General features: G+C 61.6%; 79 protein-coding genes and 2 pseudogenes (2 of these 81 only partly in view). 46 read left to right on the forward strand and 35 right to left on the reverse strand.

The features are described from left to right. Both BXU06_RS13705 and BXU06_RS13710 read left to right on the forward strand, forming a co-directional pair. Window positions 1–987, forward strand: the 3' portion of a protein-coding gene (locus tag BXU06_RS13705; protein WP_253189469.1) for a prolyl oligopeptidase family protein. It extends 1,059 nt beyond the left edge of the window; only the last 987 of its 2,046 coding nucleotides appear in the window; its start codon lies beyond the left edge, outside the window; the stop codon is at window positions 985–987. Beyond that, window positions 987–2,141, forward strand: a complete 1,155-nt coding sequence (locus tag BXU06_RS13710; protein WP_077300771.1) for a glycerate kinase — start codon at window positions 987–989, stop codon at window positions 2,139–2,141. The genes BXU06_RS13705 and BXU06_RS13710 overlap by 1 nt, the downstream gene beginning before the upstream one ends. 547 nt (window positions 2,142–2,688) lie before the next feature. Here BXU06_RS13710 and BXU06_RS13715 read toward each other — a convergent pair. The 6 genes from BXU06_RS13715 to BXU06_RS13740 form a co-directional block, all read right to left on the reverse strand. After that, window positions 2,689–4,026, reverse strand: a complete 1,338-nt coding sequence (locus BXU06_RS13715) for a sigma-54 dependent transcriptional regulator (RefSeq protein WP_077300774.1) — start codon at window positions 4,024–4,026, stop codon at window positions 2,689–2,691. Then, entirely contained in the window at window positions 4,019–6,004 is a 1,986-nt protein-coding gene (locus BXU06_RS13720) for an ATP-binding protein (protein WP_253189470.1), read from the reverse strand. Before BXU06_RS13720 ends, BXU06_RS13715 begins: the two co-directional genes overlap by 8 nt. Window positions 6,005–6,058: 54 nt before the next feature. Continuing rightward, complete coding sequence (locus tag BXU06_RS13725; RefSeq protein WP_077300777.1) at window positions 6,059–6,793, reverse strand: amino acid ABC transporter ATP-binding protein; 735 nt, start codon at window positions 6,791–6,793, stop codon at window positions 6,059–6,061. Window positions 6,794–6,813: 20 nt separating this feature from the next. Beyond that, window positions 6,814–7,473, reverse strand: coding sequence for an amino acid ABC transporter permease (locus BXU06_RS13730; RefSeq protein ID WP_171982223.1), 660 nt, complete (start codon window positions 7,471–7,473; stop codon window positions 6,814–6,816). Then, window positions 7,473–8,219 (reverse strand): amino acid ABC transporter permease, encoded by a 747-nt coding sequence (locus BXU06_RS13735; protein WP_077300783.1) that lies wholly within the window; start codon window positions 8,217–8,219, stop codon window positions 7,473–7,475. Before BXU06_RS13735 ends, BXU06_RS13730 begins: the two co-directional genes overlap by 1 nt. A 133-nt stretch (window positions 8,220–8,352) precedes the next feature. Beyond that, on the reverse strand, window positions 8,353–9,237 hold the full coding sequence (locus BXU06_RS13740) for a transporter substrate-binding domain-containing protein (protein ID WP_077300786.1): 885 nt from the start codon (window positions 9,235–9,237) through the stop codon (window positions 8,353–8,355). A 525-nt stretch (window positions 9,238–9,762) separates the two neighbouring features. Here BXU06_RS13740 and BXU06_RS13745 point away from each other — a divergent pair. The 3 genes from BXU06_RS13745 (at window position 9,763) to BXU06_RS13755 (ending at window position 24,492) form a co-directional block, all read left to right on the forward strand. Further along, window positions 9,763–10,689: a LysR substrate-binding domain-containing protein gene (locus BXU06_RS13745; RefSeq protein WP_077300789.1), complete on the forward strand. Its 927-nt coding sequence runs from the start codon at window positions 9,763–9,765 to the stop codon at window positions 10,687–10,689. Between the two features lie 679 nt (window positions 10,690–11,368). Continuing rightward, entirely contained in the window at window positions 11,369–20,347 is an 8,979-nt protein-coding gene (locus tag BXU06_RS13750) for an SdrD B-like domain-containing protein (RefSeq protein ID WP_077300792.1), read from the forward strand. Then, a complete protein-coding gene (locus tag BXU06_RS13755; RefSeq protein WP_150125214.1) occupies window positions 20,347–24,492 on the forward strand; it encodes an OmpA family protein in 4,146 nt (1,381 codons plus the stop codon). Before BXU06_RS13750 ends, BXU06_RS13755 begins: the two co-directional genes overlap by 1 nt. A 66-nt stretch (window positions 24,493–24,558) precedes the next feature. Here the strand turns inward: BXU06_RS13755 and BXU06_RS13760 are convergent, their stop codons facing one another. The 3 genes from BXU06_RS13760 to pyrE all read right to left on the reverse strand — a co-directional run bounded on the left by BXU06_RS13760 (window position 24,559) and on the right by pyrE (window position 27,033). Then, the gene (locus BXU06_RS13760; RefSeq protein WP_077300795.1) at window positions 24,559–25,377 is read right to left on the reverse strand and encodes a response regulator; all 819 of its coding nucleotides are present in this window, start codon (window positions 25,375–25,377) and stop codon (window positions 24,559–24,561) included. Window positions 25,378–25,606: 229 nt separating this feature from the next. Continuing rightward, window positions 25,607–26,395 (reverse strand): tRNA cyclic N6-threonylcarbamoyladenosine(37) synthase TcdA, encoded by a 789-nt coding sequence (gene tcdA, locus BXU06_RS13765; protein WP_077300798.1) that lies wholly within the window; start codon window positions 26,393–26,395, stop codon window positions 25,607–25,609. Further along, window positions 26,395–27,033 (reverse strand): orotate phosphoribosyltransferase, encoded by a 639-nt coding sequence (gene pyrE, locus BXU06_RS13770; protein WP_077300801.1) that lies wholly within the window; start codon window positions 27,031–27,033, stop codon window positions 26,395–26,397. The genes tcdA and pyrE overlap by 1 nt, the downstream gene beginning before the upstream one ends. A gap of 76 nt (window positions 27,034–27,109) precedes the next feature. Here pyrE and BXU06_RS13775 point away from each other — a divergent pair, with 76 nt between their 5' ends. After that, on the forward strand, window positions 27,110–27,880 hold the full coding sequence (locus BXU06_RS13775) for an exodeoxyribonuclease III (protein WP_077300804.1): 771 nt from the start codon (window positions 27,110–27,112) through the stop codon (window positions 27,878–27,880). A gap of 41 nt (window positions 27,881–27,921) precedes the next feature. Here BXU06_RS13775 and BXU06_RS13780 read toward each other — a convergent pair whose 3' ends face one another. Next, on the reverse strand, window positions 27,922–29,562 hold the full coding sequence (locus BXU06_RS13780; RefSeq protein ID WP_077300806.1) for a methyl-accepting chemotaxis protein: 1,641 nt from the start codon (window positions 29,560–29,562) through the stop codon (window positions 27,922–27,924). Window positions 29,563–29,784: 222 nt separating this feature from the next. Between BXU06_RS13780 and BXU06_RS13785 the strand changes: the two genes are divergently transcribed. The 6 genes from BXU06_RS13785 (at window position 29,785) to BXU06_RS13810 (ending at window position 35,652) form a co-directional block, all read left to right on the forward strand. Next, a complete protein-coding gene (locus BXU06_RS13785; RefSeq protein WP_077300809.1) occupies window positions 29,785–30,429 on the forward strand; it encodes a nucleoside triphosphate pyrophosphatase in 645 nt (214 codons plus the stop codon). Then, entirely contained in the window at window positions 30,419–31,924 is a 1,506-nt protein-coding gene (rng, locus tag BXU06_RS13790; RefSeq protein WP_077300812.1) for a ribonuclease G, read from the forward strand. The genes BXU06_RS13785 and rng overlap by 11 nt, the downstream gene beginning before the upstream one ends. 79 nt (window positions 31,925–32,003) lie before the next feature. Next, entirely contained in the window at window positions 32,004–32,834 is an 831-nt protein-coding gene (gene cysE, locus BXU06_RS13795) for a serine O-acetyltransferase (protein ID WP_077300815.1), read from the forward strand. After that, window positions 32,827–33,321, forward strand: coding sequence for a YgjP-like metallopeptidase domain-containing protein (locus BXU06_RS13800; protein ID WP_077300818.1), 495 nt, complete (start codon window positions 32,827–32,829; stop codon window positions 33,319–33,321). Before cysE ends, BXU06_RS13800 begins: the two co-directional genes overlap by 8 nt. A gap of 29 nt (window positions 33,322–33,350) precedes the next feature. Next, window positions 33,351–34,760, forward strand: coding sequence for an AAA family ATPase (locus BXU06_RS13805; protein ID WP_077300821.1), 1,410 nt, complete (start codon window positions 33,351–33,353; stop codon window positions 34,758–34,760). Then, the gene (locus tag BXU06_RS13810; protein WP_077300824.1) at window positions 34,738–35,652 is read left to right on the forward strand and encodes a hypothetical protein; all 915 of its coding nucleotides are present in this window, start codon (window positions 34,738–34,740) and stop codon (window positions 35,650–35,652) included. The genes BXU06_RS13805 and BXU06_RS13810 overlap by 23 nt, the downstream gene beginning before the upstream one ends. Window position 35,653: 1 nt before the next feature. On the opposite strand, the gene BXU06_RS13815 is transcribed toward BXU06_RS13810, so the two are convergent. The 3 genes from BXU06_RS13815 to BXU06_RS17745 form a co-directional block, all read right to left on the reverse strand. Further along, window positions 35,654–36,106: a Fur family transcriptional regulator gene (locus BXU06_RS13815; protein ID WP_216352485.1), complete on the reverse strand. Its 453-nt coding sequence runs from the start codon at window positions 36,104–36,106 to the stop codon at window positions 35,654–35,656. Window positions 36,107–36,237: 131 nt separating this feature from the next. After that, window positions 36,238–37,230 (reverse strand): cytochrome-c peroxidase, encoded by a 993-nt coding sequence (locus BXU06_RS13820; protein WP_077300827.1) that lies wholly within the window; start codon window positions 37,228–37,230, stop codon window positions 36,238–36,240. Window positions 37,231–37,468: 238 nt separating this feature from the next. After that, window positions 37,469–39,349, reverse strand: a complete 1,881-nt coding sequence (locus tag BXU06_RS17745; RefSeq protein WP_171982224.1) for a methyl-accepting chemotaxis protein — start codon at window positions 39,347–39,349, stop codon at window positions 37,469–37,471. Window positions 39,350–40,004: 655 nt separating this feature from the next. Between BXU06_RS17745 and BXU06_RS18240 the strand changes: the two genes are divergently transcribed. Beyond that, a complete protein-coding gene (locus BXU06_RS18240; protein WP_253189471.1) occupies window positions 40,005–40,553 on the forward strand; it encodes a transposase in 549 nt (182 codons plus the stop codon). A 124-nt stretch (window positions 40,554–40,677) separates the two neighbouring features. Here the strand turns inward: BXU06_RS18240 and BXU06_RS13835 are convergent, their stop codons facing one another. The 6 genes from BXU06_RS13835 to BXU06_RS13860 form a co-directional block, all read right to left on the reverse strand. Beyond that, window positions 40,678–42,852 (reverse strand): bifunctional diguanylate cyclase/phosphodiesterase, encoded by a 2,175-nt coding sequence (locus BXU06_RS13835; RefSeq protein ID WP_077300830.1) that lies wholly within the window; start codon window positions 42,850–42,852, stop codon window positions 40,678–40,680. Window positions 42,853–43,073: 221 nt separating this feature from the next. Beyond that, a complete protein-coding gene (gene rodA / locus BXU06_RS13840; protein WP_077300833.1) occupies window positions 43,074–44,183 on the reverse strand; it encodes a rod shape-determining protein RodA in 1,110 nt (369 codons plus the stop codon). Then, the gene (gene mrdA / locus BXU06_RS13845; RefSeq protein WP_077300836.1) at window positions 44,180–46,159 is read right to left on the reverse strand and encodes a penicillin-binding protein 2; all 1,980 of its coding nucleotides are present in this window, start codon (window positions 46,157–46,159) and stop codon (window positions 44,180–44,182) included. The genes rodA and mrdA overlap by 4 nt, the downstream gene beginning before the upstream one ends. A 7-nt stretch (window positions 46,160–46,166) precedes the next feature. After that, window positions 46,167–46,673 (reverse strand): rod shape-determining protein MreD, encoded by a 507-nt coding sequence (gene mreD, locus BXU06_RS13850; protein ID WP_077300840.1) that lies wholly within the window; start codon window positions 46,671–46,673, stop codon window positions 46,167–46,169. A 3-nt stretch (window positions 46,674–46,676) separates the two neighbouring features. Beyond that, window positions 46,677–47,579, reverse strand: a complete 903-nt coding sequence (gene mreC / locus BXU06_RS13855) for a rod shape-determining protein MreC (RefSeq protein WP_077300842.1) — start codon at window positions 47,577–47,579, stop codon at window positions 46,677–46,679. A gap of 82 nt (window positions 47,580–47,661) precedes the next feature. Beyond that, window positions 47,662–48,702 carry a rod shape-determining protein gene (locus BXU06_RS13860; protein ID WP_077300845.1) on the reverse strand — a complete coding sequence of 347 codons (1,041 nt, stop codon included), beginning with the start codon at window positions 48,700–48,702 and terminating at the stop codon, window positions 47,662–47,664. 242 nt (window positions 48,703–48,944) lie between these two features. Here BXU06_RS13860 and gatC point away from each other — a divergent pair, with 242 nt between their 5' ends. The 3 genes from gatC to gatB are packed head-to-tail and all read left to right on the forward strand — an operon-like array spanning window position 48,945 to window position 52,211. Then, window positions 48,945–49,232, forward strand: coding sequence for an Asp-tRNA(Asn)/Glu-tRNA(Gln) amidotransferase subunit GatC (gatC, locus tag BXU06_RS13865; RefSeq protein WP_077300848.1), 288 nt, complete (start codon window positions 48,945–48,947; stop codon window positions 49,230–49,232). Between the two features lie 47 nt (window positions 49,233–49,279). Beyond that, window positions 49,280–50,728, forward strand: a complete 1,449-nt coding sequence (gatA, locus tag BXU06_RS13870) for an Asp-tRNA(Asn)/Glu-tRNA(Gln) amidotransferase subunit GatA (protein WP_077300851.1) — start codon at window positions 49,280–49,282, stop codon at window positions 50,726–50,728. A gap of 49 nt (window positions 50,729–50,777) precedes the next feature. Next, the gene (gene gatB, locus BXU06_RS13875) at window positions 50,778–52,211 is read left to right on the forward strand and encodes an Asp-tRNA(Asn)/Glu-tRNA(Gln) amidotransferase subunit GatB (RefSeq protein WP_077300854.1); all 1,434 of its coding nucleotides are present in this window, start codon (window positions 50,778–50,780) and stop codon (window positions 52,209–52,211) included. 139 nt (window positions 52,212–52,350) lie between these two features. Here gatB and BXU06_RS17480 read toward each other — a convergent pair whose 3' ends face one another. Next, the gene (locus BXU06_RS17480) at window positions 52,351–52,593 is read right to left on the reverse strand and encodes a hypothetical protein (protein ID WP_150125215.1); all 243 of its coding nucleotides are present in this window, start codon (window positions 52,591–52,593) and stop codon (window positions 52,351–52,353) included. A 332-nt stretch (window positions 52,594–52,925) separates the two neighbouring features. Here BXU06_RS17480 and BXU06_RS13880 point away from each other — a divergent pair, with 332 nt between their 5' ends. After that, a complete protein-coding gene (locus tag BXU06_RS13880; RefSeq protein ID WP_150125216.1) occupies window positions 52,926–53,414 on the forward strand; it encodes an IS630 family transposase in 489 nt (162 codons plus the stop codon). Window positions 53,415–53,478: 64 nt separating this feature from the next. Next, a protein-coding gene (locus tag BXU06_RS13885; protein ID WP_150125192.1) for an IS630 family transposase occupies window positions 53,479–54,592 on the forward strand; the annotation gives its coding sequence in 2 pieces (ribosomal slippage) (window positions 53,479–53,906 and window positions 53,905–54,592; 1,116 coding nt in all). 308 nt (window positions 54,593–54,900) lie between these two features. Here the strand turns inward: BXU06_RS13885 and BXU06_RS13890 are convergent. Together BXU06_RS13890 and BXU06_RS17910 are read right to left on the reverse strand one after the other, a co-directional pair. After that, a pseudogene (locus BXU06_RS13890) lies at window positions 54,901–55,667 on the reverse strand (IS5 family transposase). Window positions 55,668–55,842: 175 nt separating this feature from the next. Then, on the reverse strand, window positions 55,843–57,549 hold the full coding sequence (locus BXU06_RS17910; RefSeq protein ID WP_077300861.1) for a methyl-accepting chemotaxis protein: 1,707 nt from the start codon (window positions 57,547–57,549) through the stop codon (window positions 55,843–55,845). Window positions 57,550–57,826: 277 nt separating this feature from the next. Between BXU06_RS17910 and mmuM the strand changes: the two genes are divergently transcribed. The 20 genes from mmuM to BXU06_RS13995 all read left to right on the forward strand — a co-directional run bounded on the left by mmuM (window position 57,827) and on the right by BXU06_RS13995 (window position 79,885). Further along, entirely contained in the window at window positions 57,827–58,792 is a 966-nt protein-coding gene (gene mmuM, locus BXU06_RS13900) for a homocysteine S-methyltransferase (RefSeq protein WP_077302908.1), read from the forward strand. Between the two features lie 403 nt (window positions 58,793–59,195). Beyond that, window positions 59,196–59,639: a division/cell wall cluster transcriptional repressor MraZ gene (mraZ, locus tag BXU06_RS13905; protein WP_077302910.1), complete on the forward strand. Its 444-nt coding sequence runs from the start codon at window positions 59,196–59,198 to the stop codon at window positions 59,637–59,639. Continuing rightward, window positions 59,636–60,589, forward strand: coding sequence for a 16S rRNA (cytosine(1402)-N(4))-methyltransferase RsmH (gene rsmH, locus BXU06_RS13910; RefSeq protein WP_077300864.1), 954 nt, complete (start codon window positions 59,636–59,638; stop codon window positions 60,587–60,589). Before mraZ ends, rsmH begins: the two co-directional genes overlap by 4 nt. Continuing rightward, window positions 60,586–60,870 (forward strand): cell division protein FtsL, encoded by a 285-nt coding sequence (ftsL, locus tag BXU06_RS13915; RefSeq protein ID WP_077300867.1) that lies wholly within the window; start codon window positions 60,586–60,588, stop codon window positions 60,868–60,870. The genes rsmH and ftsL overlap by 4 nt, the downstream gene beginning before the upstream one ends. Before the next feature lie 2 nt (window positions 60,871–60,872). Beyond that, a complete protein-coding gene (locus tag BXU06_RS13920) occupies window positions 60,873–62,618 on the forward strand; it encodes a penicillin-binding protein 2 (protein ID WP_077300870.1) in 1,746 nt (581 codons plus the stop codon). Then, the gene (locus BXU06_RS13925; RefSeq protein WP_077300873.1) at window positions 62,615–64,099 is read left to right on the forward strand and encodes a UDP-N-acetylmuramoyl-L-alanyl-D-glutamate--2,6-diaminopimelate ligase; all 1,485 of its coding nucleotides are present in this window, start codon (window positions 62,615–62,617) and stop codon (window positions 64,097–64,099) included. The genes BXU06_RS13920 and BXU06_RS13925 overlap by 4 nt, the downstream gene beginning before the upstream one ends. Continuing rightward, the gene (gene murF, locus BXU06_RS13930) at window positions 64,092–65,477 is read left to right on the forward strand and encodes a UDP-N-acetylmuramoyl-tripeptide--D-alanyl-D-alanine ligase (protein ID WP_253189472.1); all 1,386 of its coding nucleotides are present in this window, start codon (window positions 64,092–64,094) and stop codon (window positions 65,475–65,477) included. Before BXU06_RS13925 ends, murF begins: the two co-directional genes overlap by 8 nt. 58 nt (window positions 65,478–65,535) lie before the next feature. Next, window positions 65,536–66,621: a phospho-N-acetylmuramoyl-pentapeptide-transferase gene (mraY, locus tag BXU06_RS13935; RefSeq protein WP_077300876.1), complete on the forward strand. Its 1,086-nt coding sequence runs from the start codon at window positions 65,536–65,538 to the stop codon at window positions 66,619–66,621. A 12-nt stretch (window positions 66,622–66,633) separates the two neighbouring features. Continuing rightward, a complete protein-coding gene (gene murD, locus BXU06_RS13940) occupies window positions 66,634–68,004 on the forward strand; it encodes a UDP-N-acetylmuramoyl-L-alanine--D-glutamate ligase (RefSeq protein ID WP_077300879.1) in 1,371 nt (456 codons plus the stop codon). Next, a complete protein-coding gene (gene ftsW / locus BXU06_RS13945; RefSeq protein WP_253189473.1) occupies window positions 68,001–69,179 on the forward strand; it encodes a putative lipid II flippase FtsW in 1,179 nt (392 codons plus the stop codon). The genes murD and ftsW overlap by 4 nt, the downstream gene beginning before the upstream one ends. A gap of 4 nt (window positions 69,180–69,183) precedes the next feature. Next, window positions 69,184–70,251, forward strand: coding sequence for an undecaprenyldiphospho-muramoylpentapeptide beta-N-acetylglucosaminyltransferase (gene murG, locus BXU06_RS13950; RefSeq protein WP_171982225.1), 1,068 nt, complete (start codon window positions 69,184–69,186; stop codon window positions 70,249–70,251). Window positions 70,252–70,350: 99 nt separating this feature from the next. Then, the gene (gene murC, locus BXU06_RS13955) at window positions 70,351–71,742 is read left to right on the forward strand and encodes a UDP-N-acetylmuramate--L-alanine ligase (RefSeq protein WP_077300882.1); all 1,392 of its coding nucleotides are present in this window, start codon (window positions 70,351–70,353) and stop codon (window positions 71,740–71,742) included. A gap of 13 nt (window positions 71,743–71,755) precedes the next feature. Continuing rightward, the gene (locus tag BXU06_RS13960; RefSeq protein ID WP_077300885.1) at window positions 71,756–72,667 is read left to right on the forward strand and encodes a D-alanine--D-alanine ligase; all 912 of its coding nucleotides are present in this window, start codon (window positions 71,756–71,758) and stop codon (window positions 72,665–72,667) included. After that, window positions 72,657–73,397: a cell division protein FtsQ/DivIB gene (locus tag BXU06_RS13965; protein WP_077300889.1), complete on the forward strand. Its 741-nt coding sequence runs from the start codon at window positions 72,657–72,659 to the stop codon at window positions 73,395–73,397. The genes BXU06_RS13960 and BXU06_RS13965 overlap by 11 nt, the downstream gene beginning before the upstream one ends. A gap of 56 nt (window positions 73,398–73,453) precedes the next feature. Then, window positions 73,454–74,665 (forward strand): cell division protein FtsA, encoded by a 1,212-nt coding sequence (gene ftsA, locus BXU06_RS13970; RefSeq protein ID WP_216352611.1) that lies wholly within the window; start codon window positions 73,454–73,456, stop codon window positions 74,663–74,665. A gap of 82 nt (window positions 74,666–74,747) precedes the next feature. Then, window positions 74,748–75,941 carry a cell division protein FtsZ gene (gene ftsZ, locus BXU06_RS13975; protein WP_077300895.1) on the forward strand — a complete coding sequence of 398 codons (1,194 nt, stop codon included), beginning with the start codon at window positions 74,748–74,750 and terminating at the stop codon, window positions 75,939–75,941. Window positions 75,942–76,148: 207 nt separating this feature from the next. Further along, entirely contained in the window at window positions 76,149–77,060 is a 912-nt protein-coding gene (gene lpxC, locus BXU06_RS13980) for a UDP-3-O-acyl-N-acetylglucosamine deacetylase (RefSeq protein WP_216352612.1), read from the forward strand. Between the two features lie 8 nt (window positions 77,061–77,068). Further along, window positions 77,069–77,590 carry a cyclic pyranopterin monophosphate synthase MoaC gene (gene moaC, locus BXU06_RS13985; RefSeq protein ID WP_077300901.1) on the forward strand — a complete coding sequence of 174 codons (522 nt, stop codon included), beginning with the start codon at window positions 77,069–77,071 and terminating at the stop codon, window positions 77,588–77,590. A 129-nt stretch (window positions 77,591–77,719) separates the two neighbouring features. Then, a complete protein-coding gene (locus BXU06_RS13990) occupies window positions 77,720–78,814 on the forward strand; it encodes an RNA-guided endonuclease TnpB family protein (protein WP_077300904.1) in 1,095 nt (364 codons plus the stop codon). A gap of 81 nt (window positions 78,815–78,895) precedes the next feature. After that, entirely contained in the window at window positions 78,896–79,885 is a 990-nt protein-coding gene (locus tag BXU06_RS13995; protein ID WP_077296059.1) for an IS5 family transposase, read from the forward strand. A gap of 172 nt (window positions 79,886–80,057) precedes the next feature. Here the strand turns inward: BXU06_RS13995 and BXU06_RS14000 are convergent, their stop codons facing one another. The 8 genes from BXU06_RS14000 to BXU06_RS14035 all read right to left on the reverse strand — a co-directional run bounded on the left by BXU06_RS14000 (window position 80,058) and on the right by BXU06_RS14035 (window position 89,523). After that, complete coding sequence (locus BXU06_RS14000) at window positions 80,058–82,298, reverse strand: cation-translocating P-type ATPase (RefSeq protein ID WP_077300907.1); 2,241 nt, start codon at window positions 82,296–82,298, stop codon at window positions 80,058–80,060. 233 nt (window positions 82,299–82,531) lie between these two features. Then, window positions 82,532–83,401 (reverse strand): DMT family transporter, encoded by an 870-nt coding sequence (locus tag BXU06_RS14005; protein WP_077300910.1) that lies wholly within the window; start codon window positions 83,399–83,401, stop codon window positions 82,532–82,534. A 154-nt stretch (window positions 83,402–83,555) separates the two neighbouring features. Then, on the reverse strand, window positions 83,556–85,019 hold the full coding sequence (locus tag BXU06_RS14010; protein WP_077300914.1) for a GDL motif peptide-associated radical SAM/SPASM maturase: 1,464 nt from the start codon (window positions 85,017–85,019) through the stop codon (window positions 83,556–83,558). A gap of 98 nt (window positions 85,020–85,117) precedes the next feature. Then, a complete protein-coding gene (locus BXU06_RS14015) occupies window positions 85,118–85,867 on the reverse strand; it encodes a DUF1843 domain-containing protein (RefSeq protein WP_077300917.1) in 750 nt (249 codons plus the stop codon). 57 nt (window positions 85,868–85,924) lie between these two features. After that, a complete protein-coding gene (locus BXU06_RS14020; RefSeq protein ID WP_077300920.1) occupies window positions 85,925–86,590 on the reverse strand; it encodes a DUF1842 domain-containing protein in 666 nt (221 codons plus the stop codon). Between the two features lie 364 nt (window positions 86,591–86,954). Further along, complete coding sequence (locus tag BXU06_RS14025; RefSeq protein ID WP_077300923.1) at window positions 86,955–87,260, reverse strand: helix-turn-helix transcriptional regulator; 306 nt, start codon at window positions 87,258–87,260, stop codon at window positions 86,955–86,957. Window positions 87,261–87,512: 252 nt separating this feature from the next. After that, entirely contained in the window at window positions 87,513–88,007 is a 495-nt protein-coding gene (locus BXU06_RS14030; RefSeq protein WP_150125217.1) for a hypothetical protein, read from the reverse strand. A 247-nt stretch (window positions 88,008–88,254) separates the two neighbouring features. Next, the gene (locus tag BXU06_RS14035; RefSeq protein WP_077300929.1) at window positions 88,255–89,523 is read right to left on the reverse strand and encodes a hypothetical protein; all 1,269 of its coding nucleotides are present in this window, start codon (window positions 89,521–89,523) and stop codon (window positions 88,255–88,257) included. 547 nt (window positions 89,524–90,070) lie between these two features. Between BXU06_RS14035 and BXU06_RS17490 the strand changes: the two genes are divergently transcribed. From BXU06_RS17490 to BXU06_RS14050, 3 genes are all read left to right on the forward strand, one after another. Next, window positions 90,071–90,340, forward strand: coding sequence for a hypothetical protein (locus tag BXU06_RS17490; protein WP_150125218.1), 270 nt, complete (start codon window positions 90,071–90,073; stop codon window positions 90,338–90,340). 853 nt (window positions 90,341–91,193) lie between these two features. Beyond that, window positions 91,194–91,874 (forward strand): phage tail protein, encoded by a 681-nt coding sequence (locus tag BXU06_RS14045; protein WP_077300935.1) that lies wholly within the window; start codon window positions 91,194–91,196, stop codon window positions 91,872–91,874. A gap of 378 nt (window positions 91,875–92,252) precedes the next feature. Continuing rightward, a complete protein-coding gene (locus BXU06_RS14050; RefSeq protein WP_171982226.1) occupies window positions 92,253–98,129 on the forward strand; it encodes a cadherin domain-containing protein in 5,877 nt (1,958 codons plus the stop codon). Window positions 98,130–98,470: 341 nt separating this feature from the next. Here the strand turns inward: BXU06_RS14050 and BXU06_RS18670 are convergent. Then, window positions 98,471–99,000 (reverse strand): annotated as a pseudogene (locus BXU06_RS18670) (transposase). A gap of 634 nt (window positions 99,001–99,634) precedes the next feature. Here BXU06_RS18670 and BXU06_RS14065 point away from each other — a divergent pair. The 3 genes from BXU06_RS14065 to BXU06_RS14075 all read left to right on the forward strand — a co-directional run bounded on the left by BXU06_RS14065 (window position 99,635) and on the right by BXU06_RS14075 (window position 102,939). Next, a complete protein-coding gene (locus tag BXU06_RS14065; protein ID WP_216352486.1) occupies window positions 99,635–100,789 on the forward strand; it encodes a DUF4157 domain-containing protein in 1,155 nt (384 codons plus the stop codon). An 894-nt stretch (window positions 100,790–101,683) separates the two neighbouring features. After that, window positions 101,684–102,259: a helix-turn-helix domain-containing protein gene (locus tag BXU06_RS14070; RefSeq protein WP_077300944.1), complete on the forward strand. Its 576-nt coding sequence runs from the start codon at window positions 101,684–101,686 to the stop codon at window positions 102,257–102,259. Between the two features lie 413 nt (window positions 102,260–102,672). Next, window positions 102,673–102,939 (forward strand): hypothetical protein, encoded by a 267-nt coding sequence (locus BXU06_RS14075; RefSeq protein WP_077300947.1) that lies wholly within the window; start codon window positions 102,673–102,675, stop codon window positions 102,937–102,939. A 56-nt stretch (window positions 102,940–102,995) separates the two neighbouring features. Here the strand turns inward: BXU06_RS14075 and BXU06_RS14080 are convergent, their stop codons facing one another. From BXU06_RS14080 to BXU06_RS14090, 3 genes are all read right to left on the reverse strand, one after another. Continuing rightward, window positions 102,996–103,397 carry a hypothetical protein gene (locus BXU06_RS14080; RefSeq protein WP_077300950.1) on the reverse strand — a complete coding sequence of 134 codons (402 nt, stop codon included), beginning with the start codon at window positions 103,395–103,397 and terminating at the stop codon, window positions 102,996–102,998. Window positions 103,398–103,553: 156 nt separating this feature from the next. Then, window positions 103,554–105,584, reverse strand: coding sequence for an NADPH-dependent 2,4-dienoyl-CoA reductase (locus BXU06_RS14085; RefSeq protein WP_077300953.1), 2,031 nt, complete (start codon window positions 105,582–105,584; stop codon window positions 103,554–103,556). 144 nt (window positions 105,585–105,728) lie between these two features. Further along, window positions 105,729–106,055, reverse strand: a complete 327-nt coding sequence (locus BXU06_RS14090; RefSeq protein ID WP_077300956.1) for a response regulator transcription factor — start codon at window positions 106,053–106,055, stop codon at window positions 105,729–105,731. A gap of 111 nt (window positions 106,056–106,166) precedes the next feature. Between BXU06_RS14090 and BXU06_RS14095 the strand changes: the two genes are divergently transcribed. After that, a complete protein-coding gene (locus tag BXU06_RS14095) occupies window positions 106,167–107,471 on the forward strand; it encodes an RNA-guided endonuclease TnpB family protein (protein ID WP_077302920.1) in 1,305 nt (434 codons plus the stop codon). Window positions 107,472–107,582: 111 nt separating this feature from the next. Further along, window positions 107,583–110,207: a hybrid sensor histidine kinase/response regulator gene (locus tag BXU06_RS14100; protein ID WP_077300959.1), complete on the forward strand. Its 2,625-nt coding sequence runs from the start codon at window positions 107,583–107,585 to the stop codon at window positions 110,205–110,207. Window positions 110,208–110,345: 138 nt separating this feature from the next. Here BXU06_RS14100 and BXU06_RS14105 read toward each other — a convergent pair whose 3' ends face one another. Next, window positions 110,346–115,343, reverse strand: partial view of a pentapeptide repeat-containing protein gene (locus BXU06_RS14105; RefSeq protein ID WP_077300962.1) — the 3' portion only. 225 nt of this gene lie beyond the right edge of the window; 4,998 of the gene's 5,223 nt are visible here — the last part of the coding sequence; the start codon falls outside the window, past its right edge; it ends in the stop codon at window positions 110,346–110,348.

A 115,343-nucleotide genomic window follows, 5' to 3' on the forward strand; every position in this document is an offset into this window, starting at 1 on the left:
CAGGCGCAGCGCGCGCCTCTGCCCGGTCAGGGCCAGCTGGAGATGGTGGACCAGCCGTGGCAGAGCAACGGGCTGCTGTTTGGTTACGATGATTTTCTCACTCCGTCCACGCTGTACTGGCTGGATGCCGACGACGCCACGCTGGCACCACAGGCACTGCGCGGCCAGCCACCGCGCTTTGCCGCCGAGCAGATGCACGCACAACTGCACCACGCCATCGCCCCGGACGGCGAGCGCATCCCGTATTTTGTCGTGGCCCGCCGCGATGCGCCGCACGATGGCCAGCGCCCGACCCTGCTGTATGGCTACGGTGGTTTTGCCGTGCCAATGACGCCGTTTTACCTGGGCGCGCTGGGGCGGCAGTGGCTGGAGCAGGGCGGCGTGTTTGTGCTGAGCTGCATTCGCGGCGGTGGCGAATTTGGCCCGGATTGGCACGAGGCGGCGCTGGCCGAGCGTCGGCAAGTGGCGTTTGATGATTTTCTGGCGATTGCCCGCCAGTTGATCGCCGATGGCCTGACCTGCCCGGCGCGGCTGGGCATTCAGGGCGGCAGCAATGGCGGCCTGTTGGTGGCGGCGGCGATGACTCAGGCCCCCGAGCTGTTTGGCGCGGTGGTGTGCGAAGTGCCGCTGACCGATATGCTGCGCTACACCGAACTGTCCGCCGGCCCAAGCTGGATCGACGAATACGGCGACCCGGCGGACCCCGAGCACTACGCCGCGCTGGCGGCCTATTCGCCCTACCAGCGTCTGCAAGCCGGCGTGCGTTATCCGGCTACCCTGGTGACCACCTCCAGCAGCGACGACCGCGTGCACCCCGGCCATGCGCGCAAGTTCACCGCCCGCCTGCTGGCGCTGGGTCAGCCGGTGCAGTTGTACCAGTCCGACGCCGGCGGCCACAGCGGCCAGGGCGGCGATATGCGCCAGTTGGCGGCGGAAGTGGCCAGGGTCACGGTGTTTCTGTATCAACAGCTGATGGATGCCGCCTGATGAAAATCGTGATCTGCCCGGATAGTTTCAAGGAAAGCCTGCCGGCCAGCGCCGCCGCCCAGGCGATTGCCGAGGGGGTGCGCGAGGTGTGGCCAGATGCCGACTGCGTGTGTCTGCCGCTGGCCGATGGCGGCGAAGGCACGCTGGATGCGCTGGTCAGCGCCACTGGCGGCCAGCTGTTGACCCGCCAGGTGCAAGGCCCGCTGGGCCAGCCCACCCTGGCGCGCTTTGCCGTGCTGGGCGATGGCAAAACCGCGCTGATTGAAATGGCCGAAGCCGCTGGCTTGCCGCTGTTGTCGCCAGCGCAGCGCGACCCCTTGCGCACCAGCACCTACGGCGTGGGCGAGCTGATGGCCGCCGCGCTGGACCTGGGAGTAACGCGGATTTTGCTTGGCCTGGGCGGCAGCGCCACCCAGGATGGCGGCGCGGGCATGCTGCAGGCGCTGGGCGCACGCCTGCTCGACGCGCAAGGCCAGCCGCTGCCGCCGGGCGGCGCGGCACTGCGCCAGCTGGCCCGGCTGCAACTGGATGGCCTCGACCCGCGCCTGGCCAGGGTGACAGTGGAAGTGGCCTGCGATGTGGATCACCCGCTGTGCGGCCCACGCGGTTCCAGTGCGGTGTTTGCCCCGCAAAAAGGTGCCGACGCGGCAGGTGTGGCGCTGCTGGACGCTGCATTGGCGCACTGGGGCGCGCAACTGGCCCAGGCCACAGGTCGCCAGGTGGCCGAGTTGCCTGGCGCGGGCGCGGCGGGTGGCATGGGGGCGGCAGCACTGGCGGTGTTTGCCGCCCGCCTGCGCCCTGGCATCGACTGGGTGATGGACGCCCTCGACTTTAACGCCGCCCTGCACGGGGCCGATTGGGTGATCAGCGGCGAAGGCCGCGCCGATGGCCAGTCGGCGGGCGGCAAGGTGATCAGCGGCGTCGCTCGCCGCGCCCAGGCCGCCGGCGTGCCGCTGCTGGTACTGGCCGGCAGCCTGGGCGATGGCTATCAGGCGCTCTACCCGCTGGGCGTGCGCGCCATCCTGCCGATTGTGCCGGGGCCGGTCAGCCTGGCGCAGGCGCTGGACGGTGCGGCGGAGAATCTGCGCCGCACCGCACGGATGGCGGCAGCGGTGTGGGCCAGCGCGGGTGGGGCACACGGGCGGTTGGATTGAGCGGTTGGCTCGTAGTCAGTCACATTGAAACACAAGGGTTCATGCGAGCCAGTTTATGCCGGGTATCTCGGTTTAATTTCTGTTAAAACAAATCCTGACCTGGCCACAGCGAACCACCCGCCGCACCCTACCCCGTCATTCCCGCGCAGGCGGGAATCCAGGGGCCTCCACAGCGTGCAGCGGGTGCGTGCGCTCACCACCGCTCCGCCATGCTAAAGCTTCCCACGGCGCACGCTGTGGTGCGGTCTGGGTTCCCGCCTGCGCGGGAACGACACGTGGGTGAAACTCATGCCGAAAGCGGTCGAGTCGTCGTCCCGTTGAAATACCCGTGTGCAGGCGAGCGCGCTGACCTTGGGTATCTGTGCCAATGATCGGTTCATATCAGGGTGACTGGCTACTAGGACGGAGGCCGTTGCCTGATGCGTGGGCACCCTACGGAGCACACTGGAATTGGTAGCATAAAGGTGCCACGGTGCTAATCTGACGCCACAGCGCCTTTATTCTTGCCCCAGCCGGACATTCAAGCCCTGTTTGCCCTATCGCCCAATCACCCCGGCTGATTCAAGCCATACTTGCGCACTTTATCGAATAGCGTGGTCTTGGCGATGCCCAGCGCCACGCTGGCCTGGCTGAGGTTGCCGCCGTGGCGTTCCAGCGTATCCCGAATCAGGCTTTTTTCGAAGGCTTCCACCGCTTCGGCCAGGCGCGGGGTGTGGCTGTCCGGGGCGGCACCGGTTTTGCGAAATACCGGCAGGCCCAGCGCGTAGCGTTCGGCTACGTTGCGCAGCTCGCGCACATTGCCTGGCCAGTCGTGGCGCAGCAGCGCGGCCAGGGTGGTGGCGTCCAGTTCCGGGCTTTCCCGGTCAAAGCGCAGCGCCGCCTGCTGCAAAAAGTGCTCGAACAGCAGCGGGATGTCTTCGCGCCGTTCGCGCAGCGGCGGCAATTCCAGCGTGACCACATTCAGCCGGTAGTAAAAGTCGCTGCGAAAGCGCCCGTCGCGGCCCATGGCTTCCAGGTCGGACTTGGTGGCGGCGATCACCCGGCAGTCTACGGCCACGGCGCTATTGGAGCCCAGCCGCTCCAGCTGGCGCTCCTGCAGCACACGCAGCAGCTTGATCTGCATATTGATCGGCATGCTTTCCACTTCATCCAGAAACAGCGAGCCGCCGTGGGCGTATTCGATCTTGCCAATGCGTCGCTTGCCCGCGCCGGTGAAGGCGTGCGCCTCGTGGCCGAAGATTTCGCTTTCGAACAGGTTTTCTGGCAGGCCGCCGCAGTTGAGCGCAACAAATTCTTTGCTGCTGCGCGCTGAAAAATCATGCAGGCAGCGCGCCACCAGCTCTTTGCCGGTGCCGGTTTCGCCTTCGATCAGCACATTGGCGGCGGTGTCGGCCACATTGGCAATCAGCGTGCGCAGGGTGCAGATGGCCGGCGAGTGGCCGATGATGCGCTGTTCCAGCGCCTGGCGGCCAGCCAGCTGGCGGCGCAGGCTGCGCACTTCGCGGGTCAGCCGGCGCTGTTCCAGCGCGCGCCGGCACACGTCTACCAGCCGCTCGGGGGAAAACGGCTTTTCGATAAAGTCGTAAGCGCCTTGCTGGATGGCGTTGACCGCCATGGAAATATCGCCATGGCCGGTAATCAGGATCACCGGCAGCTTGGCATCACGGCTGGCCAGCTGTTTTTGCAGGGTCAGACCATCCATGCCGGGCAGGCGGATGTCGCTGACCACGATGCCGGCAAAGTCGTCGTTCAGCCGGGCCAGCGCGGCTTCGGCGCTGCTGACGCCTTCGCTGGCGATGTCTTCCAGCGCCAGCGCCTGCTGGCAGCCCAGCATCACATGGGGGTCGTCTTCGACAATCAGCACACTCAGGACGTCATCAGCCATGGGGCGGGGTCTCCGTGGGCAGGCAAGGCAGGGTCAGGACAAATTCGGCTCCGCCGCCATCAGGCTGGCGTGCCGACAGCGAGCCGCCGGCGTCGGCGGCCAGGCTGGCGGAAATGGTCAGCCCCAGGCCCAGCCCGCCCTGCGCTGCCGGTTTGGTGGTGAAAAACGGTTCAAACAGCCGGGGCATGGTGTCGGGCGGCAGGCCGTGGCCATTATCGCGCACCATGAACTGGTAGTGCTGCTCGCCAGGTTCGCCGCGCAGGGTGAGGATGCGTTCCTGCTGGCCCTGCATGGCGTCCAGCGCATTGGACAACAGATTGACCAGAATCTGCTCCAGCCGGGTCTGGTCGATGGCCAGCTGGCAATCAGCAAATTCGCGGACCAGCGTCAGCGGTCCCCTGCCCTTGCGCGGCTCCACCAGAAACAGCGCGGCGTCCACTGCCTGGGTCAGGCTGGCACGGCTGTCGGAGGGGTCGGAGCGGCGGGCAAACGAGCGCAGGCTGGCGGTGATTTTACCCATGCGGTCCACCAGCTGGTTGATGGTGGCCAGGTTGGCGCTGGCCACGTCGAGCTTGCCGCGCTCAAGAAAACGCACGGTATTGCCCGACAGGGTGCGCAGCGCCGCCAGCGGCTGGTTGAGTTCGTGGGCGATGCTGGTGGCCATCTGGCCAATTACCGCCAGCTTGCCGGCCTGGATCAGGTCGTCCTGGGTGCGGCGCAGGGTGAGTTCGGTCTGTTCGCGCTCGCGCACTTCGGCTTTCAGCCGGCGGTTGCTGGCGCGCAGGTCGGCGGTGCGCTGGGCAATTTTATGCTCCAGCACATTATTGGCTTTTTGCAGGGCTTCGCGGGCGGCCAGCCGGGTGGCGATGACTTTGCGCCGCTCGTTCCAGGCAATCAGCAAAAAGCTTAAAAAGGCAAACAGCACCGCCGCCAGCGCGCCGTGGCTGGTGGCGTTGCGGCGGATGTCTTCCAGCGGCAGCAGCAGGGTAAAGCGCCATGGTGTGTCGGCCAGCGGCTGGCTGAGCGCCAGATAGCGCACGCCGCCTGGCGCGCGGCGTTCGCCGGAGGGAAAGGTGATCAGTTCTTCACCTGGCCCCAGCGGTTCGCGCCGCTGGGTTTTCAGGTCGGTCAGCGCCCACCAGTGGTATTGCAGGCTGAGCGCCAGTTGTTCGCGCCGTGCCGGGCTGAGCGGGGTGACGGCACGCAGTTTGTGCGCCGGTTCGCTGGACAGGATGATGATCTGGTTTTCATCGCTGACAAAAGCTTGTAGCCCGGCTTGCCGCCAGCGCTGCTCAACGGCCTCCAGCCGCACTTTGACCACACCCGCGCCGATGATCTTGCCCTGGTGCTTCAGCCCGTGAGCCAGGTAGTAGCCCGATTCGCCGATGGTGCTGCCAATGCCGTAAAACCGCCCCGGCTTGCCGACAATGGCATCCTGAAAATAGGCGCGAAACGACAGGTCTTCATCGACATAGCTGTCAAAGTCGTCCCAGTTGCTGGATGCCTGTACCCGGCCCGTCGGGTCGAGCACATACACCACCCGGCTGCCACTGCGGTCGTTAAAGCCGTCCAGATAGTGGTTGACGTAGCGACGCCGCGCTGGCGATGGGGTTTGCAGCAGCTGGGCCACTTGCGGTTCCATTTCCAGCAGGCGCGGCAAGAAGGTGAACTTGCCGATTTCGCTTTCCACCCCGCGCGCATGCAGCGCCATCTGCCGGGCACCGCTTTCGCGCAGATTGCCAATCCCGGTGTGTTCGCTGACCAGAAAGCCACTGTAACCAATCAGCATCATCATGCCAAACATCAGGAGCGGCAGCACCAGCGAACGGACAATGCGCGGCGGGCGGGGCGGGGCAAAGGCGCTGTCGGCAGGCAGGCGGACAAAGGGATAACGGCGCGGACGCGGCAGAAACGCCGACGCCGGCAGGCGCAGATGGGCCAGGCGGTAGCGCCGGGCCGGCGGGAGGGAATCAGGCAAGGCGCGCTCCAGACGCAGGCGGGGCCGCAGAACACGCTGCGGCCCCGCCTGGAATCAGTGCTGCAGGATTTTCGACAGGAACTGGCGGGCGCGTTCCGAGCGGGCATCCAGATGACCGAAGAAATCGTCTTTGCTGCAGTCTTCCACAATCTGGCCACGGTCCATGAAGATCACCCGGCTGGCCACCTTGCGGGCAAAGCCCATTTCGTGGGTGACGCACATCATGGTCATGCCTTCCTGCGCCAGTTCCACCATCACGTCGAGCACTTCGTTGACCATTTCCGGGTCGAGCGCGCTGGTGGGTTCGTCAAACAGCATCACGATCGGGTCCATCGCCAGCGCGCGGGCAATCGCCACACGCTGCTGCTGGCCGCCGGAGAGCTGGCCGGGGTATTTGTGCGCATGCGCCTTCAGGCCCACCCGGTCGAGCAGCTTCAGGCCCTTGTCGTGGGCGGCGTCGCGGCTGCGGCCCAGCACCTTCATCTGGGCGATGGTCAGGTTGTCGGTGATCGACAGGTGCGGAAACAGTTCAAAGTGCTGAAACACCATGCCCACCCGGCTGCGCAGCTTGGGCAGATTGGTTTTCGGGTCGCCCACCGAGACGCCTTCCACCAGGATTTCGCCTTTCTGGAACGGTTCCAGCGCGTTGACGGTTTTAATCAGGGTGGACTTGCCCGAGCCGGACGGCCCGCACACCACCACCACTTCGCCTTTTTTCACTTCGGTGGTGCAGTCGGTCAATACCTGAAACTCGCCGTACCACTTGGAGACATTATTGATCTGGATCATCGGTCAGTTCCTTAACTCTTTTAGCGCACAATGGCGATACGGGCATGCAGACGCTTGACGGCCTGCGACAGGGCAAAGCTGATGCAGAAGTACAGCAGGGCCACCAGAATATACATTTCCACCAGGGTGCCATCGCGGTGCGCCACCTTGTCGGCTGCGCCCAGCAGATCGGTGGCACCCACCACGTACACCAGCGAGGTGTCCTGGAACAGCACAATGGTTTGCGTCAGCAACAGCGGCACCACATTGCGGAAGGCCTGCGGCAGGATCACATAGCGCATGTTCTGGCCGTAGGTAAAGCCCATGGCCTGGCCGGCGGCAATCTGGCCACGCGGAATCGACTGGATGCCGGCGCGGACAATTTCGCAGTAATACGCTGCCTCAAAGATGGCAAAGGTCAGGTAGGCCGAGCGCTCCGCGCCCACGTCCACCCCGGTCAGCAGCGGCACCAGGATGTAAAACCAGAAAATCACCAGCACCAGCGGCACCGAGCGGAACAGGTTCACATACCCCGCCGCCGCCAGCTGCAGCGGCTTGATGCTGGACAGGCGCGCCATGGCCAGCAGGGTGCCAAAAAAGATGCCAATCACCATCGAGCTGACGGTCAGGCTGAGCGAGTACTTGAAGCCTTGCCACAGAAAATCCTGGGCACCGGCCAACGTGCTGAAATCGAGGTTCATCAATGGCCTCCGGAGATATAACCCGGTACGCGGGTCTTGCGTTCAATCAGTGCCATGATGCGGTTGACGCTGAATGCCACCAGCAGATACATGGCGCTGACCACGGTCATCACTTCAATCGGGTTGGCCGGGGAGTATTCGCCGGTAATCTGGCGCATCTGGAAGGTCAGTTCGGTCAGGCCAATCGCCAGCGCCACGGCGGAGTTCTTGAAGATGTTCATGAATTCGCTGGTCAGCGGCGGAATCACAATCCGGTAGGCCATCGGCAGCAGCACATAGCGGTAGGTTTGCCCCAGGGTGAAACCCAGCGCCAGACCAGCGCTTTTCTGCCCGCGCGGCAGCGCCAGAATGCCGGTGCGCACCTGTTCGGCCACCCGCGCCGAGGTAAAGAAGCCCAGCGCCACCACGGCGGTGGTGAATTCCGGCAGCGGCATGGATTGCTTCATCCAGATGCCAGTAGAGTGCGGCACCAGTTCCGGCAGCACGAAATACCACAAAAACATCTGCACAATCAGCGGGATATTACGAAACAGCTCAACATACGCGGTGGCCAGCCCGGCCACCCAGCGCGAGGGCACGGTGCGCAACACCCCGATCATCGACCCCACCACCAGCGCCACGACCCAGGCCGACAGCGCGGTGGTGATGGTCCAGCCCAGGCCGCTGAGCAGCCACTGGTAATAGAACTCTTCTGTGCCGGAGACCTGTTCCAGGACCACCGACCAGTTCCATTGATATTGACTCATTGATAATGTCCTTCATGCTGGGGCGCAGCCCGGTGTGGCCGGGCCCGCCGGGCAAGAAACGCCGGTTTCCCGCCCCATTGTCCGCAGTGGCGGTTGTATTCCGGGCCGGGCGTGTGCCCTTGGCCGGCTGGGGTTAAATCCCCTTGTCGTTCGGGTTCTTGATGGCGTCCTGCAGTTGGGCGTTCATCGGCAGGTTCAGGTTGACGTTTTTCGGCGGAATCGGGCTGGTGAACCACTTGGCGTAGATCTTGTTGATTTCGCCCGACTTCATCAGGTCGGTCAGGGTTTTGTCCACCAGTGCCTTGAACTGCGGGTCGTCCTTGCGCAGCATGATGCCGTACGGCTCGGTGGACAGCGCCGGGCCGGCCAGGGCAAAGTCTTTCGGGTTCCTGGCGCTGGCAATAAAGCCGGCCAGCAGCACTTCGTCCATCACAAACGCCGCCGCGCGACCGGTTTCCACCATCAGGAAGGATTCGGCGTGGTCCTTGCCGTAGACGTTTTTCACGTCAATGCTCTGGCCCTTCTCGTTTTGCTTGATGTAGCGGTCCGAGGTGGTGCCGGTGGTGGTGGCCACGGCCTTGCCGTTGAGGTCGCTCAGCGACTTGATGCCAGAATCGGCCTTGACCACCATGCGCACCGGCGACACAAAGGTGGTGACGCCAAACGCCACCTGCTTTTGCCGTTCCAGCGAATTGGTGGTGGAGCCACATTCCAGGTCGATGGTGCCGTTGGTCATCAGCGGAATGCGGGTTTGCGAGGTCACCGGGGTGAGCTTGGTCACCAGCGCCGGCATTTTCAGCTCTTTTTTGACCGCTTCGACCACTTTGTTGCACAGGTCCATCGAGTAGCCCACCGGCTTCTGGTTGCCATCCAGGTAGGAGAACGGGATCGACGATTCGCGGTGGCCGACGTTGATCGTGCCGGTTTCCTTGATTTTTTGCAGGGTATCAGCCATCACCGGGGTGGCCAGCAGGGCAGAGGTCACGGCCACAGCCATGAAACGGATCGAAGTGCGCATCTAATTCTCCTGAGCAAATGCAAGGGATCGGCCAATTGGCTCGACCAGGGCAGAATGTCATGTCTGGCTGGGCCTTGCGCCACAGAGCTTGCGCCCCTGCGCCTGGCTGCCATGATTTTACGGTAGCAGCTTATTGCTGCTTGTGGGTAACACTGTATAGCGTATTAGCAGAAACAGTGCCAAGGAAAATCGGGTGGGGGTTTTTGTATAAGATATTGTTTTTAATGGTTTTTGTGTCTGACCGCCTGGCTATTCGTACGGAATGCCGAACCCGTTCGGTCAGGATCGTTCGGAAAACCGAACGCAATGTGCGTAGTGCCCGTGCCGACACGCACGGCCCACGCGCGCTACCGCTGTTCACACTGGGCAATCCGCGCTGACCGCTGATTGCCTGGCCGGTGTCCGCCACCAGGCCAGCCGCCCGGCCAGGCCTGCGGATTTCCCGCGCAAGGATTGCCACCTGACGCACAAGCGACTAGGCTGCATCCCCTTGTTTCCCACGGTTGATCCACAGGCGCGCTCAAGATGGACTTGAAATGGCTGGAAGACTTTATCAGTCTGGCCGAAACCCACAGTTTTTCCCGTTCGGCAGCGTTGCGCCATGTGACCCAGCCGGCGTTTTCCCGCCGCATCCGCTCGCTGGAAAGCTGGCTGGGGGTGGACTTGATTGACCGCACCGCCTACCCCACCCGGCTCACTCCGGCGGGTGAGCTGTTTCATGGCCAGGCGCTGGAGATTCTGGCCCAGCTCAGCCATGCCCGCGCCCTGCTGCGCGGCCAGCAGTCGGTGCCGCCAGATACGGTGAATGTGGCGGTGCCGCATACCCTGGCGCTGACGTTCTTTCCAAAATGGCTGACCGAAGTCAAACGTACCTGCGGCGAATTCAGCACCCGGCTGACCGCCGGCAATGTGCACGATGCGGTGATGGCGCTGGAAAGCGGCGGTTGTGATTTGCTGCTGTGCTATCACCACCCACACCAGCCAGTTCACCTCGACCCGGCCCGCTACGACATGCTGGTGCTGGGCGAGGAAATCCTGCGCCCCTACGCCCGTTGCGACAGCCGGGGCGTGCCAATGTACTGCCTGCCCGGCCAGGCCAGTGCGCCCGTGCCGTTTCTGGCCTACGCCCCCGGTGCGTATCTGGAGCGGATGGTGGCGCTGATGGTAGCCGAGGGCGAACAAACCCTGCACCTGGCAGCGTGCTACGAAACCGATATGGCCGAAGGACTGAAAAGCATGGTGCTGGAAGGTCATGGCCTGGCGTTTTTGCCCGAGAGCGCGGTCAGCCGCGAAGTGCGCCGCCATCAGCTGGCGGTGGCCGGCGATGCCCGCTGGCAGCTGAGCATGGAAATCCGCCTGTACCGCGAACACCGCAGCAGCAAGCCGCTGGTAAACACCCTGTGGCAAACCTTGTCCGACGCGCGCAGCGGCAAGCGCGGGCGTGGGCGCTGATGTGTTGGGCTGGTATGTAAATATACGGTATTACTGTATTGATATATTTCAATAGGCAGATTCACCGCCAATCTGCGGCTAGCAGGCTGGCGGGCATCACCCGGCAGCGTGTGCTATCCACGCCCGTCGGGCAGGCACTGTGGCATCCTGGCCTCACCCTGGCGTGAGGCGTCTGCGCGCCTGTTTTGCCTCAATCCTCTGTTGTCCTTGAACCCTTCACCGCTCCTGCGCTGGCAGCGGCTGGCTTGTCTTGTCTGGCAGACATTGACCTGCTTTGCCATGCCAAAAAACAATATTTTGTTTTTACAGAAAATTTCTTGCATTTTTCCATAAAGTCAAAAACCAAACCGTCCGCTTCATCAAGGACAGCGCATCGCCCATTTAGGGTCGATCAGGCCGGCTTGCGTGAGCGGCAGGGTGCAGAAACTTCCATCCAGCACAAGTTTTCGGCTGTCTGGCACAAGTCACCCCGCTGGGCATGACACATCAATTACGTAATAATACGTGTATAACTGTTAATCAAAATTTAATTCGTCGCTCACGTGTCAATACGCCTGTTCACACGGCGTTGCCCCATGGCAACGCCGTGTTGTTTGTGGCCGGATGCATGGGGTAGACGGGTGATCAGCATGCGGCGGGATCTCCCCGCGCGCGCTGGCTTACAGGAAAGTGGCAGTACATGGACTGGATGGGATGGTTGTGCCGGATGCGGTGTGCCTTGCTGCTGTGCAAGGCATGGGGAATCACGGCGGTGTGCGCCTTGTGGCTGGCCGCGCCGGCCTGGGCGGGGTTGGGTGCCTCGGTCACACTGGTGGGGGCCACGGCGATTTATCCGGGGGAAACCACCCTGCTGCAAATCACCCTGTCCAATAGCAATCAGACCGCCCTGCTGACCAACGTGGCATTTGCCAACACGCTGCCTGGCGTGTGGCCCAATGGCTTGCGCATTGCCGGTGCAGCCACCTACACCTGCACCGACCCGGCAGGCCCCACCACCAGCGCCGGAGTGGGGGTACTCACGGCCACGCCAGGCACCCAGGCGATTTCCCTGACTGGCGGTGTGATTCCACAGCACAGCGGTGGCACCGACGGCACCTGTACCATTCAGATTCCGGTGACCGCCGGCTCTTCCACCGGAACCAGCGTCACCCACACCTATACCGTGCTGAGCAATGCGGTGACCGGTGACGACCCCGGTGCCCAGATCAATGTGGGTGATGTCAGCCAGACCGTGAACGTCAAGCCGGTGGCGCTGCCCACGCTGAACAAGAACTTCAGCAACAGCACTGCCGTGCTGGGCGGCGCGCCGGTGACGCTGACCATCACCCTGAACAACCCGACCAACCCGATTGCCATTCCCAATTTCAGCATTACCGACAACTTTCCCACTCTGGGCGGCGGTGGCGCGGTCATTCAGGTGGCCACCCCACCGGCGGCTACCGCCACCTGCACCGGCGCAGGCACGCCACCCGTGTTTACCCCGGCAGCGGGTGATGTCAGCCTGACCGCCACGGGCGGTACGGTGGCGGCCAATGGCAGCTGCACGCTGACAGTTAAAGTAGAAGCGCGCCATTCCAACGGCCAGTACACCACCGGCGCGCAAACCAATGTGATTCAGGGCAGCGCCAACTTCACCAACGACCTGGGCCTGGTGCCGGCCAACGCCAGTGCATCGGTCACGGTCAATTCGCCGCTGCGGGTCAGCAAGGCGTTTGCCCATGCCGCGCTGGCCAGCGGGCAAAGCGACACCATGACCATCACGCTGACCAACGATGGCAGCAGCGCGCTGACGGTGACGACGCTGACCGACAGCCCGATTGACGGCATTGGCGATGCCGCGTATGGCCTGAAAGTGCAACCTGGCGCGGCCACCACCTGTGCCGGCGGCGCGGTGGCCAATACGGCTGGCGATGTGGGGGTGACCCTGACAGGCGGGACGATTCCGGCCAATGGCAGCTGCACGGTGACCGTGCCCTTTATCGGCACCTCGCAAGTGGCCGGGGTACCCATCACCTTTACCAACACCCTGGCCGAAGGCGCGGTGGGCGTCACCGCCCCGGCCATTGTCAGCAAATCCGCCTCCGCCACCGTGCTGGTGGCCGATGATCTGGTGGTGCTCAAATCTGCCACCCCGTCGGGCGGCAGCAGCGTGGCACCGGGCAACCCGATCCGCTTCAGCATCACCGTCAATAACTATTCCGGCACTGACCGGGCCAATGTCACGGTCAGCGATACGCTGGTGAACACCAGCTTCCTGACGGGCACCATCAATGGCAATAATTACACCCCCAGCGTCAGCGCCGGGTGTGGGGCGCTGACGGTTGCCGGCGCGGTGGGTGCCACCACGCCGGTGTTTACCATTGGCAACCTGCCGCAGCGGATCAGCGCCAGCACGCCAGGCAGCTGTGTGGTGACCTTCTGGGCGATGGTCAATCCGGGAGTGGCCAATGGTGCCACCATCCAGAACAATATTGTCGCCAGCGGGGTGTGCCACAGTGGCGGTGCCTTGTGCAATGCCGCACCATCTGGCCCGACCAGCTCGTCGGTCAATAGCGCCGTGCTCAGCGCGGCCAAGGCATTCAGTCCGGCTGGGCCTTTGTCGGAAGGCACCATCAGCCGGATGACGATCACCCTGACCAATCGTTCAGCCAACCCGATTACCGGGCTGTCGGTCACCGACACCCTGCCGCTGGCGGTGTCTGGCGGTGGGCAGTTGCGCGTGGCCACCCCGGCCAATGCCGCCAGCACCTGTGGTACGCCCACCATCACCGCCGTGGCCGGCTCCACTTCGCTGGGCCTGAACGGAGGCTCGGTGCCGGCACGGGCCAGCAATGGCACGGGTGCCGATGGCACTTGTGTGGTGCAGGTGGACGTGGTTGGGCCAGCCGGGGTGTACAACAACACCGCCACGGCGTCCGGCACCGAAACCTACGCCGATGGCACCACCCACCTGCTGGCCCCTGTCACCACCAATACTGCCACGCTGACCTACACCGGCTCGCTGGGGGCGAGCAAAACCTTTTCGCCTACTGCCGTGTCGTCTGGTGGGCGAGCCACCGTGCTGATTCGTATCAGCAATGGTGGCGCTGTCCTGCTGAATAATGTGTCGGTGACCGACCCGCTGCCCGCCGGCATGGTGGTGGCCAGCCCAAGCAACGCCTACACCACCTGCCCTGGCAGCCCGACGGTATCGGCCACCGTGGGCGGCAGTTCGGTCAGCATGAGCGGGGCCACGCTGAGCAGCGGGGCCAATTGCGATGTGCTGTTTGATGTGGTGGCCACTGGCGCCGCCAACTGGGTGAACACCATTCCAGCGGGCAACCTCACCGCTTCCGGCGGGGTGATGAACAGCTCGGCGGTGATTGGCACGCTGAACTGGAGCCCGCCCACCAATATCATCCTGGCCAAGGCCACCAACCCCAGTACGCTGACCTTTCCTGGTCAGGTCAGCGTACTGACCATCACCGTCACCGCTGGCACCCAGGCCGTGACCGGTTTGAGCCTGACCGACTACTTTACGGTGGATGGCACCGCTGGTGCTGCACTGAATGGCTGGGCCATTGCGCCGTCGCCAGCGGCGCAAACCAGCTGCCCTGGCGGGATGGTCAGCGCCACGGCGGGGAGCAATCAGCTGTCGCTGAGCGGTGCCTCGCTGGCGGCCAACACCAGCTGCACCATCACGGTGAATGTCACCTCGTCCAAGGTGGGCGGGATCACCAACTTTATCCCGATTGGCGCGGTGAGCACCGATCAGGGCTTGAGCAATGTCGGCCCGGCCAACACCAGCCTGACCATCAACAGCAACCTGGGGCTGGTCAAGCAGTTCTCGCCCAACCCAATCAAACCGGGCGAGCGCGCCCGCCTGCGCATTACCTTTTATAACCCGACCGCGCAAACGGTGACCAATGCCTCGGTCACTGACAATCTGCCCGGTGCCATGAGCGTGCCGGCTGGGGCCAACCCGACCACAACGTGTGCCGGGGCCACCCTGACCACGCCAACCGCCAGCCAGGTGCAGATTACCGGAGCCACCGTGGCCGCCGCCGTGGGCGTGGTTTCGGGCACCTGCTACGCCGAACTGGACGTGCTGGTGGCCGCCCAGGGCGATTACACCAACACCATCCCGGCCAATGCCGTGGTGGCCACCACCGGCGGCGTGCCCACCACCAACTCGCAGCCCAGCAGCGATACGCTGAAAGTGAAGTCGCCGCTGGTGGTGCACAAGGCGATTGATGGCAAAACCCTGGACAGCGGCAACCCGGCAGGCTTTGCCACCAACACCGCCAGCGCGCTGGCTGGGGTGTCTACCACGCTGACCGTGCATATTGCCAACCCCAATACCGCGCCGGTCACACAAACCCTGTTCACCGACACCCTGCCCAGCGGCATGGTGATTGCCGCCACCCCGGCGGCCAGCACCACCTGCGCCGGGGGCACGGTCATTGCCGCACCATCGGGCACCAGCTTCCGCCTGACCGGGGCCACGGTGCCGGCCAGCGGCAGTTGCACGGTGCGGGTGGACGTGCTGAGCAACTCGCCCGGTTCGTACACCAACACGCTGGCTTCTGGCGCGGTGACCACGCTGGAAGGGGTGAAGAACGAAGAGCCCACCAGTGCCCGGCTGATCGTCGCGCAGCCGGTGGGGGTGAGCAAGCAGTTCAGCCCGGCGGTGATTACCCCGGGCGGCACGTCACGGCTGAGCATTGTGCTGAGCAATAACAACAGCACTGCGGTCACCCTGACCAGTGCATTTGACGATGTCCTGCCGATTGCGCCAGGTCAGATTCAGGTGGCTGCGGTACCCAATGTCAGCAGCACCTGCACCGGCGCAGTCACCGCTGCCGCAGGGGCCACCACGGTACGGCTGGCCAATGGTGCCACCGTGCCGGCTGGCGGTTGCACGCTGAGCGTGGATGTCACCGGCAGTACGCCAGGGGTGCATACCAACAATATCCCGGCTGCCGCGCTGAAAACCAGCCTGGGCAACAACCCGACCCCTGCCAACGCCACGCTGACCGTCAGCGACAAGGGCTATGTGTCGGGCCGGGTGTTCAAGGACAACAACGTCACGCCCAATGGCAGTTATGAGGCCGGCACCGACACGCCGCTGGAAGGTGTGTCGGTCGAACTGCGCACCGGGGCCAGTTGCGCCGGCGCACTGGTGGCCGGGCTGACCAACCCCACCCCCACCGACGCACTGGGTAACTATCTGTTTGCCGAGCTGTCTGCCGGCACCTATTCGGTGTGCCAACCCGCCCAGCCCACCGGCACCAGCAATGGCATTACCACCGCCGGCTCGATTGTCAGCAATGGCGGCAGCACCGGCACGGCGGGCGCAGCCAGCAACCCTGGTGCCACCAGCAGCCAGATTGTCGGCATTGTGCTGAACATGGCCGGGGGCGGTCAGGTCAGCGGCTCGGTGCAAAACAACTTTGCCGAAGTGGTGCTCAGCCAGATTTCCGGCACGGTGTTCCTGGACCAGAACAATAACGGCATCCAGAACGGTGCCGATAACGGCCTGGGCTCGGTCACCCTTGAGCTGCTCAACGCCAGCAACGCGGTGGTGGCCACCACCACCACCAACGCCAGCGGCCAGTACAGCTTCACCAATTTGCAGCCTGGCAGCTATTCGGTGCGCGAGCCCAACCAGCCGGCGGGTTCCAGCAATGGCCTGACCGTGGCGGGCAGCGTGGGCAATGGTGGCACGCCAGGCAGCGTCACGGCAGTGGGCACCCTGCCCAGCCGGATCAGCGCCATTGTGCTGCCGCCCAATACCAGTTCCATCGACAATAACTTTGCTGAAATTCCCAACGGACGCACGCTGTCCGGCAAGGTGTTCTTTGACGTCAACGATAACGGCGTGCAGGACAGCGGCGATGGCGGCATTGCCAATGTCACCCTTAACCTCACCGGCAATGACATCAACGGCAACCCGGTCAGCCTGACGGTCAACACCTCGGCGGATGGTTCGTACATGTTCAGTGGTGTGCCGGAAGGCAGCAGCTACACCGTCACCGAACCGACCCAGCCAGCAGGCAGCAAGAATGGCAAAACCCTGGTGGGCTCCACGGGTGGCACCGCCACCTTGGTGACGGTGGTTCCCAGCGCCCTCAGCGCGATCAATCTGGCGGCGGCCAATACCGTGTCGGCCAATAACAACTTTGCCGAAATTCCGCTGCCGCCTTCTGGCGGTGGCGGCTCCAGCACGCCGCCAGGCCAGCCCGATCTGGTGCTGAGTAAAACCCACAGCCCCAGCCAGTTCAGCCTGGGCGGCACGGGCAGCTACACCTTGCAAGCCAGCAACCAGGGCGACGGTGCCACCGCCTTGGGCATTCAGGTGGTGGATACCCTGCCGGCTGGGGTAACCGTCAACGGCACGCCCAGCGGCAGCGGCTGGCAATGCCAGGTCAGTGGTCAGCAGGTGAGCTGCCAGCTGGCGGATTTGCTGCCGGCGGGCGGCAAGGCCGCGCCGATTGTGATTCCGGTGAAAGTGGACGCCAACCTGACTGGCACCACCCTCACCAATACCGCCGTGGTCAGCGGCGGCGGTGAAGGCACGGATAAAACCGGCAATAACACTGCCACCGACGTGGTCACCATTATTATTCCGGTCAAGCCTGACACCCGTCAGCCGGATCTGGGGGTGAGCAAAACCCACAGCCCGGCCCAGTTCAGCGCCGGGGGCAGCGCCAGCTATACCTTGCAGGCGTTCAACCACGGCGATGGCAGCACCACCCAGGGCATCCGCGTGGAGGACACCCTGCCTGCCGGTCTGGCCATTGTTGGCGCGCCAGCCGGTGCGGGCTGGCAATGCCAGGTGAGCGGCCAGCAGGTCAGCTGCCAATCCAGCAGCCTGCTGGCTGCCGGCGCCAGTGCTACGCCGATTGTGATCTCGGTCATGGTAGACCCTGCCCTGGCCGGCAAGAGTGTGACCAATACCGCCGTGGTCAGCGGCGGCGGCGAAGGGCCGGATAAAACCGGCAATAACACCGCCACCGATGTGGCCAGCATTCCGCTGCCAGAAGTGCCGGCAGTGCAGCCCGATCTGGTGATCAGCAAAACCCACAGCCCGGTGCTGTTTGGCGCGGGCAGCCTCGCCAGCTACACCCTGACCGTGTCCAATCAGGGCGAAGCCGCCACCTTCCAGAGCATCCAGGTGAGTGACAGCCTGCCGGACGGCTTGCGCGCAGCGGGCACGCCCAGTGGCAAAGGCTGGCAGTGTCAGGTCAGCGGCCAGCAGGTCAGTTGCCAGTCCAGCGATGTTTTGCTGCCAGGTGGCCGGGCTGCGCCGATTGAGATTCCGGTAAAACTGGACGCCAGTCTGAGCAGCCGGACCCTGACCAATATCGCCGTGGTCAGCGGCGGCGGTGAAGGCTCGGATAAAACCGGTAACAACACCGCCACCGATGTAGCCGAAGTCAGCCAGCCAGATCTGCTGCTGAGCAAAACCCACAGCCCGGTGCGCTTGATTGCAGGCCGCACCGCCAGCTATACGCTGACCGTGTCCAATCAGGGCATTAGCGCCACGGTGGGCAGCGTGCAGGTGGTGGATACCCTGCCCGCCGGGCTGACGGTCTCCGGTGTGCCCGGCGGCAATGGCTGGCAATGCCAGGTCAGCGGCCAGCAAGTCAGCTGCCTGCTGGACACGCCGGTATTGCCGGGTGCCAGCGCTACGCCGATTGTGATTCCGGTGAAACTGGCCGCCACGCTGACCAGCCAAACCGTCACCAATACCGCTGTGGTCAGCGGTGGCGGTGAAAGCAGTGACAAAACCGGCAACAACACCGTTGCCGACGTGGCCGAGGTGGTGTTGCTGGCCAGCGTGCATGGCCATGTCTGGCTGGATATGTCACACACCCGCCGCTTTGCCGACCCAGCCTCACGGCCACAACCCGACTGGATGGTGGAACTGCTGCGCGATGGTGTGCTGCTGCGCAGCGCCCAGACCGACGCCGAAGGCGCGTATGGCTTTACCGAACTGGAAGCCGGCAGCGGCTACCAGATTCGCTTCCGTCATCCGCAAACCGGGCTGCTGTACGGGGTGGCAGTGCCCAACGAACAGGCCGCCAGCTTTACCAGCAGCGTGATCAGCGCCACCAATCCAGCCGGTGCCAGCCAGAGCGATGGCACGCTGGCCAACCTGACATTGACGCCCGGGGCCAATGTGCTGGAACAAAGCCTGCCGCTGGATCCCGCTGGGATTGTCTACGATGCGGTGACCCGCCAGCCGGTGGCCGGTGCTGTGGTCACCCTGCGTGGCCCCGCTGGCTATGATCCAAGTGTCCATCTGGTGGGCGGTGGTACCGCGCAAACCACAGGCAGCGACGGCATGTACCAGTTCCTGCTCAATCCGACCGCCCCCAGCGGTGATTATTCCCTGCGGATTACCACCTATCCGGGCGGGTATGTGCCGGCACCTTCCAGCCTGATTCCGGTGTGCACCGGCGTGCTGAACGTGGCCAGCCAGCCCGACCCGGCGCTGGTTCAGCGCAGCAACAGCCAGCCGGCCAGCAGCGTGCCGCTGCACCAGCCCACGGCTTGCCAGGGCATTGTTGGTGGCGGGGCCAGCACCACCCAGTATTACTTTGACTTTACCCTCTCGGTGGGTCGGGGCGGCTCGGCCAATGTGGTCAATAACCATATTCCGCTGGACCCGTTCCGTTCCGGCACGCTGCGAGTCAGCAAAACCACGCCGCTGGTGAATGTCAGCCGGGGTGGCCTGGTGCCTTACACCGTGACGGTGAACAACGCGGCTGACAGCTCGCCGGTAACGGCGGCCAGCGTGGTGGACCATTTGCCACCAGGCTTCCGCTATCGCCAGGGCTCGGCCTCGGTGGATGGGGTGATGATTGAACCGCAGGTCAGCGGGCGTGACTTGCGCTGGCCAGGCCTGGCGGTGAACAGCGGCCAGACCCGCACCGTGCGGCTGGTGCTGGTGGTGGGGGCCGGCGTGGGTGAAGGGGAATACACCAACCAGGCCTGGGCAGCGGATGCCAGCCAGCGGGTGATTTCCAATATCGCTGCCGCTACCGTGCGCATCGTCCCCGACCCTACCTTTGATTGCAGCGACATCATCGGCAAGGTGTTCGACGACAAAAACCTCAACGGCTACCAGGACGACGGCGAACCGGGCATTGCCAATGTGCGCGTGGTGACGGCGCGTGGCCTGCTGGTCACCACCGACGCTGACGGGCGCTTCCATGTGCCCTGCGCCAGCGTGCCGCAGGCCGATCGCGGCAGCAATTTTGTGATGAAACTGGACGAACGCACCCTGCCGTCCGGCTACCGGCTGACCACGGAAAACCCGCGTGACGTGCGGGTGACGCGCGGCAAGATGGTCAAGTTGAACTTTGGTGCCGCCATCCACAAGGTGTTCCGGCTGGAACTGGACGAGCGCGCCTTTGTGCCGGGCGAAGACCGCCTGCTCGACAGCTGGGCCGCCCAGTTGCCGGCGCTGATCACCGCCTTGCAGGCGCACCCTGCCGTGCTGCGGCTGGCTTACCCGCCGCTGAGCCGTCAGGCCAGCCGGCTGGAGGCGCTGCAGGCCGAGTTGCGCCGCCGCTACGCCCATCGCGAGGGCGCGCGCGCCGATGCGCCGCCCCTGCTGATTGAACTTGAACCTTTGTCCACCCCGACTCACCCAGGAGGCGCGCAGTGATGGCGGCCAGATTGATGTACAAGCGGTCGCTGACCGCCACCCTGGCCGCGCTGTGCGCGCTGCAACTGACGGCGGCGCAAGCCGAATCCGGCCCTGGCAGTGATGACGGCAAGCGCCGTGACAATGGCCGGATTGACCACCAGCCCTTGCCCAGCCCGGCAGAACGCCAGCCGGCCCTGGCATATCCGCTGCCCTCGGGGGTCAGTCGCGCCGATCTGGTTCAACTGCGCGCCAACGAAGCCCGCACGCCGGCTACGCCGCCGCTGCAGGCGCTGGTGCTGGACGAAGCCGGGCGCACCCTGTTTGTGTCGGGCCAGGCAGAATTGACCCCCGCAGCCAAGCGCACGCTGGATGCGCTGATTGCTCAGTATGCCGGCCAGCCTGGCCTGCGCCTGTCGGTGGTTGGGCATACCGACACCCAGCGGCTGTCGCCTCGCGCCCGGCGGCAGTTTGCCGATAACCAGGCCTTGTCCGAAGCGCGTGCGCTGACCGTGGCACGCTACCTGCAGCAGGGCTGGCAACTGCCGCTGGCGCAGGTGTCGATTGCCGGTCGGGGTGAGCAGCAGCCACTGGCCAGCAACGCCAGCGCGCAGGGCATGGCGCATAACCGCCGGGTGGATCTGCGTCTGTGGCAGCAAGCGCCAGAACCCGTGTTCGCACCGGTAGCCGCCAATCCGCCCGCCGCCTGTGCGCCGTTGGCGGCGCAGCCGGACCTGCCTTTCCGGATCAGCGTGGACGGCGAGGCGCTGACGCTGGGCGAGCCGGTCAACGAAGCCGACCGTCAGCGTTGCACCGATGTAGCGCTGGCACAAGCCGATATCCAGATCAAGTACGACGATCTGGCTGCCACGCCCAGCCTGAATGTATGGACGGCCCGCGACCTGGCGCTGCGCGGCCAGCCGGTGCAGTTTTTGGGTTACAGCAATTATGTTCACTGGATTCACCGCGCCGAAGTGCGGGTGTTCAAGCGCGGCGAGCGCCCCGATGCGCCGCCGCTGGCGGTGACACCGCTGAACTGGGCCGAGGCCAGCGAATGGACGGTTCCTGCCGAAGGCCAGGAGGAATACGCGTATTTGCTGCGGGTGTACGACCGTGATGGCCGTTTTGACGAAACCGCGCTGAAACCGCTAAACGTGGCCAGCCGCGCCCGGCCACTGGCCGACCTGCAAGCGCCGTCGCGTGAAGCGCTGACTGGCTGGGGCGAAAACGCCCGCGCACTGGGCAATATGTCGGTGCGCGGTGGCACGGTCAGCATCAGTGGCCAGCTGCGCCCCGGTCAGCGCGTGGCCGCGCTGGGCCTGTCGGCCCCGGTGGATGCGCAGGGGCGCTTTGTGTTGCGCCAGATTCTGCCTGCCGGCCCGCATCAGGTGGCGGTGGCGGTAACCGAGCCGGATGGCCGCGAAGCGGTGTTCCGCCGCAATCTGTCGATTCCGGACCAGGACTGGTTTTACATTGCCGTAGGTGATCTGACTCTGAGCCAGAGTCGGGTCAGCGGGCCGGCACAGCTGGTAACCGGCGACAGCGAGGCAACGTCGGGTAGCCATCTGGATGGCCGTGCGGCGTTTTACCTGAAAGGCAAGCTCAAGGGCGACTGGCTGCTGACCGCCGCCGCCGACACCCGCGAGCAGCCGGTCAAAAACCTGTTTTCCAACTTTACCGCCAAGGACCCGCGCTACCTGCTGCGCAATATCGACCCCAACCAGTATTACCCGGTGTACGGCGACGACAGCACCACGGTGGACGACGCGCCAACCCAGGGCAAGTTTTATGTGCAGCTGGCGCGTGGTGAATCGCAGGTGATGTGGGGCAACTTCCAGACCCAATGGACCGGCAGCGAGCTGATCCAGTATTCGCGTGGGCTGTACGGCGCACGGGCGCGTTTTCGTTCGGAAGACAGCACCGGGTTTGGTGCCCGACAAACCCAGGTGGAAGCGTTTGCCGCCGACCCTGGCACCTTGGGCGCGCGCGAAGTGTTTCGCGGCACCGGTGGTTCGCTGTATTACCTGCGTCATCAGGACATCACCCAGGGCTCGGAGCGCCTCTGGGTGGAAGTGCGCGACCCGGATTCCGATCTGGTGCTGGAACGTCGCCAACTGAGCGCCGGGCAAGACTACGAAGTGAATTATCTGCAGGGCCGCATCCTGCTGCGCGAGCCCTTGCCGTCCACCGCCAGCGGCAGCGGGCTGGTGTACACCAGCAGCCTGAGCGGCCAGCCGCTGTATCTGGTCACCAGCTATGAATACGCGCCGGGCCTGAGCGAAATCAGCAACCAGACCGTCGGCCTGCGCGCCACCCACTGGTTGAACGACCTGGTGCAATTGGGCGTCACCCAGTATCGCCAGGGCGAGGACGCCAGCCAGCAAACCTTGCGCGGGCTGGATGCCACCTTGCGCCTGTCGGCTGGCAGCCAGCTGCGCGCCGAATTTGCCCGCGCCAGCGGGCCGGGCAGCACCAGCTTTTATTCACAGGATGGTGGCTTTGGCTTTAACGGCCAGGCCAGCAGCGTGATCCGCGACGCCAACGCCCAGCGGCTGGAAGCCCGGCTGGATCTGGCCGACTGGATTGACGGCGGCAAGGGCCAGTTCATGGGTTACTGGCAACACCGCGAACGCGGTTTTGCCGCGCCAGGCCAGGTGTTTGGCAATGGCGAGGCGGTGCGTCAGGTCGGGCTGCAGGGCAGCATGCCGCTGGGTGCCTCCAGCGAACTGCGGGTCAAGGCCGACAGCCGTCAGGCCGATACCCAGTCACAGCGCAATATCGAAGTGGGCGTGGCCACCCAGCTGGATGCGCAATGGAAGCTGTCCGGCGGGGTGCGCCACGACACTCGCGACAGCGCCCTGGCCAACGCCAGTCCAACGCTATCGCAAAACGGCGGGCGCACCGATGCCATTGTGCGCGCCGATTACACCCCGGCCAAAGATGACGGCAAGCCGGGCGAAACCGAAGACTGGTCGGCCTACGGCTTTGCCCAGGCTACCCTGGCGCGCAGCGGCCAGCGCGATGCCAACCATCGCGCTGGCCTGGGCGGGCGCTGGCGGCTGAACGACCGGATGGGTGTAAACGCCGAGGCCTCGGAAGGTAGCCTGGGCGTGGGCGGCAAGCTGGGAGTGGATTACCGCCTCTCCGACCGCAGCACCGCCTATCTGGACTACCGGCTGGAAAGCGACAACCCCGAGCGCAGCTACCGGGGCCGTACCGGCAACTGGGTGAGCGGGGCCGATTACCGGGTGAGTGAGCAAACCCGGCTGTTTGGCGAAACCCGCATGGCACATGGGGCCGGCCCGCAAAGCCTGACTCAGGCGTTTGGTGTGGACCTGGCACCGAATGACCGCTGGACGCTGGGGGTGAAAACCGAAGTGGGTGAGCTGAGCGACCCGCAAGCGGGTGATCTGCGCCGGGTGGCACTGGGGTTTTCCGCCGCGTACAAATACCAGAAGCTGAGCTATAGCGGCGCGCTGGAGCTGCGCAACGAGCACGGCAGCGGTACTGGCAGCATCAGCCATCGCCGGGTCTGGCTGTGGCGCAACACCCTGGGCTACCAGCTGGACCCGGACTGGCGCTTGCTGGGCAAGCTCAATCTGTCGCGCAGCAATAACAGCCAGGGCGCGTTCTATGACGGCAATTTTCACGAAGTGGTGCTGGGCGCGGCCTACCGCCCGGTGAACAACGACCGCTGGAATACCCTGTTCAAGTACACCAATCTGTACAACGTGCCGTCTCCTGGCCAGCAAGCGCCATCCGGCGTGGGCAGCGCCGATTACGCCCAGCGCAGCCAGGTGTTCTCGGTGGATACGGTGTGGGATGCCTGGACCAGCCTGTCGCTGGGGGCCAAGTATGGCCTGCGCATTGGCGAGCTACGCGCCAACAAGGTCAGCGGTGAATGGTTCTCCAGCCGCGCCGACCTGCTGGTGTTGCGCGCCGACTGGCATGTGGTCAAGGAATGGGACGCGCTGGTGGAATGGCGCACCCTGCGCGCCAAAGAAGCCGAGGATGCCCGCTCTGGCGTGCTGCTGGGGGTGTACCGCCACCTGGACAAGCACGTCAAGCTTGGGGTGGGCTACAACTTCACTTCATATTCGGACGATTTGACCGACTTGTCTTACCGCAGTCGCGGCTGGTTTCTGAATGTACTGGGGACGTTCTGAACGGGACGTGATGGGGTAAAGCCAGCCATCCCTGTGCTGGCCCGACCCCATTCGGGGGTCAGGCCATCAACAGGGCTCTGTGCCTCTGGCTGGGCTGTGGTCGGTTTCGCGGCGGAATTCGCTGGGGGTCAGACCAAAGCGCTCACGGAACGCGGTGGCGAAGTTGGCCTGGTTGCTATACCCGCAGTGGCCGGCAATCTGTTGCACCGGCAAGGCGCTTTCGGCCAGCAGGCGGCGTGATTCCGACAGGCGCAGTTCGCGCAGGTAGTCGAACACGGTGGCACCGGCGCAATGCTTGAAGGCTTCGTTCAGTCGACGGGTGTTGGTGCCCACGGCAGTGGCCAGCTCGCCCAGATTGGGCGCAGCATCCAGACGTTCGCGCAATATCTTGCGCGCGGAAGAGAACAATACTTTATCGAGATTGGACGCGTGATCCGGCACCTGCTCGTCTTCCGGGGCAGCGGAGGACGAGTGGGCAACCGTTTGGATGCGCGCCAGACCGAGGTGAATTCCCACCCGCAACTTCACCTCTTCAAAATCAAAAGGTTTGGTCACGTAGTCCACCGCGCCTTCGTTCAGACCGGCAACCCGGTCCTGCGGCATGGCGGCGGCAGTCAGAAAAATCACCGGGATCTTGCTGGTTTGTCCATCGGCCTTGAGGCGGCGACAGGTGGCTAATCCATCGCAGCGCGGCATATGAATATCCAGCAAAACCAGGTCTGGTTGAATGGCAACCGCTTTCTGGTAGCCATCCAGACCATCCTCTGCCACATAAAGCCGATAGCCTTGTTGGCGGAGGAAATCTGCAAGCAGGAGCCGGTCTTCCGCGGCGTCATCCACAAGCAGGATACGAGGAGAGAGTGTTGCAAACGGGGCAGCGTTCATGGATATATTGTGGCATAGCCCCCCTTCGTGTCACGGGGGGTTTACGGGTTTTTACCTATCTACTACACAGGTTTTCCCTTTCAGCACAAATTTTCTGCACTCAGGCAAAACCCAGCGTGAACAAGTGACCGCCCAGTCAGTTTTTTGGCGGACAAAACCGGGTAAATCCTTGATTGTCCGTTGCCAAATTGTCACATCTGGCCAGGGAAATCGCGCTTGGCAGCAGGGCTTATCCCTGACGCGCGGCTTGCGCCAGCTGGCGCAGCACCTGTGCGGCAGCGGCCAGGCCAAAGCCGGCGGTCACGCTCATCACCGAGCCAAAGCCGGCGCAGTTCAGCCCGTGGCCACTGGCCGGGCTGGCGTCGCAGGCCGCACTTGGGCGGATCAGCGGTTCGGTAGAAAACACGCACGGCACGCCAAACTTGCCCTCGCGGGCAAAGCCATGCTGGCGGCGCAGGGTGTAGCGTAGCTTGGAGGCCATCGGGTCGTCGGTGGTGCGCGACAGATCATCCACCACAATGCGGGTGGGGTCGGTCTTGCCGCCGGCACCGCCGCTGACCACCACCGGCACCTTGTGCCGACGGCACCAGGCAATCAGCGCCGCCTTGGCGCGCAGGCTGTCGATAGCGTCCACCACATAGTCCAGCTCGGTGGACAACAGCTGGCCCACCGTGTCCGGCTCAATAAATGCCTCCACGCGGTGAATCACCAGCTGCGGGTTGATCTGCAACAGGCGCTCGGCCATGGCGTCCACCTTGGCCATGCCCAGCGTGTCGGTCAGCGCATGGGCCTGACGGTTGATATTGGACGGGGCGACATGGTCCAGATCCATCAGCGTCAGCTCGCCAATCGCGCTGCGCGCCAGCGCCTCGGCGGCCCACGAACCCACGCCGCCCACGCCAATCACGCAGACATGCGCACGCTGAAAGCGCGCCAGCGCCGCCTCGCCATACAGCCGGCCAATGCCGCCAAAGCGGCGCGCCCAGTCGTCGTGGCCGGAAGAAGTTGGTGCGTCCATCACACGCCGTACTGGTTGCGGTAGGCCTGCACCTTGATCTGGTTGTCGGCCAGATCCGGGCTGTGGGCCAGATAGCCGAGCAAATCGTCCAGCGTGGCAATGGCAATCACCGGCATGCCGTAGTCGCGCTGCACTTCCTGCACGGCGGACAATTCTCCCTGGCCGCGCTCCTTGCGGTCCAGCGCAATCGACACCGCCGCCGGGGTGGCACCGTGAGCGCGGATCAGCTCGACCGACTCGCGCACCGAGGTGCCGGCAGAAATCACATCGTCGATAATCAGTACCCGGCCCTGCAACGGCGCGCCAATCAGCGTGCCGCCTTCGCCGTGGTCCTTGGCTTCCTTGCGGTTGAAGGCAAACGGAATATCCAGGCCGTCTTCGGCCAGCATCATTGCCGTGGCACCGGCCAGGGTGATGCCCTTGTAGGCCGGGCCAAACAGCATGTCGAATTCGACGCCGGACGCCCGGATGGCCTGGGCGTAAAACCGTGCCAGCTTCAGCAGGCTGGCACCGTGGTTGAACAGGCCGGCATTGAAAAAGTACGGCGACAGGCGCCCGGCCTTGGTGACAAACTCACCAAAACGCAGCACCTGCTCATCCACGGCAAAACGAATAAAATCCTGGCGAAAATCGCTCATCGGGCATCCTTCAATTTTTGACAGTCACGCATGCTGGCGCACGCAAAATGGGCGACAGCATAGCATGGAGAATTTCTTGCAACGAATCATCAGCGCCAACCTCAACGGCATCCGCTCCGCCCACCAGAAAGGTTTTTTCGACTGGCTGGCCACCCAGCAGGCCGATATTGTCTGTGTGCAGGAGCTCAAGGCCCAGCACGCCGACTTGACCGAGCGCATGCGCGCGCCCGACGGCCTGACCGGCTGGTTTCACTGCGCCGAGAAAAAAGGCTACAGCGGCGTGGGGCTGTATGCCCGGCGCGAACCAGACCGTCTGGACGTGGGGCTGGGCATTGCCGACATCGACGCCGAAGGCCGCTACCTGCGCGCCGACTTTGGCCCGCTGACCGTGGTGTCATTATACCTGCCGTCTGGCTCCAGCTCGGACGAGCGTCAGCAGGTGAAGTTTGCCTTTCTTGAACGCTTCTTGCCGTATCTGGTTGAGCTGCTGGCCAGTGGCCGTGAAGTGGTGGTGTGTGGCGACTGGAATATCGCCCATCAGGAAATCGACCTGAAAAACTGGAAAGGCAATCTGAAAAACAGCGGGTTTCTGCCTGAAGAACGGGCATGGATGACCCAGCTGCTGGGCGAGGTGGGCTGGCGCGATGTGTGGCGGCTGCTTTACCCGGATCAGCCCGGCTACACCTGGTGGAGCAACCGTGGCCAGGCCTACGCCAAGGATGTGGGCTGGCGGATTGATTACCAGATTGCCAGCCCGGCGCTGGCGGCGCGGGCGCACAGCGCCAGCGTGTACAAGGGAGAAAAGTTTTCCGACCATGCGCCGCTGATTGTCGATTACGCCGACTGAGGCCGCGCCGCTGTTGCCGCGCGGCCAGCAGCGGCGCGGGCTTATACCCGGAAGCTCGACAGCGTCTGATTGAGCATGCCCGACACCTGGCCCAGCTCGTCGGCCTTGTTGCGCATCTGCTCGGCCTGGTGGTTGTTTTCCTGCATGGCGTTGTTGATCTGCTCCAGCTCACCGCCCACCGCTTCGATGTCGTGGCGGATGCTTTCGGCACTGGTGGCAGTGTGGTTAACCACATCAGCCGCTTCTTCCATCAACTGGCTGGTTTGCGCAATGGTGTCGATCACCGTGCTGGAGGCGCTGACCAGTTCGCGGCTTTCTGCCGCCTGCTCGGACACTTCGCGGGTGGTGGTTTCGATGGTGGCCAGCACCCGCTCGACAAATTCATTGGTTTCGGACAGCGTGCTCTGGGTTTGGGTGGCCAGCTTGCGCACTTCGTCAGCCACCACGGCAAAGCCGCGCCCGGCCTCGCCGGCACGGGCGGCTTCGATGGCAGCGTTCAGCGCCAGCAGGTTGGTCTGGTCGGAAATGGTGGCAATGCGCGCCAGAATCTGGGTGATGTCGCGGATGTTCTGTGCCAGCCCGTCAAAGCGCTGGGCAATTTTCACGCTGGTTTCGGCGTTGCGGTTGACCGCCTCCATCATGATTTCCACCTGCTCGCGCGAGCCGGCCAGCTTGTCGTCGAGCACGCCAATCCGTCCGGCCAGATCGCGCGCCTGGGTGGCCGAGGTTTCGGCTTCGGCGCGGATGTTCTGGTTGTAGCGGGTAACCTGCTCTACCCGGTTGGCGCTGTCGGCAGCGCTGCTGACCAGTTTCACGCAGGTGTCTTTCAGCACGGTGGCGGTGCTGCTATTGGTTTTTGCCGCGGTGGCGGCGTCTTCAATCGCCCGGCGCATTTCGCCCAGCATGCTGTTCAGGTGTTCGGCCATGCGGCCGATTTCATCCTGGCTGGGGGTGCTGATCACCTTGGACAGGTCGCGCTCGGAAGCAATGGCCTGGATGTCGGTGCCAATGCGCTGCAGCGAGCGGGCCAGGATGCCGGTCAGCCACCAGGCAATCAGCCCGCCAATAACAAAGCTGGCCAAGCCAATCAGGATGGATTGCACCACGTTGTACAGCAGCAGGTTGCGCACATGGTCGATGCGGATATCGGCGCACAGGGCAATGGTTTCGCCGCTGGGCAGCTTGCGCGGGATAAACACCGAGCGGAAATAGCCAAACTGGTCGGTGTATTCGTCAAACTGCATGACACCGCTGCTCAGTGCGTTTTTCAGGCCGTCGCTGGCGTCGGTGTATTCCTCAAACTGCTTTTTGTAGTTGCCGGCCTTGATTTCTGCCTCGGGCGCGCCGTCGCTGAGAAACACCAGCTTGCCGTTGTCGATCTTGACCACGTACAGATAGGCCAGGTTGATCTGCTCGGCGTAGCGGCCCAGCTGGCTCATCCGGCTCAGGTATTCTTCCTTGGGCACGGTATTGCGCTGAGTCAGCCGCTGCATGTAGTCGCTGCCCAGTACATCGGGCACGGCGCTGGCCGAGGCGGTAAGCCGGCTGTCGATTTCGGCCACCACACCTTGCGATTTGAGGATGAATCCGTACACCGAATAGGCGGTGACGGTAATCAGGTTCAGCAGCAAAAACAGCGCAAGCAGCTTGTTTTTGACTGACCAGCGGGAAAAAGCAAACATGGCTGGGGCCCTCGAAAGCGTGGCGTGCCGGTCCGGGCGTTTTGCATCGACCGGGCATGCTGATAAGCTAATGGAAATCTACCTGCCCGCCACATGATGCAGCGCGCATTGCAGAGGGCTGCCGGACGGATTGTCCGTGCCCATCTGCCGGGTCATCGGACACCATGATCGATGACTTTGGTAACAAGCTTGCCAATATAAAACAAAAGCCCAGTCCAGACCATGACAAACACTATCACTTCTCCCCCGTTGGCACGCCCCGCGCTCTATCTGGCCTCGGCCAGCCCGCGCCGGCGCGAGCTGCTGGCCCAGATTGGCCTGGATTGCATCCAGTTGCCGATGGATATCGACGAATCGGTGCAGGTTGACGAAAACCCGGCGGACTACGTGCTGCGTCTGGCCGCAGCCAAGGCGCAGGCTGGCTGGCAGCATCTGCTGGCCAACGCGCTGCCGCAACGGCCCCTGCTGGCGGCAGACACCACGGTAACGGTGGATGGCGAGATTCTGGGCAAGCCAGCCGACGCCGCCGAGGCGCGCGCCATGCTGGCCCGCCTGTCCGGACGCAGCCATGAGGTGCTGACCGGGGTGGCAGTATGCCAGGGGGACAGCGTGCAGACTGCGCTGTCGGTCAGCCGGGTGGAATTATTGCCATTGAGCACTGCCATGATTGACGGGTATATCGCCAGCGGTGAACCTTTTGACAAGGCCGGAGCCTATGGCATCCAGGGCCGGGCAGCGATGTTCATTGCCCACCTGGACGGCAGTTATTCCGGGGTGATGGGCCTGCCCTTATGTGAAACCGCCCGGTTGCTGGCCATGCATGGCCTGGATGGACTGGGCAGCAAGGACACCCACCATGAACAGTGAATCCATTCTGCTGGCGCAATGGCAGCGCGAAGTGCAGCGCGCCAACGAGCAGATTCTGGTCAACATCACCCCACAGGAAAGCCGGGTGGCGGTGCTGGAAGACGGCATCGTCCAGGAACTGCACATCGAACGCGCCGCCAGCCGGGGGCTGGTGGGCAATATCTATCTGGGCAAGGTGCGCCGGGTGTTGCCGGGTATGCAAAGCGCCTTTATTGAAATTGGCCTGGAGCGGGCGGCCTTTCTGCATATTGCCGACATCCTGGAACAGCGCCAGCACCCGGAAGCCCCGGCGCGCATCGAAAACATGCTGTTTGAAGGCCAGACCGTGCTGGTGCAGGTAATCAAGGACCCGATTGGCACCAAGGGTGCGCGGCTGTCCACCCAGATCAGCCTGGCGGGCCGGTTTCTGGTGCATCTGCCGCAGGAAACCCATATTGGCGTCTCGCAAAAAATCGACAGCGAGCAGGAGCGCGCCCAGCTGAAAGAGCGGCTGGAATCCATGCTGCCCAGTGGCAGCCCGCGTGGCTACATCATCCGCACCAGCGCCGAAACCGCCTCCAACGAAGAACTGGCCGCCGATATCGGCTACCTGACCAAACTCTGGGCCGACATCGAAACCCGCGCCCGCACCAGCCCGCCCCAAACCCTGCTGTATCAGGATTTGTCACTGGCCTTGCGCGTGCTGCGCGATATGGTCAGCGAGTGCACGGAAAAAATCACCGTCGATTCCACTGAAAACTACGGCAAGATGGCCGAGTTTGCCGAGGACTACGTCACCCAGGCGCTGCCCAAAATCAGCCGCTACAGCGGCGAGCGACCGCTGTTTGAAATGCACGGCATCGAAGCCGAAATCCAGAAAGCCCTGGCGCGCCGGGTCAACCTGAAATTTGGCGGCTATCTGATCATCGACCAGACCGAGGCGATGACCACCATCGATGTGAACACCGGCGGTTTTGTTGGTGCCAAGAGCTTTGAAGACACCATCTTCAAGACCAATCTGGAAGCCACCTATTCCATCGCCCGCCAGCTGCGCCTGCGCAATCTGGGCGGCATCATCATTGTCGATTTCATCGACATGGACCGCGAAGACCACCGCCAGGCGGTGCTGCTGGAGCTGGCCAAGGCGCTGGCGCGCGACCGCACCCGCGTCACCCTGAACGGCTTTACCAGCCTGGGCCTGGTGGAAATCACCCGCAAGCGCACCCGCGAAAGCCTGGCGCATGTGCTGTGCGAACCCTGCCCCACCTGCCAGGCGCGTGGCGAAATCAAGACCGCGCAAACCGTCTGCTACGAAATCCAGCGCGAAATCGTGCGCGAGGCGCGCCAGTTTGAAGCCAAGGGCTTTCGCATTCTGGCCGCCCAGCCCGTCATCGACATGTTTCTGGACGAAGAATCGCAAAGCCTGGCCATGCTGATTGATTTTATTGGCAAGCCCATCTCGCTGGCAGTGGAAAGTCAGTACGCCCAGGAGCAGTTCGACGTTGTCCTGCTGTAAAGTGGCCTCATTTGCATGACTTGCCCCGCCCCGCCGGCAGGCCTGCTGGCGGGGCGCTGTTTTTGCCGGAACCCTGAACATGACCACACCGACCGACCCCGTATGGGACGCCGTGCGCCGCGAAGCCGCCGCCAGCGCTGCTGATGAACCGCTGCTGGCCAGCTTTCTGCACATGACCGTGCTGCGCCACCGCACCCTGGAAGCCGTGCTCAGCTTTCATTTGTCCACCAAGCTGGCCACCTCGGTGATGGACAGCCGTGCGCTGATGGAGCTGATCGACGAAGCCCTGCAACAGGACAACGCCCTGCGCGCCGCCATGCGCGCCGACATGGAAGCCTGCTATGTGCGCGACCCAGCCTGCGACGCCTATTCCACCCCACTGCTGTACTACAAGGGCTTTCACGCCCTGCAAGCCTACCGTGTCACCCACTGGCTGTGGGGCCAGGGGCGCAAGACACTGGCGCTGTTTTTGCAAAACCGCATTTCCGAAGTGATGGGCGTGGATATCCACCCGGCGGCGCAGATTGGCTGCGGCGTGATGCTCGACCACGCCACCGGCTTTGTGGTCGGTGAAACCGCGGTGATTGGCAATAATGTGTCGATCCTGCAGGGCGTGACGCTGGGCGGCACCGGCAAGGAATCCGGCGACCGCCACCCGAAAATTGGCGATGGTGTGCTGATTGGTGCCAACGCCACCGTGCTGGGCAATATCCGCGTGGGCGAAGGGGCCAAGATCGGTGCTGGCAGCGTGGTGCTCGCCCCGGTACCAGCGCACGCCACCGTGGCCGGCGTACCGGCCAAAGTGGTGGGCAACACCGGCCACGACGCCCCGGCGCTGAGCATGGACCAGCACTTTGACGGCGACGAAGGCTGTGGCGTGTGCCCGGTGCGCGGCCCGCAACATGGCTGAACTGCGCTACCTCACCGGCTACCCGCCGCATCTGATCGAGCAAGTGGCGGCGCTGCGCGACCAGGGCCGGCTGGGCGACTGGCTGCAACAACGCTACCCGGATGGCGCGCACGACATTCAGTCCGACCGCGCGCTGTACGACTACACCCAGGCGCTGAAACAACGCGGCCTGAAAACCACCCCGGCGCTGCACAAAGTGCTGTACGACAGCCAGCAGCACCCGGTGCGCGGGACATTAGGCACCCACACCCGCGCCGCCCGCGTACAGGGCGGCAAACTGAAAACCCGCCACGAAATCCGCATCGGCGCGCTATTCCGCGACGCGCCCGAGCCGATGCTGCGCATGATCGTCGCCCATGAACTCGCCCACCTGAAGGAAAGCGAACACAACAAGGCGTTTTATCAGCTGTGCGAGCACCTGGCACCGGGCTATGCGCAACTGGAGTTTGATACGCGGGTGTGGTTGGTTTGGCGGGAGGGGGTGTAAGATATGAAAAAAATAGGGATAGAAGATTTATGTATATAACAAGTTTTCGCTTGCAGAATTTTTGCCGTCTACGCCAGATTGAGGTAAGAATTCCACATCGCTCTCAAAAGGGTTGGCATGTCATTATTGGCGATAATGCCTCAGGTAAAAGTAGCATCTTAAAAGGGATTGCTAGCGCTTTAATAAATCGACCTGATTTTCCTGCTTTGCGAATTAATAGTGACATCTTTGTTCGTAGCGGTGAGAAAAATGCCGATGTTATTGTTATGACAGCCCCAGACAATGATTATGACGAAGTCAAGACAGGAAAAAGAAGGCCCGGCCTATTCGGTGCATTTTTCAACAAAGAGCTGGCTCTTTCTCTATTTGCTTTTTCTGGTCAACTAAAATCTGATCACGAGGAAGTTTCAGATAACTTTCTGCTCGTTCCAAATCTTGTAAAAGTCAACGAACAGTCAAGATTTAACGAGTCAATAGATGATATCCCAGATGTATGTGCTAAAGAGCTTAGGCTGAGCTACTGTCATGGCTGGTTTTCTGCCTCCTACGGGCCATTTCGTCGTCTTACCGGTGGCAACCCTCAGTGGCAAGATCTTTCTAACGTAGCTCCACGAGCAGCCGCTCATATCACTTTATTTGACGAATCTGCAGCGCTGACTGATGTGCTGGACTGGCTGAATGACTTGGATCGACGTCAGCTCAAAGAGCAATCACGACGGAAACCCGGCGACCCCGAACCAGAGTCTGCGCGCATTTTCAACGGCGTTCGCCACTTCATTAACCACAGTGAGTTATTGCCCGGCGGCGTACAGTTTATCGAAGTGAATCTGGATGGCGTGCCGGTATTCTGCGACGCCAATGACCATGAGGTCACCGTCACCCAGCTGAGCGATGGCTTTCGTTCGATTTTGAGTGTGGCATTTGATCTGGTGCGGCAGTTGATTCGTGTCTATGGCCTGGACAAAGTGTTTCCGCCGGGCAAATCAGACATCACCAGCTTCCCCTTGCCTGGCGTGGTGCTGATCGACGAGGTGGACGCGCACCTACACCCCACTTGGCAAACCCGCATTGGCCAGTGGTTCACCACGCATTTTCCTGAAATGCAGTTCATCGTCACCACCCACAGCCCGCTGATTTGCCGTGCCTGCGAGCAAGGCACCATCTGGCGTTTGTCGCCGCCGCGCGGCGAGGGCGGCATTGAGCAGATCACCGGGGCAGAAAAAGACCGACTGGTGTATGGCAATGTGCTGGATGCGTATGAAACGCAAGCCTTTGGTGCCCACATGAGCCGGGGCGAAGAAGGCCGGCAGGCGCAGCAGGAATATCTCGACCTGTATTACAAGCGACTTTACGACGTGCCAATGAACGAGAAAGAAAAAGCGCGCCTTGAACAACTGGAAGCGGTGTTTCACAGCCATGTTGCCATTGACGAAGATTGATGCGGCCACCTGGCCGGACAGCGCCTTACAGCATTTGCAAGCTATTCAAGCTGAAATTGACGCTTGCGCCGACTTTGACCTGCGTGCAAAAAAAGCAGATTCAAAATGGAACAGCAAAACCCGTAGCCAGGCGGGGGAACAGGCATTTGCCAAGGTGCGCGAGCAGCTAAAGCAGGAAAGCGTTGGCGCTGGCTTGTGTTGTTATTGCGAGCAAAACGAGGCGACGGACATTGAGCATGTCCTGCCCAAGTCTTTGTTTCCTGGGCAGGCCTTTGCGGCTCACAATTATTTATTGGCCTGCAAAACCTGCAATACCGGCCATAAGCTCGACAAGATGGCGGTCTTTGTGCCATCTGGCTCGGCAGTCAGCCAATCCTTGGGCCGTCAGGAAGAGCCCGCCAGTCAAGACATGGCGTTTATCCATCCGCGCAAGGAGAATCCGCTGGCCTTGATGTTGCTGGATTGGAAAACCGGACTATTTGCGGCACACCCGAAAACTGCGCCAGCAGGCAGCCGGGAAAAGCAAAAAGTGCTGAATACCATAGAGATTTTGGGGCTGAATACGCGGGATGCCTTGGTGAACTGCAGGCAAAATGCTGTCAAGGATTACCAACGTTTGCTGCGCGAATATGTGAACATCAAACAGGCGACCAACCACAAAGAATTGGACGAAGCCTCCGGCGGCCACCCAGAAATAGACCCCTCGGTGCCATTGGCAACAGAACAGCAACGCCTGTTGAGTTGTATCCGAGCACAGATTGCCCGTCAGCCGCACCCTGCCGTGTGGGTGGAAATATGGCGCTCACCAGCCACACCGAAAAAAATGCGCGAGTGGATGGGGGACGCACAGGAGCTTTCACCGTTGCCTGGACTGAGTATAACTTTCAAATAATTTATCCGGTCGTTGCGGGAGAAGCCTGGGGCTCACGCGGGCGCACCCGTACAATCACTTCAATCTGTTCCAGCTCCAGCCCGTCGGGCAGGGTGGGCTGGCCGCTCAGGGTCAGGCTGTTGACCGGGATGTCGGTCAGCTCGCCGGTGGCGCTGTTGTACAGGTGGTGGTGGGGTTCGGGGTTGGAGTCAAACATGGTTTTTCCGGTCTCGATGGCCAGCTCGCGCAGCAGCCCTCTGGCGGTAAACAGCTTGAGGGTGTTGTAGACCGTGGCGCGTGACAGGTCGCCGGTGTATTGCGCGGCGCGTTGCAGCACCTGTTCGGCGCTCAGATGCACCGGCTGGGGCAAGAGCACGCGGGCAATGGCCAGGCGCTGCGCGGTGACCGGAATGCCTGCGCCGAGCAGGCGGCGGGCCATTTCCGGTTCGGCAGGAAGCGGCAAGGCAATGGTCATGGCAAACCCCTGATAACGGAAACACAGTCGAGCACGATCGCTGTCCTGGCCTCCGTTGTCAAGCGGATGCCGCCGGCCTGCTCAGGGCAGGCCGGCGGTCAGCCAATGGGGGGCACCCCACTGGGGTGTGCTCAATCAAACGGACGCGGGCGCGGGGTGCTGTCGGTGGACGGCGGCAGGATGGGCAGCTTGAAGTCGGGCTGCTTGCCGGTCAGGGTTTTCAGGAAGCTGACCACATCGCTGATTTCCTGCTCGCTGAACTTCTTGCCCAGTTGCAGGCGGCCCATCACGTCCACCGCCTGAGCGAGCGTGGCGGCTTCGCCGTCGTGGAAGTACGGATAGGTGAGTTCCACATTACGCAGGGTGGGCACCTTGAACAGGAAGCGGTCGGCGTCCTTGCCGGTCACGCCCACGCGGCCTTCTGCGGCATTGGCGGTCTTGTACGGCTCAACCACGCCCATTTTCTGGAACGAGGCCCCGCCGGCATTCGGGCCGTTATGGCAGGCCACACAGCCGCTGGTCTTGAAGGTTTGGTAGCCGCGCAGTTCCTGGGCGGTCAGTGCTTTCTTATTGCCTTTCAGCCATTGGTCAAACCGGCTGTCCGGGGTGACCAGGGTGTCTTCAAACGCGGCAATCGCGGTGGTGACCTTGCCCATGTCCACGGTGCGGCTGCCAAACACCTTGTTGAATTCATTCACGTATTGCGGAATCGAGCGCAGCACGTCAACGGCCAGCTCGTGGGTGAAGCCCATTTCTTTCGGGTTGGCAATCGGGCCGCCGGCCTGTTCCTGCAGGTTTTTGGCGCGGCCATCCCAGAACTGGGCCACGTTCAGCCGGGCGTTGAGCACGGTGGGCGAGTTGATTGGCCCTTGCTGCCAGCGGTCGCCAATCGAGGTTTTCAGATTGTCGGTGCCGCCCATGCTCAGGTTGTGACAGGAATTACAGGAAATAAAACCGGATTTGGACAGGCGCGGATCAAAGAACAGCTTTTTGCCCAGCTCAACCATGGCCGGGTGTTGTCCCTTGGCGACAGGTACCGGCTGAATCGGTTCAGCAGCCCAGGCGGTGGCTAGCAGGCCAGACAGCGCCAGGGTGCCATGAATGGCCAGGTGGATCAGTTTCATGATAACTCCTTCTATCCTCAGGTAAAAATCGATCAGGACCAGGCAGTGACGGCCACTTCTTGGTGGTGGCCCTATGGTTTAGACTTTGTCTAAACAGCACTGTAGCCGTGGGGCACCTTTCGATCTTGATCCAGGTCAAGCCCCTGGCAGGTTCGCCCGGCATCAGGCTGGGCGGACGGGAAAGGCCATGATCTGGCTGAGGTGTGCCGCAAGGGCGCAGCGCACCATGCAAACGGCGTCAGGATTTTTCCAGGCGGAAGTGCGCCATGCTTTCCTGCAGCAGCTGGGCCTGAGCGCCCATTTGCTCGGCGGTGGCGGCCAGTTGCTCCGATGCCGACGCGGTGTGCTGGGTAGACTGGTTGAGCAGGCCCATGGCCCGGTTGATCTGCTCCACGCCGGTGGCCTGTTCGGCGCTGGATTGGGCAATCTGCTGCACCTGCACCGAAGTCTGGCTGATGGCCGGGACCATTTTTTCCAGCAATTGCCCGGCCTGTTCCGCCTGTTTGACGCTGCTGCCGGCCAGTTGGCCGATATCCTGGGCGGCCAGTTGCGAACGCTCTGCCAGTTTGCGCACTTCGCTGGCCACCACGGCAAACCCCTTGCCGTGGCTGCCGGCGCGGGCGGCTTCGATGGCGGCGTTCAGCGCCAGCAGATTGGTCTGGTAGGTGATGTCGTCGATGATGCGGATTTTTTCGGCAATCTGGCGCATGGCATCGACGGTGCTGGCCACCGCCTGCTCGCCAGCCTGCGCTTCGCTGGCAGCCTGGGCGGCCAGTCCATCGGTGTGGCGGGCGCTGTCGGCGTTGTGCTCGATGGCGGCGCTCATTTGTTCCATGGCCGAGGAGGTTTCTTCCACCGACGCCGCCTGAGTGGACGCCGACTGTGCCAGCGACTGCGAGGTGGTGGATACCTGATCGGCGGCGTTGCTCAGCTGGTCAGACGCGGCGCGGATTTCGCCAATCATTTGCGCCAGATGCTGCAAGGTGTATTGCAGCGAGGATTGCAGCTCGCCCAGCTCGTCGCGGGCTTCCACTTCCACAGTGGCAGTCAGGTCGCCCTGCGCCAGCTGGCGGGCCACGTCGGCGGTGCGGTGAATGGCGGCCAGCACCCGGTTTACCAGCAGGCCAAACAGCAGGCCCAGCAGCAGCATGGTCAGGTTGGCTGCCAGCGATACCCCCACCCGCCAGCGCGCCTGGTCTCCCAGGCTGAGCACCTGCTGGTGAATGCCGTCGGCCAGTTGGTCTTCCAGCGCCTTCATGGCGTCGATCTTGCGGGTGATGGTGGCAAACCACTGGTCCGGTGCAATGGCAAAGCCGCCCTGATGCACCCGCTCCAGCACCCGTTTGCGCAGGGCAGCGGTGTCTTGTGCCGCTGGGGTGGCCAGCAGTGCCTCCAGCGCCTGGCGCGAGGCCGGGCTGGCCTGCTCCTGAAACTGGCGCAAAAACAGCTCCTGCGTGGTCAGAATGCCCAGCAGGCGGCGATAGAGGGCGTCGTCCAGCGCGCTGTCGGCAGTGGCAATGGCGTTAATGGTGGCGCGTTCGCGGCCTGCCTGTTCCTTGGCGTTGATAAAGCGCACATACGCCGACAGTTCGCGGGTCAGCGTCACATCGCTGGCCTGCGCCGGCATTTGCGCCAGCACCGCCAGATAGGCGTCGATGGTGGCGGTATACTGGCCAAATGACGTGGGCGCGCTCACCGTCAGCGCAGAAATCCCGGCACGGGCACCCAGCACGGCGTTGAGCTGGCGGTCGGCTTCGCTCAACGCGCTTAGCGCGGCAGCGCCCAGCACCTGCTGATCCTGCTCGGCCAGATAGCGGCGCAACATCTGGTGGGCAGCGTCGGTGGCGTCACGCTGGCTGGCCAGCTCGGTGGCAAAACGTTTGCCCTGCGCGCCAATCCAGCCGGCAGACAGGCCGCGCTCCTTTTGCAGTGAATGCACCACCGCGCTGATGCGCTGGGCGGATTGCTCCAGTGCCTGCATTTGCTGCAGGCGCTGCAGGGTGTGCCAGCTTGACCAGGCATCGCTGAGCGCATACCCCATCACCCCCAGCAGGGTCAGGCTGAACAGCAGGTAGAGACGGACGCGAATCGAGCGCCAGCCAAAAGATTGCAAATGCATGATGGTCTTCCCCTCTGAGGTCTGGCCGGGTGTGCTGCCCTGGTGGCGTACAGGGTGGCAGCGGACATATCCGGTCGGTGTGCCAGGGCGCAGGCAGGCCCCGATCGTATTGGCATCATGCCAGTGTCAGGGATTCTGCCTGTAGGGGTCAATTGGGAGTTGTACGGGATTTGCGCTGACGCAGTGCGCGGCAAGCCCCGCCGTTCAGGGCGGGGAAGGATAGCGCGGACGGCGTAGCCGTCCTTGCCGTCGATGGGGGTGGGCTGTAAAAATACCCGTATGCAACGCCTTCAAGCCTACAAATACGAACTGATGCCGACCAGCGAACAGCAGCGCGACATGCGCCGCTTCGCTGGCTCGCGCCGTTTCGTGTTCAACAAGGAATTGGCCTTGCAAAAGGAGCGCTACGAGCAAGGCAAGAAGAAGCTCGGCTACGCAGGGCTGTGCAAGCTGCTCACCGAGTGGCGCAATGGATCTGAAACGCCGTGGCTGGCCGATGCGCCCGTTCATCCGCTGCAGCAGACGCTCAAGGACCTGGAGCGCGCTTACGCCAACTTCTTCGCCAGACGCGCTGATTTTCCGCGTTTCAAGAAGAAGGGCCAGTCCGACAGCTTCCGTTATCCAGACCCGAAACAGATCAGGCTCGACCAGGCCAATGCCCGAATCTTCCTGCCCAAGCAAGTCCAGAATCCAGCGCATTCACGCCCGGATCGGCAACGCCCGCCGCGATTATCTGCACAAAGCCACGACCACGATCAGCCAAAACCACGCGATGGTGTGTATCGAGGACTTGCAGGTGAGGAACATGTCCAAATCGTCGGCAGGCAGCCCCGAAAAGCCGGGGAAGCAGGTTCGGGCCAAGTCTGGCCTGAACAAGTCCATCCTTGATCAAGGATGGTTCGAATTCCGTCGCCAACTGGACTACAAGCTGGCGTGGAGCGGTGGACATCTCATCGCCGTGCCGGCGCAGAACACCAGCCGGACGTGTCCGTGCTGCGGCCATGTGTCGGCGGACAACCGCCAGACGCAAGCCCGGTTCCAGTGTGTGGAATGCGGTTTCGAGGAAAACGCCGATCTGGTCGGCGCGATCAATGTGCTAAGGGCGGGACACGCCCAGTTAGCCTGTGAAGTGAGCGGTGCGGTCATGCCGCCAGCAGCAGGAACCCGCCGAAGCGACTCAGGGGCGGTTCAATGCCGCGCCTGAGCGCCGTAGGAATCTCCAGCCTTTAGGCCGGGGAGGATGTCAAGCAAGAAGGCAGAAGCGCCCAGCTCAGGCCAGAGGCTCAGGCCGGATCCGGACAGGATGGCGGCGTGGTGGTGGTTGCCGCTCAGCGTTCTGGCAACCGGGCGTTGCCATTGGCCAGCAGGCGTGGATCTGCATTCGCGGACAGGGCCGGGGTGGCATCTGGCTGGGTGCTCCAGTCGCATTCACCATCGTGGCTGACCCGCCAGCTATTGAATTCTTCCAGCGGCAAGGCTCTGGCAATCAGATAGCCTTGCGCCACATCGCAGCCCAATAACGCCAGCTCGCGGTACTGCGTGGCGGTTTCCACCCCTTCCGCCACCACTTTCAGCCCCAGCGCGTGGCCCAGGCTGATGGTGGACAGCACGATCGAGCGATTGTGCAGGTTAAGGTCCATGATAAAGCTGCGGTCGATTTTCAGCTCGTTCACTGGCAGGTGGCTCAGATAGGACAGGGAGGAATAGCCGGTGCCAAAGTCGTCGATGGCCAGGCGATGGCCCGCTTCGTGCAGGGCGTCGAGCGTGGTGCGCGCTTGTTCGGGGTCGGCCATCAGCCCGCCTTCGGTGATTTCCAGGCATAAGTCGATGGCCAGCGCGTCGTGGCGGCGCAGGGCGGCGGCCACCCGGCGGGGGAAATCCGGGTCTTCCAGATCGTGGATGGCGACGTTGATCGACACGGTCAGTGGATGGCCGCTGGCACGCCAGGCCGCCACCTGCTCGGCCACCTGGTTAAGCAGCCAGTCGGTCAGTGAGCGGATGCGCCCGGTTTGTTCGGCAAACGGAATAAACGCCGACGGCGGCACCCAGCCGCGCTCCGGATGCCGCCAGCGCACCAGCGCCTCGGCCTGCACCAGCTGGCCCCGGTTGATGCTGACCTGCGGCTGGTAGAACACATGCATTTCATGCTGTTCGATGGCCCGGCGCAGCTCGCCCAGCAGCGACAGCTGCTCGCGCCGGCTACCCACTTGTTCGGCGTTGTATTCGCTCCATGGCTTGTGCGCCTGCTTGGCAGCGTACAGCGCCACTTCGGCGTTGCGCAGCAGCAGGCCGGCCTGTTCACCATGCACCGGGAAACGGACAATACCCAGGGTAACGGTCAGGTCGATATGCTGGTCGGCCAGGGTGAATGGCTCGCCCTCCAGCGCCTGAAACACCTGCCGGTACAGGGTGTTGCTGTCGTAGGCGGGCAGGCCGGTGACCAGCAGGGCAAACACATTGCCGCCCAGCCGGTGTACCCGGCTGTCGTTGGGCCACAAGTCGGACAGCCGTGAGGTGGCCACCTGCAGCACCAGGTCACCAGCGGCAAAGCCCAGCAGGTCGTTGATGGCGCGGAAGCGGTCGAGGTGTACCAGCATCAGCACCCCAGGCTGCTGGGTGGCCAGCGCAGCGGTCAGCGCTTCATCCAGCGCCAGGCGGTTGCCCAGGCCGGTCAGTTCGTCACGGTAAATCAGCTGCAGCATGGCCTGTTCGCGCTGGGCAATGGCTTCGCCCATGGCGTTCAGCCCGCCGGCCAGCTGGGCCACTTCGTCCTCGCCGTGGTCATTGATGCGGGCGCTGTAGTCGCCTTCGGCAATCCGTTCGGTCACATTCAGCAAGGCCCGCACCGGACGGGTCAGGTGCCGCGCCACCCACCATGACAGCAGCAGCGACAGCAGGAAAATCCCCAGGCCAATCAGCAGCGAGGCATACAGCGCTTCCTGGCCACGCGCGTGCAGATAGGCAATATCAATGTCGGCACCCACCACATAGCGCAGGCCATCCGGGCGCACGCCAGGGACAAACAGCGAGCGAAACTGGCCAAACTGGTCGGTGTATTCGGCAAAGTGCGGCTGGCCATCCCGAAATGCCTGCACCAGCGCCGGCGGCGGCTCGCGGTAGGCTTGCAGATAGTGGCCGTAGTTGTCGGTGCGGATTTCCTGGTCGGAAGCCGCGTCGGCCAGATAGCGCACCTGGCCCTGTTCTTCAATAAAGGCGTACACGTAACGCAAGCCAGCTGCCTGGCTGTATTGGTGCAGCGCACGGGTGTGTTCGGCGTACTGGGCGGGCGGCTTGGCGTTGAGTGGCTGATCAAGATAGCCGGCAGGCAGCATGCGCGCCACGGCGTGAGCGGCGGCGGTCAGGCGGGCATCGGCGGCTTCGTAGATGGTATCGGTTTTGATCTGGTACACAAACAGGGTGTAGGCCGCCGTGGCCAGCATATTGATGGCGGTGAACACCAGCAGGATCTTGGCCTGCACGCCCCATGGTTTGCTGAGTTTCATCTGCCTTTTCCGTGCTGCGGTGTGAGCTTCGCGGTGGGCGCGCGTGAGTAGGGGGCACGCATGCCGGACGAAAGTTTAGCACGTTGGGCACGCTTGGCGATGCTGCGAGCGCCCGGCAGCGCGACATCGCGCCACCGGGCCTGGCGGATGATGCCCGGTTGGGAGAAATGACCGGCGCTCCAGAATGAATTCAAAAATGAATTTATTCAATTTTGAATTCATTACCGCTTGATCAATGGCCGGTTCTTATGAATGCTCATCAAAATGCCAAAACCAATCAGCAGGGTAACCATGGCGGTGCCGCCATACGACACCAGGGGCAGTGGCACGCCCACCACCGGCAGGATACCCGCCACCATGCCCATATTGACAAAAGCATAGGTAAAGAACGATAGGGTGATCGACCCGCCCATCAGCCGGCCAAACAAGGTGGTGGCTTTGGCGGTGATCATCAGGCTGCGGGCAATCACCAGCAAGTACAGCACCAGCAGCAGCAGGTTGCCGGCCAGGCCAAATTCTTCGGCGTACACGGCAAAAATGAAGTCGGTGGTGCGCTCAGGGATGAACTCCAGGTGGGTTTGCGTGCCGCTGAGCCAGCCCTTGCCAAACGGGCCGCCCGAGCCAATGGCAATCATCGACTGGATGATGTGATAGCCGGCACCCAGCGGGTCGGTGGTCGGGTCGATCAGGGTGAGTACCCGTTTACGCTGGTAGTCGTGCAGCATGTTCCACACCAGCGGCAGGCTGGCGGCAAAAAGCAGCGCGCCGGTGGCCATCACCTTCCACGGCAGGCCGGCCAGAAACAGCACAAAAAACCCCGAGGCCATGATCAGCGTGGCGGTGCCCAGGTCGGGCTGCTTGAGAATGAACAGCGCTGGCACGGCAATAATCAGCGCCGCTACCCCAAAATGCTGCCAGCGCAGGGCATTTTCGTGTTTCTGGAAATACCAGGCCAGCATCATCGGCACCATGATTTTCAGGATTTCCGACGGCTGGATCCGGGTAACACCCACATGCAACCAGCGCCGCGAGCCATTGACTACCTCGCCAAACAGCGCCACGCCCAGCAACAGCAAGACCCCAACCACATAGCCCGGCACCGCCAGCTGCATCAAGAACTGCGGTTTGATATTGGCCACCGCCCACATGATGCCCAGCGAGATCAGCATGAAGGTGAATTTATTGGTCACCTTGTCCAGATTCTGGTTGGACGCTGAAAACAGCACCACCAGGCTCAGGGTGAAGATGGCAATCACCAGCCAGAACAGCCAGCCGTCAATCGGGGTGTGCAGCCGGGCCCAGGCCCGGCGCAGCAGGTAGTAATCGTTCATTCCACGGGTTCCTCGGCAGAGCCGGCAGCCTGGCTGCTGTCCGCCTGGCTGGGGGTGGCACCGCGCGGCGGTTTCACCAGCGGGCTGTCCGGGCTGGATACGCCGCTGCGCCGACCGGTCAGATAATAGTCAAACAGCTCGCGGGCAATCGGTGCGGCGGCGGCGGCACCCCAGCCGCCATTTTCCACAATCACCGCAATCGCCATTTTTGGCGCCTCCACCGGGGCAAAAGCCACAAACCAGGAGTGGTCACGGTGGATTTCTGCCAGTGCCGAGGCATTGTATTTGGCCCCCTGCTTGATCTGCACCACCTGGGCGGTACCGGTTTTGCCGGCCATGGTGTAGCTCAGGCCGGCACCAATCCGCGCCGCAGTGCCGCCGGGTTTCAGCACGGCTTCCATGGCGGATTTCACAAAGGCCAGATTGGCCGGGTTGTGGTGATTGTCGCGCACTGGCGCGGCGGCCACTTTGCTGACTTCGCCGGTTTTCAGGTTTTCGATTTCCTTGACCACATGCGGCTGATACACCACGCCGTTATTGGCCAGAATCGCAATGGCGTGCGCCACCTGCAGCGGGGTGTAGGTGTTGTAGCCCTGGCCAATGCCGATCGGCACCACATCCGCCGGCGTCCAGGTGCGGGCGGCTTCCGGGTAGCGCTTGCCGGCAAAACGTTTGCGCTTCCATTCCTTGCTGGGCAGCACCCCCCTGGCTTCGCCATCCAGGTCGATGCCGGTCTGGCTGCCAAAACCAAACTTGGCCAGTTGCGGAGACAGCCGGTCGATGCCCATGTCCCAGGCCAGCTTGTAGTAGTAGGTGTCAGACGACACCTGGATTGAACGGAACATATTCATGCTGCCCCAGCCGGTGGGCTTGGAGTCGCGGAAGCGGTGGCTGCTGCCCGGCAGGGAAAAATAGCCCGGATCGGGAATGGTGTAGCTGGGTTCGCGGAATTTGGTTTCCAGCGCGGCCATGGCCATGAACGGCTTGAAGGTGGAGCCCGGCGGATACAGGCCGCGCAGCGCGCGGTTGACCAGCGGTTTTTTCCAGTCTTCGTTCAGGTCTTTCCAGCTCTGGCTGTCGATGCCATCAATGAACAGATTGGGGTCGTAGCCGGGTTTGGACACAAACGCCAGCACGCCGCCGGTGCTGGGGTCGATGGCCACCAGCGCGCCGCGCCGGTCGCCAAAGCTGTCCCAGGCCAATTTTTGCAGCTCGATATCCAGCGCCAGCTTGAGGGTATGACCATTGCTGGGCAGCACCCGGCGCAAGGTGCGCACCGCGCGGCCACCGGCGTCAGTTTCCATTTCTTCAAAACCCGCGGTGCCATGCAGCACTTTTTCGTAGGTGTATTCCAGCCCGGTTTTGCCGATGTGGGTGCTGCCGCGATAATCAGCCAGCTCGTCGTTGTCTTCCAGCGCCTGCTGTTCTTTCTGGTTGATCCGGCCAATATAGCCGACCACATGCGAGGTGATTTCCTTGAACGGATAATCGCGGAACAGCCGCGCCTTGACCTCTACCCCCGGAAACCGCCAGATATTGGCCGACACTCGGGCCACTTCTTCGTCACTGAGCTTGATTTTCAGCGGAATCGATTCGAAATTGCGGCTTTCCTCGGCCTGCTTGCGAAAGCGTTTGATATCCCGTGGGCCAAGCTCGACCAGTTGGCCAAGCCCGTCCAGCGTGCGGCTGAGGTCTTCAATCTTGTACGGGGTCAGTTCCAGCGTGTAGGCCGAGTAGTTTTGCGCCAGCACCACGCCATTGCGGTCAACAATCAGCCCACGGTTGGGAATGATCGGCACCAGCGAGATGCTGTTGTTTTGTGCCAGGGTGGCAAAGTGCTCGTGCTGGTACACCTGCAGCCAGGCAAAGCGCCCGGCCAGAATGGCAAAGCCCAGCAACATGCCGGCAAACGCCAGCAGCAGGCGCAGCTGAAACTGATTGTCCGCCTGCTGCGGGGCGGTAAAGCGAGACACCATGACTGGTTTACCCCGGTGTGCCGCGACGTTGCGGAATCAGCAGGACATTGGTCAGCAAGGGCCAGAACACCGCGCCGACAAACGGGGCAATAAAATACTCCCAGCCGGCAAACAGCGAGCCTGTGGTCATTCGCGCCAGCACCATCAGTGTCTGATTGACCAGCAGCAATACCAGCACCACCAGGGTTTGCTGGCCCAGGTTGTACATCACCACCTGACGCTGGCGGGCCAGAATCAGGTAACTGCTGACGCTATACGCCAGTGCATGCTGGCCAAACACGCTGGCGCTGGCCACGTCGGCAATCAGCCCCACGGCAAATGCCCAGCCGATGCCAAACCGGCGCGGCTGGTTCAGCGTCCAGTACAGCACCAGCAGGGCGGTGAGATCCGGCACCCAGCTGGCCAGGGCCATATCCAGTGGTAGCAGTTCGACGGCAATGGCCACCAGAAAGCTCAGCACAATCCAGCGGGTCTTGATTGGTTTCAGAAACTCTTTGGGACGGTCAAACGCCATGGCTTATTCATCACTCGCATGTTTTCGGCGGGACTTCTGCTTGGGCACCGGCGCGGGTTCGGGGCGCGGCGGCAGGTTCAGCGTTTCGTTCAGCACCAGCAGCGTGCGGTTTTCCGCCACCCCGGCCAGTGGGGTACAGTCGATCCGGGCAAACGGCGAGCCACTGTTGCGGTCCACCAGCCCCACCCTGGCCACCGGCAGGCCAGCGGGGTACACCCCGTCAATGCCCGAGGTCACCAGCAAATCGCCCACCCGGATATCGGCATGCGCGGCCACATGGCGCACTTCGGTCTGGCCGCCCATGCCGTACAGCACGGCGCGCAGGCCGTTGCGCTGCACCATCACCGGCACCGGGTGGTTGCGTTCGATCAGCAGGGTCACTTCGGCGGTCAGCGGCTGCACCCGGGTGATCTGGCCCACCAGGCCTCGGGCGTCAATCACCGGCAGGCCGGCCTGCACACCATCGTGGCTGCCCTTGTCGATGATCAGCGTATAGGTGAACGGGTCACGGCTGGTGTAGACAATTTCTGCCGCCAGCGTGCTGCCGGGATGCTGGCCGCGCAGACCCAGGGTCTGGCGCAGTTCGGCGTTTTCCCGTAGCAGCGCGGCCTGACGCTGCAAGCGGGCCTCCAGCTCCAGCTGGTAGGTACGCAACACCTGGTTTTCGTGCGCCAGGGTGGTTTGCGTGGTGACCAGATCATCCAGCTGGCGCAAACCTTCCGGCGGTGCGGTCACCAGCCATTGCATCGGGTAGAGCAGCACCGACAGCGCGCCACGGGCGGGTTCGAGCAGCGCCAGCTTGGCGTCCGCCACCAGCAGCGCCAGCGACAGCGCGCAACAGACCAGCAAGCGGGTTAACGGCTTGGGCCCACGGCGAAAAAAACGGGGAGAGCTGGCGATATCCATCACATGCCATCAGGGGGATAACGGCTGTGCCGCGCGCGGATGCAACCGGGCGCGGCACAGACGGAAGGTATAAGGGCGGGGGTCAGTCGTTGGTGAACAGCGTGCCAACCTTGTCCATCTTGTCCAGCGCCCGGCCCGAGCCACGCACCACGCAGGTGAGCGGATCGTCGGCCACAAACACCGGCAGACCGGTTTCTTCCTGCAGCAGGCGGTCGATGTCGCGCAGCAGCGCGCCGCCGCCAGTCAGCACCATGCCCTTTTCGGCAATATCGGCACCCAGTTCCGGCGGGGTTTGTTCCAGCGCAATCTTGACCGCAGAAACAATCTGGTTAAGCGGCTCGGTCAGCGCTTCGAGGATTTCATTGGACGATACGGTAAAGGCGCGCGGAATGCCTTCAGCCAGATTGCGGCCCTTGACTTCCATTTCGCGCACTTCTGCCCCCGGAAAGGCCGAACCGATGGTTTTCTTGATTTCTTCCGCGGTGGTTTCGCCAATCAGCATGCCGTAGTTGCGGCGGATATAGTTGATGATGGATTCATCAAACTTGTCGCCACCCACCCGCACCGAATTGGAATAGACAATCCCGCCCAGCGAGATCACGCCCACTTCGGTGGTACCGCCACCGATGTCCACCACCATCGAACCGGTGGCTTCTTCCACCGGCAAGCCAGCGCCAATGGCAGCGGCCATCGGTTCTTCAATCAGCTCGACGCGGCGCGCGCCGGCCCCCAGGGCGGATTCCTTGATGGCGCGGCGCTCCACCTGAGTGGAACCACACGGCACGCAGATGACGATGCGCGGGCTGGCGCTGAACAGCCGGCTGGGGCTGACCTTCTTGATGAACTGCTTGAGCATTTGCTCGGTGACGGTGAAATCGGCAATCACGCCATCTTTCATGGGCCGGATGGCCTGAATCGAGCCGGGGGTTCTGCCCAGCATTTTTTTCGCTTCCAGGCCAACAGCCAGGATGGATTTTTTGTTGGATGCGCCTTCGTGCATGATAGACACGACAGACGGTTCGTCCAGCACGATACCTTTGCCGGTCACATAAATCAGTGTGTTGGCAGTGCCAAGGTCGATGGCGAGGTCATGGGAAAAATAACCGGTAATCGAGCGAAACATCGTAGTCCTGTGTAGGCTGGCCCCATCGGCGCGGCAAGTGGCGCAGGCCGGTGAGGCAAAAAGTGGGTAGCAAGGAAGTCCGGCCTGCCGTGGCAGCCGACGGACAGGTTGACACGCTTGGATGACAACAGTTCCGCCCCCTTCGTGGCCGGCGCGGCAAGACAGCGGCTGGCGGTTGGGCGAAACCAGCGGACTATGATACCCTACAACATTCGGCAAATTAAAGTCTTAACGAGGTTTTTATGTCCCTTTCCGCCACCGATGTCAGCCGGATTGCACGGCTTGCCCGCCTGCGCATGGATGAGGCAGAAATCACCGCCGTACAAGGCCAGCTCAACGGGATTTTCAGCCTGATTGAGGCCATGCAGGCGGTCGACACCTCCGGTGTGGCGCCCATGTCGCACCCGCAGGATGTCAGCCTGCGCCTGCGCGACGACGTGGTCAGCGAAAGCGACCGCCGCGCCGCCTACCAGGCGGTGGCGCCCAGTGTGGAAAACGGTCTCTATCTGGTGCCCAAGGTCATCGAATAAACGTCTGTTGCTCCGCTATTTCCCCCGCTTTCTACCGTGTGCCCGTCATGAACTACACGCTTAAACAGCTTTCCGACGCGCTGGCTGCCGGCCAGATGTCCAGCCGCGAACTCACCCGCGACTCTCTGGCCCGCATCGACGCCCTCAATCCGCAGCTCAATGCCTTCATCACCGTCGACCACGACGGCGCGCTGGCCGCCGCCGATGCCGCCGACGCCGCCCGCGCCGCCGGCCAGGCCGGCACGCTGACCGGCATTCCGTTTGCGCACAAGGATGTGTTTGTCACCGAAGGCCTGCGCACCACCTGCGGCTCGAAGATGCTGGGCAATTTTATTGGCCCCTACGACGCACATGTGGTCAGCCAGTGCCGCAACGCTGGCCTGGTGCTGCTGGGCAAAACCAATATGGACGAGTTCGCCATGGGCTCGTCCAACGAAAACTCCGCCTTTGGTGCGGTGAAAAACCCGTGGGACCTGGCGGCGATTCCGGGCGGCAGCTCGGGTGGTTCGGCAGCAGCCGTGGCCGCCGGCCTGGTGCCAGTGGCCACCGGCACCGACACCGGCGGCTCGATCCGTCAGCCGGCCAGCCATTGCGGCATCACCGGCATCAAGCCCACCTACGGCACGGTCAGCCGCTACGGCATGGTGGCCTACGCCAGTTCGCTGGATCAGGGCGGGCCGATGGCGCGCACCGCCGAAGACTGCGCGCTGCTGCTCAATGTGATGGCCGGGTTTGACCCGCGCGACGCCACCTGCCTGGATCGCCCGAAAGAAGACTACACCCGCAGCCTGAACAGCCCGGTCGCCGGCCTGACCATTGGCCTGCCCAAGGAGTTTTTTGCCGCCGGCCTGGCCAGCGACGTGGCGCGGGTGGTCGACGCTGCCGTGGCGCAGTTCAAGGCGCTGGGTGCCAAGGTGGTGGAAGTCAGCCTGCCGAAAACCGAGCTGTCGATCCCGGCTTACTACGTGATTGCCCCGGCGGAAGCCTCGTCCAACCTGTCGCGCTACGACGGCGTGCGCTACGGTCATCGCGCTGCCGAGTACAAAGACCTCACCGACATGTACGAGCGCTCGCGCGCCGAAGGCTTTGGTGCCGAAGTCAAACGCCGCATTCTGGTGGGCACCTATGTGCTGTCGCATGGCTACTACGACGCTTATTACATCCAGGCACAGAAGATTCGCCGGCTGATTGCCGAGGACTTCCAGGCCGCCTTCCAGCAGTGCGACCTGATTCTTGGCCCGGTGGCCCCCACCGCCGCCTTTAACCTGGGCGAGAAGTCCGACGACCCGGTGCAAATGTACCTGTCCGACATCTACACCCTGGCAGTCAATCTGGCTGGCCTGCCCGGCATGAGCCTGCCCGCCGGCTTTGCCGACAATGGCCGCCCGGTGGGCGTGCAGCTGATTGGCAATTATTTTTCCGAGGCTGCCATGCTCGGCGCTGCGCATCAGTTCCAGCAGGCGACAGACTGGCACACCCGCACCCCGGCGCTGTGAGCGCCGGCCATTACGCCGCCCGCCCAACGACCGCGAAGGAATCCAAAGCATGAAATGGGAAGTCGTGATTGGTCTGGAAGTGCATACCCAGCTTTCCACCCAGTCGAAAATCTTTTCTGGCAGCAGCACCGCGTTTGGTGCTGCGCCCAACACCCAGGCCAGCGCAGTGGACATCGCCCTGCCTGGCGTGTTGCCGGTGATGAACCGTGCCGCCGTGGACAAGGCCATCCGCTTTGGCCTGGCCATCGGTGCCAAGGTTAACCGCACCTCGATCTTTGCCCGCAAGAATTACTTTTACCCTGACCTGCCCAAGGGCTACCAGATCAGCCAGTTCGAGCTGCCGGTGGTGGAAGGCGGCCAGATCAGCATTCTGGTGGGCGATGGCGAAAAAACCATCAACCTCACCCGCGCCCATCTGGAAGAAGACGCCGGCAAGAGCCTGCATGAAGACTTCCATGGCATGACCGGCATCGACCTTAACCGTGCCGGCACGCCGCTGCTGGAAATTGTGTCCGAGCCGGAAATGCGCTCGGCCACCGAAGCCGTGGCCTATGCCCGCGCACTGTATACGCTGGTGACCTGGCTGGGCATCTGTGACGGCAATATGCAGGAAGGCAGCTTCCGGGTGGACGCCAATGTGTCGATTCGCCCGTTTGGCCAGGCCGAATTTGGCACCCGCCGCGAAATCAAGAACCTGAACTCCTTCCGCTTTCTGGAACAGGCAATCAACGCGGAAATCCAGTATCAGATCGACCTGATCGAGGACGGCGGCAAGGTGCAGCAGGCCACGGTGCTGTTCGACCCGGACAGCGGCGAAACCCGCGCCATGCGCAGCAAGGAAGACGCCCACGACTACCGCTACTTCCCCGATCCAGACCTGCTGCCGCTGGTGATCCGCGATGAAGAAGTGGAGGCGATTCGCGCCGACATGCCGGAACTGCCGGGCGAAATGAAGCAGCGCTTTGTCGATAGCTTTGGCGTCTCCGCCTACGACGCCGGCCTGCTGACGCAATCGCTGGCGCTGGCGCGCTACTTTGAAGCTGCCGCCCAGGCCAGCCAGGGTCAAGGCAAGCTGGTGGCCAACTGGGTGAATGGTGAAATTGCCGCCCGGCTGAACCGCGAAGAAAAATCCATCGCCGACTGCCCGCTGTCAGCCCAGCGCCTGGCCGGGCTGGTGGTGCGGATTGCCGACAACACCTTGTCCAACAAGCTGGCCAAGCAGGTGTTTGACGCGCTGTGGGACAGCGAGCTGGACGCCGATGCCATCATCGAACGCGACGGCCTCAAGCAGGTGTCGGACAGCGGCGCGATTGAAAAACTGGTGGACGAAGCCATCGCCGCCAACCCCAAGGCCGTGGAAGAATTCCGCGCCGGCAAGGAAAAGGCGCTGAACGCGCTGGCCGGTCAGGTGATGAAGGCCAGCAAGGGCAAGGCTAATCCGGCGCAGGTGCAGGAGATTCTGAGGCAGAAGCTGGCGGGCTGAGTTTTTGCTTGGTGGTGCCATCACGCCGCGCCCGGCCTGTGCCGGGCGCGGCATTTTTGCGTGTGGCATTTCGCCTATGGGCTAAAACACTGTCTGGCCTGATTGGCCAGGAAGAAATTAAGAGGCTGAAACGAGGAGGTTAACGAGGCGGGATATCCGCCCGTAAGAAACATTGGTTCCCTGCCATTTCGGCGTTATCCCACTGGTACGTCGTCGTTGCTTGCGATGTGAACCAATCTTGCACTTTTTGGGTGACCCGTTCCATCTTATCGTTAGGGTTAGCTTGGTTGTACAGCCCAATAATTTGTTCACTTTTAGCAATTATTGACGGGGAGTTTGCTGAACGATCATTGACGTCAGGAAAAACGAACTTGCGAGGCATATGCGCGCTCCTAAATAGAAATTGTAGACAAGGTTAAGTGCGTATGGAAATCTAGTTTGTCAACCATTTTTTCTATAAATTCATATGGTTGGCTTGCTATGCTTCTGTGTTTTATGCACTTGTATATGAAAATGGTGACAGCCACCATCTTTTCAAGGGGCGGTCTCAAGAACCAAGAGCAACACTCTGCTAAGTGTTACGTCCCGTGTGATTGCCACCTCCCGCCGGACATGACCACTGGACCTTGCGCCTGTTGGCCGACAAGTTGGTGCAACTGGGGTACGCCGATTCGTTCAGCTACGAAACGGTGCGTCGGCTGTTAAAAAAACACCTTGAAACCGTGGCAGGTGCAGGAGTGGTGTATTCCTGAGGTCGGCGCTGAATTTGTTGCGCCGATGGAAGACTTGCTTGATCTGTACGCAGAACCCTACGATCCAGCGCGCCCGGTCGTCTGCTTCGACGAAAGTCCGAAGCAGCTGATTGGTGAGGTGCGCGAACCCATGCCGCCACAACCTGGCGCGCCCGCTCGGCAGGACACTGAATATCAGCGCAACGGCGTGCGCAATCTGATGATGATCTGCGAACCGAAGCGGGACTGGCGGGAGGTGCTGATCATGCAGCGCCGCACGAAGATCGACTTTGCTCACGCCATGCGGTACATCGTCGAATACTACCCGGACGCCGAAGTGATTCGGGTCGTCCTCGACAACCTGAACACCCACAAAACAGCCTCCCTCTACGAAGCGTTTAAGCCAGAAGAAGCCCACGCCATTGCCAGGAAGCTGGAGTTTCACTACACCCCTAGTAGCCAGTCACCATGATCTGAACAGATAATAGGCACAGCTGCTGCATACAGGACGGCACAACCCCGCTGAGGAAACCACCATGCCCGCCATCAAGTATCGTGTCACGCTGACAGATGACGAAGTCGAAATGCTGGAAGCCATACTGCGCAAGGGCAAGTGCGCAGCGCGCAAGCAAACGCGGGCCAGGATACTGCTGAAGGCGGCAGCGGGCTGTAAGGATACGGCGATCATGGAAGCCCTGGCCGTGTCCGCCACCATGATCCACCACACCCGGCAACGATGTGTCGAAGAAGGCGTCGAAGCCGCGTTGAGCGATAGACCGCGTCCTGGAAAAGCGCCGAAATTGACGGATAAGCAATGCGCCCATGTGATTGCCACCGCCTGTACCCCACCTCCCGCCGGACATGACCACTGGACCTTGCGTCTGTTGGCCGACAAGGTCGTACAACTGGGATACGCCGATTCGTTCAGTCACGAAACGGTGCGTCGGCTTTTAAAAAAACACCTTAAAACCGTGGCAGGTGCAGGAGTGGTGTATTCCTGAGGTCGGCGCCGAATTTGTTGCGCCGATGGAAGATCTGCTTGATTTGTACGCAGAACCCTATGATCCGGCACGCCCGGTCATCTGCTTCGACGAAAGCCCGAAGCAACTGATTGGTGAGGTGCGTGAACCCATACCGCCACAACCCAGCGCGCCCGCTCGTCAGGATACTGAATACAAGCGCAACGGCGTGCGCAATCTGATGATGATCTGCGAACCGAAGCGGGGCTGGCGGGAGGTGCTGATCATGCAGCGCCGCACGAAGATCGACTTTGCTCACGCCATGCGGCACATCGTCGAATGCTACCCGGACGCCGAAGTGATTCGGGTTGTTCTGGACAACCTGAACACCCACAAAACAGCCTCTCTCTACGAAGCGTTTCAGCCAGAAGAAGCCCGCGCCATTGCCAGGAAGCTGGAGTTTCACTACACCCCCAAGCATGGCAGTTGGCTCAACATCGCTGAGCTTGAGCTGGCGGTGCTGTCTAACATGTGTTTGTCGCAACGTATCGCCGATGAAGAAATGCTGCGACGCGAGGTTGAGGCCAATGTGCGTGAACGCAACGCCAACGCCATCCCCGTCAAGTGGAAGTTCTCCACTCAGGATGCCCGGCGTAAGCTTGCTCGTCTTTATCCTCGCGTTTCAACGTGACTGGCTACTAGATAGTGTCGTCACAAGACACGAGCCTAGTAGTCAGTCACGTTGAAACACGATGGCTCACGTTCCACGACGAACCACTCGCCGCGCCCCACCGCGTCATTCCCGCGCAGGCGGGAATCCAGGCGTGTCCACAGCGTACAGCGGGGTGAGCGCTCATCAGCGCTACCTGCGCCATGCCCACCGTGCACGCTGTGGCGCGGTCTGGGTTCCCGCCTTCGCGGGAACGACACCTGAGGTGAAACTCATGCCGAAAGCGCTCTAATCGCCTGTCAGTCGATTCAGATCATGGTGACTGGCTACTAGATGGCAATACAGCGAATCTGGGCCGCAGCCAGGAACGAAGCGGCATTCCTGGCATAGCGGGTGCAATGCCACGCCAGCGCTTGAGTTGCAAGAACACATTCTCGACCAGATGCCGGTGACGGTATAAATCTTTGTCATATTCGCGGCGTTCCTTCCGATTCTTGCGCGGAGGAATCACCACTTGCATGTCCTGTTGCTTCGCCTGTTCAACGATGGCGTTGCTGTCATAGCCCCGATCAGCCAGCAGGTGCAGTGCGTTCAAGCCTTCGATCAGGGCATGGGCTTGTGTGCAGTCCGCCGTCGTGCCTGAGGTGAGTAGAACGCGCACGGGCATGCCATGGGCGTCTACGGCCAGATGCAGTTTGCTGTTCAGCCCCCTTTTGTGACCCCCATCGCCTGATTGCCGCCGCGAGCGCCTGCTGCATGCGGATGGACCCTGGCATGGGTGGCATCGATCATCAGCCATTCGAAGTCTGGTTTGGTGATCAGTGCTTCAAGCAGTTGCGTCCACACCCCCTTGTCGCGCCACCGGCAAAAGCGTCGGTGGGTGTTTTTCCAATCACCGTAATCCGGTGGCAGGTCACGCCACGGGGTACCGGTGCGCAAGATCCAGAATATCGCATTGATAAACAATCGATTATCTTTGGCAATGCCACCCCAGACGCCTCGGCGTCCGGGTAGCAGCGGCTCAAGCAAAAGCCAGACTCGGTCATATGTCGTGGCACCGGTGCGCCGGGAGGGCGTTTGTGGTGGGTGTCGTCATGCACTGAAGTTTAACTGAGAGACTTTGCTCGTGACGACACTATCTCACTATCTAGGGATGCGCTGATTTATTCAGAAAAATCGTGTTTGCAAAAAACAAAACCTATTAAAATCAAGGATGTGCAATCATGCCTTCGCGGGAATGACGATTTTTTCAGCGTATCCCAAGTTTGATCTCATGGTGGTGTTGTAAGCTGTGCCCGCCCACCCTGGCCGCTGTTCAGCAGCGCTTCATGGCGCAGGCTGAAAATCAGCCCGCCCCAGTGCCGGCCCTGGTGGAATACCGGCACGGAAATCAGCGCATAAATATCGCCAATATCGCGCACATAGGCCTGAAACAGGAATGGCCCGGTATCGGTGCAGGTGCGTTGCAGCATCGGGTTGGCGCGGTGAAAGCGCTTGTCGCGGCTGAAGGCCAGATTGTGCGCCGGGTCGTCGGTGGGCGGCTGGCTATATTTGCTGATATGCGTGGGCGGATAGGTTTCTTCGCCGGTCAGCAGCACCACCAGGTCGCATCCGGTTACCTGGGCGGTCATCTGGTCAAAGTAGGGGCGAAACAGCTGTTCAAATGCCCGGTCGTAGCGGGTGTGGTACTGCTGTGGATTGGTGCCGGGAATCGGCTGGTACTGACGGTCAAACAACTGGCAACCCGAGGCCGCCAGTTGGTCGAGCATCTGCTCGCAGGTGGCGCGGCAGGTGTAGAGCTGACGCACCACCTGGTCAAACGGCCCGTCAGCCAGTTCAAAGCGGCCCAGATCGCGCATCACCTGCTCAGCCGAGGCAATCAGCCCGCCAGACGCCTTGGTGCTGACCTGCATTACCTCGGCCATGTGCTCAGCCAGCTGGTGCATCTGGCTGACATGCTGGTGGATATCCTGATGATTGCTGGCCAGCACTTCCATGGCGGCATGGATGGTACCGATTTCCTGGTTGACCTGGCGGCTGCCCTGCGCCAGCCCGGCCAGCGCCTGATTGGCTTCACTGAGCAAGCTACTGGCGTCGCCCATGTTGTGCATGATGGTGGCAGTATTGTCGGCGGTGTGCTGCGACTGACGATGAATCGACTCCACCCGGTCGGTCACCGTCAGCGCCAGCGCGTGGGTGCGCTCGGCCAGCTTGCGCACTTCGTCGGCCACCACGGCAAACCCCCGGCCCGACTCGCCAGCACGCGCGGCTTCAATCGCCGCATTCAGCGCCAGCAGATTGGTCTGGTCGGAAATTCCGCGTATTTCTGTCACGCTGCCAATAATCGCTGAGGTGTCTTCCTGCAATTGGGCCAGGGTATGGGCAAACTGGTCCATGACGGTTACCGCCGCACGGGCGCGCTGGTCGGCGCTTTCCACTGCGCTACAAGTGTGGCTGGCATTGTCGGCCAAGGTCTGGCTGAAGCCGGCAATCACCCCCACGCTGGCTTTGATCGTGCCCACCTCGTGCTGGCTTTGCTCGGTCAGGCCGACAATCTGTTCGGCCAGGGTTTCCTGCGCCAGCGCCTTGTCGCGGGCATCCTGAATCACCTTGCCGATATGCGCGGCCTGAATCGACAAGGCAATATTATGCTGGCGCACCCCGCCCAATACCCGGCACAGGGTGGCGCGTTCGCGATTGAAGCTTTCAATGGCTTCGTTCAGCACCCCACCCGGCAGCGGCCACGGTTCGGACATCGCCCGCGCGGGTGCATTGCTGGCCGGCAGGCTGGCACGCAGCCGTTGCAGCGGACGCAACAGCGGCGGATACACACAGGCCAGCAGGCCCAGCCCGGCAATCACCCCCAGCCCCGCCAGCGTCCACGCCGACGCCAGCGCGCCAGCAGCAAACAGCAGGCCGCACGCAGCCAGGACCATGACGCTATGGATGCCAAGCACCCCCAGCAAGGTGATATGCATGATGCGGCCTCTTCCTCTGCCCGCCCCTGAATGGGGCGGATGCGTATTATCGTGATAGTTGCTCGGTGAACCAGTGCCCACCGCTTGATGTGATCGACTTTGGCATTGAGTGGCGCGGGATGCAAGCCCTGAACCGGGAGAAATACGGATTTCTACCTAATGACGTTTACGTCACTTCGGCGCAAGGCCGCACACCTACCTGGATTGACAATCGCCCCAGGCTTGGGCCATTGTGGCGTGGGATTTTTTTGACTGATTTTGACCGATGAGCACCACCATGACCCCATCTGCCACCAACCCGATTCACACCGCCCTGACCCAATTCCCCCTGTTGATTCTCGATGGCGCGCTGGCCACCGAGCTGGAGCGGCGCGGCTGCGACCTGAACGATGCGCTGTGGTCGGCGCGGGTGTTGCTGGAAGCGCCCGAGCTGATCCGGGCAGTACACACCGACTACTTTGCCGCCGGTGCCGACGTGGCCACCACCGCCAGCTACCAGGCCAGTTACCAGGGGTTTGCCCGGCGCGGCTTAAGTGCCGAACAGGCGACGGCCTGCCTGCAGTTGTCGGTGCAATTGGCCCGCGAAGCGCGTGACGCGTTCTGGGCCACGCACCCCGAACAGCACGGCCTGCGCCCGCGTCCGCTGGTGGCCGCCTCGGTGGGGCCGTTTGGGGCAATGCGGGCGGATGGGTCGGAGTATGTGGGCCATTACGGCGTGGACAGCGCCACGCTGAAAGACTTTCACCGCCCGCGCCTGGCGGCCTTGCTGGCAGCGCAGCCGGATGTGCTGGCCTGCGAAACCTTGCCCTGCCAGCAGGAAGCGCTGGCGCTGGCCGAACTGCTGGCCGACGAATTTCCGCAAGCGCGGGCGTGGATCAGCTTCAGCTGCCGCGATGGCGCGCATACCTGCCAGGGCGAGCGGCTGGCCGACGCGGTGGCGGCGCTGGCGGATTATGCGCAGGTGGTGGCGGTCGGGGTGAATTGCACCGCACCAGGCTTTATCCCCGAGCTGATTGCCGCCGCCAAAGCCGCCAGTGACAAACCGGTGCTGGTGTACCCAAACGCCGGAGAAAGCTACGACCCGGTACATAAATGCTGGCATGGCTGCGCCGACCCGCAGGCCTTTGCCGAAGCTGCCCGCCAGTGGCAGGCGCAGGGCGCACGGCTGATTGGCGGCTGCTGCCGCACCACGCCGGCGGACATTCAGGCGCTGGCCGCCTGGGCCAGGCCCGGTGTGCGCTGACGCGCGGCAGTTATGAACGGCCCGGCAGCTAAGTAGAACTACGCAATGTTTAGCTGATTTGCATCATTTCTCTGCCACGTCTATGCCAGCCACGCTAGTGCAGTGCAGCAGTGCCGTCTGCCCGGCCCAGTAGAAACCCCTAAGCTAAACATATGATTTGACTGGCCATCTTGATGGCAATGCCAGATAAGTGCTTGTCGCAAAAGGCGAAACCCCGGTCTGCGGTTGACCGGGGTTTTGTTTGTCCTTATAGTGGCGCGCAGTGGGAAAAAGTGGCCCCAGGTGGGAGAATGGCCAAATTGTCGGGGGTTAAAACCCGTTGGTCGTTGCCGATGCCCAGGCCGTGTCCGCCGTGTGCGGTGCGCTATCACCGGCGGCGGCAAACATCATCGGGGTCAACCACATGTTTGGAGGAGTCAGCACGCTGTCGCTCGATAATAAAGGTCGCCTGGCCCTGCCGGTCCGGCACCGCGAGCCGCTGCTGGCCGACGGAAATGGCCGCTTGGTGGTCACCCTGGACTCCCCCAGATTTTTGCTTGTCTACCCGGAAAAGAACTGGCTTCCTGTGATGGAAAAACTCGCGGCGCTGCCCGTGACCCAACCCGCCGTGCGGGCGTATGCCCGCTTATTGCTTGGCAATGCTGAAACCCTGGAAATCGACGCTGCCGGGCGGGTGCTGCTGCCTGCTCGCCTGCGGCAAAAAACCGGTCTGAACAAAAACGTGGCGCTGGTGGGCATGGGGCATCGCTTTGAACTGTGGGACGCCGAGGCCTTCGAGGCCGAAACCAACGCCGCACTGGCCTTGCCTGCCCAGGCGCTCACCGAACTGGGAGCGCTGTCACTGTGAACCCAGCCACCCTGATTCACCGCACGGTACTGCTGGCCGAAGCGGTTGACGGCCTGTCGGTCAAACCCGATGGCGTTTATGTGGATTGCACCTTTGGCCGTGGCGGCCATAGCCGGCGCATTCTGGCGCAGCTTGGCCCGACAGGCCGGCTGATTGCCTTTGACAAAGACCCCGCCGCCATTGCCTCGGCGCAGGCGCTGGCCGACCCGCGTTTTCAGATTGTCCATGACGGTTTTGTCTGTTTCACCCAGGCGCTGGATGCGCTGGGCGTGAGCAAAGTGGACGGCGTATTGATGGATCTGGGGATCTCCTCGCCGCAGATCGACGAAGCCGAACGCGGCTTCAGCTTCCGCTTTGACGCCCCGCTGGACATGCGCATGGACACCACCCGTGGCCTGACCGCCGCACAATGGCTGGCCCAGGCCGACGAGGCCGATATCCGAGAAGTGATCAAAACCTATGGCGAAGAGCGGTTTGCTAAATCGATTGCAGCAGCGATTATTGCGACGCGGGCAGAGTCCCCGATTACGCGCACGGGCGAGCTCGCCCGCCTTGTTGCGCAAAACGTCCGCACTCGTGAGCCCGGCCAGGACCCGGCCACCCGCACCTTTCAGGCTATTCGGATTTACCTCAATCGTGAACTCGAAGAACTGAGCGCCACCCTGCCGCAAATCATTGCCCGGCTGCGCACGGGGGGACGGATTTCGGTCATCAGCTTTCATTCGCTGGAAGACCGCATCGTCAAGAACTTCCTGCGCGACGCCGCCACTGCCGACACCCTGCCGTCGTGGGTGCTGGTGCGCGCGGCAGACATTCCGCAAGCACCGCTGCGCCTGGTGGGCAAGGCCATTCGCGCCAGCGCCGACGAAGTGCGCGACAACCCGCGTGCGCGCAGCGCCATCATGCGGGTGGCCGAGCGCACCGAAGGCGAGTGGAAGGGGTTGGCGTGAGACACCGCTTCAACACCGTGCTGCTGGTGGCACTGATTGTCTGCGCGCTGGGGGTCATTACCTCGCAGCATCTGGCACGCAAGCTGTACAGCGAGCTGGAAAAAGAACAGAAATTCACCCATCAGCTGGAAGTGGAGTTTGGCAAGCTGCAGCTGGAACAAAGCACTTGGGCGGCGCACTCGCTGATTGAACGCGCCGCCACCGAACGTCTGTCGATGCACACCCCTGACCCGCGTGAAGTGCAGGTGGTGCAAGCTGGCGCTGCCAGCCGGAGTCGCTGATCATGGCCATTGTTGGAGCCACCCGCCACGCCCCTCGCCCCAGCCCAAGCGTGCGCCTGCCACCCGTGCGCATGCGCTGGGTGGGCCTGGGTCTGGGCCTGTTGTTTGTTGCCTTGCTGGGGCGGGCGGTGTACCTGCAACTGGTAAAACAGGATTTCCTGCAAAGCCAGGGGGCCGCGCGCTACAGCCGGGCGATTGAACTGGAAGCCAACCGGGGGGTGATTGCCGACCGCAATGGCGAACCGCTGGCAATTTCCACCCCGGTGCAGTCTATCTGGGCCAGCCCGGCGGATATGGAGCCGGTGCCGGCAGACAAGATCAACCAGTTGGCCCGGCTGCTGGAAATGGACCCGGCAGAAGTGTCGCGCAAGCTGTCGGACAAGCGCCGCGAATTTTTGTACATCAAGCGCCAGATCAGCCCCGACCTGGCTGATGCGGTGATGAAGCTGGGCATTCCCGGCATTGCCAAGCAGCAGGAGTTCCGCCGCTTTTACCCAGACGGTGAAATGACCGCGCATGTGGTTGGCGTCACCGGGGTGGATGGCCGTGGCCAGGAAGGCCTGGAGCTGGCCAAGGAAAAAATGCTGGCCGGCAAGCCGGGCCGCCGCCATGTGATCAAGGACCGGCGCGGCCATATCATCGAAGACATTGCCGCCATCGAACGTCCGCGCGATGGCCAGACCCTGTCGCTGTCGATCGACCGCAAGATCCAGTATCTGGCGTTTCGCGAGCTGAAAGCGGCGGTGGAAACCTTCAAGGCCAAGGCCGGCGGCGTGGTGGTGCTGGATGCCCACACGGGCGAAGTGCTGGCGCTGGCCAATCTGCCCTCGTTCAACCCGAACAACCGCCAGCGGCTGGATCCGGCGATGAAGCGCAACCGGGCGCTGACCGACCTGTTTGAACCCGGCTCCACCCTCAAGCCATTCACCGTGGCCAAGGCGCTGGACGATGGCGTGGTGCGCACCGAGCAGATGTTCAATACCGAGAGCTACAGCATCGGCCCGGCGCGCATCAAGGACTCGCACAGCCACCCGCAACTGGCGGTATGGGAAATCATCCAGAAATCCAGCAACGTCGGCTCGTCCAAAATTGCCCTGATGCTGCCGCCGCAAACCCTGTGGCAGCTGTTTGACGATGTCGGCTTTGGCCGCGTGCCACAAACCGGCTTCCCTGGTGAAGCCACTGGTCGCGTGCGTCCGTATAAAACCTGGAAACCGATTGAACAGGCCACCATGAGCTACGGCCACGGCATTTCGCTCAGCCTGATGCAGTTGGCCCGTGCCTACACCATTTTCACCAACGATGGCGTGCTGATGCCGGTAAGCTTTTTCCGGCTGGATCAGGCCATGCCCGGCAAGCCGGTGCTCAAGCCAGACACTGCGCGCAAGATGCGCGACATGCTGATGACGGTCACCCAGCCAGGCGGCACCGCGCCGCGCGCCCAGGTGCTGGGCTTCAACGTGGGCGGCAAGACCGGCACCGCGCACAAGCAGGAAGGCCGTGGCTACGCCGCCAGCAAGTATATTTCCTCGTTTGTTGGCTTTGCCCCGGCCACCCGCCCCCGGCTGATTGTGGCGGTGATGATTGACGAGCCGCAGGGCCAGTACTACGGCGGCACGGTGGCCGGCCCGGTGTTCAGCAATGTGATGGCCGGCAGCCTGCGCATTCTGGGCGTCGAGCCTGACGCACCAACCAATAACACCCTGATTCCGCTGGACAATATTCCAGAAGTGCGGGAAGAGACATGAACAGCCTGATGACCCCTTTATCCGACTGGGACGCGGGCGTGCTTGAGCGTTTGCCCACGCCGCTGCGCCGGGTGGAGTCCGACAGCCGCCGGGTGTTGCCCGGAGATGTGTTCCTGGCCTTTCGCGGCGAATACGCCGATGGCCGCGACTATATCGCCAGCGCGCTGGCGCGTGGCGCGGCGGCGGTATTGTGGGACCCGGCAGAGGGGTTTGCCTGGCCGGCGCAGTGGGCGGCCACCCCGAATCTGGCCGTCCCCGAGCTGCGTCAGCGTGCCGGGATGGTGGCCAGCCAGGTGCTGGGCCACCCCAGCCGCGCCATGCTGATGGTGGGCATTACCGGCACCAACGGCAAAACCTCGATTTCGCACTGGCTGGCGCAAGCCTGGACCCTGCTCGGGCGCAAAACGGCGTTGATTGGCACAGTGGGCAATGGGTTTGTTGGCGAACTCAGCGACACCACCCACACCACGCCCGACCCGGTCACTGTGCAGCACCGGCTGGCCGACTACCTGCGCCAGCAGGCGCAAGTGGTGGCGATGGAAGTATCCAGCCATGGGCTGGACCAGTTTCGTGTCAATGGCGTCGCGTTCACCACCGCAGTGTTTACCAATCTGACCCGCGATCACCTGGACTACCACGGTGACATGGACGCCTACGGGGCCAGCAAGGCGCGGCTGTTTCACTGGGATGGCCTGCGCCACGCGGTGATCAATATCGACGACGCCTTTGGCCAGACCCTGGCCGCCGGCATCGACCGTCAGCGCACCAAGGTCTACACCTACGGCCTGACCGGCGGCGACATTACCGTCACCCGGCTGGACGCCTCGCTGGCCGGCCTGCACCTGGATGTGCGCACACCGTGGGGCGATGGCCATATCGACACCCCGCTGCTGGGCCGTTTCAACGCCGCCAATCTGCTGGCCTGCCTGGGTGCGCTATGCGCCAATGGCGTGGCACTGGCCGACGCCTGCCGGGTGCTTGGCCAGATTCTGCCGGCGCGCGGACGCATGCAGCACAGCGGCGGCCACCGTGAACCGCTGGTGGTGATCGACTACGCCCACACGCCAGATGCCCTGGACAAGGCGCTGGCCACCCTGGCCGAGATTCGTCCCGCCGGCGGCAAGCTGTATTGCGTATTTGGCTGCGGCGGCGACCGCGACCCCGGCAAGCGGCCACAAATGGGGGCCATTGCCCAGGCCCGCGCCGACGTGGCCGTGGTGACCAGCGACAACCCGCGCAGCGAAGCGCCAGACGCCATCATCGCCGACATTCTGGCCGGCATGTCCGCACCGGGCCATGTTGACCCCGATCGCGCCGCCGCCATTCACTGGGCCATTGCCCAGGCGCAGCGGGGCGATGTGGTGCTGATTGCCGGCAAGGGCCATGAGGAATACCAGGACATTGCCGGGGTGAAACACCCGTTTTCTGATTTTCAGGTGGCAGAAGCCGCCCTGGCGCGCTGGAGCCCCGCCCATGACTGAACGCATGCTGACCACTCACGCCGCCGCGCTGGCGATTGGCGGCCAGGCCGATGGTGCCGACGTTGCCTTTGCCCGTGTCACCACCGACAGCCGCGCCATCCAGCCTGGCGACCTGTTTGTTGCCCTCAAGGGCGAGCGTTTTGACGCGCAGGATTTTGTGGCGGATGCCCTGGCCGCTGGCGCAGCCGCTGCGCTGGTGCGCACGGATTTTCCTGAACTGCCCGGTGCCAGCCTGATCCGGGTGGACGACACCCTGGCGGCGCTGGGCCGGCTGGCCGCGCACTGGCGCACGGTGGGGTTTGCCGGGCGCATGGCCGGCATTACCGGCAGCAGCGGCAAAACCAGCGTCAAGGAAATGCTGCGCGCCATTCTGGCCGCGCAAGTGGGCGACGATGCGGTGCTGGCCACTGCCGGCAATCTGAACAACGACATCGGCGTGCCGCTGACTCTGCTGCGCCTGCGGCCACAGCATCAGTTTGCCGTGATTGAAATGGGCATGAACCACAGCGGTGAAATCCGCTATCTGGCCGATCTGGCCCGCCCGGACGTGGTGGCCATCAACAACGCCCAGCGCGCCCATGCGGGCCACTTTGCTTCGGTAGAAGCCATTGCCCGCGCCAAAGGCGAGCTGTTTGAACAATTGCCCGCCGGCGTGACCGCCTGCATCAATCTGGACGATGCCCATGCCGGCCTGTGGCAACAGCTGGCGGGCCATGCGCCGCAGCTGGGCTTTGGCTGGCAGCGCGGCGAAGTGCAGGTGGCGGCCTGTACGCTGGCAGCGGCCCACACCGCGCTGACCTTGCGCACGCCACAGGGCGAAGTGCATACCCGGTTGCAGGTGCCCGGCGAACACACCGTGCGCAATGCGCTGACCGCCACCAGCCTGGCACTGGCGCTGGGCGTGCCGCTGACGGCGATTGCCGCCGGGCTGGCGGCGTTTGCCGGGGTGGCCGGACGTCTGCAACGCCGACAGCGCGCCGACGGCGTGGTGATTCTGGACGACACCTACAACGCCAACCCCGACTCCATGCGTGCGGCACTGCGCGTGCTGGCATCCCAGCCGGGTGCGCGCCACGCCGTACTGGGCGACATTGGCGAGCTGGGCGATGGCGGCGCGGCCATGCACGCCGAGGTGGGCGCATACGCCCGCGAGCTGGGTATCGACAGCCTACATGGTCTGGGCGAACTCAGCGCCCACACCGTGGCGGCCTTTGGCCCGGCAGGCCGGCATTACCCCGATCTGGACGCGCTGGTCGATGGCGTTCAGCGCACGGTCAATGCGCCGGCCAGCGTGCTGGTCAAGGGCTCGCGCTTCATGCGCATGGAACGGGTGGTGGCACGCTTGCTGCCCGAGGCCACACCATCCGGCGGACACTGAGCCCCAGACAAGACCCCTGCAACTTTCATCCCCCAACCCGAAACAAGGGAGCAACAACGTGTTACTGCTGCTGGCCAACTGGCTGAGCGACCATATCCGCGCCTTCAGCGTGGTGAACTACATCACCCTGCGCGCGGTGCTGGCCACCCTGACCTCGCTGGCCATTGGCCTGCAGTTGGGGCCATGGGTGATTCGCAAACTGACCGAACTGAAAGTGGGCCAGGCTGTCCGCGACGACGGCCCGCAAACCCATCTGATCAAGGCGGGCACGCCCACCATGGGCGGCACGCTGATTCTGCTGTCGATTGGCCTGACCACGCTGCTGTGGGCCGACCTGAGCAACCGGTTTGTCTGGCTGCTGCTGGCAGTAACCTGCGGCACCGGGCTGATTGGCTTTGTCGATGACTACCGCAAGGTGGTGTACAAAAACCCGAAAGGCCTGTCGGCACGCGGCAAGATGTTCTGGCAATCGGCGATTGCCATCAGCGCCGGGGTGTTTCTGTCTGGCACCGCCCACCTGCCGGCGTCTACCGAATTCATTGTGCCGTTCTTCAAGAACGTGGTGTACCCGTTTGGGGCCATTGGCTTTTGCGTACTCACCTACTTTGTGATTGTCGGCACCTCCAATGCGGTCAACCTGACCGACGGCCTGGACGGGCTGGCGGCGCTGCCGGTGGTGCTGGTCAGCGCGGCGCTGGCAGTGTTTGCCTACGTGGCCGGCCATGCGGTGTTTGCCAAGTATCTGGGCTTGCCGCATATCCCCGGTGCGCATGAGGTGGTGGTGTTCTGCGCCGCCATGTGCGGGGCCTGCCTGGCCTTCCTATGGTTCAACGCCTATCCGGCCCAGGTGTTCATGGGTGACGTGGGCGCGCTGGCGCTGGGGGCCGGGCTGGGTACGGTGGCAGTGATTGTCCGTCAGGAAATCGTGCTGTTCATCATGGGCGGGGTGTTTGTGATGGAGGCGCTGTCAGTGATGATTCAGGTCGGCAGCTTCAAGCTGACCGGCAAGCGGGTGTTCCGCATGGCTCCGCTGCATCACCACTACGAATTGAAGGGCTGGAAGGAAACCCAGGTGGTGGTGCGCTTCTGGATTATCACCATGATGCTGGTGCTGGCCGGGCTTTCCACCCTGAAACTGCGATAAGAGATAATGGCGATGATCGACTTGCACGGACTCACGGTAGGGGTGGTTGGACTGGGCGACAGCGGTCTGTCGGCAGCGCGCTGGCTGGCCCGGCGCGGGGTGCGCCTGGTGGTGGCCGACAGCCGCGCCACACCGCCGCATCAGGCCGAACTGGCGGGCCATGCGCCGGAGGCCGAACTGCGCTGTGGCCCGTTTCACGCCAGCAGCTTTGCCGGCTGCGACCTGCTGGTGGTCAGCCCTGGTGTGCCGCTGGCCACCGCGCAGATTGTGGCGTTTGCCCAGGCCGGCGGCCAGGTGATTGGCGATGTCGAGCTGTTTGCCCAGGCGCTGGCCGGCCAGCTCAGCCGGGTGATTGCCATCACCGGCTCGAATGGCAAGACCACCGTCACCTCGCTGGTGGGCCATCTGTGCCAGCAGGCCGGGCTGAACACCGTGGTGGCCGGCAATATCGGCCTGCCAGTGCTGGATGCGCTGTGTGATATCGAGGACAGCGGCATCTGGCCGGAGGTGTTTGTGCTGGAGCTGTCCAGCTTTCAGCTGGAAGGCGTGCGCAGCCTGCGTGCCGACGCCGCCACCGTGCTGAATATCTCGGAAGATCACCTCGACCGTTATCAGGATTTACTGGATTACGCCCACAGCAAAACTGCCATTTTTGCTGGCGATGGCGTGCAGGTAATCAATCAGGACGATGTGTTCTGCCGCGCCATGGTTCGTCCTGGCCGGGCCGTGCGCCGCTTCAGCCTGACCCAGCCGGCGCAGTATGGCCTGTGCCGCGACGGCCAGAGCATTGCCCTGGCGGTGGACGGCGAGCCGGTGCTGGACGTTGCCCACATGCAGCTCACCGGCCTGCACAATGCAGCCAATGCGCTGGCCGCGCTGGCGCTGTGCGAGGCCATCGGCCTGGATCGCGCCAGCCTGCTGGCCGGGCTGTGCTGCTTCAAGGGGCTGGCGCACCGGGTGGAGCATGTGCTGCAACTGAACGGGGTGGATTTTTACGACGACTCCAAAGGCACCAATGTGGGGGCCACCGAAGCGGCACTGAACGGCATGAGCCGTCCGGTGGTGCTGATTGCCGGTGGCGATGGCAAGGGTCAGGATTTCACCCCGCTGGCGGCGGCGGTGGCGCGCATTGCCCGCGCGGTGCTGCTGATTGGCCGCGACGCCGAGCGCATCGAAGCCGCGCTGGCAGAGGTGAGCGTGCCGGTGCACCGGGCCGATACCCTGGAAGACGCCACCCGCCAGGCGTATCAGGCCGCCCAGCCGGGCGATGTGGTGCTGCTGTCGCCGGCCTGTGCCAGCCTGGACATGTTCCGCAACTATGCCCACCGCGCCGAGGTGTTTATCGCCAGCGCCCGGCAACTGGCTGACGAGGCCCGCCCGTGAAATTTGCCAGCCTGATCCGGCCAACCCCCTCCGACCGCTCCCCCACCCCGCTGACTGCCCACGATGACGGGCTGATCTGGGCGATTGCCCTGTTGCTGTCGGTTGGCTTTGTCATGGTGTATTCAGCATCGATTGCCTACGCCGAGGCCGACCCGGATACCCATAACCGCTATTTTTATCTGATTCGCCATGGCGTGTATCTGACCATCTCGCTGATTGTCAGCTGGATTGTGTTTCATATTCCCAGCCGGATCTGGCAGGAAAAAGCGCCATATCTGTTTGTGGGCGCGTTTATTCTGCTGATTCTGGTGCTGGTGCCGGGTATCGGCAAGGTGGTGAACGGTTCGCGGCGCTGGATCAATCTGGTGGTGCTGAATTTGCAGCCCTCCGAGCTGATGAAGCTGGCGGTGGTGCTCTATGCAGCCAATTACACCGTGCGCAAGGCCGACTGGATGCACAGCTTCAGCAAGGGCTTTCTGCCCATGGCAGTGGCGGTGATTGCCTCCGGGGCGCTGCTGCTGCTGGAGCCAGACTTTGGCGCGTTCACCGTGATTGCCGCCATTGCCATGGGCACGCTGTTTCTGGGCGGCATCAATGGACGGATTTTTGCCGCGCTGAGCGTGGTCAGCCTGGGGGCGTTTGTGGTGCTGATCATCAGTTCGCCCTATCGCCTGCAACGGGTGACCGGCTTTATGGACCCGTGGCAGGATCCCTACGGCAAGGGCTACCAGCTGTCGCATTCGCTGATTGCCTTTGGCCGTGGCGAATGGCTGGGCGTGGGCCTGGGCGGCAGTGTGGAAAAACTGTTTTACCTGCCGGAAGCGCACACCGATTTTCTGATGGCGGTGATTGCCGAGGAATGCGGCTTTATCGGTATTGTGGCAGTGGTTGGGCTGTTTGCCTATGTGGTGCGCCGGGCGTTCATGATTGGCGTGGAAGCGCGCAAGCAGGAGCGTTATTTTCAGTCGCTGGTGGCGCAGGGGGTGGGCATCTGGCTGGCAGTGCAGTCGTTCATCAATATTGGCGTGAACATGGGCCTGCTGCCCACCAAGGGCCTGACCCTGCCGCTGCTGTCGTATGGTGGCAGCGCGCTGCTGGCCAACTGTTCGGCGCTGGCCATCGTGCTGCGCATTGACTGGGAAAACCGCCAGACCCTGCGCGGCTACAAGGTATAGATTCATGGCAAAACGCACGGCATTGATCATGACTGGCGGCACTGGCGGGCATATTTTCCCGGCGCTGGCGGTGGCGGACGAACTCAAGTCCAGAGGCTGGACCCTGGTGTTTCTCGGCGCGGAAGGCGGCATGGAAACCCAGTTGGTGCCGCAGCACGGCTATCTGCTGGAAACCCTGCCAATGCGCGGCATGCGCGGCAATGGCCTGCGCCGCTGGCTGTCGCTGCCATGGATGCTGCTGCGCGCACTGGGTGGCGCGGCCAGTGTGATTTTTCGTCATCGGCCCGATGTGTCGGTGGGGTTTGGCGGCTACACCGGCTTTCCTGGCGGGGTGATGACCCGGCTGCTGTTCAAGCCACTGGTGATTCATGAGCAAAATTCTGTGGCTGGGCTGACCAACCGCGTGTTGTCGCGGCTGGCCTCGCGCACCCTGTACGCATTTCCGTCGGCGTTTCCCGGCGGCGATGGCCTGGTGGGTAACCCGGTGCGGGCGGCAATTGCCGCCGTGCCCGCGCCAGATGTCCGTTTTGCCGGTCGCCAGGGGCCGCTGCGCCTGCTGGTGGTGGGCGGCAGCCTGGGGGCCAAGGCGCTGAACGACACTCTGCCGGCGGCACTGGCCCGCCTGCCAGCGGCGCAACGGCCCCTGGTGGTGCATCAGGCCGGTGCCAAGGCCATTGACGCGCTGAAGGCCGCGTACGCCGACGCCGGCGTGGCGGCAGATTGCCGCAGTTTCATTGATGACATGGCCAGCGAATACGCACAGGCAGACCTGGTGATCTGCCGCGCTGGCGCGCTGACCGTGGCTGAACTGGCCGCCGTGGGCGTGGGCAGCGTGCTGGTGCCCTACCCACATGCGGTGGACGACCATCAGACCGGCAATGCCCGCTATCTGGCCGACGCCGGCGCAGCGCGGCTGTGGCCGCAATCCAGCCTGGACGCCGAAGCGCTGGCCAGCTGGCTGGCGCAACTGGACCGGGCGCAGTGCCTGAACATGGCGCACGCTGCGCGCAAGATGGCGCTGACCGGTGCCGCCAGCCAGGTGGCTGACGCCTGCGTGGCGTTATCGGAATAAGACAATGACAAACGGTGTACTGACAGGCCCGCTTTGCGGCACAATAGCAAACTTTTTGATGTTGCCCCCGAAATCCGGGCGACAGGAACGCACCAGGCGATGAAACACCGAGTCAAACACATTCACTTTGTCGGGATTGGCGGCGTGGGCATGAGCGGCATTGCCGAAGTGCTACTGACGCTGGGGTATACCGTGTCCGGCTCGGACATGGCCGACAGCGCGACCACACGCAGGCTGGTCAACGCCGGGGCAACGGTGTATTTTGGTCATGATGCCGGATATATCGTCGGCGCGGACGTGGTGGTGACATCCACGGCGGTCAAGGCGGATAATCCGGAAGTGCAGGCCGCAGAGCAGGCGCATATTCCGGTGGTGCCGCGCGCCATGATGCTGGCCGAGCTGATGCGCTTCAAGCAGGGCATTGCCATTGCCGGCACCCATGGCAAGACCACCACCACCAGCCTGGTGGCGTCGGTGCTGGGCGCAGCCGGGCTGGACCCCACCTTTGTCATCGGCGGTCGGCTGGAAGCCGCCGGCACCAATGCGCGGCTGGGCCAGGGCGATTTCCTGGTAGCCGAAGCCGACGAATCGGATGCTTCGTTCTTGTGCCTGCAGCCAGTGATGGCGGTTGTGACGAATATTGACGCTGACCATATGGATACTTACGGTCACAGTCTGGATAAACTTAAGCAGGCTTTTGTAGATTTTTTGCATCGGCTGCCATTTTATGGTCATGCGGTGCTGTGTGTGGACGACGCCAATGTGCGCAGCATCCTGCCGCAGGTGAAGCGCCCGGTCACCACTTACGGTTTTACTGAAGACGCCCAGATTCGCGCAGAAAATGTGCATGCCGATGGACAATGCATGCGTTTTGACGCAGTCTGGCACAATGGTGCAGTGCACCGTGAAGCCATCGTGCTGAACACGCCGGGCCGGCACAATGTGTTGAACGCCCTGGCAACCATCGCCATTGCGCTGGAGTGCGGGGCGGGCATCGACGCCATCCGTCAGGGGCTGGCGCAGTTTTCCGGGGTGGGCCGGCGTTTTCAGCGCTACGGCGAGGTGGCGTTGCCTGCTGGCGGCAGCTTCACCCTGGTGGATGACTACGGTCATCACCCGGTGGAAATGGCTGCCACGCTGGCTGCTGCCCGTGGTGCGTTTCCGGGCCGCCGCCTGGTGCTGGCCTTCCAGCCGCACCGCTATTCGCGCACCCGCGATTTGTTTGAAGATTTCATCAAGGTGCTGACCAGCGTGGATGGCGTGCTGCTGACCGAAGTCTACCCGGCTGGTGAAGCGCCGATTGTGGCCGCCGATGGCCGGGCGCTGACCCGGGCGCTGCGCGTGGCGGGCAAGGTGGAGCCGGTGTTTGTCGAACAGGTGGCTGACCTGCCGGCGGCGATTGTGGAATACGCCCAGGATGGCGATGTGGTACTGACCATGGGCGCAGGCTCGATTGGCGGCGTGCCGGGCAAACTCACTGCCGTGCAGTAAGGAAGGATGCAGAATGACCCAATACGGCAAAGTGGCAGTGATGTTTGGCGGCAGTTCGGCAGAGCGCGAGGTGTCGCTGATGAGCGGCAACGCGGTGCTGGACGCGCTGCTGCGCAGCGGGGTGGACGCACACCCGTTTGACCCGGCAGAAAAACCCCTGTCGGCGCTGCACGATGAACAGTTTGACCGGGTGTTCATTGCCCTGCATGGCCGGGGGGGTGAAGATGGCACGGTGCAAGGCGCGCTGGAACTGATGAAGCTGCCCTACACCGGCAGCGGGGTGATGGCCTCCAGCGTGGGCATGGATAAATGGCGCACCAAGCTGGTGTGGCAGGCGGTGGGGATTCCCACCCCGGAGTACGAGGTGTTGACCGCCGACAGCGACTTTGCCGCCGTGGAAGCCCGGCTGGGCCTGCCGCTGATGGTCAAGCCGGCGCACGAAGGCTCGTCCATCGGCATTGTCAAGGTCAGCGAGCCGGGCCAGCTGGCCGCTGCCTGGCACGAAGCCGCCAGCCTGGACCGGCTGGTGATTGCCGAGCGTTTCATTGCCGGGCGTGAGTACACCGCGCCGGTACTGGACGATCAGGCCTTGCCGCTGATTCGCATTGCCGCACCAGAAGGCAATTACGACTATCAGCACAAGTATTTTACCGACGACACCCAGTATTTCTGTCCGTGCGGCCTGCCAGAAGCACTGGAAGCGCAGATGCGCGACACGGTGTTGCGCGCGTTCAAGGTGCTGGGTGCCGAAGGTTGGGGACGGATCGACCTGATGCTGGACGACGAAGGGCGGTTTTACCTGCTGGAAATCAACACCTCGCCGGGCATGACCAGCCACAGCCTGGTGCCGATGGCGGCGCGGGTGGCCGGCATCCCGTTTGAGGCCTTGTGCCTGCGCATTCTGGACGGTGCCCATGTGGGATAACCACCGTCTGTTGCGCGGCATCGCCAACCTGTTGCTGTTGGCCTCGGTGCTGACGCTGCTGGTGGCGGGCGCGCAATGGGTGGTGCGCACCGGCATGATGCCGATCCGGACGGTGCATATCCGCAGCAAGCTGACCCATGTCTCGCAGGAACAACTGCGTTACGTGGCAGAACATGAACTGAAAGGCTCGTTCCTGACCGTCAACCTCAGCGACACCCGCGAGGCGTTCGAGAAACTCCCCTGGGTGCGCAAGGTGGCGGTGCGGCGCAACTGGCCGGACCGGCTGGAAATTGACGTGGAAGAACACCAGGCCACCGCCCGCTGGGCCGAGAACGGGCTGGTGAACTCCTACGGCGAATGGTTTGATGCCGCATTTGGCCAACCTTTGCCCCTGTTGAAGGGTCCAAAGGGCAGTGAAGCAGAAATGCTTGCCGCCTATCTGGCGTTCAAGCAGGTGTTGCAACCAGTGGGCGTGCTGCCCAACGAACTTGCCCTGTCGGCCCGGCGGGCCTGGCAGGTGACACTGGACAATGGGGTGATTCTGGAGCTGGGCCGTCAGGATATCGGCCTGCGCATCAACCGGTTTGCCACCAGCTGGCGCGAGCAGTTGTCGCGCCTGCCGTACCGGATTGACTATGTAGACTTGCGCTATCCCAACGGCTTTGCCGTGCGCATGCCGGATTACAAGCCGGGCAAGGGCGTCCCTGTTCCGGTGCGTCCGGCGGCCTGAACGAATACAAGAGCTTAACGGAGCAAGTGGTGAGCAAACCGAGAGAACCGAAAAACATGCTGGTCGGGCTGGATGTTGGCACCGCCAAGATTGTCGCCGTCGTGGCCGAGGTGCTCGAAGACGGTGCGCTGAATATCATCGGCATGGGGCAAACCCCGTCGCGCGGCCTGAAAAAGGGCATGGTGGTCAATATCGAGTCCACCGTCCAGGCCATTCAGCGCGCGGTGGAAGAAGCCGAGCTGATGGCGGATTGCACCATTCATGAAGTGTTTACCGGGATTGCCGGCAGCCACATCAAGAGTGTCAATTCGCACGGCATGGTGGCCATTCGCGAGCGCGAAGTCACCCAGGCCGACATCGACCGGGTGATTGAAACCGCCCGCGCGGTGACCACGCCGCCTGACCATCAGGTGCTGCATATCCTGACCCAGGAGTTTTCCATTGATGGTCAGGAAGACGTGCGCGAACCGCTGGGCATGAGTGGCGTGCGGCTGGAAACCCGCGTGCATATTGTCACCGGAGCGGTGAGTGCTGCGCAGAATATCCTGAAATGTGTGCGTCGCTGCAACCTGGATGTCAGTGACCTGATCCTGCAGCCGCTGGCGTCGGCCACGGCGGTGCTCACCGACGATGAACGCGATCTGGGCGTCTGCCTGATCGACATCGGCGGCGGCACCACCGACATTGCCGTTTACACCCGTGGCGCGATTCGCCACACGGCAGTGATTCCGATTGCCGGTGATCAGATCACCAACGACATTGCCATGGCGCTGCGCACGCCCACCAAGGAAGCTGAAGACATCAAGCTGGTGCATGGCTGTGCGCTGATGCAGCTGGCCAATCCAGCCGATATGATTGATGTACCCGGTGTGGGCGAGCGCGGACCGCGTCAGCTGTCGCGCGCCACCCTGGCCGAAGTGATTGAACCACGGGTCGAAGAGCTTTTTCAGCTGATTCAGCAGGAATTGCGTCGCACCGGCTTTGAAGATGTGCTGTCCTCCGGTATTGTGCTGACCGGCGGCGCAGCCAAGATGCCTGGCATGATGGAATTGGCGGAAGAAGTGTTCCATATGCCGGTACGGGTGGGGGTGCCCAAATACTTCGGCGGGCTGGCCGAAGTGGTGAAGGACCCCCGCTTTTCCACGTCAATTGGCCTGTTGCTGATTGGCAAGGATCAGTTGCAAAAAACCGCAGGTCCGAAGCTGGAGTCCGCCTCGGTGGGAGGCCTGTTTACACGCATGAAAGCCTGGTTCGCCGGGAACTTCTGACGTGGGGCGCGTTTATCGTTGTACCGACATTTTTTGTTTTACAGGGCAGTCGTCAACGTAGTTTTTCGAGGAGAGAACCGTCATGTCTTCCAACATGGTCTTTGAAATGGTGCAGGAAATCGCACCCGAAGCCGTCATCAAGGTGATCGGCGTCGGTGGCGGAGGCTGCAATGCCGTTGACAACATGATCGAAAGTCAGATCAAGGGCGTCGAATTTGTCGCCGCCAACACCGATGCACAGGCCTTGCGCCGCAACCGTGCGCCGGTGCAGATTCAGATTGGCCAGACCCTGACCAAGGGCCTGGGTGCCGGGGCCAACCCGGATGTGGGCCGCAGCGCGGCCATCGAAGACCGCGACCGCATTGCCGAAGTGCTGCGCGGCGCGAACATGGTGTTCATCGCCACCGGCATGGGCGGCGGCACCGGCACCGGCGCTGCGCCGGTGATTGCCGAAATTGCCAAGGAAATGGGCATCCTGACCGTGGGCGTGGTGACCCGGCCATTTTCGCACGAAGGCCGCCGCCACCAGATCGCCACCGCCGGGATCGACGAGCTGAAAAAATACGTCGATTCGCTGATTGTGATTCCGAATGAAAAACTGCTGCAGGTGCTGGGCTCCGACGTGACCATGCGCCAGGCCTTCCGCGCCGCCGACGATGTGCTGCGCGGTGCCGTGGCCGGTATTGCCGAAGTGATCACCTGCCCTGGCTTCATCAACGTTGACTTTGCCGACGTGAAGAACGTGATGAGCCAGATGGGCATGGCAATGATGGGCTCGGCAGTGGCCGCCGGCCTGGACCGTGCGCGCATTGCCGCCGAAGAAGCCGTCGCCAGCCCGCTGCTGGACGATATCAGCCTGGATGGCGCGCGTGGCGTGCTGGTGAACATCTCCACCGCACCGGGCTGCCTGTTGCTGCGTGAATACCATGAAATCATGGAAATCATCCGCAACTATGCCCACCCGGACGCCGAAGTGAAATTTGGCACCGCCGAAGTGGACGGCATGGCCGAGGACGAAATCCGCGTCACCCTGATTGCCACCGGGCTGGGCGGCAAGAAGGCGGTGCGCGAGGAACGTCGCGAACAATTGAAAGTGGTGAAAAACGGCACCGACGGCACGGCCATGGAAGTACCAGACTTCCAGCAGGATTTCGACAAACCCAGCGTGTTCCGCGCCCGTTCGGGTCGTGGTGCGCCGCAGCCGGTGGATTTTTCCAATCCGTCGGTGGGGGATTCGTTCGATATTCCGGCATTTTTGCGCCGCCAGGCCGACTAAACCGGTTTTGCGCCTGCCCGCCTGCTGCGCTGCCTCTCGACAGCGCATGACGGCTGCCCGCCTCGATGCGGGCAGGCGCGGTTTCTTGCTGGTGTTGCAATAGCCTGAAGCTATCAATACATGCTGAGCAATCAATTTAAAGCATCTCTCTGGCTGTGTTAGACTGATTCACATCCTTATCTTGCCCATGATGGAATGTTCAGCATGATCCACCAGCGCACCCTTGCTCAAACCATCACCGCCAGTGGCGTTGGCCTGCATTCCGGCGAACGGGTCAAACTCACCTTGCGCCCGGCCCCGGTGGACAGCGGCATCGTGTTTTGCCGCACCGACCTGGCCCAGCCAGTCAGCCTGCGCGCCGAGCCGGCGCTGGTCAACGACACCCGCTTGTCGTCCACTCTGGTTAACGCTGATGGCGTGCGCGTGGCCACGGTCGAGCACCTGATGAGCGCACTGGCCGGCCTGGGCATCGACAACATCATTGTAGAAATGACCGGCCCGGAAACGCCAATCATGGATGGCAGCGCCGCGCCGTTTGTGTATCTGCTCGACAGCGCCGGCATTGTCGAACAGCCCGCGCTCAAGCGTTACATCCGCCTCCTCAAACCGCTGGAAGTGGTGGAAGGGGACAAATGGGTGCGTCTGGAGCCTTACGACGGGTTTACCGTCAGCCTGGAAATTGAATTCAATCATCCGGTGTTCCGCCATACTCCACAAAAATTGACGATCAATTTTGCCGAACACTCTTATATAGACGAAGTCAGCCGCGCCCGCACCTTTGGTTTCATGCACGAAGTGGAATACATGCGCATGAATGGCCTGGGCCTGGGTGGCAACCTGGACAATGCCATCGTGATTGACGACGACAGCGTGCTGAACAAGGACGGCCTGCGCTTCAATAACGAATTTGTCCGCCACAAGATTCTGGATGCCATTGGCGACCTGTACATGATTGGCCACCCGCTGATTGCGGCGTTTTCCGGTTTCAAATCCGGCCATGCCATGAACAACAAGCTGCTGCGCACCCTGCTGGCACAACCGGACGCCTGGGAATACGTGACTTTCCGTCGCCCGAGCGATGCACCATCCAGCTTTCACCGCCTTCCCGAAGCCGCCTGAGGACACCCATGTCTGCCCTGACCCACTTCAACGCCGACGGCCAGGCGCATATGGTTGACGTTGGTGGCAAAACCGACAGCTGTCGCCGCGCCATCGCCAGCGGCCAGATTGCCATGCTGCCAGCCACCTTTGCCCTGGTGCAAAGTGGCGGCCACAAAAAAGGCGACGTGCTGGGCATTGCCCGCCTCGCCGCCATCATGGCCAGCAAACACACCGGCACACTGATTCCGCTATGCCACCCGCTGGCGCTGACCCATGTGGACGTGGCATTCAGCCTCGACCCGGCGCACAGCACCATCACCTGCCAGGTGACTGCCGAAACCGTGGGAAAAACCGGGGTGGAAATGGAAGCGCTCACCGCCGTCAATATCGGCCTGCTGACCATTTACGATATGTGCAAGGCAGTGGATCGCGGCATGGTGATTGGCCAGATTCGCCTGCTGGAAAAACAGGGTGGCAAATCCGGCCACTGGCGCGCCGACCAGATACCAGCCGGAGAACAGACCGATGCGTCGCCCCTGGCGGGGTAACGACGCATCGAAGCACTGTTTTCGATGTTACCCACTGTGCGGAAAGCCTCGGGGTTCAGCCCGAGGCCAAGAGCGCGGACGCTGAAAGCGGCCTGGTGGGTTTGTTTTGGCTTAAGGCATAATGCCCGCATGGAAACCGTAAAAACTCTCAAACTCCGCATCAAGGACAAGCACGCGAAAGCGTTACTTGCGATGGCGCGTGATGTGAATACGGTTTGGAATTTTTGCAACGAAACGCAGTATCGAAGTTTGCGCCGTTACACCAACAAACCACAGCTTTGGTTGTCGGGGTTTGATCTGCAAAAGCTCACCAGCGGTTTCAGCAAATGCGAAGGGGTGAGCATTGGTTCGACGACTGTTCAGGTTGTTTGCGAGGAATTTGCAACCCGACTCAGACAGTTCAAAAAACAACGCCTGAACTGGCGCGTCAGCGACAAAAAATCCCCGAAGTATTCTTTAGGCTGGATTCCATTCAAAGCCAAGGCGCTGGCCTATAAAAACGGTCAAGTGCGCTTTAAAGGCATAAGCCTTGGCTTGTGGGATTCCTACGGCCTCTCAAAATTTGAATTCCGTGCGGGGTCGTTCAATGAAGATTCTCGCGGTCGTTGGTATCTGAACATCGTCATCAAGTGCCAAACGGAAGACAAACCTGTTCAATATGGCGCGTCAGCCATCGGGATCGACCTCGGTCTAAAAACAATGGTCACCGACAGCAACGGCCAGAAGTTTGAACCTAAACAGTGGTATCGAGAATCCGAAGCCGCACTGGGCATTGCCCAACGCGCCCACAAGAAAAAACGGGTGAAGGCCATCCACGCCAAAATTGCCAATCAGCGTAAAGACGCAATCCACAAAGAAACGGCACGATTGGTCAGAGAACACGCCATCATCTTTGTGGGCAATGTAAACGCCAAAGCACTGGCAAAAACCCGTATGGCAAAGTCTGTGCACGATGCGGCATGGACGACGTTTAGAACACAACTCAAGTACAAGGCCATGAGGCAATGTGTGGTGTTCGAGGAAATAAATGAAGCGTATTCAACCCAAACGTGCTCGTGCTGTGGGATCAAACCCGCCAGCAGTCCGAAAGGTAGGGCCGGTCTTGGAATAAGAGAATGGACTTGCAGCGAATGCGGTGCAGTGCACGACCGCGACACCAACGCTGCAAAAAACATTCTCGCGGCGGGACTTCGCCGTCTTGCAGAAGGAATCCCCGCTCTTTAAGGACGCGCTGATTTATTCCCCAACAGCTGGCTCGAAGTCTCCTGATCTGCGAACATCAGCACATTGAACGTGGATGGTCACATGAAGACGCAAGCAAGCTTTTCCGAACTGGAATACGCGACAAAGAAGAAGGTCACTCGGCGTGACCGGTTTCTTGACGAGATCAACAAAGTGACGCCCTGGGCCGCCTTGGTCGCGCAGATTGAGCCCTTCTACCCAAAAGGAACAGGCCGGGGCCGACCGCCGATTGGCGTAGCGCGGATGCTGCGAATGTACATCGCCCAACAATGCTTCGGACTCTCAGACGAAGGCATCGAAGACGCCATCTATGACAGCCAGGCCATCCGGGGATTTGTTGGCATAGACCTGTCGCGGGAGTCTGCACCAGACGCCACCACCCTGCTCAAGTTCCGCCGCCTGCTGGAAACGCACCAGCTGACCGAGCGCATCTTCGAGACCATCAACGCCCTACTGGCCGCGAAGGGCCTGATCCTCAAGGAAGGCACGGTTGTTGACGCCACCATCATTGCTGCGCCGTCCTCGACCAAAAATCGAAGCGGTGAGCGTGATCCTGAAATGCATCAGACCAAAAAGGGCAACCAGTGGTACTTCGGCATGAAGGCACACATTGGGGTGGATGCTGAAACGGGCATCGTGCATACCCTGGTCACCACGTCAGCCAACATCAGCGATGTTACCCAGGCGCATGCCTTGCTGCATGGCGAAGAGCGGCTTGCCTTTGGCGATGCAGGCTACCAAGGGGTTGAGAAGCGGGAAGAGAACCGGGGCAGGCGGGTTGAATGGGAAATTGCCATGCGTGCGGGCAAGCGCAAGGCGTTGCCGGATACGCCGGTCGGACGACTGCAGGAGCGGATCGAACAGGCCAGGGCCAGGATCCGGGCCAAGGTTGAACATCCGTTCAAGATCATCAAGAACCTCTTTGGCATGAAGAAGGTGTCCTACCGTGGGCTGGCGAAGAACACGGCGCGGCTGCACACCCTTTTTGGGTTGGCGAATCTGTTGACGGCCAGGCGGCGACTGTTTGCGCTGAACACCCAAGGTGCGTCCTGAAAGGGGGAAATGAGGAAATTTGCCGCCTGACAGGGTGAAGACTGACCGAAAATGACGGTGAGCAGGCATTTTTTACTCGCCCAAGCGCTCATGCCGAATCGATGCGGCCCGCTTCGGTCTTCTTTGGTGAAATGCTGATTTTTTCAGCGCGTCCTTAAGGGCGGGGAGGAAGTCAACGATAGCGCAACACACGCAGCCCGTTGGCCACCACCAGCAAACTCGCCCCCACATCGGCCAGCACCGCCAGCCACAAACTGCCATGGCCAGCCAGCGTCAGCGCCAGAAACAGCCCCTTCAGCCCCAGCGCCAGGGTAATGTTTTGCCACAGCACCCAGCCGGTATGCCGCGACAGACGAATAAACCAGGCCAGCTTGCGCGGATTGTCGTCCATCAGCGCCACATCGGCGGTTTCCAGTGCGGTGGCTGAGCCGGCGGCGGCCATGGCAAACCCCACATCGGCCCGTGCCAGCGCCGGGCCATCATTGATGCCATCGCCAACCATGCCCACCACGCCGTGCTGGCGGATCAACTGCTCCACCGCCAGCAGCTTGTCTTCCGGCAGCAGCCCGGCGCGCACTTCATCCATCCCCACGGCAGTTGCCACAGCCTGCGCCGGCCCCTGGGTGTCGCCGGTCAGAATCACGGTGTGAATCCCCAGTTGATGCAGCTCGGCCACTGCCTGCGCCGCTTGTGGCCGCACACGGTCGGCCACGGCAAATACCGCCAGCACCTGGCGGCCAGATCCAAGCAGTACCCCGGTTTGCCCATCGGCGGCCAGTTGCGCCCAATGCGTTGCCAGCGCCGGGTGATCCGCGCCATGTTGCTGGGCCAGCCGGGCATTACCCAGCCAGTAAGCCTGGCCGTCCAGCGCTCCGCCCACACCGCGTCCGGGCCAGGCGCGCACCTGGCTGACCTGGCTGCCGTCGATGGCGGCACTGACCAGCGCCCGTGACACCGGATGGTCGGAACGGGCGGCCAGCGCCGCCGCACAGTCGCGCCAATGCTGGGCGCTGGCGGATTCATCCAGCGCCTGCCAGTGCATCAGGGCCGGCTGGCCCAGGGTCAGCGTGCCGGTTTTATCCAGCGCCAGCGCCCGCAGCTTGCGCCCACGCTCCAGCACGGCACCGCCCTTGATCAACACTCCATGCCGCGCGGCCACCGCCAGGGCACTGACCAGCGTGACCGGAGTGGAAATCACCAGCGCGCACGGGCAGGCAATCACCAGCAGCACCAGCGCTTGATACAGGCTGTCCAGCCAGCCGCCCCAGCCCAGCAGCGGCGGCACCAGCGCCACCAGCAAGGCCAGACCGAACACCGCCGGGGTATAGCGCCGGGCAAATTCATCGACAAAACGCTGGGTGGGAGCCCGGCGCGATTCGGCCTGTTCAATGGCGTGCAGAATCCGCGCCAGGGTGGATTGCCCGGCTTGGGCGGTGACGGTCAGGGTCAGTTCGCCATAGGTATTCAGGCTGCCGGCGTACACCGCATCGCCCACGGTTTTATCCACCGGCACGCTTTCGCCAGTAATCGGCGCTTGATCCAGTGCCGAGCTGCCGGCAAGCACCAGGGCATCCAGCGCCACCCGTTCGCCGGGGGCTACGCGGATGATCTGGCCAACGGCAATCTGGCTGGCCGGCAGCCGCTGCCACTGACCATCGGCCTGTTGCACCCTGGCGCTATCTGGTGCCACCGCCATCAGGCCACTGACCGCCTCACGCGCCCGCGCCAGCGAGCGGGCTTCCAGGCGTTCGGCCAGCACAAACAGGCACATCACCATGGCGGCTTCTGGCCACTGGCCAATCAGCACTGCCCCGGTGACCGCCACACTCATCAATGCATTGATATTCAGCGTGCGATGGCGCAGCGCCAGCCAGCCCTTGCGGTAAGTGCCTAGCCCACAGCCGGCAATTGCCCCCAGCGCCAGCAGCGCCGACAGCCACGGCCACTGTCCGGCCCAGGCATGCGCCAGTTCTGCGCCCAGTGCTGCCAGCCCGGATGCCGCCAGCGGCCACCAGGGGGTTGGGCGGTCAACCGGTGCCACGTCACCGGCCTGCATCAGCAACGGGGTAAACCCCAGCGCCCGGATGGCCTCCAGCCAGCCGGCCTGGCTGCCGGGCTGATGATCCACCGTCAGCTGGCGCTTGAGCAGATTGAAACTGAGCGCCGCCACCTCGGGCCGCTTGCCCAGCGCCTGTTCAATCAGTTGCACCTCCACCGGGCAATCCATCTGGGCAATCTGCACCACACTGCGTTGCAGACCATCGGCCAGCGCGCTGGGCGGCGTGGCGGCGTCAATGGCAGGGCTGGCGGCTGGCGCAGCATGGCCACAGCCGCACCCATGCTGACAGGTGCTCTCTGGAGCCTCAGTGGGGGGAACCGGGCGGTATATTGGTAAAACGGGCAGGTCGGACATGGGGTTTCTTCCTGGGCAAGCTTGGGCAGGGCGCTGCATATCGCGTGCCAGCGCCGCACAGGACAAAACCAGGTGGGTGCGGGCCAACTGAACGTGCAGCAGGGCATTGGCCCAGTAAACACCCTGGAGTGACTCCAGAGTCAAGCGCTGCCATGGTCATGGCGCATGTGGCCTTCATCCCGGCCTGTCGGTTTTGCCACACGCAAGCGGCTCAGCGAGCAAACCATCGCGCATCAGCCGGGTTTCCAGCGTGGCCCCAGCTGGCTGACCATCACGCTGATGACCACCAGCCCTGCCCCGGCCAGCGCCATGCCACTGAGCCGCTCGCCCGCCAGCCAGCCCACCAGCCCGGCCCAGACCGGCTCCATGGCGTACAGCACGGTGGCGCGGGTGGCCGGCACGGTTTTTTGCGCCCAGTTCATGCCTATCTGGATCAGCGCGGTTGCCACGCCCAAACCCAGCACAATCAGCCACAAGGCCGGGGTCTGCAGCGTGGGCAGAGGCTCGCCATTCAGCCATCCGCCCAGCACCGACAGCAACGCCACCCAGCCCAGCTGCACCACCGCCACCCGGCGCGGCTGACAATCGGCGGCAAACCGGCTGACCAGACAGATTTCCAGCGCAATGACCGCCGCCCCGGCCAGGGTCAGCCACGCGCCCAGGGTCAGGTTCAGCTGCATGCCGCGCGGTTCGGCCAGCAGCACCAGCCCAATAAACGCCAGGGCAATCCCCAGCCAGGCGGCCAGTGCCGGGCGGCTGCGAAACACCCCCCATTGCACCAGGGGCACCAGGGGCACGTACAAGGCGGTCAAGAATGCCGACTGGCTGCTGCTCACCCCGGCCAGTCCATGCGTTTGCAGGCCGTAGCTGGCAAATAGCACGCTGCCGATCAGCATGCCCACGCGCAGCTCGTGCCGGGTCAGCCCGGCCAGTAAAGGCCGCGCCAGCCACGCCGCCAGCACAGCGGCAATGCCAAAACGCAAAGCCACCACCCAGAACGGCCCGGCCCAGCGCAAGGCAGTCTGCACGGCCAGGAACGTGGTTCCCCACAGTAGGGTGATCAAGATCAGCACCAGATCGGGCAGGCGAGGATGGGCAGGCATGGGCAGGCAGATAAAAGCGACAGGAATGCGTCAGCGTACCGGCAAACGACAAAAAGCGCAATAAATTGCACATTGCATGCAACAGCAAAAACCCGCCCAAGCAACTCAGGCGCGACCCCATGCTGCACCTGAGCGCTGTAGGCGTGCCACCACGTCAGGCAGAGGAAGGCATCAACAGTAGATTCCGCATTTTGGCAACCAGCGCCTGGCGATGCTGTTCTGCTTCACGATGCTGTTGTTCGGCTTCGCGCAGATTGGCCTGGCAATGCGGACAGCTGTCTTCGTGCGGATGGACATATTGATGGCAGCCACGGCATAGCGTCAGTTGCTGTGGTGATCTGCCTTGTGCTGGCGCTGCCTGACCACTGTTTTTCCAAATCAGGTTGACCGGATAGTCGGAACGGGCGGTGCTGCTAACCATGCTGTGATCGTCGATGCGTTCGGTGATCAGGTCAAAGCGACCGATCGCAAAAGCGTCGGGTAGGGCGTTTTCGATTTTGACGATACGTTCCCTGAGCCCTTGCTTTTGCAGTGCCAGCACTCGGTAGTGGCAATAGGGATTATTGCCGGGCCGGCCAAGCAGGGAGTGCGATGTCCAGGTGCAGCCACCACGGCAGAGGTCGGCGTAGTAGCACGTGCGGCAATAACCCCACAGGTCTTCTACGGAACGCAGTCGGCCAAAGTGAATGGCTTCGCTGTGCTTCCAGATATCTTCAATCGACAGGTCACGCACATTGCCGCCACCAAACCCTACCGTGGCCAGCGACGGGCAGCCTTTTACCGTGCCGTCGGCTTCCAGAGCCATGACAGCCTGACCTGCGGCACAGCCGCTCCAGTGAATGCGTTCATCGCCAAAACCGCGCCATATGTGCTCGTAAGGGCCGTAATAGCCGATATTGTTGCCCACGTTCATTAGCAGATTGTGTTCCAGCCCTTTTTGGTATAGCCGAGCCAAGAGGGGCATGAGTTCGGTCAACTGGTAGGGTTGCAGCAGCAGCTCGTCATGATCCACGGCATTGCCCATGGCCACCGTCAGCTGGATTTGCCAGTGGGTGACGCCCAGTTCAATCAGTTGCTCTTGCAGGGCGGGCAGATCGGCCAGGGTGTCGGGGCCGATCTGGGTGTTGGCGCTGATGGCCAGGCCAGCCATCTTGGCCCGCTTCAGCGCGTCCACGGCCTTGTCAAAGGAGCCGGGGACGTTTCTGACCTTGTCATGCAACGGTGCCAGCCCATCCAGTGATACGCCAACGCCATTCAAGCCAGCCTCAATAGCCTGTTGCAGCCGTGCGTCGGTCAGGTTGCGTCCACCGGTCTGGGTGGCGCAATACATGCCGTGAGAATGAATGGCGGCAATCAGCTGCGTCCAGTCTTTGCGCAGATAGGCTTCGCCGCCAATCAGGGTGATTTCTCGGGTTCCCAGCCGAGCCAGTGACTGAATGACATCCAGACATTCCTGAGTGCTCAGTTCTTCTGGGCGTCTATGGCCAGCCCGCGAACCGCAATGCAGGCATTTCAGATCACAGGCCAGGGTGATTTCCCATACGACATGGACGGGAACATAGTGGGTGAAGTCATGTTCGGTGATATAGCGCAGGGGGTGCTCTGCCAATGAGTTCATGTCGGCTTTCCATTAATATTAACCAGCGTGTCACTCTGATTAAAAGGCAGGGGTGGGCGGGGCTGCACCCATCCCCTCCCCTACTGCAGATGGCGGGCTTATTTGTCCAGCGCGCCGATGTGCTGTTTCAACTCGGCCAGCGCCGGAGCCAGTTGGGCCGACTGGCTGATTTGCTGTTCAATTTGCTGTGCCAGTTGCTTCAGCTGGGCCAGATCGCCCGAGCCAATGGCTTGCTGCACGGCCACGCCGTAAGGCGGAACAGAAACCACGGTGTTTTCCCGTTCGGCAATATGGGCATTAAGCTGGCCCAGCGCCTGACGAATGTCGTCCGATTGGTCCAACTGAGCCTGGGCGGTTACGGCCAGTTGCTTGAGTTCTGCCAAGTTGCCGGTGGCGCTGGCTTGTTGCAGTGCAGCGGCATACAGCGGAATGATCGGGCGGTGGGGCGAATGGCTGACGGTTTCTTGCGCCTGGATGGTTTGCGCCGCTTGGTGCCAGACGCCATCTTCCAAATAGCGATAGTTGACGGAACCTTGTTGCCAGCCGCCTTCAAACTTGCCTTGCAACTCGAAAGAAGTTGTGACAAAGCAGGCGTCGTGGGCGTGGCCAGTCAGGTTCATCAGGTAGATCGGCATTGGTGCGCCTTGAAGCAGGATGTCGATTACCGTGTAGCTGCCAAAGACGTCATATTGCTGGTCCAGCGGCGGATTGGTCGCTTGAAACAGCCGGGCATGGCCGGTGATTTTGCGGGCAGGGGTGTTAACCAGCAGGTTCAGGGTGAGCGAGACAGCACCCGGAACGCTGGGGGTGGTGTGATAAACAACGTGGAACAGGCCGACAGAAGACATGCTTCAGCTCCTTGCAATAAGTCGTGAACAGTAATGAGTGAATCTGTCTGCACAGAATTAGGCAGTGAGTTTGCCGATTTCGACGTGCAGCGCTGCCAGTCCGGCTTGCAGCGCAGGCAAGTTGTCCAGTTGCTGCTGGGCTTGCTGCGCCAGAGCCTTGAGTTCGGACAGCGGGCTGTTTTGGGCAATGGCTTGCTGAATGGCCGGGCCATACATCACGCTGTACGGCTTGCCGTAGGAGCTGTTGTCAGGAATGACCGGACCAGGCCCAACCGGCAGGTTGAACACCGGGTTGAGGCGAACCGTGGCATTTTCGATGTTGTGCCATTCGTTATTGTAGAAATAGCTGAAGCTGCCTTTGCCAGTGTTCCAGTTGGGTTCCACAATCAGGTGGAATTTCACAAACACCATGCTATTGGAAGTGGGGCCACCGTGATTACCCTGGCCGCTGATCAAGATGCGCGAGCCGGGGCCCATCACTGTCATATAGCTGAATGTGCCCCAGACATCGGCATGCATTTTCAGTGGCGGGTGGATGGAGTCATTGGTAATATCTGCCGTGCCAGTAATTTTTTGGGCTGGCGTATTGACCAGCAGGTTTAGCTGTAATGCTGGCGCTCCTTCAAGACCGGTGGTAACAGTATAACTGACGGGAAACAATCCCATTGCGGTTTGGGTCATGGTCATTCCTTGCGTGCGGAGATTAAAAATTCCATCAGGCATTGGGTGAGGCAAGCTTGCCCGGATTCATGGCTGTCTATCAGCTAGCCATCCATACTATTTGGCATCGCTGATGTGACCTTGTCATTATCAGCAATGTCCACCACAAGAGGAAATCTCAGTTCAGTCTCAGTTTGGTGTCAAATTTGAGAGCTTGATATACGCAATAACACCTCAATCGTACGAGACGTCATGGTAATGGGGAAATATGTTGCGGGTGTGGTTAATCCTTGTCTGGATATATGCACCACAACGGAGAAAATATGTCATGGCTGGCTTCAGGCGTGGTTCAGCCTGGCTTTCAGCTCATTTTTCAGGAGGGTGAGTTTGCTGTTCTGTTGGAAATAGCGAGAGATCCAGCGCTTTTTCAATCAGTTCCAGCGCCTTCTGGCAAGATAGCACTGCGGTAAGGGTCAGTCGCTGCCTGGATCTGTGCCGGCACAGCGGGCAGATTGTCGGCTTGCAGGGTATTCACGCTAACTTGAAAAAACTGAGCAAGCTCTCTGGCTATCCGGTAGCGCACAGGAAAGCCTGTTTCAGCTCTCTTTATCGATGATAAAGATATTTGTAAGTGTTGCTGGGCACACATGTCAGCCATTTCTTCCTGACTTAAATACAATGCCTGTCTTAACTTTTTTAGCAACTTGCTATTCAATATCAATCGTCCGTTCATGGCTGATTGCTCCTGCCGTGGATTGAGTGGCTATTTGGTAAGTCAAAATATTGAGAATTTATCCTGCCAAGCGAAGAATACGCTGAAAAAATTGTCACTCCCGCGAAGGTGGTAATCCAGTGGCTTGATTTTGCTGGATTTTATTTTTGGTGAAAACAATTTTTCTGAATAAATCAGCGCGTCCTTGGAGTTTGCCTGCTATTTGTAAGGCCATCTCTGTCAGCAGTCAATTCATTGTATTGCATGTTATTTTTATTGGCTGGATCGAAACCAATAGCTTAATACCTGGCCAACTCCTGCTGTCAGCACGCCCAACAGTATTTCAATCTCATTGAGTAGAGAGTTCTCTCCCTTGACCATATTCAGATCGTCACTGATTTCCACCGTTAGCAAAGCCGCAAGCAGCATAAAGTAAAAAACAATAAATAAAATGCTAATAATTAGCTGGGGGCGCTGATGAAATGCCTCGCTATGTTTGCCATTTTTGTAAGCGTTTAATTGGGTGGCGCTGATCCCCAGCGCTTTCATCTCTTGCCTGAACTGTTGATCCGCTAACTGGATATTTTTTAAATTACTTGAAATAGCGAATTGCTCAGCAAGAATGCCATCAAGATCTTCATCGTTATGGTTGCCGTTTAATGACAAAGCGTCCAGTATACATTTTCGTGCCACGCCAGCTAATGGCCCTTCCAGGCCAGAAGCTAGAGCAGGGGCCACAACCTGGAGGGTTGTTTTGATTTTGTTCATTTGCATTTTATGGTAAGGTATGCATAATGTATTGACATCCAAAATAGGGCAATGTCAATTTTGTTAGCCGCCTTGACGGCAACGATGGTTTTTCTGTGCCTTCTTAGGTAGGAGAGCACTGAAAAACCGTTATTCCCGCGAAGATGGTAATCCAGATAAGTCAGTGCATCCTGATGGTCAATGCGGTTGCAGCGCATGCCATAGTCTTGCCGAACTCAGAAAGACTGTGCGGCAAGATCATATGTACTCAGGGCTGCGAGTCTGGTTTAGTGGCAATGGCGCTAATGATATCAGCGGGAATTTTCATCAGAATGCCATATGCAGCAACATGCTGATAATTTACCTGTTTTGACCACTCGACAGGGGTCGCCTGCTGGCCTGTCGCCATTTGTGCCGGTGTTAACAAGGTATCGCCATTTACACACCAGGCAAAACCATCTTCTGGCGTCGCATCCGGGTTGATAATGCCATTGACTGTCGGGGTATTCAGGTGCGTCAGCGGGCCATACATTGCTGCAAAGATATTTGCCTTTGTGCGTGCCATTCCGATCCCAATATTAAGCGCTGCCAAATCAGGATATTCTTGTTGTTCCTGGTAGCGGGCAGCAGCGTACAGTGTAGGTACAGCGTCCAACGTGCTGGGGGCCCAGGCTCTTGGTACCACATCAAACTGATTCCAGACCGTGCTGTTCCATACCTGCCAAGGCGAGGCGTCTGGTGCTTTCTGGGGCGGAAACACCTGAAGATAATGCGCTGCCAGCGCGGCATTACCTGGTGTGGCCCCCGCTGTGGCGTATACCTGAACCTGATCTGCCTGCCAATTGCTTTGCAAGGCATGGGCAGGATCCACCAGCGCCAGCGCCAGCATGGGCGAAAGTGCGCCACCCAGCGAATGGCCGGTGAGGGTCAGCGTATGGCCACTGGCATCAACTCCCTGCAAGAATGCCACCAGGCTCTGGCCGTTGCTCTGTAGCTTGCTGAGCAGTACGCTGACGCCGGTAAATGTGCAGTTGTCTACCGTGGCGGTGTTTTTATGGCCTTTTTGGGGGAGATCGTCATGTCCAGACTTCCAGCACGCCAGCGTCGATGTCCAGTCGTAGCCAGGGGAAAGAAGGGCATCTTCGTTTAGCCAATCAAACGCAGAAGCCGGGTTGGTGCCGGCAATTGCGACAATATAGCGCTTTTTGCTGGGGCTATGCATCACCACCATGGCATTGCTTGCATAAAAAGATGAGCGACGTGCCGTTTTGTTTTTTGGCTCAGCCACATAGATGGCAGGTCCCCAGGCAATTTGCCAGTCACTGCCGATTGCCTGTTGTAACAAGGTGTTTTCCAGTACGACATTGATATCTGCTGCCAGCTTCTGCGAGAGATCCTGTTCAGCAGCCTTGCATGCAGCTTCAGGCGTGAGGGTGGAATCTGATGGATGATACGCAACAGATGAAGCACGATTTGACAAAACAGACCAAAAAAATGTGGTTTGCCAAGCATCAAGGGTACGGAGAGATGTGTTCATGATTGCGCCTGATAACAAATAAAAATAAAGTGGGGGTCTGCGCTATCCTGCAAACTGCTGTAAGATTAGCTGTAAGTAAAATAACATATCCAAAGAATACAATCGATGACATAAGATTGCATGACATTACATGGCATTACGTCACGAGCGCATTCACAAAGAAATTTGCTGGGGGCAAAAATTTGCCTGCATCTCCGGCAGTTAAGGAAACACTGAAAAAATCGTCATTCCCGCGAAGGCGGGAATCCAGGGTTTTGATTTTGCTGGGTTTTGCTTTTGGCAAAAACGGTTTTTCTGAATAAATCAGCGCGTCCCAAAGCGTTCAACGTGATGACGCCAGTGCTGCTGTTGATGCTGGTTGAATCCGTCGGGGCCGCTGCTGAGGGTGTCGCGGTGTGTGGTGGGCAAAAAGGGCTGTGCCATCCCCGGCAACCACGCGCAAGCCATGCCAGTCCGGAGCGGGATTGAGGTCATCCAGCACCGCCTGGTTAAGTTCGACAAAGACTTGCCAGCGCAACTTCTTGCGTGCCATGCGGAAAGCGTCGTCATGAGCGCCACGACCCAGGGGCAGGGAACGCCGGGAAAAGAACTGATCACGCTCGGCTTGCAGCGAGCGCATCAGATTGACGAGCAAGGCACCAACGACGCGCTCAAAGGTGAAAATGGTGCGGCGGGTAAAGTCGCGAGCGGCCTGGCGGTGTCGGGCGATGTAATCCACAGAAGTGATGAATCTGTGGATTTTATAGGTCGAACTGGAATATGGAGCGGCGGGTTTTTGGGTTATTTTTACATATATATCAATGGTTTAGTCGAATGATTGCACCACGGATTTTGGTTTGCGGCTCATGATGTATCGCTAATTTCGCGGCAGTGGGAAGCACTGCAACTCATCGGTTCTTATGTGGTGCCGGTGGTGGCACCGTACACTTGATAGCAATGTCCCATCCTGGGTGTGCTCGTCTGGTGTTGTGGTCACCCAGCGTATTCCTAGCTTTTACACTTTGCCTCCTTCGAACTATCCTGTTCGACCTAGATCAAGCGACTGTCGCCGCCTTGCTGTGGCTGTCCGTTTTGCTTTTTATCGTATGTTATATCTTATTCAAGTATTGATTTCTTTTTGTCATTTTAACTGCAAGTGTGTTAACACAGCCAAGCCAGAAAGAGTGTTGACGTAAGATCTTGATCTTAAAGAACTAAAATGTACGTGCTTTCTAGGTTTGTTTTGCAAAAACACCTTTATAACCAAAACTGATATAATAAATAACTAAGAATTTACTATGCATTGTCCAGTGGATCAATTAGCCAAGTGAGTCAATGGCCAAGTGAGTCAAAAACCAGAAATCGTAGTTCTACGTATTTTTTTCTGCAGCGCAAGCGCGCAGAATATAATAAGGCATGTCATGGCTTGTTATCGATTCCGCTTTATAGCCAGCTCTATACTGGATACGGAGTTCTCCATCACGCCGGATGCTGGACGAAAGCCTGATGTCTCTCATGCGGCCAAAGTGAAACCAGAAAGGCTTCACCTTGGCCGATGCAGAGCGTCTCGCCTAGTGATGCGAAAAAACTTCAGTGCGGCGCGTCTGTGTGCTGATCGGCCTGGTGTCATGCCAGCAGGCCAGCATCAAAAGCAATTCATTTCAATATGATCAAATAAGAAGGAGTAAGACATGGATCCGATTTTGGGGCAAATCATCCTGTGGCCGTTGAACTGGGTGCCGGATGGCTGGGCGGCCTGTGAAGGCCAGGAGTTGTCGATTCAGCAAAACGCCGCGCTGTACTCCCTGCTGGGTGTCACCTACGGCGGCAACGGTTCCACCACCTTCAAGCTGCCAGATCTGCGCAGTCGTGTGTCGCTGGGAGCACAGATTCCCTCCCAGGTGGGCACGGTATCCGGCGCTACCACCTCGTCGATGGTGGCCACCGGCACCGGCACCATCACCCTGCAACCCTCCCAGGTGCCGCTGCCTGCACACACCCACCCTGCCAGCTTCACCAGCACCACGGGTACCAGCACCTCGGTCAGCGTGGCGATTCCGGTGGATGCGGTCAATGGCGCAGAGAGCAATGCTCCCAGCACTTCGACTGTGCTTGGCAAGGTGATGTCCGGCACGACCGCCGCGCGCGCTTACACCACCAATAACGCCAGCACCACACTCAAACCATTTAACGCCAGCGCCAACCTGCCGACCGTGACTGGCACAGTGGCTGTGGGTAGCACCTCTGCATCTCCACAACAGTCTGTGCCGCTGGCGGTAGCCGTGCCGGTGGCCATGAGCACCGCGCAACCGTCGCTGACCCTGCGCTATATCATCGCCACGGTGGGCACCTACCCGATGCGCCCGTCGTAATTGCTTCTGAATGTGTTGGGTGCATCGGCACCCAACACATGTACTGACGAGTGGCAAATAGCCCCACTACATCATGTGCGTGGTCACTCATGCGTCGCATGAGCCAGCGCCAGTGCCATCCTGGCATCACATGAATATCATGTCTGATGTGGCGCTTGCCGCTTCAAACAACTTCATTGTCTAAATATCACTGGATATTTGGCAACACCCTCATTGCCTATACAATAGCGCTTTCGTGCAGGCATTGTGCTGGCCCCTTCGCGCTGACTGACTAAAATCTGCCAGCCCAATTTTCATGCGCAATCAATGTGTGCTCATGCTGAAATTCATGAGTATCATCCTGTTTTAACTGGTTTTTCTGGCTGTTTGGAGAGGGTTATGGACGCCGTGTACACTGATCAAGTTTTACCGCGTGTGGCGCAACCGGTCGCGCGTGAAGTTGTCTTCATCGAAGACAATCTGACCGACTGGAATATCCTGTCTGCCCGCCTGGCAGCCAGTGCCGAGGTAGTGGTGCTGGACAGCTCAGGCGATGGTCTGGCGCAGATGGCCACCTATCTTGCCTCCCGCCAGCCCGGCTCACTGGACGCCATTCATGTGCTGTCCCACGGTGCGACCGGACAGCTTAATCTGGGCAACACCTCACTGACTCAGGACACACTCGGACAATACACCTCCGCGTTCAACACCATAGGCCAGGCGCTTAGCGAGCAAGGCGACTTGCTGCTGTATGGTTGCGATGTCGGCGCGAGTGAAGCGGGCCAGGCGTTGGTGCAAAGCATTGCCGCCATGACCCATGCTGACGTAGCCGCCTCCGATAACCTTACTGGCGCGGCGATGCTGGGCGGAGACTGGGCGCTGGAAACCCATGCTGGCGTGATCAATGCCGCTAGCCTGGCGGTGGATAACTATGCTGGCACACTGGCGGTGGTGTCATTTACTGGCGACGCTGGCAATACCAACGCACCCAATGCAACAGTGGCCACGGGCACACCGAAGTCATCCGTCGCCATCACCAACACCGCCACCAGCGATACGCTAGATGTTGCGATCAGTGGTGGAACTGGCGTTTATCAAGACACCACGACAGTGTTCACCGGTTTTGGCATGACCATGCCCACAGGCAGCAGCGGCATGGTGGTGGTTACGGCGGACAACACCGACATCAACAGCATCACCCTGACTGTGCAGGGCGGCAAGGTGTTTGATTTTGTGTCCATGCTGATGATGGAGGCGGGGGCCCTGAGTGAAGGCATGACCTTCACGCCCAATGGCAATGCCGCCAACAAAGTCACGTATAACTTTACTGGGGCAGACACGCAAACCGTCGATTTGAGCGCCAATACAAATTTTGACAATCTGACCTTATTGACCATTTCCAGCAATGATGGCGCATTCCAAGTTAACTTTGACGACATCCAACTGGAAAACATCGGCGGTGCCAACGTTGCCCCAGTTTTCTCCAGCGGGGCCACCGGCTCAGTCAACGAAAACGCCAGCACCTCCACCGTGGTCTACACGGCGCTGGCCGTTGATGCCGACAGCGATAGCCTTTCCTATGCACTGTCCGGCACCGACGCCGGGTCTTTTTCCATTAATGCCACCACTGGCGTGGTGCGATTGACCACTGCCGCCAACTACGAAGTCAAGAACAGCTACAGCATTGATGTACTGGCTAAGGATGCTACCCACACCACCACCAAGGCGGTGACCATCAGCGTCACCAATGTCAACGAAGCTCCCGTCCTGACCGCGCCCGCCTCGCAAAGCATCAACCAGGACACCGCCACGGCGCTCACTGGCATCAGCGTGGCCGATCCAGACTCAGGCGCCAATCCGATCACAGTGACCCTGTCGGCAGCAGCGGGCACGTTTGCCGCTACCACCGGTAGCGGTGTAACCGTAGGAGGCAGCGGCACCGGCTCGGTGACACTGAGCGGCACACAAACCAATATCAACTCTTTTATTGCCGCCAGCAAGGTGACCTACACCACGGCGGCAGGTGCCACTGGCACCGTCACGCTCAGTATCGGCAGCAATGACGGCGGTAACTCGGGCTCAGGCAGCACACAAACCGACAGCAAAACCGAAACACTGAATATTGCCGTCGCCAACACCGCACCCACCATCACCAGCGGGGCCACCGGCAGCGTCGCCGAAAACGCCGCCACCAGCACGGTGGTCTACACCGCCGCCGCCACCGATGCGGAAAGTGACACCCTCACCTACTCGCTGACCGGCACCGATGCCGCGTCGTTCTCGATTGACGCCACCACCGGTCAGGTCAAGCTGCTCACCCCGGCAGACTTTGAAGTCAAGAGCAGCTACAGCGTCACCGTCAACGCCAAGGATGCGACCAACACCACCACCAAGGCGGTGACCATCAGCGTTACCGATGTGAACGAAGCACCCAGCATCACCAGCGGGGCCACTGGCAGCGTGGCGGAAAACGCCGCCACCAGCACCGTGGTCTACACCGCCACCGCCACCGACCCGGAAAGCGACACCCTCAGCTATTCGCTCACCGGCACCGATGCCGCGTCGTTTACCATCAACACGGCAGGTGCCGTGAAACTGGTCACCCCCGCCGACTTTGAAACCAAGGCCAGCTACAGCATCAACGTGATTGCCTCTGACGCCGCCAGCAACACCGTCAGCAAAACGGTGACCATCAATGCCACCAACGTCAACGAAGCGCCTACCGCCGCCAACTTCACCAGTGCCGGACTGGATGCTTCCACCGCCATTACCGGTGCTTCGGTAGGCACGCTGGCCGCCGTGGACCCGGATGCCGGCGACACCCACACCTTTACCCTGGTGGCGGGCAATGGCACCAATGATGCTGACAACAGCAAATTTACCGTCACCGGTAATACGCTGAAAGTGGGCGGCACCGCACTGACCGCCGGCACCTACCAGGTGATGACCCGCGCCACTGACGCCGGAAGCCTGACCGTCGATCAAGCGCAGACCATCACGATTAGCGCGCTTAATGCTGCGCCTACCATCACCAGTGGGGCCAGCGGCAGCGTGGCGGAAAACGCCGCCACCAGCACCGTGGTCTACACCTCCGCCGCCACCGACACCGACAGCGATACCCTTACCTATTCGCTCACTGGCACCGATGCTGCATCGTTCTCGATCAACGCCACCACTGGCCAGGTGCGCCTGCTCACCCCGGCAGACTATGAAACCAAGTCCAGCTACAGCATCACCGTCAACGCCAAGGATGCGACTCATACCACCACCAAGGTGGTGACCATTAATGTCACCGATGTGGACGAAGCGCCCAGTTTCACCAGCGGTGCCACCGGTACCGTAGCCGAAAATGCCGCTACCGGTGCCACCGTCTACACTGCTGCCGCCGCTGATCCGGAAACCGGCACCGTCACTTATTCGCTGTCGGGCACCGACGCCAGCGCTTTCAGCATTGGCAGCAGCTCTGGCGTGGTCACCCTCAACGGCTCGGCGGACTACGAAACCAAATCCAGCTACAGCATCAACGTGATTGCCTCTGACGCCGCCAGCAACACCGTCAGCAAAACGGTGACCATCAATGCCACCAACGTCAACGAAGCGCCCACCGCCGCCAACTTCACCAGCGCCGGGCTGGATAACACTACCGCCATCACCGGTGCTTCGGTCGGCACGCTGGCCGCCGTGGACCCGGACGCGGGCGACACCCACACCTTTACCCTGGTGACGGGCAATGGCACCAATGATGCCCACAACAGCAAGTTCACTATTACCGGCAATACCCTTAAAGTGGGCGGAACTGCTCTGACCGGTGGCACCTACCATGTACTGACCCGTGCCACCGATGCTGGTGGCCTGACCGTTGATCAAGCGCAGACGATCACGATTAGCGCTGCACCAGTCATCACCTCTGGTGCCAGCGGTAGCGTGGCCGAAAACGCGGCTTCCAGCACCGTGGTGTACACCGCCACAGCGACTGACGCCGACAGCGACACCCTGACCTATGCGCTGACCGGCACTGACGCTGCGTCGTTCTCGATTGATGCCACCACCGGCCAGGTCAAGCTGCTCACCCCGGCAGACTTTGAAGTCAAGAGCAGCTACAGCATCACCGTCAACGCCAAGGATGCGACCAACACCACCACCAAGGCGGTGACCATCAATGTCACCGATGTGAACGAAGCACCCAGCATCACCAGCGGGGCCACTGGCAGCGTGGCGGAAAACGCCGCCACCAGCACTGTGGTCTACACCGCTACTGCCACCGACCCGGAAAGCGACACCCTCAGCTATTCGCTGACCGGCACCGATGCTGCGTCGTTTACCATCAACACGGCAGGTGCCGTGAAACTGGTCACCCCCGCCGACTTTGAAACCAAGGCCAGCTACAGCGTGACCGTGAACGCGATGGACGCGACCCACACCACCACCAAGGCGGTGACCATCAATGCCACTAACGTCAACGAAACGCCCACCGCCGCCAACTTCACCAGTGCCGGGCTGACCAGCAGCACCGCCGTCACCGGTGCTTCGGTAGGCACGCTGGCCGCCGTGGATCCGGACGCTGGCGACACCCACACTTTTACACTGGTGGCGGGCAATGGCACCAATGATGCCGACAACAGCAAGTTCACGATGGTGGGTAACACACTCAAAGTAGGCGGCACGGCACTGACCACCGGCACTTACCAGGTAATGACCCGCGCCACTGACGCCGGCGGCCTGACCGTCGATCAAGTGCAGACCATCACGATTAGCGCTGCCGGTGGCGGAGGCGGAGGCGGAGGCGGAGGCGGAGGCGGCGGCGATCCGACCCCGCCGGACCCGACACCTCCCACCACCCCAACCACACCGACGGTGCCGACCACGCCAACGGAACCGACGACGCCCACGGTGCCGACCACGCCCACGACGCCGACGGAACCCACCACACCGACCACGCCTACCGTGCCGGTGGACCCAACGCCAACCACGCCGACTGTGCCGACACCGCCAGTCACGCCGACCATTCCATTGGTCGATGGCGTGGCCGTGACCTACAGCACCAGCGCGCGCCCGGACGGCAGCACCGTCAACGCCCTGAACATTCCGGTGGTCTCGACCGACCGTCAGGAGCAGGACGGCAGCAGCCCGCGCGCGGATATCCCGCTGGCCGGCACCAGTGGCAATCCGCTGGTCAAAGCTGAAGTGCCTGCCGGCATTGGCATGACCGTGGAAGGCCTGTCCGACAGCCCGTCAAGCCGGCTTGACCTGATTTCGGCCATCAAGAGCCGCACCATGGACAAACCGGTTGATCAGCGGGAAATGGTCGATCTGGGTCAGTTCTTCCTTAACACCCTGCCCGACGCCGCCAATCTGTGGGTGCGCACGGTGATTATCAGCCAGGCCTCCAACAGCGACGCCAGCGGCAAGCTTACCTTCCGTGGTGTCAGCGACAGCAGCAACCCCAGTGCCCTGGTGCTCGATTTCACCAGCCTGCCGAAAAACAGCACCGTCGCGCTGGAAAACGTCCAGTTTGGTGCCATCGTCGGTGAAGTCTCGGTCACCACCGGCGACGGCAATCAATTGCTGGCCGCCGACAGCAAAGCACAAACCCTCGACCTGGGGGCCGGCAACGACACCGTCTACGCCGGATCGGGCAACGATATCCTGAACAACAGCCAGGGTAATGACAAGCTGTTTGGCCAGGGTGGCAATGATGTGTTCAACGCCGAAAACGGCCAGAACATCCTGCACGGCGGCACCGACTCCGACACCGCCAAATTCACCGGCAAGGCCGACGACTACACCGTGGAAAAACACCATGGTTTCGTCAAGGTGATCAACAAAGCCGACCCAAGCAAGAGCACGCTGGTGGTGAACAGCGAAATCCTGCAGTTTGGCGATGCCAGCGTGGCGGTGGAAAGCGCACCGGCGCTGAATGCGCTGGCCGGGATGTACCAGAAGGTTCTGGGTCGTCAGGCGGATATTTATGGTTTTGATTACTTTGGTGAGCTGCAGGCCAAGGGCTACAGTATGGGCAGCATGGCGCTGAACATGATGAAAACCCCTGAAGGCCAGGCGCGCGGCTGGGCGCTGACCGGCGACCCGGTGAACGACGTGGAAATGCTCTATCAGGGGCTGCTGGGCCGGGCGTCGGACGCGGGTGGCAAGGCGGCGTGGGTGCAGTTGCTGAAGTCGGGCTTTATGTCGCTGGATCAGGTGGCGACGGCATTTATTGAGTCGCCGGAGATGAAAAACCATTATGTCGGGCCAACCGGCTGGGATTTCTTTATTTAAGCTGGCCGCTGGATGCTTGATGCCTGAGGAGGTTTCCTCCTCAGACCAAAAAAACAAGCCCACGCTGCCCACACAGCATGGGCTTGTTTTTTTGGCTTACACACTTTTCCAAACGACTTAGGGACGCGCTGATTTATTCAGAAAAATCGTGTTTGCCAAAATCAAAACCTAGCAAAATCAACACCCTGGATTCCCGCCTTCGCGGGAATGACGATTTTTTCAGCGTATCCTTAGTAGCCCATCACAAAAAAATCTACCATGGCTTATGATATAGCCGTTTCTAATTTATCGGAATATGGCTCGTTGCTACAAGCAACGCGCATGGCCTCCGAACTCGGACATCATATGGATTCGAACCCAAGTACCCGAACTCGTTCTTCGTCCGACCATGCTGTGGCCTTGCACTTCATGCGCAAGCTCATCTTGCCGTTTTTCCCCATCGGGACCGGCCGCACCAGATTCAGCACCATCTTTTTCAATAACGACAGGTTCTGCGGCGCGTAATGCTTGCGCACCGTACTGGCATCCTCGCCAAATCCCACATCCAGCACCCAGTGCAGCCGGTTTTCGATGCCCCCGTACCGCACTCCCCAGCGCCTCACCATCCAGAGCCACGGAATGCATGCTCGAACTGCTTTGGATCGAGTATCCGGAATACGCGGATGAAGGTGTCTTCCGAGGGGATGCCATTCGCCAGTTTGAGGAAACCTCGCAGCCAGTCCTGCTTGTAACGTGCCCACGCCACCATTTCTTCGAAGGTATCGTTGTCCGACAGCATCGCGCAGATGGCCACCACCAGGAGTTCACGGAAATCATGACGCGTTCCGTTACTGGGGCTGCGTGGATCATCAATATGTTCAAGGGCTTGCATCAGGCTGACTCCGGCGGTGCTCACGTTGGGCTTGGGCAAAGCCTGATGGTGAACAACATGTTCTCAGCCGGTGCAAACCTCAGTTCATGGCGCTTGTCAGCTATGCTTTCCGAGTTCGGAGGCCCTGTCTTTCGCCCGTTCAGGCGCTGAAAGAATGGCAGAAGAAAAAACCTGAATTGTTCAAGAAGCGTGTTTATAACCAGGCGGGACTTGACAGGCCACAAGCTGCGCTGCGTCGTCTGCCTGAATTTTTGCTGGGCGTCCCATTTTGGCCATGTGACTTGGTCCTCCGTTGTTAGCGTGAAACACCCCGATCTTTGGGCGCAAAAAAGCATCGCGAACAATCAAGATGCGATGCGAGCAGCAAAGAGCAGAGACAGCCAACTCATTTACCTTGGCCAAGCACCATCCCTGGTGCCTCTAACCGTGGTCGGCGAGAAAGCTGTTCTGATGTTTCATCTTATGGGGTGGCGCGCAACCGCGCAATGGCCGTTAGGGTCAAGTTTACATGTGTTTGTAAACACCCTCTAAGGGCCTTCGTATGCGTTGCCGTATGCCAAGTGCGCAGCGTATGCTGTGCAAAGCGTGGCTGTACTTGCAGCTGCATGGTTATATGACCCATAGGCGAACTGCAATGAAAGCTGAACTTCTCACTCGTGTGCCACCGCGTGCGCAACGCAAAGCCATCACCCCTTCCCGGCATGCTGTCGCGCAAGATGCGGCGCTGACCACCTTGCAGCCACTGGCCAAAGCCGCCGGGCAATCCTCGCAGGCGGCACAGCTGCAAAAAATGCAACACATTGCGGATCAGTATGTGGGCGCGCAAGATGCGGCGCTGGCCACCTTGCAGCCACTGGCCAAATCCGCCCGGCAATCCTCGCAGGCGGCACAGCTGCAAAAAATGCAACATATTGCGGATCAGTATGTGGGCGCGCTCCCTACGCTTCAGCGCAATCAGACGGGTTTGCCTGATGGATTGAAAGCCGGAGTAGAAAACTTGTCCGGCATGTCGCTGGACAAGGTGCGCGTGCATTACAACTCCAGCAAGCCTGCCCAATTGAATGCACATGCTTACGCCCAAGGCACCGATATCCACGTGGCGCCAGGGCAGCAAAAACATCTGGCGCATGAGGCCTGGCATGTGGTGCAGCAAGCACAGGGCCGGGTTCGGCCCACCACGCAACTGAAAAATGGCGCGTCGATCAATGATGACCCCGCGCTGGAGCGCGAGGCCGACAGCATGGGCAGCAAGGCCATGCAAATGAAAACCGTGACGCCAGCGCAACAGCTGTCGCAACCCAGCTTGCGCGCGCACACCTTGACGCAGCAGCTTGCCAAATCGCAGCTTGCCAAATACGGTGATTCAGCCAAGCTGGCCCGCGAACGCTACAAGTCAAAAAACAAAAAATCCAAACACACTTTTGCGCGCTGGAAAAAAGGCCGGGAAGCCCAGCATCTGATTCCGGCGCAAGTCTGCAAGGAGTTTGGCATTCCGACCGCCTGGGCCAACTCTGCTGTTAACGGCATGATGATGCCGTCAGGCCGCACGAGCACCAATCATCAGCGACTGACGTCGCTGGACAAGGGCAAGCGCTTTCATATCAAAGGCGGCGGCGCTCACCCCAACTACAATAAAGCCATATTCGCCATGGCGATCAAAGCACCGTTCAAATGGAAAAAAGGTGCGGTCAGTCGCCCGAAATTTGAAGCCCTGGCCAATCATTTGCGCACCTTGAACCGGCCACGACGCTCAGGCTCGGCGCGAGATTACGTGGACGACATTCGCTAAGAGGGTGTTTACAAAACCTAGGTAGTCAAGCGGCGGAGCAACAAGCGCACCCCAGCCAGCCATACCCATGTCTCGGAAACCTGCGGCAGTCGATCGTGATGCATGATCAGACGACGCGCCCGCTTGTGTACTGGTGAAGTTTTTTCGAACATCCCGATAGGGCGTCAACCGCTCAAGCCTGCACGGGTGCAGGTTTAAGTCGGTGTTGTCTTTCAAACTCTGCCGGGCTTATGTTGCCCATCACTGAGTTCAGGGGTTTCTGGTTGAAAACGTCAGCAGGTAGTCCGCCACATCCCGGCGGGCTTCCTCATGGTTGGCGTAATCTTTACGCCATACCCGCTCCATCTTCAGATTTGGGCAGCATCATCGATAAGCGCAGGCGAACAAGGCGGAGGCTCTATTAGGATTTCGTGGTGTTGTTTGGCGATGCGCAATTCAGCTTCAAGTTGCCGAATGCGTTGCTGGTCTGGGGTCAGTGGTTTGCCAATGCCGGCTGGCCACTGAGTTCAGCGCGGTATTGGCCCGCCTAGCGCCGGACAGCGGTTTCGCCCCGTCCAGGTTCGCGGCAGCGCTGTGCGATGTTGTGTTGTTGGTCGACGATTTTTGGCGACTTCGAGTTTGAACTCGGGGGTAAAGTGGCGACGGGTTTGTGGCATGTTCGATGTCCTTTGAGTGGTGGGAGTGTTCCACCTATCGACTTGTTCGAAAAGATTAGACCACGACAGTTTCCTCCTCAGGGTGATTGGCTGACCCAAGCGGTGTGTGCCGCTTGGGTCGTGTTTTATCCGGAAGAGCATTCACTCCGCACTGCCGCATGCATCAGCTGGCTTGCCGAAGCCGTCGGTCAGGTAGACAATCCGGCCTTCCTGCTCCGGCATATACAAGCGGTTTATCATGGCCAAACCTTCTCTCCCCGTGATCCACAATATTGCCGCCAATCTGCGTCGGGTGCGCCAGTTGCGCGGCCTGACCCAGGACGCGCTGGCCCAGTTAGCGGGCGTGAGTCGGCGCATGCTGGTCAATATTGAGGCACACGAAAGCAATGTCAGCTTTGCCACCCTGGACCGGCTGGCCAATGCACTGGATTTGTCCTTTGCCGAACTGGTGCGCCCACCCAGTGCGCCAGATGCCGAGCGCTCGCTGTCGCGTCCCTTGCGCGTGTGGCAGGACGAGCATTCCGACAGCCATGGCACCTTGCTGGAAAGCGTGAAATTTGGCGGCCACAGTGTGGAGTTGTGGCACTGGCAGCTGGCTCCTGGCGTGGTGTACGACGCCGAACCCGATCCGGCGGGCAGCTACGAAATGCTGTATGTGATGAGCGGAGAGCTGGTGCTGACCCTGAACGGTGAAATGCGCCCGTTGGTCACCGGCACGTCTATCTGTTTCGCGTCTGACCAGCCGTATCGCTACCATAATCCTGGCCCGTTCTTGCTGCGGTTCAGCAAAAATGTGCTGCTGTCGATGGATTAGGCCAGGCGCTGCGGCAAGTGGTATGTATCCTGCTTGCCAATGTCTGCGCTGCTCAGGTCATCTGTTTGCGATCTCGGTTTGTTATGCTCACAACCGGTTCTGTGTTGCCGCAAGCAGCATTCATGCAACATTGCCATTAAAAAAACCGATGCCAGGTCGATAAATGGCCAATGCTTGATTCAGGACAAGATTGCTCAGGCGGGTTTTTACAATCCTGATGCACATTGCGAAATCAGGCAGGGATTTCCTACAGGTATGCGCAGTTTGTTGCGTGTACTGTGCTTTGCGATGCACTGCTGGCCCGCACCTGCCGCCGGACCAGATGGAACCAGGATGGACGCCAAGGAGGCCGCCCGGCATACCGGGCTTCCCTGGCGGGACCCTACCCCCAACACAGACACGAGGATAGCCCCATGTCGACGTATGCCGTGATCTTGCCTACCGAGAAAATCAAACTGTTTGCCGAGCAGCTGCCGACGGAGTACTCCGCGTCAGCCGTGTACATCAATGGAATTTTCTTTTTGATGTCGAACAAATCCGCGTTCACCCTGTGCAAGGAATTCCAGACCACGCTCAACTCGGATTCCATCATGGTGATTGGCGTGGCGCGCAACAGCGCCATGCTGGGCATCCCGCACGAAAAAAACACCAGCCTGCAAAAGCTGGTGGCGCTGGCCTGAGCCTCACCCTGGCGAGAGTCAGTCAGGCAGAAGGCGGCAGAGGGAAGGCGCGGCGCTCAGTCTTCGTCACTGGCACGGGCGCGACGGCCCACGGTATTCACCAGCACATAGGCAATCATCGCGCCGATGAAAAACAGCAGCAGCATCCAGGCGATGCTTTGCAGGCTGTCAATCAGCGAGCGATATAACTCCAGTGTCCAGCGTTCCAGTGACAGCTCGGGCGCGGTGGCCCCTGGCCGGTTGGGGGTCAGGTATTTTTCCAGCTCCAGCGGGCGCACGCCGCCAGAAACCCCCACCACCACAATGGCAAAACGCAGATAGCGCTGCCAGGCGCTGGCGAGTTCTTCCCCAAGAATATTCAGCATGATGCGCAGCAGGGCCGCATCAAAAAAGCGCACAGTCAGCAAGGCTGCGCCCAGCGCCACCAGAGTGGTGGTGATCAGTAACAGTAAAAACATGCGGATTCCTGCGTTCGGTCTGGTGAATGCCCAGCACCTTAGGCAATGGCTGGGGCGGCGTCAACCAGGAAACCGGATTTGCATGATCTCGCCCCCATGCCCCCTGCACCGGGTGCCAGACGGCGGGTGCCGCCAGACGGCCCTGTCCCCTGCCGGTTACAAACTGGCTGCCAGCCGGGTACCCTGCAAGATGGCGCGTTTGGCGTCCAGCTCGGTTGCCACATCCGCGCCGCCAATCAGATGCGGCGGCTGGCCTTGTGCCTGCAAGGCAGTCACCAGTTCGCGCTGCGGCTCCTGCCCGGCGCACACCACCACTTGATCGACCGGCAACACACTGACCTGGCCCTGCACTTCAATATGCAGGCCCGCGTCGTCGATGCGCAGGTAGTTCACCCCGGCCAGCATCTTCACCCGACGGCTTTTCAGCGTGGCGCGGTGAATCCAGCCGGTGGTCTTGCCCAGGCCATCGCCCGGCTTGCTGGTCTTGCGTTGCAGCAGAATAATCTCGCGCGCCACCTCGGGTGCTTCGCCGCCGCCCACCGCCAGGCCACCGCGCTGGCTCAGGCTCATGTCCACCCCCCATTCACGCATGAACGCTTGCGTGGTTTCCTGGCCGCTGGTGCTGGCATGGGCGGGATGGCTCAGATATTCCGCCGTGTCAAAGCCAATGCCACCCGCGCCAATAATCGCCACCCGCTGGCCCACCGGCTTTTTGTGCTTGAGCACGTCCAGATAGGTGAGCACCTTGGGATGGTCGATACCGGGGATGGCCGGCAGGCGCGGCACAATGCCGGTGGCCAGCACCACTTCATCAAAGCCGGCCAGATCAGCCGCGCTGACACGATGGTTCAGCTTGACCGTCACCCCGGTCAGTTCCAGCTGGCGGGCAAAATAGCGCAGGGTTTCCTGAAACTCATCCTTGCCGGGAATCTGCCTGGCCACATTAAACTGGCCGCCAATCTCGCTGGCGGCGTCAAACAGCGTCACCACATGGCCGCGCCGGGCCGCGCTGGTGGCGCAGGCCAGGCCAGCCGGGCCGGCCCCCACCACCGCCACCCGCTTGGGCTGGAGGGTTGGAGTCAGCACCAGTTCGGTTTCGTGGCAGGCACGCGGATTGACCAGACAACTGGCCAGCTTGCCGGCAAAAATATGGTCCAGACAGGCCTGATTACAGCCAATACAGGTATTGATCTCGTCGGCGCGCTGCTCTGCCGCCTTGGCAACAAACTCCGGGTCGGCCAGGAAAGGCCGCGCCATCGACACCATGTCGGCGCAGCCGTCGGCCAGTACCTGTTCGGCCACCTCGGGCGTATTGATGCGGTTGGTGGTGATCAGCGGAATGCCCACCTTGCCCATCAGTTTTTGCGTTACCCAGGCAAAGCCGGCGCGCGGCACCAGGGTGGCAATGGTGGGGATGCGCGCCTCGTGCCAGCCAATGCCGGTATTGATCAGGTTGGCCCCGGCGGCCTCGACGGCCTGCGCCAGCTGGACGATTTCGTCAAAGCTGCTGCCTTCTTCTACCAGGTCCAGCATCGACAGCCGGTAAATAATGATGAACTCCGGCCCCACCGCAGCGCGCACCGCCTTGAGGATTTCCAGGGCAAAGCGGATGCGGTTGGCGTAGCTGCCGCCCCATTCGTCGTCGCGCTGGTTGGTGCGCGCAGCAATGAACTGGTTGATCAGATACCCTTCCGAGCCCATCACCTCGACGCCGTCGTAGCCGGCCTGCTGGGCCAGGGTGGCGCAGCGGGCAAAGTCGGCGATGGTCTGCCACACTTGTTCGCTGCTCAGCGCCACCGGGCGGAACGGGTTGATCGGCGCTTGCAGCGCCGACGGTGCCACCGGGTTGGGCTGGTAGGAATAGCGCCCGGTGTGCAGGATTTGCAGGGCAATCTTGCCGCCAGCAGCGTGCACGGCGTCGGTCACCACCCGGTGCTGTTCGGCTTCGTGTGCGTTGACCAGCATGGCGCTATTGGCCATCACCCGCCCGGCCTCGTTGGGGGCCACCCCGCCCGTCACCATCAGCGCCACTCCGCCACGCGCCCGCTCGGCATAAAACGCCGCCATGCGGGCAAAGCCATTGGGCGCTTCTTCCAGCCCGGTGTGCATCGAGCCCATCAGGCAGCGGTTTTTCAGCGTGGTGAAGCCCAGATCAAGCGGGGCAAGCAGGTGAGGGTAAGCGGACATGCGGGCATCCTTGTGCAGACAGTGAACGGTGAGCCGGGCGTGCAGCCGGTCAGGCAAAGATACTTACTGGTAAGTAAGTTGTCAAACGTCAGCAGGTGCCGGGTGGTCAGCTCACCCATCCATCCCAAGCGCCATGACGATGCGCTACAGCCAGCCCTGTTCAATGGCAAACTTGGCCAACCCGGCAACAGAGTCGATTTCCAGCTTGCGCCGCACGCTCAGGCGATGGGTTTCGGCGGTGCGCACGCTGATGTCCAGCTGCAGGGCAATTGCCTTGTTCGACAAGCCCTGCGCCAGCAGGATCAGCACTTCGCGCTCGCGCTCGCTCAGGCAGGGGCCAGGCGTGCGGCGCGGGATGGGGGCCACCCCGGCGCTGTAGTAGCTGCCGCCAGCCGCCACGGCGTCAATGGCGGCGATGATTTCGTGCGAGCCGGCATCCTTGAGCACGTAACCGCGCGCGCCGGCGCACATGGCCCGGCTGACCCGGTGCGCGGCAAGCCCCGCCGTTCAGGGCGGGGAAGGATAGCGCGGACGGCGTAGCCGTCCTTGCCGTCGATGGGTGTGGACTGCAAAAATACCAGTATGCAACGCCTTCAAGCCTACAAATACGAATTGCGGCCAGACGGCCAGCAAGAGCGGCAAATGCGCCGCTTCGCTGGCTCGTGCCGGTTCGTCTTCAACAAGGCATTGGCCTTGCAAAAGGAGCGCTACGAGCAAGGCAAGAAGAAGCTCGGCTACGCAGGGCTGTGCAAGCTGCTCACCGAGTGGCGCAATGGATCTGAAACGTCGTGGCTGGCCGATGCGCCCGTTCATCCGCTGCAGCAGACGCTCAAGGATTTGGAACGGGCCTACACCAACTTCTTCGCCAGGCGGGCCGACTTCCCGCGTTTCAAGAAGAAGGGCCAGTCCGACAGCTTTCGCTATCCAGACCCGAAACAGATCAAGCTCGACCAGGCCAACAGCCGAATCTTCCTGCCCAAGCTCGGCTGGCTGCGCTACCGCAACAGCCGGGAAGTATTGGGGGTGGTGAAGAACGTGACCGTCAGCCTGTCGGCAGGCAAGTGCTTCGTGTCAATCCAGACCGAACGCGAGATTGAGCAGCCCATCCCGCAGGGTGGCGCAGTCGGCATCGACATGGGCATTGCACGGTTTGTCACGCTCTCGGATGGCGCGTTCTACGCGCCGCTCAACAGCTTCAAGCGGCATGAAACCGCCTTGCGCCGCGCGCAGCAGGCCATGAGCCGCAAGACCAAATTCAGCAGCAACTGGAAGAAGGCGAAAACCCGCGTCCAGCGCATCCATTCCCGCATCGGCAATGCCCGCCGCGACTTCCTGCACAAGGCCACGACCACGATCAGCCAAAACCACGCGATGGTGTGTCTTGAGGACTTGCAGGTGAGGAACATGTCCAGGTCGGCAGCAGGCACGGCAGATGCACCGGGAAGAAATGTTCGGGCCAAGTCCGGCCTGAACAAGTCCATCCTCGATCAAGGATGGGCCGAGTTCCGCCGCCAATTGGACTACAAACTGGCGTGGAACGGTGGACATCTCATCGCCGTGCCGGCGCAGAACACCAGCCGGACGTGTCCGTGCTGCGGCCATGTGTCGGCGGACAACCGCCAGACGCAGGCACGGTTTCAGTGTGTGGAATGCGGTTTCGAGGAAAACGCCGATCTGGTCGGCGCGATCAACATCCTGTCTCGCGGGATGCAATTATTGCGAGACGAAGGGCAGGACACGGCGGATGCTTCCGCCGGGCGGGAAACCGTAGCCCGGATCGCCTGTGAAGTGAGCGGTGCGGTCATGCCGCCAGCAGCAGGAACCCAGCGAAGCGACTCATGCCGGCTCGATGCCGGGATGAGCGCTGTAGGAATCCCCCGACTTTAGGCGGGGGAGGATGTCAAGCCATCCGGTTGGCTCCGCCCTGGCCTGTCCGGGCGGTGCGTCTCTGGCAGGTTACAGGCATAATGCCGGCTACTGTCTTTCACGGGTTTCCTGATGCCTGCTCTGCTGAGAGCCTGGCCCTGGCTGCTGGCACTTTGCCTGGCCTGGCCGGCTTATGCTGCCCACCCTCCTGAGTTACGCTGGCAACTGTGGGAAGACCCACTGGGCGGGCGCGACAGTATGGTGGCCTGGCAAAGCGAGCACTTCCGTCCCCTCAGCCCCAGCCGGCTTAACCCCGGTTTCAGCGCCTCGGTATTCTGGCTGCGCAGTCAGCTGCACAACCCCGCGCCCACTGCGCAACACTACTGGCTGGCGCTGGATAACCCGCGCCTGGAAGACGTGCAGCTTAGCGTGCGCCAGCGGGGCGACGATGGGCCGGGCATTGCCAGGGTGGCCGGCTGGCGCTACCCAATGAGCTGGCGTGAGGTCAGCGCCAATGTGGTGGTGTTTCCGGTGGAGATTCCCGCCGGGACCACCGTAGAGTTTATGCTGCGGGTGGAAAGCCGCAGCGCGGTGTCGCTGACCGGCGCGCTTTGGCATCCTTTGGAATTTCGTGAACAGGAAACCGAACACCAGCAACTGCAGGCACTGATGCTGGGCATGCTGTGCTCGGTGGCCATGTACGCGCTGATTCAGGGCCTGGTGCGCCACGACACGGTGTTTACCCTGTTTTCGCTGTGGCTGTTCAGCTTTGTGCTGCACACCATGGTGTTCATGGGTCATGGCTACCGCTATTTCTGGCCACAGGGCGGGCCGGAGGTGGTGCGGCTCACCGGCGTGATGGGGGCGATGACGGCCATGCTGTTCATGCTGCTGTCGATGTCCTTCCTGCACTTCAAGCAAACCCTGCCACAGTGGATGTACCGTCAGGCCTGGGCGCTGGCCGGCATCCTGCTGGCGCTGATCCTGTGGATGGGGCTGGGCGACTACCGGATGGCCTCCAGCGCGTTGTCGCTGGCCATGCTGCTGGGCAATGTGACCTGGCTGCTGCCGGTGGCACTGGCCTGCATCCGCCGGGTGCCCAATGCCCGGCTGTTTGGCCTGAGCGTTCTGGTGTTCTGGCTGGCCGGCATCCAGTGGCAACTGGTGCTGCTGGGCATGCTGCCGCCGCCGTCGATGCTGAACAGTGCCATGTTGTGGCTGTACAATATTTCGCTGGCCGTGACCTTGCTGATTGGGGTGACCAGCCGCTCGATGCAGCTGCAACGCGACCATGAACGCACCCAGCGCATCCTGCTGGAAATCCAGAGCCGTCAGCAAAGCCAGCTGGAGCGTGCCGTGGTGGACCGCACCCGTGAACTGCGCAATGCGCTGATTGCCGCCGAAGCCGCCAACCTGGCCAAGAACGACTTTCTAGCCCGCGTCAGCCACGACCTGCGCACCCCGCTCACCGCCATCATGGGCTACGCCGACATGATCCAGGCCGCTGGCCGCGCCGATGCGCCGCGTGGCGGCATCATCCGCCGCAGTGCCAACCACCTGCTGGCGCTGATTGACGACCTGATTGACTACGCGCGCGGTGCCTCGCAGGGCGACACCCTGCACCCCACCCCCATTTACCTGCACGCGCTGATTGACGCCGTGGCTGCCGAAGCCGAAACCCTGGCCAGCAAGCAAAGCAACCGCTTTATTGTCGATGTGCGCAACCTGCCCGGCATTGTCAGCGTTGATGCCAAGCGGCTGCAGCAAATCCTGCAAAACCTGCTGGCCAACGCGGCCAAATTCACCCATAACGGTGCCATCCGGCTGACCGTGCGCAGCAGCCAGCCCAAGCCGGGCTTTGTCAAAATCAAGTTCAACGTCAGCGACACCGGCCCCGGCATCGCCCTGGAAGACCAGGCGCGGATTTTTCAGCCGTTTGAACGCTTGCCCTCGGCGGGACGCTCACCCGGCCTGGGCCTGGGCCTGGCCATTGCCGCTCAGTGGGCCGAACGGATGAACGCCCGCATCACCGTGCGCAGCCGCCCCGGCCACGGCACCACCTTTGTGCTGTCGCTGACCGTGCCGCTGGCGCGCGAAGACGAACTGCCGTCACACCGGCTGGTGGACAATCACAATGTGCTGAGTCATCTGGATGGCCAGGGGCGCGCCCTGCTGATTGCCGAAGACAACGCCGATATTCGCGACATGCTCAGCGCCGAACTGGAAAGCCATGGGTTTCAGGTGGTCAGCTGCGCCGACGGCCAGCAGGCGATCGAGCATATCCTGCATCGCCGCCTGCCGCTGCCCGACCTGATTCTGACCGATCTGCAAATGCCACGCGCCGACGGCCTGGCCGTGCTGGCCAGCGCCCGCGAACACGCACCCTGGCTGCCGGTGCTCTTGCTGTCTGCCACCCCGCCAGGCGAAGACAGCGGCTTTGACGCCAGCCTGCTCAAGCCGGTCAGTATTGCCCAGCTGCTGCACACCCTGGGCCAGTTGCTGGGCCTGCACGCCAGCGACAGCGCCCGCCCGCCAGTGGCCGAATTGCACGCACCCTGCCCGCCAGCAGAATACCTGGTGGGCCTGGCCCCGCTGATTGATATGGGGGCCATTTCCGACCTGGCCGACTGGGCCGACCAGTTTGCCCACCAGCACCCGGACTGGCAGGCCTTTGCCGACCAGGTGCGCCAGTATGCCGACCATGCCGACCTGGGCCAGCTGCGCGCGCTGGTGCAGCGCTGCCAGCAGCGGGAGTGACACACATTCGGGGCCAAGGGGGCGACCTAAGGTAACGCTAAAAAATTGTCATTCCCGCGAAGGCGGGAATCCAGGGTTTTGATTTTGCCGGGTTTTACTTTTGGCAAACACGATTTTTCTGAATAAACCAGCGCGTCCTTAACCCATTTTCTCCCGATACGGCACCGGGCCAAACGCCTCCAGCGGCAAGCGCTCGGGCAGCAGGCCGGGGCGCGGCTGTTGGCAATACACATGCCGCCAAGCATCACCAACCACAGCAAGCACTTCTTGGGTTTCCGGGTTCCACATGGCGTAGCCGGCCTCGCCACCGGGGCTGGCTTCACACTGCGCCAACACCCGCAGACAGCGACCGCTGGGAATGTCCCATACGCGCAGCGTGCCATCGTCACTGCTGCTGGCCAGCCACAGTGCGCCATCGGCGGTATAGGCAAAATGGCAATGGAGAACCGGGCCATGATGGCCGCGCAGCACTGGGCCGGGCGCGCCATCCGGCATCTGCCATAGGCGTAGCGTGCCATCATCGCTGGCCGAGGCCAGCCACTGCAAACCATCAGTATCCAGGCCAGGAGCGAAGGTGCAGTGGTTAACTGCATCCTCATGACCGTGCAGTACCGGACCAGACTGGCCGCTTGGCGTTTGCCACAGGCGTACTGTGCTGTCCGCTCCGGCTGAGGCCAGCCACTGCACGCCAGCTGTGTCTACTGCGGGGGCAAAGGCACAGCACCGTACAGCACCATCATGGCCGCGCAGCACCCGGCTGGCGCGGCGATTGGGTAAGCGCCACAAGCGCACAGCGCCATCTGTACCCGCAGAAGCCAGCCAAAGTCGCCCTTCCTGATCTGCATCTGGCGCCCAGCTGCAGCTAAGTACTCGGCCTGTGTCTTGGTGACGAAGCGCCGAGCCGGGCTGGCCTTCGGGCAACTGCCACAGGCTCACCATGCCATCCATTCCTGTGGAAGCCAGCCACTGCACGCCATCGCCGTCTGCCTGTGGGGCGAATGCTGTGCTGAGTACCGCGCTATTATGCCCGCGCAATACCGGGCCGGCTTGGCCATCGGCCAGTTGCCAGAGCCGCACTGTGTGATCTGCACTGGCGGACGCCAGCCAGTGCTCGCCATCGCGGTCAGCGTGTGGCGAGAGTACGCCATCAAAAATAGGGGCTTGATGGTTACTGAGGGGTGAACTGGCCTCGCCACTGGCCAGATTCCACTGGCGAATGCAGTGGCCGCTTGCATCGCTGGCCACCATGTGCAGTGCGGCCCCGTCCGTTTGGGGGGCTGGCGCCAATACCCCAAACCGAGGCACGGTATGTGGTCGGTGATGTGTTCGCACAGTGGTGCCGTCAGGAAATTGCCACTTGCATAAAGTGTTGGACTGATCAAGGCCAATAACGCTGAATCCATCTGTGTCGGTGTTCGGGACGAATGTGCATTGCAGAATCAACTGGCGCCATTCTGGGCCGGGCAAGCCGGTGGGCAAGCACCAGGATCGTGTGACGCCAGATAGATAACTGGCGAGTACATGGCATGTTCCGTTGCTCCCTGTGGCAGGGCTGGCCGCAAGGTGAACAACGGGAATATGGCCAGTGTGCAAGACCCGCTCGACAGCTCCGTCTAGTGCTCGCCACAGCCGAACACTGCCATCGAAACTGGCGGACACCAGTCGCAGTACGCCATCTGCCGCCGGGGTGGGCATAAATACGCAACTCAAAACCATCTCAGTGTGGCCATGCAACACGGGTCCAGGCTGCCCGTCTGGCAGTTGCCACAGGCGTAGGGAGTGATCGGTGCCGGCGGAGGCCAGCCACCAGACACCGTCGGCATCGGGCTGTGGCGCAAATGCGCAGTGCTGGACGGGCCCGGTATGGCCGCGCAGCACCGGGCCGGGCGTGGCGTCAGGCATCCGCCATAGGCGGATTTCACCCTTGGCATCTGCCGAGGCCAGCCAAAATGTGCCATCCGCCAGTTGGGGGGAAAACGCACAATGCCGAATATGCGTCTGATGGCTGGTCAAAACCGGGCCAGCCTCGCCCGCAGGCAGTCGCCAGAGGCGGAGGTCTCCATCTCGATCGCCGGAGGCCAGCCAGGAGACGCCCTCGGTGTCGGGCGCGTCAGCAAAAGCACAGGTCGTGATGTTGGCGCGGTGGCCAAGCAAACGCGGGCCGATTTCTCCACTGCGCCAATCGGTCAGCTGCAAGACATGGCGTGCCGGCATGGTGAGCCAACCGCGCCCCAGCGGGTCAAGCGTTGGAGCAAGGGCCAGCGTTTTTTGGGGCAAAAAGAAATTGTTGTCTTCTAGCCACATCCATTCGACCGTATGTTGCGCTTTGGCTTGCGGCACCAGCAATGGCCACTCCAGCGCCAGCGGTGTATCTGCCTGCCAGGGCGCGCCGGCAGGCTGGCAATTCAGCCATTGTGGCCGATAGCCGCTGGCGTCGCGCCAGTGGGTGTGGCTCAGGGTGCAGTAGCGAAACACCGTGGCGGTGAGCTCGGCCTGAGAAAAATCCGCGCCGGAGGCGTCGATGTATTGCCAAACCGCGTTTGTTAGCGTGGCGCGCGGCAAGTGGGCGCCGGCCAGCTGTACATGCCGCCATTCGCTTTGTGTTAAATCCGCATCGGCAAAGTGAGCGCCTTCCAGCCGCAGCGGGCGCTCGGCGCTGCCGACAAACACCCATTCGCGCAGCTTGGCGTGACTAAAGTCGGCGTTGCGCAGCTCCGGGGTGGGCCAGCCCTGGCGATGGGCGCGCAGGGTGTAGGCCAGTAGCAGCTCGCTGCGCTGCGGAGTGGCGTGCAGCGCCCAGCGGCTTAGCTGCGCCAGCATGGCGCTGCGCTCGGCGGTGTTGGCTTCGGCCAGCAGCTGGCCAAAAAAATCCAGGGTTTCCTGGCTGGGCAGCGGCAGCGCCCAGGCATCGGCGCGGTCATCCAGCGCGGCGTCGCGCAGATGGCAGGCCAGAAAAAACTCCAGCAGCGAGGTGTGGGCAAAGCGAAAAGCGCTGCGCTGGGTGGTTTCGTCGTCGTCGCGGGCCAAAAAAGTGGCGGTGCGCAGGTCTTCTTCCAGTTGCTCGGGGAGCAGGCGCTGGTAGCGACCGCGCAGGGCCGGCTCGCTGTCCAGCCAGGCATGCAGCCAGTCGTGCAGCTCGCCAGCCGGCAGGGCGGGCTTGCCGCTTCGCCATAGGTGGGCGGCCAGTTGGCTGGCCAGGCGCAGCTTGTGTTCGGGGCTGAGCTGGTGTTTGCCGCTGTCGCGCGCCAGCCATTTTTCCACCATGTGCCGGTACAGGGTGACGCCATACACCGGCTGGCCGCTGGTGCGCAGGCGCTCGATGTCTGGAATGTGCTCGGCCAGCAGCCGCAAGGTGTAGGGGCGCTGGCTAAGCTCGGTCAGGTTATGCACCGCGCCCAGCATGGCCAGCAGGACGTCGCTGTCCATCTCGGGCAGGGCGTGGCTTAAATAGCTGCGCACCTGCTGTTCGTTCCAGGGTAGCAGCAGCATGGCCTGGTAGCGGTCGGCGCGCTGCTCGCCGCGCTCTTGCTGGGTAAAGTGGCTTTGCTGCGCTTGCAGGGTGGGGAAATACTGGGTGCGGCAGCTGATCAGCATTTTCAGGCGCAGCGGGCGCTGCGCTAGCTTGGCGCGCGCCTCGGCGTCGGCCAGCAGTTTCAGCAGCTGGTTGGTGAAGGTTTGGCCATCGTGCGCGCTGAGCTTCACCAGCACTTCGTCCAGGCCGTCAAACACCAGCAGTGCGCCCTGGGCAATCCAGCGGTGAATGTCTTCCAGGCTGTAGTCATTGCCGCCCTGGGTGTCCTGCCAGCCGCGCTGCATGCAATCGCGCAGGGTGTCTTCCAGGCTGGGCACCCGCTCGCGCAGGCCGGTCACGTGGCGCAGGTCAAAATACAGCGGAATCGGCAAGCTGGGGTCGTCGCGGCGGGCGGCGTCCAGCTCGCGCGCCAGCAGCTGGCAGGTGATGGTTTTGCCCATGCCGTATTCGCCCAGCAGGGCAAACAGGCGCGGGGCATCCGGGTTGTGCAGCCACTGACGCAAATAGGGCAGCACTTCTTCGCCTGCGGCGGCGGTGCGGTGATTGTCGGGGAGCAAGGTGTCCAGGGTGGTGGCGCGGCCAGTGGCCGAGGTGCTCAGTTGCTGGCGGGCAATCCCGTTCAGGTCGCCCATCCCCATTTCGCCCGCGCAGGGCGGCTGGCATACGGCGCTGGGAGGCTGTGCTGGCACGGGCTGGCGCGGCGGGTCGGGCGGCGGTGCCAGCGGGGCGGCGCTGAGCAGGGCTTTCACCACGGTCATGGCGTTGCGCGCAGCAGTGCGCTGGTCGTCGTCCTTGCTGGGGGTGTTTTTATGGCCGTCGGCCCAATCGCAGATGCCTTTGACCACCAGCCAATCCACCTTGTCCGGGCCGCAGGCGGCTTCTAAGCCCGCGCCTTCCATTTCGCCGCCAATGCATTCCGGCTCGGCGTGGCGGATATGGCGCAAAAAGGCCGCGTTATCCACCAGTTTGTCGCCACAGGCCATCGGGCCAATGATCACGTGTGGCCAGAGCGAGCTTTCGCGCTGATCGTGATGCAGCGCCTCCAGCCGTTTGAGCAGCTTGGGGCTGGCGGAAGGGCGGGGGCCGCGATGGGTGAGGCTGTCATCTGCATTGATGCGGGCGTTTTCGTAGTCAAACAGATAGCTCGACACCAGCACATCGCCAATTTTCTGCTTGCTTTTGTCCAGGCCAAAGGCAATGCCAACGGCAATCACCGCACAAGGTTGAAATCGATTTAACGCCCATTGGCAGCTGTGCTGTGCCGCTTTGCGCCCTTGCGGGCTGCGCAGGTGCAGCAGTTCATGGCCATGCAGCACGCCCAGCCGGGCAAATGGGTATTCCCCAGACACATCTGTGTCGCTGTGCTCGGGAAAGGCCTTCTGCACGGCGTCGGTTTCGTGTGGGTTAAAGGTGATCAGCAGCACCGGTTGGCCTAGCGGCTGGCCGCGCTGAGTAGTCAGCTGTTGCGCGCTGGGAATGCCGTTCAGGTCGCCTGTATAGGGCGCGCCGGGGCCGTCGGCTTCGCCTTCGCACCACACCTGGCGACGCTCGCCGGCTTTTTTGTCGGCGGTGGTGCACAGCTGAATGGGGATGCCGGCGGCCTT

It is taken from the genome of Aquaspirillum sp. LM1, from assembly GCF_002002905.1.
Classification (GTDB): Bacteria; Pseudomonadota; Gammaproteobacteria; order Burkholderiales; family Aquaspirillaceae; genus Rivihabitans.

Bases quoted from the DNA above. Each gene is read 5' to 3' on its own strand.
- gatB (WP_077300854.1), top strand. From the start codon at position 50,778: ATGAAATGGGAAGTCGTGATTGGTCTGGAAGTGCATACCCAGCTTTCC.
- BXU06_RS14030 (WP_150125217.1), bottom strand. From the start codon at position 88,007: ATGAACAAAATCAAAACAACCCTCCAGGTTGTGGCCCCTGCTCTAGCT.
- BXU06_RS13820 (WP_077300827.1), bottom strand. From the start codon at position 37,230: ATGAAACTGATCCACCTGGCCATTCATGGCACCCTGGCGCTGTCTGGC.
- BXU06_RS14095 (WP_077302920.1), top strand. From the start codon at position 106,167: ATGCAACGCCTTCAAGCCTACAAATACGAATTGCGGCCAGACGGCCAG.
- BXU06_RS14010 (WP_077300914.1), bottom strand. From the start codon at position 85,019: ATGAACTCATTGGCAGAGCACCCCCTGCGCTATATCACCGAACATGAC.
- mreD (WP_077300840.1), bottom strand. From the start codon at position 46,673: ATGGCGTTTGACCGTCCCAAAGAGTTTCTGAAACCAATCAAGACCCGC.
- BXU06_RS13785 (WP_077300809.1), top strand. From the start codon at position 29,785: ATGACAAACACTATCACTTCTCCCCCGTTGGCACGCCCCGCGCTCTAT.
- BXU06_RS14000 (WP_077300907.1), bottom strand. From the start codon at position 82,298: ATGTCCGACCTGCCCGTTTTACCAATATACCGCCCGGTTCCCCCCACT.
- BXU06_RS14015 (WP_077300917.1), bottom strand. From the start codon at position 85,867: ATGTCTTCTGTCGGCCTGTTCCACGTTGTTTATCACACCACCCCCAGC.
- mraZ (WP_077302910.1), top strand. From the start codon at position 59,196: ATGTTTGGAGGAGTCAGCACGCTGTCGCTCGATAATAAAGGTCGCCTG.
- BXU06_RS14050 (WP_171982226.1), top strand. From the start codon at position 92,253: ATGGACGCCGTGTACACTGATCAAGTTTTACCGCGTGTGGCGCAACCG.
- BXU06_RS14035 (WP_077300929.1), bottom strand. From the start codon at position 89,523: ATGAACACATCTCTCCGTACCCTTGATGCTTGGCAAACCACATTTTTT.
- BXU06_RS13725 (WP_077300777.1), bottom strand. From the start codon at position 6,793: ATGATCCAGATCAATAATGTCTCCAAGTGGTACGGCGAGTTTCAGGTA.
- rodA (WP_077300833.1), bottom strand. From the start codon at position 44,183: ATGAACGATTACTACCTGCTGCGCCGGGCCTGGGCCCGGCTGCACACC.
- mreC (WP_077300842.1), bottom strand. From the start codon at position 47,579: ATGGATATCGCCAGCTCTCCCCGTTTTTTTCGCCGTGGGCCCAAGCCG.
- BXU06_RS13755 (WP_150125214.1), top strand. From the start codon at position 20,347: ATGGCGGCCAGATTGATGTACAAGCGGTCGCTGACCGCCACCCTGGCC.
- BXU06_RS13805 (WP_077300821.1), top strand. From the start codon at position 33,351: ATGTATATAACAAGTTTTCGCTTGCAGAATTTTTGCCGTCTACGCCAG.
- gatA (WP_077300851.1), top strand. From the start codon at position 49,280: ATGAACTACACGCTTAAACAGCTTTCCGACGCGCTGGCTGCCGGCCAG.
- BXU06_RS13960 (WP_077300885.1), top strand. From the start codon at position 71,756: ATGACCCAATACGGCAAAGTGGCAGTGATGTTTGGCGGCAGTTCGGCA.
- BXU06_RS13810 (WP_077300824.1), top strand. From the start codon at position 34,738: ATGTTGCCATTGACGAAGATTGATGCGGCCACCTGGCCGGACAGCGCC.
- BXU06_RS14005 (WP_077300910.1), bottom strand. From the start codon at position 83,401: ATGCCTGCCCATCCTCGCCTGCCCGATCTGGTGCTGATCTTGATCACC.
- BXU06_RS13730 (WP_171982223.1), bottom strand. From the start codon at position 7,473: ATGAACCTCGATTTCAGCACGTTGGCCGGTGCCCAGGATTTTCTGTGG.
- BXU06_RS14090 (WP_077300956.1), bottom strand. From the start codon at position 106,055: ATGTGCGCCGGCGCGCGCGGTTACGTGCTCAAGGATGCCGGCTCGCAC.
- BXU06_RS14045 (WP_077300935.1), top strand. From the start codon at position 91,194: ATGGATCCGATTTTGGGGCAAATCATCCTGTGGCCGTTGAACTGGGTG.
- BXU06_RS13710 (WP_077300771.1), top strand. From the start codon at position 987: ATGAAAATCGTGATCTGCCCGGATAGTTTCAAGGAAAGCCTGCCGGCC.
- BXU06_RS14080 (WP_077300950.1), bottom strand. From the start codon at position 103,397: ATGTTTTTACTGTTACTGATCACCACCACTCTGGTGGCGCTGGGCGCA.
- BXU06_RS13835 (WP_077300830.1), bottom strand. From the start codon at position 42,852: ATGAAACTCAGCAAACCATGGGGCGTGCAGGCCAAGATCCTGCTGGTG.
- BXU06_RS14065 (WP_216352486.1), top strand. From the start codon at position 99,635: ATGAAAGCTGAACTTCTCACTCGTGTGCCACCGCGTGCGCAACGCAAA.
- BXU06_RS13965 (WP_077300889.1), top strand. From the start codon at position 72,657: ATGTGGGATAACCACCGTCTGTTGCGCGGCATCGCCAACCTGTTGCTG.
- BXU06_RS13745 (WP_077300789.1), top strand. From the start codon at position 9,763: ATGGACTTGAAATGGCTGGAAGACTTTATCAGTCTGGCCGAAACCCAC.
- rng (WP_077300812.1), top strand. From the start codon at position 30,419: ATGAACAGTGAATCCATTCTGCTGGCGCAATGGCAGCGCGAAGTGCAG.
- BXU06_RS14070 (WP_077300944.1), top strand. From the start codon at position 101,684: ATGGCCAAACCTTCTCTCCCCGTGATCCACAATATTGCCGCCAATCTG.
- BXU06_RS14100 (WP_077300959.1), top strand. From the start codon at position 107,583: ATGCCTGCTCTGCTGAGAGCCTGGCCCTGGCTGCTGGCACTTTGCCTG.
- BXU06_RS17480 (WP_150125215.1), bottom strand. From the start codon at position 52,593: ATGCCTCGCAAGTTCGTTTTTCCTGACGTCAATGATCGTTCAGCAAAC.
- BXU06_RS14020 (WP_077300920.1), bottom strand. From the start codon at position 86,590: ATGCCTGATGGAATTTTTAATCTCCGCACGCAAGGAATGACCATGACC.
- BXU06_RS18240 (WP_253189471.1), top strand. From the start codon at position 40,005: ATGCCCGAATCTTCCTGCCCAAGCAAGTCCAGAATCCAGCGCATTCAC.
- mrdA (WP_077300836.1), bottom strand. From the start codon at position 46,159: ATGGTGTCTCGCTTTACCGCCCCGCAGCAGGCGGACAATCAGTTTCAG.
- BXU06_RS13925 (WP_077300873.1), top strand. From the start codon at position 62,615: ATGAACAGCCTGATGACCCCTTTATCCGACTGGGACGCGGGCGTGCTT.
- BXU06_RS13860 (WP_077300845.1), bottom strand. From the start codon at position 48,702: ATGTTTCGCTCGATTACCGGTTATTTTTCCCATGACCTCGCCATCGAC.
- BXU06_RS13815 (WP_216352485.1), bottom strand. From the start codon at position 36,106: ATGACCATTGCCTTGCCGCTTCCTGCCGAACCGGAAATGGCCCGCCGC.
- BXU06_RS13750 (WP_077300792.1), top strand. From the start codon at position 11,369: ATGGACTGGATGGGATGGTTGTGCCGGATGCGGTGTGCCTTGCTGCTG.
- BXU06_RS14075 (WP_077300947.1), top strand. From the start codon at position 102,673: ATGTCGACGTATGCCGTGATCTTGCCTACCGAGAAAATCAAACTGTTT.
- murG (WP_171982225.1), top strand. From the start codon at position 69,184: ATGGCAAAACGCACGGCATTGATCATGACTGGCGGCACTGGCGGGCAT.
- murF (WP_253189472.1), top strand. From the start codon at position 64,092: ATGACTGAACGCATGCTGACCACTCACGCCGCCGCGCTGGCGATTGGC.
- ftsZ (WP_077300895.1), top strand. From the start codon at position 74,748: ATGTCTTCCAACATGGTCTTTGAAATGGTGCAGGAAATCGCACCCGAA.
- BXU06_RS13800 (WP_077300818.1), top strand. From the start codon at position 32,827: ATGGCTGAACTGCGCTACCTCACCGGCTACCCGCCGCATCTGATCGAG.
- murC (WP_077300882.1), top strand. From the start codon at position 70,351: ATGAAACACCGAGTCAAACACATTCACTTTGTCGGGATTGGCGGCGTG.
- BXU06_RS13920 (WP_077300870.1), top strand. From the start codon at position 60,873: ATGGCCATTGTTGGAGCCACCCGCCACGCCCCTCGCCCCAGCCCAAGC.
- BXU06_RS13760 (WP_077300795.1), bottom strand. From the start codon at position 25,377: ATGAACGCTGCCCCGTTTGCAACACTCTCTCCTCGTATCCTGCTTGTG.
- BXU06_RS13740 (WP_077300786.1), bottom strand. From the start codon at position 9,237: ATGCGCACTTCGATCCGTTTCATGGCTGTGGCCGTGACCTCTGCCCTG.
- tcdA (WP_077300798.1), bottom strand. From the start codon at position 26,395: ATGGACGCACCAACTTCTTCCGGCCACGACGACTGGGCGCGCCGCTTT.
- BXU06_RS13990 (WP_077300904.1), top strand. From the start codon at position 77,720: ATGGAAACCGTAAAAACTCTCAAACTCCGCATCAAGGACAAGCACGCG.
- murD (WP_077300879.1), top strand. From the start codon at position 66,634: ATGATCGACTTGCACGGACTCACGGTAGGGGTGGTTGGACTGGGCGAC.
- BXU06_RS13995 (WP_077296059.1), top strand. From the start codon at position 78,896: ATGAAGACGCAAGCAAGCTTTTCCGAACTGGAATACGCGACAAAGAAG.
- BXU06_RS17745 (WP_171982224.1), bottom strand. From the start codon at position 39,349: ATGCATTTGCAATCTTTTGGCTGGCGCTCGATTCGCGTCCGTCTCTAC.
- gatC (WP_077300848.1), top strand. From the start codon at position 48,945: ATGTCCCTTTCCGCCACCGATGTCAGCCGGATTGCACGGCTTGCCCGC.
- mmuM (WP_077302908.1), top strand. From the start codon at position 57,827: ATGACCCCATCTGCCACCAACCCGATTCACACCGCCCTGACCCAATTC.
- cysE (WP_077300815.1), top strand. From the start codon at position 32,004: ATGACCACACCGACCGACCCCGTATGGGACGCCGTGCGCCGCGAAGCC.
- BXU06_RS17490 (WP_150125218.1), top strand. From the start codon at position 90,071: ATGAGCGCCACGACCCAGGGGCAGGGAACGCCGGGAAAAGAACTGATC.
- pyrE (WP_077300801.1), bottom strand. From the start codon at position 27,033: ATGAGCGATTTTCGCCAGGATTTTATTCGTTTTGCCGTGGATGAGCAG.
- BXU06_RS14085 (WP_077300953.1), bottom strand. From the start codon at position 105,584: ATGTCCGCTTACCCTCACCTGCTTGCCCCGCTTGATCTGGGCTTCACC.
- BXU06_RS13780 (WP_077300806.1), bottom strand. From the start codon at position 29,562: ATGTTTGCTTTTTCCCGCTGGTCAGTCAAAAACAAGCTGCTTGCGCTG.
- BXU06_RS14025 (WP_077300923.1), bottom strand. From the start codon at position 87,260: ATGAACGGACGATTGATATTGAATAGCAAGTTGCTAAAAAAGTTAAGA.
- BXU06_RS13735 (WP_077300783.1), bottom strand. From the start codon at position 8,219: ATGAGTCAATATCAATGGAACTGGTCGGTGGTCCTGGAACAGGTCTCC.
- BXU06_RS17910 (WP_077300861.1), bottom strand. From the start codon at position 57,549: ATGCATATCACCTTGCTGGGGGTGCTTGGCATCCATAGCGTCATGGTC.
- moaC (WP_077300901.1), top strand. From the start codon at position 77,069: ATGTCTGCCCTGACCCACTTCAACGCCGACGGCCAGGCGCATATGGTT.
- BXU06_RS13715 (WP_077300774.1), bottom strand. From the start codon at position 4,026: ATGGCTGATGACGTCCTGAGTGTGCTGATTGTCGAAGACGACCCCCAT.
- ftsA (WP_216352611.1), top strand. From the start codon at position 73,454: ATGCTGGTCGGGCTGGATGTTGGCACCGCCAAGATTGTCGCCGTCGTG.